General features: G+C 74.4%; 104 protein-coding genes, 2 tRNA genes and 1 pseudogene (2 of these 107 cut by a window edge). 32 read left to right on the forward strand and 75 right to left on the reverse strand.

Annotated features, from left to right (window positions below; all coding sequences use genetic code 11):
• Together FJR00_RS03375 and FJR00_RS03380 are read right to left on the reverse strand one after the other, a co-directional pair.
• Nucleotides 1-1,262: the 5' portion of a ribonuclease E/G gene (locus tag FJR00_RS03375; RefSeq protein WP_238330280.1), read on the reverse strand. Its footprint begins 1,546 nt before the window's first position; 1,262 of the gene's 2,808 nt are visible here — the first part of the coding sequence; its start codon is at nucleotides 1,260-1,262; its stop codon lies beyond the left edge, outside the window.
• A gap of 348 nt (nucleotides 1,263-1,610) precedes the next feature.
• The gene (locus FJR00_RS03380; RefSeq protein WP_141337458.1) at nucleotides 1,611-2,399 is read right to left on the reverse strand and encodes a TIGR03936 family radical SAM-associated protein; all 789 of its coding nucleotides are present in this window, start codon (nucleotides 2,397-2,399) and stop codon (nucleotides 1,611-1,613) included.
• 169 nt (nucleotides 2,400-2,568) lie between these two features.
• Here FJR00_RS03380 and serC point away from each other — a divergent pair, with 169 nt between their 5' ends.
• Together serC and FJR00_RS03390 are read left to right on the forward strand one after the other, a co-directional pair.
• On the forward strand, nucleotides 2,569-3,648 hold the full coding sequence (serC, locus tag FJR00_RS03385; protein WP_141337459.1) for a 3-phosphoserine/phosphohydroxythreonine transaminase: 1,080 nt from the start codon (nucleotides 2,569-2,571) through the stop codon (nucleotides 3,646-3,648).
• Between the two features lie 3 nt (nucleotides 3,649-3,651).
• On the forward strand, nucleotides 3,652-4,836 hold the full coding sequence (locus tag FJR00_RS03390; RefSeq protein ID WP_141337460.1) for a phosphoglycerate dehydrogenase: 1,185 nt from the start codon (nucleotides 3,652-3,654) through the stop codon (nucleotides 4,834-4,836).
• A gap of 61 nt (nucleotides 4,837-4,897) precedes the next feature.
• Here the strand turns inward: FJR00_RS03390 and FJR00_RS03395 are convergent, their stop codons facing one another.
• From FJR00_RS03395 to rbfA, 6 genes are all read right to left on the reverse strand, one after another.
• Nucleotides 4,898-6,862: a TIGR03960 family B12-binding radical SAM protein gene (locus FJR00_RS03395; RefSeq protein WP_141337461.1), complete on the reverse strand. Its 1,965-nt coding sequence runs from the start codon at nucleotides 6,860-6,862 to the stop codon at nucleotides 4,898-4,900.
• A gap of 87 nt (nucleotides 6,863-6,949) precedes the next feature.
• Entirely contained in the window at nucleotides 6,950-8,797 is a 1,848-nt protein-coding gene (locus FJR00_RS03400) for an AMP-dependent synthetase/ligase (RefSeq protein WP_141337462.1), read from the reverse strand.
• A gap of 62 nt (nucleotides 8,798-8,859) precedes the next feature.
• On the reverse strand, nucleotides 8,860-9,978 hold the full coding sequence (gene rodA, locus FJR00_RS03405) for a rod shape-determining protein RodA (RefSeq protein ID WP_181409474.1): 1,119 nt from the start codon (nucleotides 9,976-9,978) through the stop codon (nucleotides 8,860-8,862).
• Nucleotides 9,979-9,986: 8 nt separating this feature from the next.
• The gene (locus FJR00_RS03410) at nucleotides 9,987-10,943 is read right to left on the reverse strand and encodes a bifunctional riboflavin kinase/FAD synthetase (protein WP_075958378.1); all 957 of its coding nucleotides are present in this window, start codon (nucleotides 10,941-10,943) and stop codon (nucleotides 9,987-9,989) included.
• An 11-nt stretch (nucleotides 10,944-10,954) separates the two neighbouring features.
• The gene (gene truB, locus FJR00_RS03415; RefSeq protein ID WP_141337463.1) at nucleotides 10,955-11,887 is read right to left on the reverse strand and encodes a tRNA pseudouridine(55) synthase TruB; all 933 of its coding nucleotides are present in this window, start codon (nucleotides 11,885-11,887) and stop codon (nucleotides 10,955-10,957) included.
• Nucleotides 11,877-12,353: a 30S ribosome-binding factor RbfA gene (rbfA, locus tag FJR00_RS03420; protein WP_141337464.1), complete on the reverse strand. Its 477-nt coding sequence runs from the start codon at nucleotides 12,351-12,353 to the stop codon at nucleotides 11,877-11,879. Before rbfA ends, truB begins: the two co-directional genes overlap by 11 nt.
• A gap of 124 nt (nucleotides 12,354-12,477) precedes the next feature.
• Between rbfA and FJR00_RS03425 the strand changes: the two genes are divergently transcribed.
• Genes FJR00_RS03425 through FJR00_RS03435 form a run of 3 tightly spaced genes read left to right on the forward strand, consistent with a single transcriptional unit; the run spans nucleotide 12,478 to nucleotide 14,923 of the window.
• Complete coding sequence (locus tag FJR00_RS03425; RefSeq protein ID WP_141337465.1) at nucleotides 12,478-13,242, forward strand: hypothetical protein; 765 nt, start codon at nucleotides 12,478-12,480, stop codon at nucleotides 13,240-13,242.
• Nucleotides 13,176-13,712, forward strand: a complete 537-nt coding sequence (locus FJR00_RS03430; RefSeq protein ID WP_141337466.1) for a copper chaperone PCu(A)C — start codon at nucleotides 13,176-13,178, stop codon at nucleotides 13,710-13,712. Before FJR00_RS03425 ends, FJR00_RS03430 begins: the two co-directional genes overlap by 67 nt.
• Complete coding sequence (locus FJR00_RS03435) at nucleotides 13,709-14,923, forward strand: Dyp-type peroxidase (RefSeq protein ID WP_141337467.1); 1,215 nt, start codon at nucleotides 13,709-13,711, stop codon at nucleotides 14,921-14,923. The genes FJR00_RS03430 and FJR00_RS03435 overlap by 4 nt, the downstream gene beginning before the upstream one ends.
• Nucleotides 14,924-14,999: 76 nt before the next feature.
• Here the strand turns inward: FJR00_RS03435 and infB are convergent, their stop codons facing one another.
• The 4 genes from infB to FJR00_RS03455 form a co-directional block, all read right to left on the reverse strand.
• On the reverse strand, nucleotides 15,000-17,870 hold the full coding sequence (infB, locus tag FJR00_RS03440; RefSeq protein WP_141337468.1) for a translation initiation factor IF-2: 2,871 nt from the start codon (nucleotides 17,868-17,870) through the stop codon (nucleotides 15,000-15,002).
• Between the two features lie 191 nt (nucleotides 17,871-18,061).
• Nucleotides 18,062-18,388: a DUF448 domain-containing protein gene (locus FJR00_RS03445; RefSeq protein ID WP_181409475.1), complete on the reverse strand. Its 327-nt coding sequence runs from the start codon at nucleotides 18,386-18,388 to the stop codon at nucleotides 18,062-18,064.
• 1 nt (nucleotide 18,389) lies between these two features.
• The gene (gene nusA / locus FJR00_RS03450) at nucleotides 18,390-19,421 is read right to left on the reverse strand and encodes a transcription termination factor NusA (protein ID WP_141337469.1); all 1,032 of its coding nucleotides are present in this window, start codon (nucleotides 19,419-19,421) and stop codon (nucleotides 18,390-18,392) included.
• The gene (locus tag FJR00_RS03455) at nucleotides 19,421-19,969 is read right to left on the reverse strand and encodes a ribosome maturation factor RimP (RefSeq protein ID WP_075958385.1); all 549 of its coding nucleotides are present in this window, start codon (nucleotides 19,967-19,969) and stop codon (nucleotides 19,421-19,423) included. Before FJR00_RS03455 ends, nusA begins: the two co-directional genes overlap by 1 nt.
• Nucleotides 19,970-20,063: 94 nt before the next feature.
• Between FJR00_RS03455 and FJR00_RS03460 the strand changes: the two genes are divergently transcribed.
• From FJR00_RS03460 to FJR00_RS03470, 3 genes are all read left to right on the forward strand, one after another.
• Nucleotides 20,064-21,071, forward strand: a complete 1,008-nt coding sequence (locus FJR00_RS03460; protein WP_141337470.1) for a ferritin family protein — start codon at nucleotides 20,064-20,066, stop codon at nucleotides 21,069-21,071.
• Nucleotides 21,072-21,155: 84 nt separating this feature from the next.
• Entirely contained in the window at nucleotides 21,156-23,150 is a 1,995-nt protein-coding gene (locus FJR00_RS03465; protein ID WP_141337471.1) for a thioredoxin domain-containing protein, read from the forward strand.
• Between the two features lie 35 nt (nucleotides 23,151-23,185).
• On the forward strand, nucleotides 23,186-24,499 hold the full coding sequence (locus tag FJR00_RS03470) for a CapA family protein (RefSeq protein WP_141337472.1): 1,314 nt from the start codon (nucleotides 23,186-23,188) through the stop codon (nucleotides 24,497-24,499).
• Nucleotides 24,500-24,548: 49 nt separating this feature from the next.
• Here FJR00_RS03470 and FJR00_RS03475 read toward each other — a convergent pair whose 3' ends face one another.
• The 4 genes from FJR00_RS03475 to FJR00_RS03490 form a co-directional block, all read right to left on the reverse strand.
• A complete protein-coding gene (locus tag FJR00_RS03475) occupies nucleotides 24,549-25,346 on the reverse strand; it encodes a TSUP family transporter (protein WP_141337473.1) in 798 nt (265 codons plus the stop codon).
• Between the two features lie 15 nt (nucleotides 25,347-25,361).
• Nucleotides 25,362-27,146 carry a proline--tRNA ligase gene (locus FJR00_RS03480; protein WP_181409481.1) on the reverse strand — a complete coding sequence of 595 codons (1,785 nt, stop codon included), beginning with the start codon at nucleotides 27,144-27,146 and terminating at the stop codon, nucleotides 25,362-25,364.
• Nucleotides 27,147-27,243: 97 nt separating this feature from the next.
• A complete protein-coding gene (locus FJR00_RS03485; RefSeq protein ID WP_141337474.1) occupies nucleotides 27,244-28,518 on the reverse strand; it encodes an alpha-amylase family glycosyl hydrolase in 1,275 nt (424 codons plus the stop codon).
• On the reverse strand, nucleotides 28,515-29,759 hold the full coding sequence (locus FJR00_RS03490) for a cysteine desulfurase-like protein (RefSeq protein WP_141337475.1): 1,245 nt from the start codon (nucleotides 29,757-29,759) through the stop codon (nucleotides 28,515-28,517). Before FJR00_RS03490 ends, FJR00_RS03485 begins: the two co-directional genes overlap by 4 nt.
• A 97-nt stretch (nucleotides 29,760-29,856) precedes the next feature.
• On the opposite strand from FJR00_RS03490, the gene FJR00_RS03495 reads away from it, so the two are divergent.
• From FJR00_RS03495 to FJR00_RS03505, 3 genes are read left to right on the forward strand one after another with little or no spacing between them, the layout of a single operon-like run.
• Nucleotides 29,857-30,717 (forward strand): alpha/beta hydrolase, encoded by an 861-nt coding sequence (locus FJR00_RS03495; RefSeq protein WP_141337476.1) that lies wholly within the window; start codon nucleotides 29,857-29,859, stop codon nucleotides 30,715-30,717.
• The gene (locus FJR00_RS03500) at nucleotides 30,714-31,682 is read left to right on the forward strand and encodes a DMT family transporter (protein ID WP_238330281.1); all 969 of its coding nucleotides are present in this window, start codon (nucleotides 30,714-30,716) and stop codon (nucleotides 31,680-31,682) included. The genes FJR00_RS03495 and FJR00_RS03500 overlap by 4 nt, the downstream gene beginning before the upstream one ends.
• A gap of 13 nt (nucleotides 31,683-31,695) precedes the next feature.
• Entirely contained in the window at nucleotides 31,696-33,765 is a 2,070-nt protein-coding gene (locus FJR00_RS03505) for a prolyl oligopeptidase family serine peptidase (RefSeq protein WP_141337477.1), read from the forward strand.
• Between the two features lie 19 nt (nucleotides 33,766-33,784).
• On the opposite strand, the gene FJR00_RS03510 is transcribed toward FJR00_RS03505, so the two are convergent.
• Complete coding sequence (locus tag FJR00_RS03510; protein ID WP_141337556.1) at nucleotides 33,785-35,200, reverse strand: MDR family MFS transporter; 1,416 nt, start codon at nucleotides 35,198-35,200, stop codon at nucleotides 33,785-33,787.
• A 175-nt stretch (nucleotides 35,201-35,375) separates the two neighbouring features.
• Nucleotides 35,376-36,218: a GNAT family N-acetyltransferase gene (locus tag FJR00_RS03515; RefSeq protein WP_141337478.1), complete on the reverse strand. Its 843-nt coding sequence runs from the start codon at nucleotides 36,216-36,218 to the stop codon at nucleotides 35,376-35,378.
• 128 nt (nucleotides 36,219-36,346) lie between these two features.
• Here FJR00_RS03515 and FJR00_RS03520 point away from each other — a divergent pair, with 128 nt between their 5' ends.
• Both FJR00_RS03520 and glpK read left to right on the forward strand, forming a co-directional pair.
• A complete protein-coding gene (locus FJR00_RS03520; RefSeq protein WP_141337479.1) occupies nucleotides 36,347-38,107 on the forward strand; it encodes a glycerol-3-phosphate dehydrogenase/oxidase in 1,761 nt (586 codons plus the stop codon).
• Complete coding sequence (glpK, locus tag FJR00_RS03525; protein WP_141337480.1) at nucleotides 38,104-39,654, forward strand: glycerol kinase GlpK; 1,551 nt, start codon at nucleotides 38,104-38,106, stop codon at nucleotides 39,652-39,654. The genes FJR00_RS03520 and glpK overlap by 4 nt, the downstream gene beginning before the upstream one ends.
• A 9-nt stretch (nucleotides 39,655-39,663) precedes the next feature.
• On the opposite strand, the gene FJR00_RS03530 is transcribed toward glpK, so the two are convergent.
• From FJR00_RS03530 to FJR00_RS03570, 9 genes are all read right to left on the reverse strand, one after another.
• Nucleotides 39,664-40,371, reverse strand: a complete 708-nt coding sequence (locus tag FJR00_RS03530) for a nucleoside/nucleotide kinase family protein (RefSeq protein ID WP_141337481.1) — start codon at nucleotides 40,369-40,371, stop codon at nucleotides 39,664-39,666.
• A 47-nt stretch (nucleotides 40,372-40,418) separates the two neighbouring features.
• On the reverse strand, nucleotides 40,419-41,270 hold the full coding sequence (locus FJR00_RS03535; protein WP_141337482.1) for a GNAT family N-acetyltransferase: 852 nt from the start codon (nucleotides 41,268-41,270) through the stop codon (nucleotides 40,419-40,421).
• 32 nt (nucleotides 41,271-41,302) lie between these two features.
• Entirely contained in the window at nucleotides 41,303-42,478 is a 1,176-nt protein-coding gene (gene ispG, locus FJR00_RS03540; protein ID WP_075958402.1) for a flavodoxin-dependent (E)-4-hydroxy-3-methylbut-2-enyl-diphosphate synthase, read from the reverse strand.
• A 53-nt stretch (nucleotides 42,479-42,531) separates the two neighbouring features.
• Nucleotides 42,532-43,851: a M50 family metallopeptidase gene (locus FJR00_RS03545; protein WP_181409482.1), complete on the reverse strand. Its 1,320-nt coding sequence runs from the start codon at nucleotides 43,849-43,851 to the stop codon at nucleotides 42,532-42,534.
• Between the two features lie 37 nt (nucleotides 43,852-43,888).
• Entirely contained in the window at nucleotides 43,889-45,118 is a 1,230-nt protein-coding gene (dxr, locus tag FJR00_RS03550; RefSeq protein WP_075958404.1) for a 1-deoxy-D-xylulose-5-phosphate reductoisomerase, read from the reverse strand.
• A complete protein-coding gene (locus FJR00_RS03555; protein WP_141337484.1) occupies nucleotides 45,115-45,879 on the reverse strand; it encodes a hypothetical protein in 765 nt (254 codons plus the stop codon). The genes dxr and FJR00_RS03555 overlap by 4 nt, the downstream gene beginning before the upstream one ends.
• Nucleotides 45,876-47,171 (reverse strand): hypothetical protein, encoded by a 1,296-nt coding sequence (locus FJR00_RS03560; RefSeq protein WP_141337485.1) that lies wholly within the window; start codon nucleotides 47,169-47,171, stop codon nucleotides 45,876-45,878. The genes FJR00_RS03555 and FJR00_RS03560 overlap by 4 nt, the downstream gene beginning before the upstream one ends.
• Nucleotides 47,168-47,485: a hypothetical protein gene (locus tag FJR00_RS03565; RefSeq protein ID WP_141337486.1), complete on the reverse strand. Its 318-nt coding sequence runs from the start codon at nucleotides 47,483-47,485 to the stop codon at nucleotides 47,168-47,170. The genes FJR00_RS03560 and FJR00_RS03565 overlap by 4 nt, the downstream gene beginning before the upstream one ends.
• A gap of 130 nt (nucleotides 47,486-47,615) precedes the next feature.
• Nucleotides 47,616-49,523 carry a propionyl-CoA synthetase gene (locus tag FJR00_RS03570; protein WP_141337487.1) on the reverse strand — a complete coding sequence of 636 codons (1,908 nt, stop codon included), beginning with the start codon at nucleotides 49,521-49,523 and terminating at the stop codon, nucleotides 47,616-47,618.
• A 71-nt stretch (nucleotides 49,524-49,594) separates the two neighbouring features.
• Between FJR00_RS03570 and FJR00_RS03575 the strand changes: the two genes are divergently transcribed.
• Nucleotides 49,595-50,830, forward strand: coding sequence for an LOG family protein (locus FJR00_RS03575; RefSeq protein WP_141337488.1), 1,236 nt, complete (start codon nucleotides 49,595-49,597; stop codon nucleotides 50,828-50,830).
• Here FJR00_RS03575 and rlmN read toward each other — a convergent pair.
• The 6 genes from rlmN to rpsB all read right to left on the reverse strand — a co-directional run bounded on the left by rlmN (nucleotide 50,820) and on the right by rpsB (nucleotide 56,422).
• A complete protein-coding gene (gene rlmN / locus FJR00_RS03580) occupies nucleotides 50,820-52,013 on the reverse strand; it encodes a 23S rRNA (adenine(2503)-C(2))-methyltransferase RlmN (protein WP_141337489.1) in 1,194 nt (397 codons plus the stop codon). The genes FJR00_RS03575 and rlmN overlap by 11 nt on opposite strands.
• A 26-nt stretch (nucleotides 52,014-52,039) precedes the next feature.
• The gene (locus FJR00_RS03585) at nucleotides 52,040-52,939 is read right to left on the reverse strand and encodes a phosphatidate cytidylyltransferase (RefSeq protein WP_141337490.1); all 900 of its coding nucleotides are present in this window, start codon (nucleotides 52,937-52,939) and stop codon (nucleotides 52,040-52,042) included.
• A 24-nt stretch (nucleotides 52,940-52,963) separates the two neighbouring features.
• Complete coding sequence (gene frr / locus FJR00_RS03590) at nucleotides 52,964-53,530, reverse strand: ribosome recycling factor (protein ID WP_141337491.1); 567 nt, start codon at nucleotides 53,528-53,530, stop codon at nucleotides 52,964-52,966.
• Between the two features lie 85 nt (nucleotides 53,531-53,615).
• Nucleotides 53,616-54,392 carry a UMP kinase gene (gene pyrH, locus FJR00_RS03595; RefSeq protein ID WP_141337492.1) on the reverse strand — a complete coding sequence of 259 codons (777 nt, stop codon included), beginning with the start codon at nucleotides 54,390-54,392 and terminating at the stop codon, nucleotides 53,616-53,618.
• Between the two features lie 167 nt (nucleotides 54,393-54,559).
• The gene (tsf, locus tag FJR00_RS03600) at nucleotides 54,560-55,396 is read right to left on the reverse strand and encodes a translation elongation factor Ts (protein ID WP_141337493.1); all 837 of its coding nucleotides are present in this window, start codon (nucleotides 55,394-55,396) and stop codon (nucleotides 54,560-54,562) included.
• 39 nt (nucleotides 55,397-55,435) lie between these two features.
• Nucleotides 55,436-56,422 (reverse strand): 30S ribosomal protein S2, encoded by a 987-nt coding sequence (rpsB, locus tag FJR00_RS03605; RefSeq protein WP_141337494.1) that lies wholly within the window; start codon nucleotides 56,420-56,422, stop codon nucleotides 55,436-55,438.
• A gap of 256 nt (nucleotides 56,423-56,678) precedes the next feature.
• Between rpsB and FJR00_RS03610 the strand changes: the two genes are divergently transcribed.
• From FJR00_RS03610 to FJR00_RS03620, 3 genes are read left to right on the forward strand one after another with little or no spacing between them, the layout of a single operon-like run.
• A complete protein-coding gene (locus FJR00_RS03610; RefSeq protein WP_141337495.1) occupies nucleotides 56,679-57,842 on the forward strand; it encodes a pyridoxal phosphate-dependent aminotransferase in 1,164 nt (387 codons plus the stop codon).
• Nucleotides 57,843-57,854: 12 nt separating this feature from the next.
• Nucleotides 57,855-58,475, forward strand: coding sequence for an RDD family protein (locus FJR00_RS03615; RefSeq protein ID WP_141337496.1), 621 nt, complete (start codon nucleotides 57,855-57,857; stop codon nucleotides 58,473-58,475).
• 2 nt (nucleotides 58,476-58,477) lie between these two features.
• Nucleotides 58,478-59,392 carry a tyrosine recombinase XerC gene (locus FJR00_RS03620; protein ID WP_141337497.1) on the forward strand — a complete coding sequence of 305 codons (915 nt, stop codon included), beginning with the start codon at nucleotides 58,478-58,480 and terminating at the stop codon, nucleotides 59,390-59,392.
• Nucleotides 59,393-59,462: 70 nt separating this feature from the next.
• On the opposite strand, the gene FJR00_RS03625 is transcribed toward FJR00_RS03620, so the two are convergent.
• From FJR00_RS03625 to rplS, 8 genes are all read right to left on the reverse strand, one after another.
• Nucleotides 59,463-60,080 carry a M23 family metallopeptidase gene (locus FJR00_RS03625; protein ID WP_141337498.1) on the reverse strand — a complete coding sequence of 206 codons (618 nt, stop codon included), beginning with the start codon at nucleotides 60,078-60,080 and terminating at the stop codon, nucleotides 59,463-59,465.
• The gene (gene dprA / locus FJR00_RS03630) at nucleotides 60,077-61,234 is read right to left on the reverse strand and encodes a DNA-processing protein DprA (RefSeq protein ID WP_141337499.1); all 1,158 of its coding nucleotides are present in this window, start codon (nucleotides 61,232-61,234) and stop codon (nucleotides 60,077-60,079) included. Before dprA ends, FJR00_RS03625 begins: the two co-directional genes overlap by 4 nt.
• Nucleotides 61,231-62,760: a YifB family Mg chelatase-like AAA ATPase gene (locus FJR00_RS03635; protein WP_141337500.1), complete on the reverse strand. Its 1,530-nt coding sequence runs from the start codon at nucleotides 62,758-62,760 to the stop codon at nucleotides 61,231-61,233. Before FJR00_RS03635 ends, dprA begins: the two co-directional genes overlap by 4 nt.
• Nucleotides 62,760-63,140, reverse strand: coding sequence for a YraN family protein (locus tag FJR00_RS03640; RefSeq protein WP_237770199.1), 381 nt, complete (start codon nucleotides 63,138-63,140; stop codon nucleotides 62,760-62,762). Before FJR00_RS03640 ends, FJR00_RS03635 begins: the two co-directional genes overlap by 1 nt.
• Nucleotides 63,141-63,284: 144 nt before the next feature.
• Nucleotides 63,285-63,608 (reverse strand): DUF2469 domain-containing protein, encoded by a 324-nt coding sequence (locus FJR00_RS03645; protein ID WP_075958419.1) that lies wholly within the window; start codon nucleotides 63,606-63,608, stop codon nucleotides 63,285-63,287.
• On the reverse strand, nucleotides 63,605-64,327 hold the full coding sequence (locus FJR00_RS03650; RefSeq protein ID WP_141337501.1) for a ribonuclease HII: 723 nt from the start codon (nucleotides 64,325-64,327) through the stop codon (nucleotides 63,605-63,607). Before FJR00_RS03650 ends, FJR00_RS03645 begins: the two co-directional genes overlap by 4 nt.
• Complete coding sequence (lepB, locus tag FJR00_RS03655) at nucleotides 64,324-65,061, reverse strand: signal peptidase I (RefSeq protein ID WP_238330282.1); 738 nt, start codon at nucleotides 65,059-65,061, stop codon at nucleotides 64,324-64,326. Before lepB ends, FJR00_RS03650 begins: the two co-directional genes overlap by 4 nt.
• Before the next feature lie 150 nt (nucleotides 65,062-65,211).
• On the reverse strand, nucleotides 65,212-65,622 hold the full coding sequence (gene rplS, locus FJR00_RS03660) for a 50S ribosomal protein L19 (protein WP_075958421.1): 411 nt from the start codon (nucleotides 65,620-65,622) through the stop codon (nucleotides 65,212-65,214).
• Between the two features lie 235 nt (nucleotides 65,623-65,857).
• Here rplS and serB point away from each other — a divergent pair, with 235 nt between their 5' ends.
• Nucleotides 65,858-66,739: a phosphoserine phosphatase SerB gene (serB, locus tag FJR00_RS03665; protein ID WP_141337503.1), complete on the forward strand. Its 882-nt coding sequence runs from the start codon at nucleotides 65,858-65,860 to the stop codon at nucleotides 66,737-66,739.
• Between the two features lie 8 nt (nucleotides 66,740-66,747).
• On the opposite strand, the pseudogene trmD reads toward serB, so the two are convergent.
• The 5 genes and pseudogenes from trmD to FJR00_RS03690 form a co-directional block, all read right to left on the reverse strand.
• Nucleotides 66,748-67,458 (reverse strand): annotated as a pseudogene (gene trmD / locus FJR00_RS03670) (tRNA (guanosine(37)-N1)-methyltransferase TrmD); the annotation flags it as partial.
• Nucleotides 67,455-67,979 carry a ribosome maturation factor RimM gene (rimM, locus tag FJR00_RS03675; RefSeq protein WP_075958423.1) on the reverse strand — a complete coding sequence of 175 codons (525 nt, stop codon included), beginning with the start codon at nucleotides 67,977-67,979 and terminating at the stop codon, nucleotides 67,455-67,457. The gene rimM and the pseudogene trmD, both read right to left, overlap by 4 nt.
• Before the next feature lie 108 nt (nucleotides 67,980-68,087).
• Nucleotides 68,088-68,330 (reverse strand): RNA-binding protein, encoded by a 243-nt coding sequence (locus FJR00_RS03680; RefSeq protein WP_075958424.1) that lies wholly within the window; start codon nucleotides 68,328-68,330, stop codon nucleotides 68,088-68,090.
• Nucleotides 68,331-68,332: 2 nt separating this feature from the next.
• Nucleotides 68,333-68,860, reverse strand: coding sequence for a 30S ribosomal protein S16 (gene rpsP / locus FJR00_RS03685; protein WP_075958425.1), 528 nt, complete (start codon nucleotides 68,858-68,860; stop codon nucleotides 68,333-68,335).
• 169 nt (nucleotides 68,861-69,029) lie between these two features.
• A complete protein-coding gene (locus tag FJR00_RS03690) occupies nucleotides 69,030-70,529 on the reverse strand; it encodes a helix-turn-helix domain-containing protein (protein WP_141337505.1) in 1,500 nt (499 codons plus the stop codon).
• 166 nt (nucleotides 70,530-70,695) lie between these two features.
• Between FJR00_RS03690 and aceA the strand changes: the two genes are divergently transcribed.
• Both aceA and FJR00_RS03700 read left to right on the forward strand, forming a co-directional pair.
• Complete coding sequence (gene aceA, locus FJR00_RS03695) at nucleotides 70,696-71,958, forward strand: isocitrate lyase (protein WP_377465521.1); 1,263 nt, start codon at nucleotides 70,696-70,698, stop codon at nucleotides 71,956-71,958.
• 157 nt (nucleotides 71,959-72,115) lie between these two features.
• A complete protein-coding gene (locus FJR00_RS03700; protein ID WP_141337506.1) occupies nucleotides 72,116-73,705 on the forward strand; it encodes an aldolase/citrate lyase family protein in 1,590 nt (529 codons plus the stop codon).
• A gap of 33 nt (nucleotides 73,706-73,738) precedes the next feature.
• On the opposite strand, the gene FJR00_RS03705 is transcribed toward FJR00_RS03700, so the two are convergent.
• Entirely contained in the window at nucleotides 73,739-74,842 is a 1,104-nt protein-coding gene (locus FJR00_RS03705; RefSeq protein WP_141337507.1) for an amidohydrolase family protein, read from the reverse strand.
• Nucleotides 74,843-74,917: 75 nt separating this feature from the next.
• Here FJR00_RS03705 and FJR00_RS03710 point away from each other — a divergent pair, with 75 nt between their 5' ends.
• Nucleotides 74,918-75,616 (forward strand): GNAT family N-acetyltransferase, encoded by a 699-nt coding sequence (locus tag FJR00_RS03710; protein ID WP_202876581.1) that lies wholly within the window; start codon nucleotides 74,918-74,920, stop codon nucleotides 75,614-75,616.
• Here FJR00_RS03710 and FJR00_RS03715 read toward each other — a convergent pair.
• The 4 genes from FJR00_RS03715 to ffh all read right to left on the reverse strand — a co-directional run bounded on the left by FJR00_RS03715 (nucleotide 75,613) and on the right by ffh (nucleotide 80,128).
• Nucleotides 75,613-76,194 carry a mismatch-specific DNA-glycosylase gene (locus tag FJR00_RS03715; protein ID WP_141337508.1) on the reverse strand — a complete coding sequence of 194 codons (582 nt, stop codon included), beginning with the start codon at nucleotides 76,192-76,194 and terminating at the stop codon, nucleotides 75,613-75,615. The two genes, FJR00_RS03710 and FJR00_RS03715, sit on opposite strands and share 4 nt — an antisense overlap.
• Complete coding sequence (locus FJR00_RS03720; protein WP_141337509.1) at nucleotides 76,191-77,342, reverse strand: M4 family metallopeptidase; 1,152 nt, start codon at nucleotides 77,340-77,342, stop codon at nucleotides 76,191-76,193. The genes FJR00_RS03715 and FJR00_RS03720 overlap by 4 nt, the downstream gene beginning before the upstream one ends.
• Before the next feature lie 50 nt (nucleotides 77,343-77,392).
• Nucleotides 77,393-78,424, reverse strand: coding sequence for an LLM class flavin-dependent oxidoreductase (locus FJR00_RS03725; protein WP_141337510.1), 1,032 nt, complete (start codon nucleotides 78,422-78,424; stop codon nucleotides 77,393-77,395).
• A 63-nt stretch (nucleotides 78,425-78,487) separates the two neighbouring features.
• Nucleotides 78,488-80,128 (reverse strand): signal recognition particle protein, encoded by a 1,641-nt coding sequence (gene ffh, locus FJR00_RS03730; protein ID WP_141337511.1) that lies wholly within the window; start codon nucleotides 80,126-80,128, stop codon nucleotides 78,488-78,490.
• A gap of 92 nt (nucleotides 80,129-80,220) precedes the next feature.
• Between ffh and FJR00_RS03735 the strand changes: the two genes are divergently transcribed.
• Complete coding sequence (locus tag FJR00_RS03735; protein ID WP_238330283.1) at nucleotides 80,221-81,156, forward strand: oxygenase MpaB family protein; 936 nt, start codon at nucleotides 80,221-80,223, stop codon at nucleotides 81,154-81,156.
• 81 nt (nucleotides 81,157-81,237) lie between these two features.
• On the opposite strand, the gene ftsY is transcribed toward FJR00_RS03735, so the two are convergent.
• From ftsY to FJR00_RS03755, 4 genes are all read right to left on the reverse strand, one after another.
• On the reverse strand, nucleotides 81,238-82,428 hold the full coding sequence (gene ftsY / locus FJR00_RS03740; protein WP_075958479.1) for a signal recognition particle-docking protein FtsY: 1,191 nt from the start codon (nucleotides 82,426-82,428) through the stop codon (nucleotides 81,238-81,240).
• 69 nt (nucleotides 82,429-82,497) lie between these two features.
• Nucleotides 82,498-82,821: a hypothetical protein gene (locus tag FJR00_RS03745; protein ID WP_075958431.1), complete on the reverse strand. Its 324-nt coding sequence runs from the start codon at nucleotides 82,819-82,821 to the stop codon at nucleotides 82,498-82,500.
• A 142-nt stretch (nucleotides 82,822-82,963) separates the two neighbouring features.
• Nucleotides 82,964-86,614 (reverse strand): chromosome segregation protein SMC, encoded by a 3,651-nt coding sequence (gene smc / locus FJR00_RS03750; protein WP_141337512.1) that lies wholly within the window; start codon nucleotides 86,612-86,614, stop codon nucleotides 82,964-82,966.
• A gap of 75 nt (nucleotides 86,615-86,689) precedes the next feature.
• Nucleotides 86,690-86,971, reverse strand: coding sequence for an acylphosphatase (locus FJR00_RS03755; protein ID WP_075958433.1), 282 nt, complete (start codon nucleotides 86,969-86,971; stop codon nucleotides 86,690-86,692).
• A 24-nt stretch (nucleotides 86,972-86,995) separates the two neighbouring features.
• Here FJR00_RS03755 and FJR00_RS03760 point away from each other — a divergent pair, with 24 nt between their 5' ends.
• Together FJR00_RS03760 and FJR00_RS03765 are read left to right on the forward strand one after the other, a co-directional pair.
• Entirely contained in the window at nucleotides 86,996-88,030 is a 1,035-nt protein-coding gene (locus FJR00_RS03760; protein ID WP_158068669.1) for a Gfo/Idh/MocA family protein, read from the forward strand.
• Nucleotides 88,031-88,050: 20 nt separating this feature from the next.
• Nucleotides 88,051-88,335, forward strand: a complete 285-nt coding sequence (locus FJR00_RS03765) for a hypothetical protein (protein ID WP_141337514.1) — start codon at nucleotides 88,051-88,053, stop codon at nucleotides 88,333-88,335.
• A gap of 36 nt (nucleotides 88,336-88,371) precedes the next feature.
• Here the strand turns inward: FJR00_RS03765 and mutM are convergent, their stop codons facing one another.
• The 9 genes from mutM to FJR00_RS03810 all read right to left on the reverse strand — a co-directional run bounded on the left by mutM (nucleotide 88,372) and on the right by FJR00_RS03810 (nucleotide 96,730).
• A complete protein-coding gene (gene mutM, locus FJR00_RS03770) occupies nucleotides 88,372-89,268 on the reverse strand; it encodes a bifunctional DNA-formamidopyrimidine glycosylase/DNA-(apurinic or apyrimidinic site) lyase (RefSeq protein ID WP_141337515.1) in 897 nt (298 codons plus the stop codon).
• Nucleotides 89,261-90,034 (reverse strand): ribonuclease III, encoded by a 774-nt coding sequence (gene rnc / locus FJR00_RS03775; RefSeq protein ID WP_075958436.1) that lies wholly within the window; start codon nucleotides 90,032-90,034, stop codon nucleotides 89,261-89,263. The genes mutM and rnc overlap by 8 nt, the downstream gene beginning before the upstream one ends.
• Nucleotides 90,035-90,051: 17 nt before the next feature.
• A complete protein-coding gene (gene rpmF / locus FJR00_RS03780; RefSeq protein WP_075958437.1) occupies nucleotides 90,052-90,246 on the reverse strand; it encodes a 50S ribosomal protein L32 in 195 nt (64 codons plus the stop codon).
• Nucleotide 90,247: 1 nt separating this feature from the next.
• The gene (locus tag FJR00_RS03785) at nucleotides 90,248-90,844 is read right to left on the reverse strand and encodes a YceD family protein (RefSeq protein WP_141337516.1); all 597 of its coding nucleotides are present in this window, start codon (nucleotides 90,842-90,844) and stop codon (nucleotides 90,248-90,250) included.
• A gap of 155 nt (nucleotides 90,845-90,999) precedes the next feature.
• Entirely contained in the window at nucleotides 91,000-91,506 is a 507-nt protein-coding gene (gene coaD, locus FJR00_RS03790; protein WP_141337517.1) for a pantetheine-phosphate adenylyltransferase, read from the reverse strand.
• Between the two features lie 28 nt (nucleotides 91,507-91,534).
• On the reverse strand, nucleotides 91,535-92,098 hold the full coding sequence (locus tag FJR00_RS03795; RefSeq protein ID WP_141337518.1) for a hemerythrin domain-containing protein: 564 nt from the start codon (nucleotides 92,096-92,098) through the stop codon (nucleotides 91,535-91,537).
• A gap of 55 nt (nucleotides 92,099-92,153) precedes the next feature.
• A complete protein-coding gene (rsmD, locus tag FJR00_RS03800; protein ID WP_141337519.1) occupies nucleotides 92,154-92,726 on the reverse strand; it encodes a 16S rRNA (guanine(966)-N(2))-methyltransferase RsmD in 573 nt (190 codons plus the stop codon).
• Between the two features lie 7 nt (nucleotides 92,727-92,733).
• Nucleotides 92,734-94,989 (reverse strand): ATP-dependent DNA helicase RecG, encoded by a 2,256-nt coding sequence (locus tag FJR00_RS03805; protein ID WP_141337520.1) that lies wholly within the window; start codon nucleotides 94,987-94,989, stop codon nucleotides 92,734-92,736.
• Between the two features lie 25 nt (nucleotides 94,990-95,014).
• Nucleotides 95,015-96,730 (reverse strand): DAK2 domain-containing protein, encoded by a 1,716-nt coding sequence (locus FJR00_RS03810; protein ID WP_141337521.1) that lies wholly within the window; start codon nucleotides 96,728-96,730, stop codon nucleotides 95,015-95,017.
• A gap of 205 nt (nucleotides 96,731-96,935) precedes the next feature.
• Between FJR00_RS03810 and rpmB the strand changes: the two genes are divergently transcribed.
• A complete protein-coding gene (gene rpmB, locus FJR00_RS03815) occupies nucleotides 96,936-97,121 on the forward strand; it encodes a 50S ribosomal protein L28 (protein WP_075958444.1) in 186 nt (61 codons plus the stop codon).
• 90 nt (nucleotides 97,122-97,211) lie between these two features.
• On the opposite strand, the gene thiL is transcribed toward rpmB, so the two are convergent.
• Nucleotides 97,212-98,243, reverse strand: coding sequence for a thiamine-phosphate kinase (gene thiL / locus FJR00_RS03820; protein ID WP_075958445.1), 1,032 nt, complete (start codon nucleotides 98,241-98,243; stop codon nucleotides 97,212-97,214).
• A gap of 69 nt (nucleotides 98,244-98,312) precedes the next feature.
• Here thiL and FJR00_RS03825 point away from each other — a divergent pair, with 69 nt between their 5' ends.
• Together FJR00_RS03825 and FJR00_RS03830 are read left to right on the forward strand one after the other, a co-directional pair.
• Entirely contained in the window at nucleotides 98,313-98,546 is a 234-nt protein-coding gene (locus FJR00_RS03825) for an Lrp/AsnC ligand binding domain-containing protein (RefSeq protein ID WP_075958446.1), read from the forward strand.
• Complete coding sequence (locus FJR00_RS03830; protein WP_141337522.1) at nucleotides 98,525-99,001, forward strand: DUF3515 family protein; 477 nt, start codon at nucleotides 98,525-98,527, stop codon at nucleotides 98,999-99,001. Before FJR00_RS03825 ends, FJR00_RS03830 begins: the two co-directional genes overlap by 22 nt.
• Before the next feature lie 64 nt (nucleotides 99,002-99,065).
• Here FJR00_RS03830 and FJR00_RS03835 read toward each other — a convergent pair whose 3' ends face one another.
• From FJR00_RS03835 to FJR00_RS03845, 3 genes are all read right to left on the reverse strand, one after another.
• A complete protein-coding gene (locus FJR00_RS03835; protein WP_141337523.1) occupies nucleotides 99,066-100,226 on the reverse strand; it encodes a D-alanine--D-alanine ligase family protein in 1,161 nt (386 codons plus the stop codon).
• 127 nt (nucleotides 100,227-100,353) lie between these two features.
• Nucleotides 100,354-101,355 (reverse strand): NAD(P)H-dependent glycerol-3-phosphate dehydrogenase, encoded by a 1,002-nt coding sequence (locus FJR00_RS03840; RefSeq protein WP_141337524.1) that lies wholly within the window; start codon nucleotides 101,353-101,355, stop codon nucleotides 100,354-100,356.
• The gene (locus FJR00_RS03845; RefSeq protein ID WP_075958448.1) at nucleotides 101,352-102,116 is read right to left on the reverse strand and encodes a lysophospholipid acyltransferase family protein; all 765 of its coding nucleotides are present in this window, start codon (nucleotides 102,114-102,116) and stop codon (nucleotides 101,352-101,354) included. The genes FJR00_RS03840 and FJR00_RS03845 overlap by 4 nt, the downstream gene beginning before the upstream one ends.
• A gap of 46 nt (nucleotides 102,117-102,162) precedes the next feature.
• Here FJR00_RS03845 and cofC point away from each other — a divergent pair, with 46 nt between their 5' ends.
• Nucleotides 102,163-103,053, forward strand: coding sequence for a 2-phospho-L-lactate guanylyltransferase (gene cofC / locus FJR00_RS03850; protein WP_141337525.1), 891 nt, complete (start codon nucleotides 102,163-102,165; stop codon nucleotides 103,051-103,053).
• A 3-nt stretch (nucleotides 103,054-103,056) separates the two neighbouring features.
• On the opposite strand, the gene FJR00_RS15940 is transcribed toward cofC, so the two are convergent.
• From FJR00_RS15940 to clpS, 6 genes are all read right to left on the reverse strand, one after another.
• Nucleotides 103,057-103,917, reverse strand: a complete 861-nt coding sequence (locus FJR00_RS15940; protein WP_202876582.1) for an HU family DNA-binding protein — start codon at nucleotides 103,915-103,917, stop codon at nucleotides 103,057-103,059.
• Between the two features lie 166 nt (nucleotides 103,918-104,083).
• A tRNA-Glu gene (locus tag FJR00_RS03860) sits at nucleotides 104,084-104,156 on the reverse strand.
• Nucleotides 104,157-104,238: 82 nt separating this feature from the next.
• Nucleotides 104,239-104,310, reverse strand: a tRNA-Gln gene (locus FJR00_RS03865).
• Between the two features lie 96 nt (nucleotides 104,311-104,406).
• Nucleotides 104,407-105,972: a glutamate--tRNA ligase gene (gene gltX, locus FJR00_RS03870; protein ID WP_075958451.1), complete on the reverse strand. Its 1,566-nt coding sequence runs from the start codon at nucleotides 105,970-105,972 to the stop codon at nucleotides 104,407-104,409.
• Between the two features lie 25 nt (nucleotides 105,973-105,997).
• Nucleotides 105,998-106,582 (reverse strand): DUF2017 family protein, encoded by a 585-nt coding sequence (locus FJR00_RS03875; RefSeq protein ID WP_141337526.1) that lies wholly within the window; start codon nucleotides 106,580-106,582, stop codon nucleotides 105,998-106,000.
• An 8-nt stretch (nucleotides 106,583-106,590) separates the two neighbouring features.
• Nucleotides 106,591-106,929, reverse strand: coding sequence for an ATP-dependent Clp protease adapter ClpS (gene clpS / locus FJR00_RS03880; protein WP_141337527.1), 339 nt, complete (start codon nucleotides 106,927-106,929; stop codon nucleotides 106,591-106,593).
• A 45-nt stretch (nucleotides 106,930-106,974) separates the two neighbouring features.
• Between clpS and FJR00_RS03885 the strand changes: the two genes are divergently transcribed.
• Nucleotides 106,975-108,276: a nicotinate phosphoribosyltransferase gene (locus FJR00_RS03885; RefSeq protein ID WP_141337528.1), complete on the forward strand. Its 1,302-nt coding sequence runs from the start codon at nucleotides 106,975-106,977 to the stop codon at nucleotides 108,274-108,276.
• 5 nt (nucleotides 108,277-108,281) lie between these two features.
• Nucleotides 108,282-108,869, forward strand: a complete 588-nt coding sequence (locus FJR00_RS03890) for an isochorismatase family protein (protein WP_141337529.1) — start codon at nucleotides 108,282-108,284, stop codon at nucleotides 108,867-108,869.
• Nucleotides 108,870-108,903: 34 nt separating this feature from the next.
• Here the strand turns inward: FJR00_RS03890 and FJR00_RS03895 are convergent, their stop codons facing one another.
• Nucleotides 108,904-110,220 (reverse strand): homogentisate 1,2-dioxygenase, encoded by a 1,317-nt coding sequence (locus FJR00_RS03895; protein WP_141337530.1) that lies wholly within the window; start codon nucleotides 110,218-110,220, stop codon nucleotides 108,904-108,906.
• Between the two features lie 114 nt (nucleotides 110,221-110,334).
• On the opposite strand from FJR00_RS03895, the gene FJR00_RS03900 reads away from it, so the two are divergent.
• Together FJR00_RS03900 and fahA are read left to right on the forward strand one after the other, a co-directional pair.
• The gene (locus tag FJR00_RS03900) at nucleotides 110,335-111,207 is read left to right on the forward strand and encodes a hypothetical protein (protein WP_141337531.1); all 873 of its coding nucleotides are present in this window, start codon (nucleotides 110,335-110,337) and stop codon (nucleotides 111,205-111,207) included.
• A gap of 23 nt (nucleotides 111,208-111,230) precedes the next feature.
• Nucleotides 111,231-111,805, forward strand: the beginning of a protein-coding gene (fahA, locus tag FJR00_RS03905; protein WP_141337532.1) for a fumarylacetoacetase. Its footprint extends 637 nt past the window's final position; only the first 575 of its 1,212 coding nucleotides appear in the window; the start codon lies at nucleotides 111,231-111,233; the stop codon falls past the right edge of the window.

Consider the following 111,805-nt stretch of genomic DNA (forward strand, 5'->3'; position numbering starts at 1 on the left):
ACGAAGGCCGCCTCCATGCTGGGCAGCACGTTCTGGACGCGGCCCAGGTAGACGTTGCCGGCCATGGTGCTCTGGGCCGACCGGGAGACGTAGTGCTCGACCGGCACCCCGTCCTCCAGCACGGCGATCTGGGTGCGGTCCGCCAGACCCCGGACCACCATGACGCGGTCCACGCTCTCCCGACGGGCGAGGAACTCCGCCTCGGTGATGATCGTCCGGCGCCGCCCGGCCTCCCGGCCCTCGCGCCGGCGCTGACGCTTGGCCTCCAGCCTCGTCGACCCCTTGACCGAGGAGACCTCGTCCCGGGCGGACCGCTCGCCGGACCCGGATGAGGATCCGGATGAGGATCCGGACTCCCCGCTGCGCCGACGACGCCGACGGCGGCGGGTCCCGCCGTTCCCGTCGTCCCCGTCCTGCTCGTCGTCCTGCTCCTCGGCCGACGCCGCGGATCCCTGGTCGCTCTCGTCGGACGCCCGGTCCTCGCCCCCGCCGGACCCGCCGCCGGAACGGCGTCCTCTGCGGCTGCGGGAGCGGCGTCGGCCGCCAGCTCCCTGGTCGTCGTCCGCGTCCGGACCGGAGGCATCCGTCCCGCGCTCGTCCTCGCCGTCGTCGGCGTCAGGCTCCTCGCTGCCGTCCCCGTCGCCCTGGTCCGAACCGGGTCGGCCGCGGCGGCCCTTGCCACCGCGGCGGCGACGACGACCCCCACGGCCGTTGTCGTCCTCGGTCCCGCCGTCCTGCTCCGGACCGTCCCCCTCGTCCGCCCCGGTCCGCGACCGGGACCCGGCTCCGCCCGAGGCTCCTTCGCCCTGCCCGGCGTCCTCGGCGCTCTCCTCGTCCTCCGGCCGGTCGGTCGGCGTGGTCACGCCGGAGGTGGCCCGTCGTGAACGTCGCCGGGGGATGTCCGACAGGTCGGGCGCCTGGAAGACGACGCCGAAGGAGGGCCGCTCGACCCGCTGCGGCTGGGTCTGGTCCTGCCCGGGATCGCCCTCGTCCTCGGTGGCCTCGTCCACGGCTGGCTCGTCGTCCTCCACCTCGTCCGCGGCGGGCTCGTCGTCCCCGGCGGGCTCGTCGTCCTCGGCCTCGGTCTCCGCCTCGGTCTCCGCCTGGGGCGGCTGCTCCGCCTCCGGCGACGGGCCGGCCTGCTCCTGGGAGCTGGCGGTGAGCTCGGCGGTGATCTCCGCGAGCCGGGCGGCCCGGTCGTCGGGGGTCTGGGCCCCGTCGGGGGCGCGTTCCTCACCGGGGGTGCTGGTCTCCTCGGACACGCTGTGCCTTTCTGGGCCGCCCGGGGAGTCCACACCGGGTCCGGGTAGGACCCACTTCCCGCGCGGCGCGGGTGCAGTTCGTCCAGCCCTGCTGGGCTCGGACGGAAGTCGTCCAGTTCACCCACGCGGTTCGCGCGGCTGGCGCGGCACCGGTGGGGGCGGTGGGAGTCGGCTCGATCATCACGACGGCGTCGCGTGCCGGCACAGGATGCCGCACAGCGAGGGGACTCGCACCGGGACGGGCAGCGGTGTGGTGACCTGCCCGACCACGGTCAGTATCGCACAGACACCCCGGGCAGCCCCACCGTCGACCGGGCGTGGCGGGTGGTGCGGCGGGTCCTCCCGCGGCTACCCCGGCGGGTCGACCACCCGGTCGCCCACGACCGGGCCCTGGCGCAGGCGGGTCGCCAGCGGCCGGGGCAGGTCGGTGCCGGCAGCCCGGGACAGGGCCGTCCAGAGCTCCTCGGGACGGACCGTGGGCACGGTGTGGCGGACGGCTGCCAGGACGACCACGTCCCCCGGGCCTGCCGGGACCGCCGCGACCGGGCCCCCGGCGACCTCCATCCCCAGGACCGCGGCCCGGACGTCCAGCTCGCGCGGACCCTTCTTCATCATGCGCGTCACGGTCAGCTCCTCGGTCGCCAGCACGGCCTCGACCGCCTGCCGGACCGACCGGGGGTCCACCGCCCCGTCGGCCGACGACGGCCCGCCGCCGCCGGAACCGGTGTAGCCGCGCAGCCGCAGCGCCCACAGGCTGCCCTGCAGGTGGTCCGCCAGGGCACCGGGCAGGGAGGCGGCGTCGGCGACCTCCACGACGTCGAGACCGTCGGGCAGCGCCTCGTCCAGCACCTGCACCACCTCGTCGGGATCGACCCGACGGGTGAGCGAGACCTCGACGTACTCGGCCTCGCTGGCCGTACCCGTCGGCGCGGCGTTGGCGTAGGAGATCTTCGGGTGCGGGTGGAACCCGGCGGAGAACGCCACGGGCAGCCCCGCCCGGCGGACGGCCCGCTCGAGCGCCCGCTGGAAGTCCCGCGTGGAGGTGAACCGCATCCGACCGCGCTTGGCGTAGCGCACCCGCAGCCGCATCACGGCAGGATCGGGTGCCGGTCCCTCGGGCAGACGTCGCGCGGCCATGGGCCGCCAGGGTAGCCGCCCGCGGCTGGCCCGGGACGACCGCGGTGTCGGCGGCGGACGGGCGTGCCGGTACGGTAGAGCCGGCTCTCGACGTCGAGGCCGGACCGGAGCGCAGCCCCGGGCTGAGCTGCGGTCGCCCCCCCCTACCACCCCGACCCGAGGAAGCCCCGTGCGCGTCTTCAACTTCTCCGCCGGCCCCGCCACCATGCCGCTCGAGGTCCTCGAGCGCGCCCAGTCCGAGCTCCTGGACCGTGGAGGGTCCGGGATGTCGGTCATGGAGATGTCGCACCGGTCCCCCGAGTTCGTGGCGATCGCCGCGGACGCCGAACGGCGCCTGCGCGAGCTGCTCTCCGTGCCGGACGACTACGCCGTGCTCTTCCTCCAGGGCGGTGCCACGGGGCAGTTCGCGGCCGTCCCCCTCAACCTCACCGCGCCGGGCGCGCGCACGGCATACCTCAACACCGGATCGTGGTCGAAGAAGGCGATCGGCGAGGCCCGCAGGTTCACCGACGTGCAGGTGCTGGCCGACGAGAAGGACTCCAACTACGCCTCGGTGCCGGCCCAGGGGTCGTTCGAGGTGCCGCAGGACGCCGGCTACCTGCACTACACCCTCAACGAGACCATCGGCGGTGTCGAGTTCCCCTACGTCCCCGACGCCGGCGAGGTGCCCCTCGTCACCGACGCCAGCTCGACGATCCTGTCCCGCCCTCTGGACGTGGGTCGCTTCGGCGTGGTCTACGCCGGGGCGCAGAAGAACCTGGGCCCCTCCGGGATCGTCGTCGTCCTCGTGCGCCGGGACCTGCTGGGCCGCGCGCGTCCGGACGTGCCCTCCGTGCTCGACTGGACCGCCATGGCCGAGGCCGACTCGATGCTCAACACGCCGCCGACGCTCGCGTGGTACCTGGTCGGCCTGGTCCTGGAGTGGGTGCAGGAGCAGGGAGGCGTGGAGGCCATGGCCCGGCGCAACCAGGCCAAGGCCGACCTCCTCTACGGGGCGATCGACGCCTCGGACTTCTACCGCAACCCGGTCGAGCCGGCCGCCCGCTCGTGGATGAACGTGCCCTTCCTCGTGCCCGACCCCGCCCTGGAGAAGCCGTTCGTGGCGCAGGCGGCCGAGGCCGGGCTCTCCGGGCTCGCGGGGCACCGCAGCGTCGGGGGGATGCGGGCGAGCATCTACAACGCCATGCCCCTGGAGGGCGTGCAGGCCCTCGTCGACTTCATGACCGAGTTCGAGCGGAAGAACGGCTGACCCATGAGCACCTTCGCGATCCAGACCCTCAACGCCATCTCCCCCGTCGGGCTGCAGCGGCTCGACCGGGACGTCTTCGACATCGGGACCGACATCGCCGAGCCCCGGGCCCTGCTGCTCCGGTCGGCCGACCTGCACTCGGTCGAGATCCCCGACTCCGTGTATGCCGTCGCGCGGGCCGGAGCGGGCACGAACAACATCCCCGTGGACCGGCTGGCCGCCCGGGGGATCCCGGTGTTCAACACCCCCGGGGCGAACGCCAACGCGGTCAAGGAGCTGGTCATCGCCGGGATGCTGCTGGCGGCGCGCAACCTCTACCACGCCGCGGACTACACCCGTGACCTCGTGGCGGGCCGGGCGCTGTCCGGCAAGGACCTCGACAAGCAGGTGGAGGCGGGCAAGAAGCAGTTCGCCGGCTTCGAGCTGCCGGGGCGCACCCTGGGCGTGGTCGGGCTGGGCGCCATCGGCGTGCTCGTGGCCAACGCCGCCCAGTCGCTCGGGCTCAAGGTCCTGGGCTACGACCCGGCGATCACGGTGGAGCGCGCCTGGCAGCTCTCCCCCCAGGTGGAGCAGGTCACCAGCGTGGAGGAGCTGTTCTCCCGCTCCGACATGGTCACCCCCCACGTCCCGCTGGTGGAGGGCACCAGGGGCCTGGTGGACGCCCACCGGATCTCCCTCATGCCCGAGGGCGGGGTGATCCTCAACTTCGCCCGCGGCGGTGTCGTCGACGAGGCCGCCGTCCTCGAGGCGCTCGACTCGGGGCACCTGCACGCCTACGTCAACGACTTCCCCACCGAGGCCGGGGCGATCCACCCCAAGGTCATCGCCCTGCCGCACCTGGGAGCCTCGACCGGCGAGGCCGAGGACAACTGCGCCGTCATGGCGGTCGACCAGCTCTCCGACTTCCTGCTCCACGGCAACATCCGCAACTCGGTCAACTTCCCCGAGGTCGTCATGGCCCGTACGCCCGGGACCACCCGGCTGGGGATCTTCAACCAGAACCGCCCCACGATGATCGGCCAGATCACCGGGGTCCTGGGCGAGGCGGGGCTCAACGTGGCCGAGTTCACCAACCGGTCAAGGGGCGAGTACGCCTACACCCTCGTCGACGTCGAGGGCGAGGTGATGGACGACCTCAAGCAGTCCATCCTGGCCATCGACGGCGTGGTCCGGGCGCGCAAGCTGTAGGCGACCGGGCCGTGGGATCCGACGCGGCAGCACCGGATCCCACGGGCGGCAGGGCGCCGGGTCAGCGCACCACCGACAGGGGCAGGAGCCTCCGGCCGGTCGGGCCGATCTGGATCTCGGTGTCCATCTGCGGGCAGACGCCGCAGTCGAAGCACGGCGTCCACCGGCAGTCCTCGACCTCGCGCTCGTCGAGGGCGTCCAGCCAGTCCTCCCACAACCACTCCTTGTCCAGGCCGGAGTCGATGTGGTCCCAGGGCAGCACCTCGTGCTGCCCACGCTCCCGGGTGGTGTACCAGGCGACGTCCACCCCGGTGCCCGACAGGCCCCGCTCCGCCGCGGCCATCCAGCGGTCGTAGGAGAAGTGCTCGTTCCAGCCGTCGAACCGCTGGCCGTCGCGCCAGACCTGCTCGATCACCGCACCCAGTCGGCGGTCCCCCCGTGAGAGCAGGCCCTCGACGATGCCGGGCTGGCCGTCGTGGTAGCGGAACCCGATCGCCGACCCGTACCGGCGGTCCGAGCGCAGCGCCTCCCGCAGCTTGGCCAGCCGGGCGTCGGTCTCGTCCGCACCCAGCTGGGCGGCCCACTGGAAGGGGGTGTGCGGCTTGGGCACGAAGCCGCCGATGGAGACGGTGCAGCGGATGTCCCGGTGCCCCGACACCTCCCGACCGGTCTCGATGACCCGCTTGGCCAGGTCGGCGATCTGGAGGACGTCCTCGTCGGTCTCGGTCGGCAGCCCGCACATGAAGTAGAGCTTGACCTGGCGCCACCCGGCGGCGTAGGCCGCGGCGACCGTGCGGATGAGGTCCTCCTCGGTCACCATCTTGTTGATCACCTTGCGCATGCGCTCGCTGCCGCCCTCGGGGGCGAAGGTCAGACCGGAGCGGCGCCCGTTGCGGGTCAGCTCGTTGGCCAGCTCGATGTTGAACGCGTCCACCCGGGTCGAGGGCAGCGACAGCCCCGTCTGGGTGCCCTCGTAGCGGTCGGCCAGGTCCTTGGTGACCTCGGCGATCTCGGAGTGGTCGGCCGAGGACAGCGAGAGCAGCCCGACCTCCTCGAAACCGGTGGCCGCCAGCCCACGCTCGACCATCTCGCCGATGCCGGTGATGGAACGCTCCCGGACCGGCCGGGTGATCATCCCCGCCTGGCAGAAGCGGCACCCGCGGGTGCAGCCGCGGAAGATCTCCACGCTCATCCGCTCGTGGACCGACTCGGTGACCGGCACCAGCGGCTGCTTGGGGTATGGCCAGGAGTCGAGGTCCATCACCGTGTGCTTGGCGACCCGCCAGGGGACCCCGGGCCGGGCGGGGACGACCCGCTGGATGCGCCCGTCGGGCAGGTAGTCGACGTCGTAGAACGCCGGGACGTAGACGCCGCCCGTGGCGGCCAGCTGGAGCAGCAGCCCCTCGCGGCCACCGGGCCGTCCGGCCTCCTTCCAGCCGCGGAGGATGGTCGAGACGGCCAGCACAGCCTCCTCCCCGTCGCCGACCACCGCGGCGTCGACGAAGTCGGCGACCGGCTCGGGGTTGAAGCTGGCGTGGCCGCCCGCGATCACCAGGGGGTGCTCCTCGGTGCGGTCGCGGGCGTGGAGGGGGATGCCCGCCAGGTCGAGGGCGGTGAGCATGTTGGTGTAGCCAAGCTCGGTGGAGAAGCTGACACCCAGCACGTCGAAGTCGCCGACCGCCCGGTGCGCGTCGACGGTGAACTGGGGCACCTCGTGCTCCCGCATGAGGGCCTCCAGGTCCGGCCACACCGCGTAGGTGCGCTCGGCCAGCACCTCGGGCTGCTCGTTGAGGACCTCGTAGAGGATCATCACCCCCTGGTTGGGCAGACCGACCTCGTAGGCGTCGGGGTACATCAGGGCCCAGCGCACGGTGTGCTCGCCCCCGCAGTCCCAGTCCTTGACCTGGGAGTTGAGCTCGCCGCCGACGTACTGGACCGGTTTGCTCACCTGCTCCAGCAGCGGCTCCAGGTCGGCCAGGACGGAGGCTCCGCGGGCACGGGTCGGGGGGCGCGAGGGCGAGGACATGCGGTCCAGGGTATGCAGCGACGCCCGGCCTGGAAAGCCGCCGCCGCCGGGGGTTCCCCCGGCGGCGGCGGCTGGACGCGGCGTGTCCTAGCTCTCGGCGTAGAACTCGTCGAGCTTGTCGCGGTACTTGGTCGTGACGACCTTGCGCTTGAGCTTCATGCTCGGGGTCAGGTCGCCCTCCTCGACCGACAGGTCGTGATCGAGGATGTGGAACTCGCGGATCTGCTCCCACCGGTTGAGCTGGGAGTTGAGCTCGTCGACGTAGCCCTGCACCATCTCCCGGGCCTTGTCCGAGGTGACGATCTGGTGGTAGGAGTCGCCGGCCATGCCGTTCTGGGCCGCCCACGCCGAGATCGCCTCGGGCTCCAGGGTGATGAGCGCGGAGACGAACTTGCGCCCGTCGCCCTCGACGATCAGCTGGCTGGCGTAAGGGCAGATCCCCTTGAACCGGGACTCGATCAACGACGGTGCGACGTACTTGCCGCCGGAGGTCTTGAACAGGTCCTTCTTGCGGTCGGTGATCGTCAGGAAGCCGAGCTCGTCGACCTCGCCGATGTCGCCGGTGGCGAACCACCCGTCCGCGTCGAGGCTGGCTGCGGTCTCCTCGGGCAGCTGGTGGTAGCCCTCCATGACGCCCGGGCCCCGGAGCAGGATCTCGCCGTCCTCGGCGATCCGCACCTCCGTCCCCGGCAGCGGCCAGCCGACGGACCCGAACTTGTAGCCTCCCGGCGCAGGCCGGTTGACGAAGGAGGCTGCGCTGGTCTCGGTGAGGCCGTAGCCCTCGAGGATGAGCAGCCCCATGGCGTCGAACCATCGGGCGACGTCGGTGTTGAGCGCGGCCGAGCCGGAGATGAAGAACCGGACCTTGCCGCCGAAGCGGCCCCGGATCTTGCTGAGGACCAGCTTGTCGGCCAACCGGTACTTGGTGGCCAGCAGGCCGCCCGGCTGACCGCCGGCGGCCCGGATCTCCCCGACCTCCTTGCCCACCCCGGAGGCCCAGGTGAACAGCTTCGCCTTGACGCCCCCCTCGTCCATCATCATCGTCGTGATCTTGCCGTAGACCTTCTCGAAGATCCGCGGCGCGGCCCCCATGAAGGTCGGCTGCACGACGGCGACGTTCTCGACGATCTTGTCCGGCCGCCCGTCGACCGCGGTCGGGAAGCCGATCTGCAGCGGCAGGGCGAGCAGCACCTTGCCGAAGACGTGCGCCAGCGGGAGCCACAGGTACTGCACGTCGTCCTGGCTGAGGATGCCGATCGAGGCCACGGCGGCGGCCTCGTAGGTCCACGCGGAGTGCGGCAGCCGCACCCCCTTGGGGCGTCCGGTCGTGCCGGAGGTGTAGATGATGGTGGCCAGGTGCTCGGGGGTGAGGGCGTCGATCCGGGCGTCCACGACGTCGGGCTCGCGCTCGAGCCGGCCGCGCCCGAGCTCCTCGAGCTCGGCGAAGCTCATGACGTGCTCGCCGTCGCCCTGGCCGTCGACCACGACGACCTTGAGCACCTCGCCCAGCTCGCCGGCCCGCTCACGCAGCTTGGCGACCTGCTCGTCGTCCTCGGCGATGACGACCCGGCTCCCGGAGTCGGCCACGATGTAGGCCACGTCCTCGGTGATCGTGGTCGGGTAGATCGTGGTGGTGGCGGCTCCGGCGCACATGACGGCCAGGTCGGAGAGCACCCACTCGATGCGGGTGGAGGACATCAGCGCGACGCGCTCCTCCGGCTGCACGCCCAGCTCGACCAGTCCGGCGGCCAGGGCGTAGGCCCGGTCCCGGGTCTGGCTCCACGTCAGCGACTCCCACCCGTCCCCGACCGGGTGACGGAACGCCTCGCCCTGCGGCAGGGCCTGGACTCGCTCGCGGAACATGTGTCCCACGCTGGGGGCGCGGTTCTCGATGATGCTCCGGTCGACCTTCTCGTCGGTCGCAGATCGGGCCATCGTCAACTCCTTCGTCGGCTGGCACGGGCTGGGGCCGATTCTGTCACGCCGCCGCCCCGGCGTCAGCGACCCCCACACCCGTCCTGCTGCGCGGCGGAGACGAGGGCGACCGCGACCCAGCAGGCCAGCATCGAGGAGCCGCCGTAGGACAGGAACGGCAGCGGCAGACCGGTGACCGGCAGCAGCCCCAGGTTCATCCCCACGTTCTGCACGATCTGGAAGGCGAACCAGCTCGCCACCCCCACGGCCACGAGCCGGGCGAAGGGGTCCTCGCAGCGCAGGGCCACGACGAGGGCGCGCAGCACCAGGAAGCCCAGCAGCAGCAGGAGGCCGCCGGCGCCCAGCAGGCCCAGCTCCTCGGCGGCCACGGAGAAGATGAAGTCGGTGTGCTGGAAGGGCACGAAACCGCCCTGGGTGTGGGGCCCCTGCCCCAGACCGGCCCCGTCCCAGCCCCCCGAGGCGATCGCCAGCCGCACCTGCCGGGTCTGGTAGCCGATGCCCAGCGGGTCCAGGGACGGGTCCCGGAAGGCCAGCAGCCGGTCGACCTGGTAGGGGTCGAGCAGGGGCACGCGCACGGCGGCGACGACGGCGGCGGCGGTGCCGGCCAGGGCTGCGGTCGTCCACCGCCAGGACGCGCCCGAGGCGGCGACCACCCCGACGGTCAGCATCCCCAGCACCAGGGCGCTGCCCAGGTCCGGCTGGAGCAGGATGAGCACCACCGGCAGCCCCGCCAGCGCCCAGGCCAGCAGCACCTCCCGGGCCCGGGGCGGGCGCCACCGGTCCCGCCCCTCGGCCAGGATGACGGCCAGGCCGAGGACGAGGCCGATCTTGGCCAGCTCGGCCGGCTGGAGGGAGAAGCCGCCGGGCAGGAAGAGCCAGGAGCGTGACCCGTTGACGGTCTGCCCCAGGGGGGTCAGCACGAGCAACAGACCGGCCACCCCGCCGACGTAGGCCACCGGGGCCAGTGCGCGCAGCCGGCGGACGTCCAGCAGCAGCACCGCGAGGGCGGCCGCGACGCCGACCGCCGTGGTGACCAGATGCCGCACGGCCAGGGCGGGGCCGACCTGCTCGTGGGTGGCGGACCACACGAGGAGCGTGCCCACGAGCGAGAGCCCGCCGGCGGCGACGATCAGGCCCCAGTCCGCCCGGGCGAGCCGGGCCGCCAGGGCGCGCGACGCCATACCCGGGGTCAGCCCAGGAGGGTGCGGGTGCGCTCGACGTCGAGGGCGATCTGCGACAGCAGGTCGTCCACGGTCTCGAAGCGGTCGTTGCCGCGCAGCCGCAGGGCGAAGTCGACGGCGACGGTCTCCCCGTAGAGGTCGAGGTCGTCGCGGTCCAGGACGTAGGCCTCCACGGTGCGTTCGACGTCGTCGAAGGTGGGGTTGGAGCCGACCGAGATGGCGGCGGGGAGGCGGTGGTCCGGGTCGTCCGCCGGCAGCGACGGCCGTTCGAGCCAGCCGGCGTAGACGCCGTCGGCGGGCACCATCCCCTCGCTGTCGGTGCTGAGGTTGGCCGTCGGGTAGCCCAGGTCCCGGCCGCGGTGGTGCCCGTGCACCACCTCGCCGGAGACGCGGTGCGGCCGGTCCAGGATCTCGGTGGCGGTCTCCATGTCCCCGGTCTGGATCGCCTCCCGCAGGGCGGTGGAGGACCACGTGCGCCGCCCCTGCTCCTGCTCCCCCACGGTGCCCTGCACGAGCACCTCGAAGCCGTACCGGCGGCCCAGCTCGCGCATGGTGCCGACGTCGCCGCTGTTGTGCAGGCCGAAGCGCGAGTCCTGCCCGAGGACGACGACCCGGGAGCGGAGCCCGTCGACGAAGGTCTGCACGACGAAGTCCTCGGGCGTCAGCAGGGCGTACTCCCGGGTGAACTCCACGACGACGACGCCGTCGAGCCCGAGCCCGGCCAGCAGGTCGAGCCGGTGGTCCAGGCCGGTGATCTCCTGGGGCGCCCGCTCGGGGTGCAGCACGGCCACGGGGTGGGGGTCGAAGGTGACCGCCACCGAGGCCAGCCCGCGCTCCCGGGCCGTGGCGACGACGGTCTCCAGGACGGCCCGGTGCCCCCGGTGCACGCCGTCGAAGTTGCCCAGGGTGGCGACGGTGGGGCCCAGGTCGGGGGGGACCTGGTCCAGGCTCGTCCAGCGGTGCACGGGCGCCTACTCTACTTCTGCCCGGCGGGGGCCAGGACCACGTGCGCCCGGGCGGTCGGGCCGCTCTCGTCGAGGACGGCGACCAGGGTGCCGTCGGGCCCGACCGCCGCCACCGGGGAGGTGCGCCCGGGGACGGCCGAGGGGACCCGCTGGCCGTAGCCGAGGGCCCGGGCCTCGGCCTCGTCCAGCTGCCGGACGTCGAGGGCGGCGCGGGCCGCGGCGGCCAGGTCGAGCAGGTGGGCGGACGGGCCGTCGCCGGTGTCCGGGTCGAGCTGGTCCAGGGTCACCGCCCGGTCGAGGGTGTAGCCGCCGACCCGGGTGCGCCGCAGGGCGGTCAGGTGCCCGCCGACCCCGAGGGCGGCCCCCAGGTCGCGGGCCAGCGCCCGCACGTACGTGCCCGAGGACACCTCCACCTCCACGTCCAGGTCCACCACCCGGTGGCCGTCCTCCAGGACCACGTCCCGGCGCCCCAGCACCTCGAAGCGGTGCACGGTCACGGGCCGGGCCGCCAGCTCGACCTCCTCGCCGGAGCGGACCCGGGCGTAGGACCGGCGACCGTCGACCTTGACCGCGCTCACCGCGCTGGGCACCTGCTGCACCGCCCCGGTCAGGCCGGCGACGGCCTCCAGCACCCGGGCGTCGTCCAGGTCGCCCGCGTCGGCCCCGCCCGTGGTCTCCCCCTCGGCGTCGTCGGTCACGGTGGAGCGTCCCAGGCGCACGGTGGCGGCATACCCCTTGTCGTGGCCGACCAGGAAGGTGAGCAGCTTGGTGCCCCGGTTCACCCCGAGCACGAGGACGCCGGTGGCCATCGGGTCCAGGGTGCCGGCGTGCCCCACCCGGCGGGTGCCGCACAGGCGACGAGCGCGGGCGACGACGTCGTGGCTGGTCCAGCCGGCGGGCTTGTCGACGACGAGCAGGCCGTCGCCGACACCCTCAGCGGTCATCCGCCGGCAGGTCGCCCGGTCGCTCGTCCGCGTCGTCCCCGTCCTCGTCGGCCGGCCGGCGGTAGGGGTCGGGCTCCCCGGCGTAGCCCGCGGCGGCCCGCTGGCGGGCCAGCTCGGCGTCCCGCTCGGCCACCTGACGGAGCAGCTCGTCCATGTGGGCGGCGTCCTCGGGCAGGGCGTCGAGGATGAACTCCAGGCTGGGGGTCAGCCGGATCCCCAGGCCGCGCCCCACGAACGAGCGCAGCCGGCCCCGGTAGGCCTCGAGGATCTCCGCGGCGGTCGCCCGGTCCTCCTCCTCGCCCAGGACGGTGTAGAACACGCTGGCGTGCTGCAGGTCGCCGGTCACGCGCACGTCGGTGACGGTCACGAAACCGAGCCGCTGGTCCTTGACCACCTGGGACAGTCCCTGCGTCACCAGCTGCTTGATGCGCTCGGCGATGCGGCGGGCGCGGGCCTGGTCTGCCATGGGTCCTCCTGGGTCGGCGGTGGGTCGGGGCGTGCCGGACGGGTCCTCGGCGGCACGGGCCCGACCATCCTACGGACCTCGCGGGGCACCGTTCACCCGCGACGCGTGGGATACCCTGGTGGGTATGACGTGGGTGGCCAGGGGTGCCCGCGCGGGCACGCTGTCCGCCCTCGCGGTGGGCTGGGGCCTGCTCGCGCACCTCGGGGCGGGCGGGCACGGGGCCGCGGACGGCCCGCACGCGGCCCTCTCCCCCGGCGCCCTCCTGTGGGCGGGCTCGGCGACCCTGCTCCTCGCGTGGTTCCTGGTCCCTCCCGGGCGGGGCTCGGCCCGCGGGCCGGGGGCCGCCCGGCTGCTGGTGACGGTCGGTGCCGGGCAGGGGTTCACCCATGCCGCTCTTGCCCTGGCGCCACTGCTCGGACGACAGACCCGGCTGCCGGTGACGCCGGCCCCGGGCACCGGTGTCGTCACCGGGCACGCGGGCCACCTGCCGGCGGTGGTGGGGGGCACGCCCGCGCCCGCCGAGCTGCTGACGGTCCTCGGTCACGGTGGGACCTGGATGCTCCTGCTGCACCTCCTGGCCTCGGTGACCGTGGTCGTCCTGTGGGCCGCCGCCGCGGCGCTCTGGCGCGAGGCGACGTCCTGGTGGGGCCGGCTGATGGACACGGGCACCGTGCGCGTCCCCGTCCGACCCCGCCGGCCCGCCGTCGTCGGGGTCTGCCCGGCCCCCGCGGCCGTTCCGCACCTCTCCTGGGACGGGAGGGCGCCGCCGACGTCGTCGTGCCCTGACCCCCTCCCGCCCAGACCCGATCCCAGGAGAACCTCATGCCCACCGTCCGCCGCTCCGCGCTGCCCGCGCTCACCCTGGCCCTCGCCCTCGCCATGCCCCTGACGGGGTGCGGCTCCACCTCCGCCGACCCGACCGACGGCTCGGCCACCGCCGCCGACGACGCCGCCCTCACGCTCGAGGACGGCTGGGCCAAGGCGACCGACGGCCCGATGACCGGGGTCTTCGGCACCCTGACCAACGAGGGCGACGCCGACCTGCACCTCGTCGAGGTCCGCAGCGAGCTGGCCGGCATGGCCGAGATGCACGTGACCGTCGACGACGGGGCCGGCGGTCGCGTCATGCGCGAGGCCGAGGACGGCTTCGTGGTCCCCGCCGGCGGCGAGCACGCCCTGGAGCCCGGAGGCGACCACCTGATGCTCATGCAGCTGGCGGAGCCGGTCGAGACGGGCCAGGAGGTCGCCCTCGTGGTCGTGGACGCCGACGGGGGCGAGCATGAGTTCACCGTGTCCGCCCGGGCCTTCTCCGGGGCGGAGGAGGAGTACGCGCCCGAGCAGGAGACCGAGGACCGGTGAGTGCTCCCGACCTGGGTCGCCGGGCCCTGCTCAAGGGTGGCCTGCTCGGCGGTGCCGGTGCGTTCACGCTCGCCGGGGCGGTCGCGTCCTCGGGCGCGGCGTCGGAGGGCTCCGCCCCCGGGACCTCCTCCACGGGAACGGCGGACCTCGTCGTGCCCTTCCACGGCGAGCACCAGGCCGGCATCACCACCCCGCCCCCGCCCCATGCGGTCTTCGTCGGGATGGACCTCGACGACGGCGTGGGGACGACCGAGCTGGGCCGTCTCATGCGGGTGTGGACCGACGACATCTCACGTCTCACCGCAGGCGTGGCACCGGTGACCGACCAGGAGCCGGAGGTGGCCGCCCGACCGGCGGGGCTGACCGTCACGGTGGGCTGGGGGCCGGGGCTGTTCGACCGGCTGGGCCTGGACGACCGGCGGCCCTCGTGGCTGGCCCCGTTGCCGCCGATGCCGGTCGACGACCTGGACGAGGCCTACGGGGGGACCGACCTGCTCCTGCAGCTGTGCTCCCACTCCCCCGTCCCGCTGGCCCACGCCCGCCGTCTGCTCGTGGGGGCGGCCCGCGGCATCGCCACGCCGCGGTGGGTGCAGCCGGGCTTCCGAGATCCCGGTGAGCAGGCCGGGCTGGCCTTCCGCAACGAGTTCGGGCAGGTCGACGGCACCGTCCAGCCGGACGTCGCCGACCGGGACGCGGACCTGCTGTGGATCGGCCCGGCGTCGGCCTCTCACCCGGGATGGGTGGGCGGGTCCAGCCTGGTGCTGCGCCGGATCCGGATGGACATGGAGGACTGGGAGCGGGCCGACCGCGTCGCCCGCGAGCACGCGGTGGGCCGGGACCTGGCCACGGGGGCGCCGCTGACGGGCGGGGAGGAGTCCACCCCGGTGGACCTGCACGCGGTGCTGCCCAGCGGGCTGCCCGTCGTCGACCGGCACGCCCACGTGCGGCGCGCCAGCCCGCACGCCCCCCACGAACGCTTCCTGCGCCGGCCGTACAGCTACGAGCAGGTGGGGACCGACGGCACCGTGGAGACGGGCCTGCTCTTCGCGGCCTTCCAGGCCGACCCGGTGCGGCAGTTCCTGCCCGTCCAGCGGCGGCTGGCCGAGGGCGACCTGCTCAACATCTGGACCGTCCCCGTGGGATCGGCCGTCTACGCCGTGCTCCCGGGGTGCGCCGAGGGCGACTGGCTCGGCCGGGCGCTGCTGGTCTAGCCTCCCCGGGCACCAGGAAAGGCCCGGTCCGTCCCTGGGGACGGACCGGGCCTTCCTGGTGCGGAAGGGCGCAGCCTCAGCTGCGCGGGATCTCGCGCATCTCGTAGGTGGTGATGAGGTCGTCGACCTGGAGGTCGTTGAAGGACCCCAGGTTGACACCGCACTCGAAGCCCTCCCGGACCTCGGTCACGTCGTCCTTGAACCGCCGCAGACCGGCGATCTCCAGACCCTCGGTGACGACCACGCCGTCACGGGTGATGCGGGCCTTGGCACCGCGGCGGATCTCCCCGCTGCGGACCAGGCAGCCCGCGACGTTGCCGAACTTGGAGCTGCGGAAGATCTCACGGATCTCCGCCGTCCCGGTCTCGGCCTCCTGGTACTCGGGCTTGAGCATGCCCTTGAGGGCGTTCTCGATGTCCTCGATGGCCTGGTAGATCACCCCGTAGTAGCGGATCTCCACGCCCTCGCGCTCGGCGTAGTCCGCGTTCTGACCCTCGGCCCGCACGTTGAACCCCAGGATGATCGCGTCGGAGGCGACCGCCAGGTTGATGTTGTTCATCGTGATCGCACCGACGCCGCGGTCGATGATCCGCAGGTCGACCTCGTCGCCGACGTCGATCTGCAGCAGGGCGTCCTCGAGGGCCTCGACCGAACCGGAGACGTCGCCCTTGAGGATGAGGTTGAGCGTCTCGACCTTGCCCTGGGCGAGGGCCTGGTTGAGGTCCTCCAGGCTGATCCGCTTGCGGGACTTGGCCAGGGCCGCCTGCCGGTCGGCCGCCTCGCGCTTCTCGGCGATCTGCCGGGCGGTGCGGTCGTCCGGCGCCACCAGGAAGGTGTCGCCGGCGCGGGCGACCGAGTCCATGCCGAGGACCTGGACGGGCCGCGAGGGCGGCGCCTCCTGCACGTTGTTGCCGTGCTCGTCGAGCATGGCCCGCACGCGTCCGTGGCTGCCACCGGCGACGATCGCGTCGCCGACCCGCAGGGTGCCCTGCTGGACCAGGACGGTGGCCACGGCTCCGCGGCCGCGGTCGAGGTTGGCCTCGATGGCCACGCCGCGGGCGTCCTTGTCGGGGTTGGCCCGCAGGTCCAGGGCGGCGTCCGCGGTGAGCAGGACCGCGTCGAGCAGCTGCTCGATGTTCCTGCCCTCCTTGGCGGAGACGTCCACGAACATCGTCTCCCCGCCGTACTCCTCGGCCACCAGGTTGTACTCGGTGAGCTGCTGACGGATCTTGGCCGGGTTGGCACCCTCGACGTCGATCTTGTTGACCGCCACGACGATGGGCACGTTCGCTGCCTGCGCGTGGTTGAGCGCCTCCACGGTCTGCGGCATCACGCCGTCGTCGGCGGCCACGACCAGGATCGCGATGTCGGTCACCTTGGCTCCACGGGCACGCATGGCGGTGAACGCCTCGTGGCCCGGGGTGTCGATGAAGGTGATCGCGCGGTCCTCGCCGTCGTGGTCGGCGTGCACCTGGTAGGCACCGATGTGCTGGGTGATGCCACCGGTCTCGCCGGCACCGACCTCGGACTCCCGGATCGCGTCGAGCAACCGCGTCTTTCCGTGGTCCACGTGACCCATCACCGTCACGACCGGGGGCCGCGGCAGCAGGTCCTCCTCGGACTCGGCCTCCGCCTCGGCCTCGAGGTCGATGTTGAACGCGCTGAACAGCTCGCGCTCCTCCTCCTCGGGGGAGACGACGCGGATGTCGTAGCCCAGCTCGGAGCCGAGCACGCCGAAGGTGTCCTCGTCCAACGACTGGGTCGCCGTGGCCATCTCACCGAGGTGGAAGAGCACCGTCACCAGCGCTGCCGGGTCGACGTTGATCTTGTCGGCGAAGTCGGTCAGCGAGGCTCCGCGGCGCACCGTGACGGTCTGCCCGTTGCCGCGCGGGACGTTGACGCCGCCGATCGACGGCGCCTGCATCTGCTCGAACTCGGCGCGCTTGGCCCTCTTGGACTTGCGCCCGCGGACCTTTCCGCCGCCACGACCGAAGGCACCGGCCGTGCCACCACGGCCCCGCGGTCCGCCGCCGCGGCCACCGGGGCCGCCACGGAAGCCGCCGGGAGCACCGCCCGGTCCACCGGGACCGCCGCCGGGACGGCCGCGTCCGCCGCCCGGACGGGCGGGCCGTTCCCCAGGACGGGGCACCGCGGCGCGCTCGGGCATCATGCCGGGGTTCGGACGGGCACCACCGGGACGGGGCGCCGCGGGACGCGGACCACCCGGGCGGGGGCCGGCGGGACCGGCGGGTCCACCGCGAGAACCACCGGGCCGGGGCATCCCCTGGCTGGTGGCGAAGGGGTTGTTGCCGGGGCGGGGGGCGCCGCCGCCACGCTCACCACGGTCGGCGCCGCGGTCGCCGCCTCCGCGGCGCTCACGGCCCATGCCCTGGCTGGAGGAGAACGGGTTGTTGCCGGGCCGCGGACCGGGCTTGGCGCCGGGGCGGGCCGGACGTGGCCCGGGGGTCGCTCCACCCTCGGGCCGGCGCTCGCCCGCGGCCGGTGCGTCCCCACCGGGGGACTGCTCGGGGGCCGACGGTCCGGGCCGGGGGCCGGGGGTCGGGGACGCGGAGGGAGCCTTCGCCGCCGGAGCCGCCGTCTCGTCCGGGGCCGTCGGCCCGGGCTGCGGCGCGGCGGGCCGTTCCTCGGGGGCGGTGGTCGGGGGCTGCTGGGCCGCCGGCGCCGGGGTCGGCTGCGGGGCGGCCTTCGGTCCGGGCTTGGGGGCCCCGGACGCGGGCTTGGGCTTGCGGGCCGGGGACCCGCCGCCGGCGGGCTCGGCCTTGGCGGCCGCCGCGGGCGGGTTCTCCCGGATCTTGCGGACGACAGGGGGCTCGATGGTCGACGATGCCGACCGTACGAACTCTCCCTGCTGCTTCAGGTGGGCGAGCAGCTCCTTGCTCTCGACCCCGAGCTCCTTGGCGAGCTCGTAGACCCTGAGTTTGGCCACGGTGTGGTGTCTCCTTGGTGTAGCGCCACGACCGGGCCCCTTCAGGGCACGCCCGTGACTAGTGCTGGTGGGTGCTCATCGCTGAGTACTCATCGGGTGCTCATCAGCGTCAAACCCGCTTCCGGTTCCTCGATGACAGGCCCGGGTGGGCCCGCCCTTTGCTGGCGGCCGGATCCGTTGACCCGGCCGTGTCACGTCTGCTGCTCGAACCGTTCCCGCACGGCCGTGGTGTCCACCGGGCCGGCCTGCGTCAGGCGCAGGGCGCGGCCGAAGGCACGACGCGCGATCGCGATCCGCACGCACTCGGGGTCGGGGTGCACCCAGGCACCTCGTCCGTGTGCGCGGCGCCGCTCGTCCGGGACGACGGTCCACCGGTCGGTGTCCGCCGGTCCGCGGACCGCGACGACCCGCAGCAGTGCGGACTGCTCGTCCCGGCGGCGGCACCCCACGCACGTGCGCACCGGGGTGCGGCGCGACGTGCCGGATGAGGACGTCGTGGGACGGGCAGTGCTCTCCACTCTACACGCCCGGGGGAACGGCGTCCTCCCGCCCCGCCCGTTCCTCCTGCTCCTCGGTGTCGGCCCGGATGTCGATCTTCCACCCGGTCAGACGGTGCGCGAGCCGGGCGTTCTGACCCTCGCGGCCGATGGCCAGGGACAGCTGGTAGTCGGGCACCACGACCTGGACCTGCCGCGTCCGCGTGTCGACGATCCGGGCGGACTGGACCCGCGCCGGGGACAGCGCCGCCGCCACGTACTCCTCCGGGTCGTCGCTGTAGTCGACGATGTCGATCTTCTCGCCCTGCAGCTCGGCCATGACCGCCCGCACCCGTTGGCCCATCGGCCCGATGCAGGCCCCCTTGGCGTTGACGCCCGGCACCGTGGCCCGCACCGCGATCTTGGTGCGGTGCCCGGCCTCGCGGGCCACGCCGGCGATCTCCACGGTGCCGTCGGCGACCTCGGGCACCTCCAGGGCGAAGAGCCTGCGGACCAGGTTGGGGTGCGTCCGGGACAACATGATCTGCGGTCCCCGGTAGCCCCGCTTGGCGCTGACGACGTAGCAGCGGAGACGCTGCCCGTGCCCGTAGCTCTCCCCCGGCACCTGCTCGGCGGTCGGCAGCTCGCCCTCGACCGTGCCGAAGTCGACCAGGACGAAGCGCGGGTCGTTGGACTGCTGCACGACGCCGGAGACGATGTCGCCCTCCCGGGCCCGGAAGTCGCCGAGCACGGCGTCGTCCTCGAGCTCGCGCATGCGCTGGGTGATGACCTGGCGGGCGGTGGCCGCGGCCACCCGGCCGAAGCCCTCCGGGGTGTCGTCGAACTCGGGGCCCGATTCCCCCCGGGTCCCGTCGTCCAGCACGGGGGCGGGCTCGCGGGCCCAGACGGTCACGTGCCCGCTCCGGCGGTCGAGCTCGACGCGCGCGTCGCGGTAGTGCCCCTCGATCTTCTGGTAGGCCGACAGGAGGGCCTGCTCGATCGCCTGGACGATGACGTCCATCGGGATCTCGCGCTCGCGCTCCAGCAGCCGCAGCGCGGCCATGTCGATGTCCATCAGTGGTCCTTTCCGTCGGGGCGCGAGAACTCCACCTGCACGGAGGCCCGCTCGATGCTCGGCCAGGCGAGCTCCAGGGCGTCGTCGGGCTCCTCCCCCGGTCGGGCCTCACCGCCGCGCACCTGCTCCAGCCGCACGCCGTCGCCGTCCACCGACACGAGGCGCCCGGTGACCGGGCCGCCGTCGGTGCGGCCGACGGTGAGCAGCCGACCGACGTTGCGCCGGAACTGGGCCGGGCTGCCCAGGGGCCGGTCCACGCCCGGCGAGCTCACCTCCAGGGTGTAGGGGCCCTGGCCCGTGGCGTCGGAGGCGTCGAGGGTGTCGGAGACCGTCCGGGTGGCCTCGGCGATCTCGTCGAGGGTGAGCGGCTCGACCACGGAGGTGGTGTCGCCAGGGTCCAGGCCCTCGACGTCACGGGCCACGAAGACCCGGACCAGCCGGCGGCGGCCGGCCTGCTGGACCACCACCTCGTCGACGACGACCCCGCTGCCCTGCAGGGCCTGGGCGACCTCCTGGGTGAGCAGCTCCGTGCGTGCCCGGGTGTCCATCAGGTGCCTCCTGCGATCTTCTGCTGTCTGCCGACCCCCGGGCACCCTGCGGTGCCGGGCCACCGGTCCGGAACCGTCTACCCTACCCCTTGAGATGATCCCCGTCATGCCCCCGACCGTGTCCCGCCGTGCCCTTCTGCGCTCCGGCGGACTGGTCGGGCTGGCGGGCCTGCTCGCGGCCTGCGACGGGTCCGAGGGGCCGGACAGCACGTCCCCCACCGGCGCGGTGGAGCCCGACGACCCGACCACCTGGCCGCCCGACACCACCCTGCTGCTCTCCGCGCGTCGGCGCGTCCACGGCTACCTGGCCGCGCTCGAGGTGGTGGAGGTGCCGTCCGGCCGCGCCTCCCGGCTGCGCGACGCCTGGGAGGCCCAGCTGGAGACGGTGGAGCAGCTGGTGACGCTGGGCGGGGTGCCGTTGCCGGCACCACCCACGGACCCCGTGGTCACCGCCGCCCCGGACGACACCGCCCGCACGACCGCCCCCACGGACGACGCCGACCGGACGGCCGGGCCCGAGCGGCCTCCGGCGGACCGGCTCGGCCAGGTGCTGCGCGCCGACGTCACCGAGGCCCTGCGCGACGCCTCCACCGCGACCCCGACCCACCTCGCGATGCTCGTCTCGGTGGCGGCGCAGCACGCCGCGTCCGCCCAGGAGCTCGGGGCCGCCGTGGACTGGCCTCCGCTGGCCGGGCCGCGGGACGCGGCCGCGGTGGCGCTGCTGGCCGCGCTGCGGCCGGCGGTGTTCGGCCTGGAGGTGCTGGCGGCACGGTCCCGCGGCGAGGAGCGTGCCGACTACGAGTCGGTGCTCGAGGAGGTCGCGGGTCTGACCCGGCAGCTGACCAGCCTGGCCGGTCGGGCCGCGCCCGTGCCGCCGCTGGGCTACGACCTGCCCGAACCGCTGGCCGACCGCGAGGACCGCCGCGACCTGGCCGTCCGGCTGGTGGCCGACGTCGCCCCCGCCGCCCTGACGACGGCCACCCGGGTGTCCGGGGACGTGGCCCAGCTGACGGGGGTGGCCAGGGTGGTCGCGGAGGCGGTCTCCTGGGACCGCCGCCTCGGCGGGCGGGGCAGCCCCTTCCCGGGCATGACCGCGCCCTGACCCGAAGGCGCCCCGACCTGAAGGCGCCCCGACGGGCACCGGCCGTCCCGACCGGTCCCACGCCGACGGCATACCGTGGGACGCATGCCCAACCGTCTGGCCGCCAGCACCTCCCCCTACCTCCTGCAGCACGCGGACAACCCTGTGGACTGGTGGGAGTGGGGACCGGAGGCCTTCGCCGAGGCCCGTCGCCAGGACGTGCCGGTGCTGCTGTCGGTGGGGTACGCGGCCTGCCACTGGTGCCACGTCATGGCGCACGAGACCTTCGAGGACGATGAGGTCGGCCGGCTCGTCGGCGAGCACCTGGTGGCGGTCAAGGTCGACCGGGAGGAGCGTCCCGACGTCGACGCCGTGTACATGGCGGCCACGACCGCGTTGACCGGTCGCGGCGGGTGGCCGATGACCTGCCTGCTCACGCCCGAGGGTGAGCCGTTCTGGGCGGGCACCTACCTGCCTCGTGAGCAGTTCGCCCAGCTCGTCCGGGGTGCGGCGAAGGCCTGGCGGGAGGACCGGGAGCGCGTGCTCGCCGGCGGTGCGCAGATCGTCGCCGCGCTGCGCCGGGCCGAGGACCGCGCGGCCCCGGGCCGCACGCTCGTCGAGGACGATCTCGCCGCGGCCGTCCGGACGCTGGCGGGCGAGTTCGACCCCCGGTGGGGCGGCTTCGGCGGGGCGCCCAAGTTCCCTCCGTCGATGGTGCTGGCCTTCCTGCTGCGCCACCACGGGCGCACCGGCGACGACCAGGCGCTGGGCATGCTGAGGCGGACCTGCGAGGCGATGGCCCGCTCCGGGACCTACGACCAGGTGGGCGGCGGCTTCGCCCGGTATGCCGTGGACCGCGCCTGGGTGGTCCCCCACTTCGAGAAGATGCTCTACGACAACGCCCTGCTGCTGGGCGTCTACACCGACCTGCTGCGGGCCGACCCGGCGACCCGCCCGTGGGCCGGGCGGGTGGTGCGGGAGACCGTCGAGTGGCTGCTGCGCGAGATGTGGACGGAGCAGGCCGCCTTCGCCAGCTCGTTGGACGCCGACACCGACGGGGTCGAGGGAGCCACCTACGTCTGGACGCCGGACCAGCTCCGCCAGGTCCTGGGGGACGAGGACGGGCGCCGGGCCGCCGCGCTGCTCGGCGTCACCGCGACCGGCACGTTCGAGCACGGCACCTCGACCCTGCAGCTGCGCCAGGACCCGGACGACCCGGCCTGGTGGGCGGACGTGCGGGAGCGGCTGGACCTGCACCGCAGCCTGCGGCCGCAACCGGCCCGGGACGACAAGGTCGTCACCGCCTGGAACGGCCTGCTCGTGGCCGCCCTCGCGCACGCCGGCTGGGTGCTGGACGAGCCGGACTGGGTCGACGTGGCCGCCCGCTGCGCGCGGTTCGTGCTGGACGTGCACGTCGTCGACGGGCGGCTGCGGCGCAGCTCCCGGGACGGCACCGTCGGCGACGCCCTCGCGGTGGCCGAGGACTACGGCGACCTCGCCGACGGCCTGCTGGCCCTACACCGGGCGACCGGGGACCCCGGCTGGCTGGCCGAGGCCGGCCGGCTGCTGGACGACGCGGTGGGGCTCTTCGGCCGGCACGACGGGAGCTTCACGGCCACCGGCCGGGACGCCGAACGGCTCGTGGTGGACCCTCGCCCGGAGGGGGACAACGCCGAGCCGGGGGGCGTCAGCGCCCTAGCGCTGGCGCTGGTCCGGCACGGCGCCCAGGCGGGGCGCGCGGACCACCTGGAGCGGGCGGGCGCGGCCCTGGGCGGGATGTCCGCCCTGGTGGCGCAGGCCCCCCGCTTCGCGGGATGGGCGCTCGTCGCGGCCGAGGAGCTCCTCGCCGGCCCGGTCCTCGTGCGGCTCTCCCCCGCCGGACCCGACGACGGGGCGGACGACGCTGCGGACGGGTCGGGCACGGCGGTCGGCGCAGGACCGCTCGGGCGGGCGGCGCGGCATACCCCGGTCGGCACCCTGGTGGTGGACGGCGACCCGGGCACCCTGCTGGTCGGGGGCCGACGCGCGGCGACCGTGTGCCGGGGCACCGTGTGCGACCTGCCGACGACGGTCCCCGACGACCTGCCGGGGCGGGGCTAGTCTGGCGCCCATCGCCTACCTGGAGGGGGTGTGCCGTGCGACGCACGTCCGCCGTTCCCGCCGTCGCCCTCGGCGCGGCCCTGCTGCTGGCCGCCTGCGCGGGGGGCACCGAGGATGCTCCCGGGGACACCCCGACGGCCGTCCCCGCGCCCGCGCCCGCACCCGAGGGCGAGGACGAGGAGGCGACCGAGGACGCGGGTGACGGGACCGCAGGGGAGGGGACCGCGGAGGGGGTGGCCCCGCCGGAGTCGTCGCTGGCGGAGGAGGACGACGCGGACGCCGACGGGCCGGTGGAGGTGACGATCGCCGCGGCCGGCGACATCCTGGCCCACTCCCGGCTCAACCTCACCGCCAACGCCTACGCGGGCGGCGCCGAGGGCGCCTACGACTACACGCCCATGTTCGCCGACGTGACCTCCCCCATCTCGGAGGCCGACCTGGCGCTGTGCCACCTGGAGACCCCGCTGTCCCCGGACAACACCAACCTGTCGGTCCCCGACCGGCTCGTCTTCAACACCCCCCGCGAGATGGCCGACGCGCTGGTCGGTGCCGGGTTCGACGGGTGCGAGTTCGCCTCCAACCACACCATGGACATGGGCATCGACGGGCTGGCGGCCACCGAGGAGGTCGTCCGCGAGGCCGGGATGGGCTACGCGGGCCCCACGGCGGACGAGGAGCGTTCCGGGCGGGCGGAGGTCTACGAGGTCCCGACCGAGGAAGGCACGGCCCGGGTCGCCCACCTGGCCTACACCTACACCTACCCCAACTCCGGCACACCCACGACCACCATCCCCGGGGAGGCACCCTGGCTGGTCGACGCCTCGTGGCCCAACCTGGACAGCGACGGCATCCTCGAGCAGGCCGGTGCCGCCCGGGACGAGGGTGCCGACTTCGTCGTGGTGAGCATGCACTGGGGCAACGAGTACCAGGCGCAGCCGACCGAGGACCAGACCCGGATCGCCGGCGACCTGCTCTCCTCGGGCGAGGTCGACCTCATCCTCGGCACGCACGTGCACGTCATCCAGCCCTGCGAGCAGGTCGACGGTCGGCACGTGATCTACGGGCTGGGCAACTTCCTGTCCAACCAGTCGCCCGACACCCACGCCAGCCTGGCCCCGGCGACCCAGGAGGGCATGGTGGCCACCTTCACCCTGACGCGGGACGAGGACGGCGAGGTCAGCTCGCGGATGGAGTACCGGCCCACCCGGGTCGAGATCGTCCCCGGCCCGCAGCCGGGGCCGCACGTCATCCGGCTGGTCTCCCCGGAGACCTACCCCCAGACCTGGGAGCGGACCACGGCCACGGTGGACCTGCTCGGCGGGTGCGAGGCCGAGCCCGTGCAGCCCTGAGGGCCCCTCCCCCCGCTCCTGCCCGCCCGGGACCAGCCCGCCCGGCGGCTCAGCCGAGGAGCTGCTCGGCGGTGTCCAGCCCGATCTTGACGATGAAGGCCGTGAGCACGAGGACGAAGAAGACGCGGACGAACCGGCTGCCCCGGGCCACCGCCACCCGGGCGCCGAGGTAGCCGCCGACGATGTTGCAGGCGCCCATGACCAGCCCGAGCTCCCACATCACCGCGCCCTGCGGCACGAACACCACCAGGGCCGCCAGGTTGGTCGCCAGGTTGGCGATCTTGGCCTTGGCGCTGGCCTCGAGGAAGCCGTAGCCCAGCGCGCTGACGAGCGCGAAGACGAAGAAGGACCCCGTCCCCGGTCCCAGCGCCCCGTCGTAGGCCCCGATCACCACCCCGATGAGCAGCGCCACGGCCAGGTGCCGCCGCGGCCGGACGTGCCCGAAGCGCAGCCGCTGCATCTGCCCCATCGACGGCCTGTCCAGGGTGTAGACGCCCACCGCCACGAGCACGGTGAGGATGATCGGGTTGAACGCCTCCTTGCTGATGAGGAAGGCGGTCGCCGCTCCCCCGGCGCTGCCGAGGAAGGCGGACCCGGCCAGCGGCAGCGCGGTGCGCAGGTCGGGCCGGACCCGGCGGAAGTAGGTGATCGAGCTGGTCGCGGTGCCGGCGATCGAGCCGAGCTTGTTGGTCGCCAGCAGCTGGACGGGGCTGGCGCCCGGGACCCCGACGAGCAGGGCGGGCAGCTGGATCAGCCCGCCGCCGCCCACGACGGCGTCGACGAAGCCCGCCGCCAGGCCCGCCAGGGCGAGGAAGACCAGGACGCCCGGGTCGAGGCTCTCCAGCACCGGAGGGGTATGCCGTCAGGCCGGGTGCGCGTCGCCGCGCACCTCGGCGAGCACCTCGCCGACCGTGCGCTCCACGGGCACGTCGCGGCGCCCGCCGGTCCGGCGGTCCTTGACCTCGATCGTGCCCTCGGCCAGGCCCTTGCCGATGACGACGATCGTCGGCACGCCCAGCAGCTCGGCGTCCTTGAACTTCACTCCGGGGCTCACCTTGGGGCGGTCGTCGTAGATCACCGTCAGGCCGGCCGCCTCCAGGTCGGCGACGAGCAGCTCTCCCTGGTCGTAGACGTCCTGGCTCTTGCCGGTCGCCACGACGTGCACGTCGGCGGGGGCCAGGGCGCGCGGCCAGCACAGGCCGACCTCGTCGTGGGTGGCCTCGGCGACGGCGGCCACCGCGCGGGAGACCCCCACGCCGTAGGAGCCCATCGTGACCGTGACGAGCTTGCCGTTCTCGTCGAGCACCTTCAGCCCGAGGGCCTCGGCGTACTTGCGGCCGAGCTGGAAGATGTGGCCCATCTCGATGCCGCGCGCCAGGGTCAGGGTGCCGGCCCCGTCCGGGCTCGGGTCCCCCTCCTTGATCTCGGCGGCCTGGATCGTACCGTCGGCCGTGAAGTCCCGGCCGAGCACCAGGTCGAAGACGTGCTTGCCGTGCTCGTCGGCGCCGGTGACCCAGGCCGACCCCTCGGCGACGGAGGGGTCGAGCAGGTAGCGAATCCCGGAGGCCTTCTCCAGCCCGAGGACGGCCGGGCCGATGTAGCCCTTGGCCAGCATCGGGTAGGCGGCGAAGTCCTTCTCCTCGAACGGTGCCCACTGGGCCGGCGCGACCTGGGCCTCGAGGCGCTTGGCGTCCACGTCGCGGTCCCCGGGCAGGCCGACGGCCAGCGGCTCGGTGCGCCCGTCGGGGTGGGTGAGCAGGACGACGACGTTCTTGAGGGTGTCGGCCGCCGTCCACGGCCGGCCGTCGACACGGGGGTGCAGGGCGTTCGCCTGCGCGACGAGGGTGTCGATCGTCGGGCTGTCCGGGGTGTCCTCGACGTGCGCCGCGGGCGTCGACGCCACCACGGCGGGGTCGACCGGCGGCGCCTGGGGCACGACGACCGCCTCGACGTTGGCCGCATACCCGCTCGCCTCGCAGCGCACGAAGGTGTCCTCGCCGACGGGGCTGACCGCGAGGAACTCCTCGCTGGCGGACCCGCCCATGGCGCCGGAGTCGGCGTGCACGACGACGTACTCGAAGCCGAGCCGGTCGAAGATGCGCACGTAGGCCTCGCGGTGCCGCTGGTAGGCGGCCTCCAGCCCGGCGTCGTCGACGTCGAAGGAGTAGGAGTCCTTCATGACGAACTCACGGCCGCGCAGCAGCCCGGCCCGGGGGCGGGCCTCATCACGGTACTTGGTCTGGATCTGGTAGAGCGTCAGCGGCAGCTCCTTGTAGGAGCTGAACATGTCCTTGACCGCGAGGGTGAACATCTCCTCGTGGGTGGGGCCCAGGAGCATGTCGTTGCCCTTGCGGTCCTGCAGCCGGAAGAGGTTGGGGCCGTACTCGGTCCACCGGTTCGTCGCCTCGTAGGGCTCGCGCGGCAGCAGCGCCGGGAAGCTCAGCTCCTGGCCGCCGATGGCGTCCATCTCCTCGCGGACGACCTGCTCGACCTTGCGCAGCACCTTCAGACCCAGCGGCAGCCAGCTGTAGACGCCCGGGGCGGCGCGCCGGACGTAGCCGGCGCGCACGAGCAGCTTGTGCCCGGGCAGTTCGGCGTCGGCCGGGTCCTCGCGCAGGGTCCGCAGGAACAGGGTCGACAGGCGCATGGCCACGTGGGTGCACTCCTTGGCTCGGGTGGGCGGTTCCGGGACGACGACGGGGTATGCCGGGCGGGTCCCGTCCACGTCGGGGGACCGTCGCAGACTACCCGAGCGCCCAGCCGTGGGCGGGCACCGGAAGGTCGCCGTGGACGCCGGCGAGGGTGACCTGGTCGTCGGTGAGGTTGAGGCCGAGGGTGAGCCGGTGGTCCTCCTCGGGGCTGGTCAGGTCGACCGCGGCCGTGGCGCCCGCGACGTCCCGGGCGGTGGCCGTCGCCCTCGTGATCCACGGGTGCGTGCGGCGCAGGTGGATGATCCGCTGGTGCTCCGCCAGCAGGGCCTGGCCGTGGGGCAGCAGCTCGTCGGGGCTCTCCGGGAAGGGCGGGCGCACGGAGTCGTCGCCCCCGGGCTGGTCCAGCTTCTCGCCGGTGAAGCCCTGCTCGTCACCGGCGTAGACGGAGGGCACGCCGGGCAGCAGCAGGGCGAGGGCGGCCGCGGTGCCGACGTGGCGGACGTCGGTCAGCTTGCTGGCGATCCGGGTGACGTCGTGGTTGCCGACGAAGGTCTGCGGGCGGAAGGCGGCGCAGAAGTCGGCGTGCCGGGTCAGCGCCCACGCCAGCTCGTGCAGGTTGACGTCGTTGAGCGAGCTCCATACGGCCTTCCACAGCTCGTACTGGGTGACCGAGTGCACGCCCGACCGGTGGACGAAGTCGACGTAGTCGCCCTGGATGACCTCGGCCAGGATCCAGGCGTCGGGATGCCGCTGCCGGACCCGGTCGAGGATGGGGCGCCAGGCGTCCGCGCCGGGGGCGAAGGCGGCGTCGAGGCGCCAGGCGTCGACGCCGGCGTCGAGCCAGCGGCTCATCACGTCGACGACGTAGTCCTGGACCGGGGGGTGGGTCAGGTCCAGCTCGACCAGGTCGAGGTTGCCCTCGAACCCGCGGGGGTACTCCCCCACCCAGCGCAGCCAGGCCCGGTCCTCGGGCGTGGCGTCCGCGGCGAGCGCCCGGCGCACGATCTCGTGGTCCTCGGAGACGTGGTTGAAGACGCCGTCGAAGGCGACCCGGATGCCCTTGTCGCGGGCCTGGGCGAGGAGCTCGCGCAGGTCGTCCTCGTCGCCGAGCCGGGGGTCGACCCGGTAGTGGTCGAGCGTGTCGTAGCCGTGGCTGGTGGAGGCGAGGACGGGCCCCAGGAGGAGGCCGTTGGCGCCGAGCTGCAGCAGGTAGTCGAGCCAGCCGGTGACGCGGGGCAGCCGGTGGACCACCGCGCCGCCCTGCCCGGCGTGCTCGGCGGCGGTGCGCTCGGCCCCGACGAAGCCGAGGGGGTAGAGGTGCCACCAGACGACGGTGTCGACCCAGGCCGGGCCGGTCACGGCGGTCATCGCCGGGCCGCCAGCTCGGCGACGCCCTCGAGGAGGCGGTCCACCTCGTCGGCGGTCGTGTAGGGCGCCATCCCCACGCGGACCCCGCCGCCGGCGCCGAGGCCGAGGCGGTGGCTGGCCTCCCACGCGTAGAAGTGGCTGGCCGGGGCGTTCACCCCCCGGTCCGCCAGGCGGCGGTGGACGGCGGCGGGCTCGACCCCGTCGAGGGTGAACAGCAGGGTCGGGGTCCGGTGGGCGGCCCGGGAGTGGACGGTCACGCCGTCCATCGCCCGCAGCCCGTCCTCGGCGCGCACCCGCAGGCCCTCCTCGTGCTCGTGGAGCGCCGCGAAGGAGGCCGCCAGGCGTTCGCGGCGGGACAGGCCTGCCGGATCCGGGTGCTCGGCGGCTCCCTCCCCCTCCCACGCCAGACCCGCGAGCACCTCGACCGCGGCGGTCGTGCCGGCGAGCAGCTCGTAGGGCAGCGTGCCCAGCTCGAAGCGCTCGGGCACCGCGTCGCTGGAGGGGAGCAGCTTGTCGGGGTGCAGCTCCTCCAGCAGGTCCGCCCGGCCGCAGGTGACGCCGAGATGGGGGCCGAGGAACTTGTAGGGCGAGCAGGCCACGAGGTCGGCCCCGAGCGCCTCGCGGTCGAGCAGGTCGTGGGCGGCCAGGTGCACCGCGTCCACGTGGACCAGGGCGCCGACGTCGTGGGCGGCGGCGACGACGGCGGGCAGGTCGGGCCGGGTGCCGACGAGGTTGCTCGCGGCCGTGACGGCGACGAGCCGGGTGCGCCCGGACAGGACCTCCCGGACGGCCTCGACCGGCAGCTCTCCCGTGGCGGGGTCGAGCTCGGCCCACCGCACGGTCGCCCCGACCGCCTCGGCGGCGATCACCCAGGGGCGGACGTTGCCGTCGTGGTCCAGCGAGGTGACCACGACCTCGTCGCCCGGCCCCCAGCCGTGGGCACGGGCCAGGGTGCGCGCGAGGTCCATGGTGTTGGCGGTCATGCTGCGGCCGAAGACCACCGTGCCGGGGTCGCTGCCGAGCAGGTCGCCCATCGCGCTCCGGGTCTCCCGGACGACGTCGTCGGCGAGCCGCTCGGCGGCGGTGACGGTGCCGCGGTTGGCGATCGAGGAGGTCATGATGCGGGCGACCGCCTCTGCGACCGGTGCGGGCGTCTGCGACCCTCCCGGCCCGTCGAAGTGGGCCGTCCCGCCGGCCAGGGCGGGGAACAGCGCGCGGACCGCGGCGACGTCATACCTCATGCCGCCCAACCTAGTGCCTGCCCCGCGGCGTCGACGGGTGCGGATCCGCAACGGCCGACGGTGCAGATCCGGTCTCCTGCGCTCCTAGGATGCGGGGGTGAAGCTCACCGCCGCCGACCTCCTGCCCGTCTCCGACCCGTCCCTCACGGGTGACCTGCGCTCGTGGCGCGATGTGGAGCTGCCCGGGCTGGACCGCCGGGCCGAAATCTACGCCTGGCTGCCGCCGGGCTACGACGGGAGCCAGGAGCGCTACCCGGTCCTCTACCTGCACGACGGGCACAACGCCTTCCTGGCCCAGCGGTCCTTCGGGGGCGCGTCCTGGGAGGTCGACCGTGCCATGACCGACCTGGCGCGCGACGGCATACCCGCGATCGTCGTCGCCGTCCCCTGCTCCCCGACCGCCCGGGCCGAGGAGTACACCCAGTACCCCAGGCCCGGTGAGGGCGGCGGTCGGGCCGCCGACTACGCCGCGTTCCTCGTCGACCACCTCAAGCCGGCCGTGGACGGCGCACTGCGCACCCTCCCGGGTCCCGAGCACACCGTCACCGCCGGGAGCTCGCTCGGCGGGGTGGTCTCGGCCTACCTGTGGGAGCGGCACCCCGACGTCTTCGGCGGGGCGGGTGTGTTCAGCCCGGCGTTCTGGTGGCCGGGCGAGCAGGCCCTGCTCGACCTGGAGGCCGCCCTGCCCGACCGAGCCCCTGGCCGGGTCTACGTCGACGTGGGCGGGCACGAGTGCCACGAGGACGCCGGCATCGAGCGCCGCTACGTCGAGGACGCCGAGCGCCTGGTCCGCTCCCTGCGGGGGGCCGGGGTGCCGGTCCGCTACGTCCACGACTCGCAGGCCTACCACCACGAGACCGCCTGGGCCGAGCGGTTCCCCGCCGCGGCCCGCTGGCTGCTCCAGGGGTATGCCGTCGCGCCCCCCGCCTACGTGCTCGCCCACCGGGCCGGCGCGTGAGCGGCCCCGGCGTCGAGGAGGCCCGCGTGGAGCCCGACCCCGCGCTGCGCACCCGGGCCAACCTGCTGCTGGGGCTGACCGCGGCGATCTGGGGACTGGGCTTCGTCGCCCAGCGGCTCGGTGCCGACCACATGGGGGCGATGAGCTTCAACGCCGCCCGGTTCGCCATCGGGGCGCTGTCGCTGCTGCCCCTCATCTGGTGGTTCTCGCGGCAGCGGCGGACCGCCCCGGTCGTGACGCCCGAGCCCCCGGCCGGCGAGATCTTCGACGAGACCCCGCCCAGGGTCGGAGGCTCCCCGCTCCTGCCGGGCCTGGCCGCCGGGGCCGTCCTCTTCTCCGCGGCGGGGCTGCAGCAGGTGGGCATCGCCACGACCACGGCGGGCAAGGCGGGCTTCATCACCGGGCTCTACATCGTGCTGGTGCCGGTGCTCGGCCTGGCGCTGGGCCACCGCGCAGGGGTGCCGGTGTGGCTGGGCCTGGGGCTGGCCGTCCCCGGCCTGTGGCTGCTGAGCATGACCGAGGACCTGACGATCGCCACCGGCGACCTGCTCGTCCTGGCCGGCGCGCTGTTCTGGGCGCTGCACATCCTCGTCATCGACCACTTCGTGCGGACGGTGGACGCGCTCAAGCTGTCCGCCGCCCAGTTCGCCGCCTGCGCCCTGCTGTCCGCCGGCACGGCCCTGGTGGTGGAGGAGCGCCCGTTCGCCGGGTTCGCCCCCGCGCTGTGGGCGGTCCTCTACGGCGGGCTGTTCGCCGTCGGCGTGGCCTACACCCTCCAGGTCGTCGCCCAGCAGCAGGCCAAGCCCTCGCACGCCGCGCTCATCCTCTCCCTGGAGGCGGTGTTCGGCGCCCTCGGCGGCTGGCTGCTGCTCGGCGAGGTGATGAGCGGGCGGATGCTGCTCGGTGCCGCGCTGCTGATGACCGGCATCCTCGTCTCCCTGCGCGGGAGCACCCCCGATCCGTGATGGGGTGGGTCCCATGACCGACGCATCCGCACCGCCGGAGACCACCGACTCCGACCCCCGCCGCTGGCTGGAGGAGGTCGAGTCGCCGACGTCCATGGACTGGGTCGCGGCGCGCAGCACCGCCGCCGAGGACCGCCTGCGGTCCTACCCGAAGTACGCCTCCCTGCACGCCGGGCTGCAGGAGGCGCTCGAGGCGCCCGACCGCATCCCCCTCGTCGGGCAGGCGGGTGATCACCTCTACGGATTCTGGACCGACGCCGACCACCCCCGCGGGGTATGGCGTCGCACCACCTGGGAGTCCTACCGCACGACCGAGCCGGAGTGGGAGGTCCTCGTCGACGTCGACGCCCTGGCGCGGGAGGAGGACGTCCCGTGGACGTGGCAGGGGGCGAGCGTGCTGCGGCCCTCCCACGACCGGGCCCTGGTACACCTCTCCCGCGGCGGCTCGGACGCCGGGACCACCCGGGAGCTGGACCTCACCACGCTGGAGTGGGTCCCTGCCCCGGAGGGCTTCACGAAGGGCGAGGCCAAGGGCCGGCTCGCCTGGCGCGACCGGGACCACGCCTACCTGACCACCGCGGCCGACCCCACCGGGGCGACCCGGTCCGGCTACCCGCGCACCGTGCGGCTGTGGCGACGCGGGACCCCCGTGGAGCAGGCCGAGGTCGTGCACACCGTCGGCGAGGACGACCTCGGGCTGTTCGTCGAGCACGACCAGGAGCTCGGGCGCACCCTGCTGCGCAGGGCGGTCGCCTTCTACGCCTCCGAGACGATGGTGCTGACCGACGACGGGCCGCTGACCCTCCCGGTGCCCACCAGCGCCGACGTCTCGGTCCACCAGGACCACGTGGCGCTGCGGCTGCGGGAGGACTGGACCCCCGGGAGCGGGTCGAGCACCTGGACCCAGGGCAGCCTGCTCGTCGCCCCGCTGGCGGACGTCCAGGCCGGCAAGGCCGACTGGTCGGCCGTCTTCGTCCCCGACGAGCGCTCCGCGCTGGTGGACCTGACCTGGACCGCCTCTCACCTGGTGACGACCGCGCTCGTCGACGTGCGGCATACCGTGCAGGTGCACTCCCCCGCACCGGACGGGACCTGGACCGCCGAGGACCTCACCGGGGCCCTCGACGTGGGCCTGCGCACGGTCAGCGTGTCCGCGGTCGAGGCCCACCGCAGCGAGGACCTGTGGGTGGTCACGACGGGCTTCCTCGAGCCGATGGAGCTCTCGGTGGCGCACCTGGGCGAGAAGGTGGTCCTCGAACCCCCCCGCGCGGCGCCGGCCCGGTTCGACGCCACCGGCCTGGAGGTGTCCCAGCACTGGGCGACCTCCGCGGACGGCACGCGGGTCCCCTACTGGCAGGTCGGTCCGGCAGACCTGCCCGCGGACGGCACCACGCCCACCGTCCTCCACGGCTACGGCGGGTTCGAGCACGCCCTCACCCCCGCCTACGACCCGGTCGTGGGTCGCGCCTGGCTCGCCTCCGGCCACGTCCACGTCGTCGCGGGGATCCGGGGTGGCGGCGAGTTCGGGCCGCGCTGGCACCGGGCGGCCCTGGGACCAGAGCGGCACCGGGCCTACGAGGACTTCGTCGCGGTGGCCCGCGACCTCGTCTCCCGGGGGGTGACCTCCGTGGAGCGGCTCGGCTGCACCGGCCGGTCCAACGGCGGGCTGCTCGTGGGCAACATGCTCACCGGCTACCCGGAGGACTTCGGCGCCGTCGTCTGCCAGGTGCCGCTGCTCGACATGCGTCGCTACCACCTGCTTCTGGCCGGGGCGTCGTGGACGGCGGAGTACGGCGACCCCGACGACCCCGCGCAGTGGGAGTGGCTGTGGACCTACTCCCCCTACCAGCGCTTCGACCCCTCGCGCCCGACGCCCGCGGTCTACCTGGCCACGTCCACCCGGGACGACCGGGTGCACCCCGGCCACGCCCGGAAGATGGCGGCGCTCCTCGAGGAGCACGGACGTGACGTGACCTACTGGGAGAACACCGAGGGCGGGCACGGCGGGGCGAGCACCGCGGCGCAGTGGGCGACCTGGCACGCCCTGGCCTGGGCCTTCCTCCACGAGCGGCTGGCCGGCTGAGCCCGGCCGCCCGATCCGGTCAGGCGGCGTCGACCGGTTCGGCCGGAGGCTCGGCCCGGCGGACGAAGAGGCTGCCCGCCACGGCCGCCAGCGACACCAGCGCCCCGGCCAGGAGCGCGGCGTGCACGCCGGCCATCAGCGCGGCCGTCGGGTCGGCGTCGGCCTCCGCCCCGGCGACCTGCGCTGTGGTCATCACCGTGATGAACAGCGCCGTGCCGGCGGCCCCGGCCACCTGCTGCATCGTGGAGACGATCGCGCTGCCGTGCGGGTAGAGCCGGCGGGGCAGGGACCCGAGGGCGTTGGTCATCAGGGGGGAGAACATCAGGGCCAGGCCGGTGTTGAGCACCACGTGCCAGGCCACCACGGTCGTCAGGGAGGTCTGCGGCCCGAACGTCGTGGTCATCCCCCACAGCGCGGCGGAGGCGACGGCCGCCCCGGGCAGCACCAGCGGCCGCGGCCCGGTCCGGTCGAAGGTGCGGCCCACGACATACCCCAGGATCCCCATGACCAGACCCCCCGGCAGCAGGGCGAGGCCGGTCTCCAGCGTGGAGCGGCCCAGGACGTTCTGCAGGTAGATCGGCAGCAGGATGAGCGTGCCGAACAGGGCCATCATGGTCACCGCCGCGAGCGCCACGGCGAGGCTGAAGGCCGGGGTCGTGAACGCCCGGACGTCCATCAGCGCAGCGTCCCGCAGCGCCGTCTGACGCAGCACGAAGACCGTGAGCGCGGACAGCCCGACCACGAGCGGGATCCACGGCTGGACCGCGGCGGTCCCCTCCGCGGCCGAGCCGATGCTGCTGAGCCCGTAGACCGTGGCCGCGAAGCCGACCGCCGACAGGACCACCGAGAGCACGTCCAGCGGGACCCTGCGGGGGGTCGTCACGTTCCGCACGAGCACGGCGCCGACGGTCAGCGCGGTCAGCGCCACGGGCAGGACCAGCCAGAACATCCAGCGCCAGGTCAGCACGTCCAGCACGATCCCGCCGACGGTGGGGCCGACCGCGGGGGCCACCGCGATGACGATGGAGATCACGCCCATCGTGCGCCCCCGCCGGGAGGCGGGCACCACGTTGAGGACGGTGGTGAACAGCAACGGCATCATCAGCGCGGTCCCGACCGCCTGGACGACCCGCCCACCGACGAGGAAGGGGAAGCTGACGGCCAGGGCGGCGGCCAGCGTCCCCAGGCTGAAGAAAGACATCGCGGCCACGAACACGGTGCGCAGGCTCAGCCTCGTCAGCAGGTAGCCGGTGACCGGGATCACCACGGCCATGGTCAGCATGAAGGCCGTGGTCAGCCACTGCGCGGTGGCCGCGCCGACGGAGAACTCCGCCATCAGCTCCGGCAGCGCGACCGACATGATCGTCTCGTTGAGGATGACCACGAAGGCCGCGGCCACGAGCAGCCCGATCAGCCGGGGCACCCCCTCGGGCATCTCCGCGCTCCGGGCCGACGTCGGGGCCGCCGGGCGGGCGGTGGTGCTGGTCACGCAGGTCCTCTCTCGCCGGTGGAGGGCCGCACGGCCCGCAGGCAGCCAACGCCCCCGGGGCGCTGGGCATTCCGGGAGGTCTCGGCGGGACGGGCCGGCGGCCGGCCGCAGAGCTCGCGGCTCAGAGCAGGACGGTGGCGAACGTGCCCGTCCGCTCGAACCCGACCCGGGCGTAGGTGCGCACGGCCGGCTCGTTGAAGTCGTTGACGTAGAGGGTCACCGTGGGGGCCACGTGCCGCAGGGTGTGCTCGACCACCGCGGCCATCGCGGGCACCGCGACCCCGCGCCGCCGCAGGTCGGGGTGGACCCACACGCCCTGGACCTGGGCGACCCCGATCGCCACCGACCCCAGGTCCGCCTTGAACACGACCCGGCCGTCCTCGACCCGCACGAGCGAGTGGCCCCGCTCGATCAGCCCGGCGATCCCCTGCCGATAGGACAGCCCGCTGCCCTGGTACGGCGGGTAGCCGATCTCCTCGGTGAACATCGCCGTGGCCGCGGGCACGACCAGGTCCAGCTCGTCGGCGCGGGCCGGGCGGACGTCCGGGTCCACGGGCACGCCGGCCAGCGACGGTGGGGTGCTGGTCGTCATGACGTACTGCGTGCGCCGCACCTCGCGGGGCGGGCCCCACTGCCGTTCCAGCCGGCCCCACAGGTCGAGCACCTGGTCGGCCGGCCCGAACACCGAGCTGGCCCAGGTGCGGCGCTTGACCACCTTGCCGGCCAGGGCCGCGATCGCCCGCCCGTCGGCCTCCACGGGCACGACGTTGGCCGAGCACCAGCACAGCGCGCGCTCCCCGCCCGCCTCGTAGCCGAACAGGGGTCCCCGCGTCCCGGCCAGACCGGTCTCCTGGATGCGTGCGGCGACGAAGACGTTGGTCACCGGGTCCTGCTGGCACACCTCGAGGGCAGCCTGGACGTCGGACCTGCCGTAGGCCCGCACGGGGGACAGGCCGCGCAACATGCCCCCCAGCGTGCCGTATGCCGTGCCGCCGGGCGAGGGGGGCCTGCCCGGGGACGGCGGGCCCGGGTGGACGGTGCGTCGGCGCGGGGTGAGAAAGTGGTGCCCCAGACCCAGGAGAAGGTGGTCCCATGCAGCCGAAGGCCCTCACCGGACGGTCGCGCGACGAGGCGTGGCAGGTCCTGCGGGACAGCGGGCGTCCCGGTCGGGCCGTCGACGTCCTTGTCGTCGGCGGCGGGGTCACCGGTGCCGGCACCGCCCTGGACGCCGCCACCCGCGGCCTGTCCACGGTCCTCGTGGAGGCCGAGGACTGGGCCTCGGGGACGTCACAGTGGTCGACCAAGCTGGTGCACGGGGGCCTGCGCTACCTCCAGATGCTCGACCTGCACCTGGTCCATGAGGCGCTCACCGAACGCGGTCTGCTCCTGCGCACGCTGGCGCCGCACCTGGTCAAGCCGATGCCCTTCCTCATCCCCCTCGAGCACCGCTGGTGGCAGCGTCTCTACTACGGCGCCGGGGTGACCCTCTACGACCTGCTCGCCAACGTGCTCCCCGGCGAGCGCGCCCTGCCCGTGCACCAGCACACGACCCGGCGCGGCCTGCACCGTGCCTTCCCCGACCTGCGCGGCGGCCGGGCGGTGGGTGCGGTCCGCTACTGGGACGCCACCGTCGACGACGCCCGCCTGGTCACCACCATCGTGCACACGGCGCACACCTACGGCGCGCAGGTGGCCAGCCGCAGCCGCGTCCTGGACCTGGTGCGCGAGGACGACCGGGTCGTGGGGGCGCGCGTGCGCGACGAGGAGACCGGGGAGGAGGTCGACGTGCGCGCCCACCAGGTGATCTCCACGACGGGGGTCTGGACCGAGGAGGTGGGCGGCCTGGCCGGTGCCGACGGCGGGCTGCGGGTGATGGCGTCCAAGGGGATCCACCTGGTCGTGCCCCGCGACCGCATCCGCGGGTCGCAGGGGCTGTTCCTGCAGACCGAGCGTTCGGTGCTGTTCTTCATCCCGTGGTCGCGATACTGGATCATCGGCACGACCGACACCCCCTGGCACGGCGACCTGCGCCATCCGGTCGCCACGGCCACCGACATCGACTACGTGCTCGACCACGCCAACACCGTGCTGACGACGCGGCTGACCCGCGACGACGTGCTGGGCTGGTACGCCGGGCTGCGGCCGCTGCTCCAGCCCGGGACCCGGGGCGAGCCCGACTCGGCCAAGATCAGCCGGGAGCACACCGTCGTCTCGCCCGTGCCCGGGCTGACGGTGGTCGGCGGCGGCAAGCTGACGACCTACCGGGTGATGGCCGCGGACGCGGTCGACCTCTCGCTGGGCGACCGGGCCGCCGACCTGCCCTCGATCACCACCCAGATCCCGCTCGTGGGCGCCGTGGGCGAGGGCGCGATGCGTCGGCGCATGCCGGCCCTGCGCGACCGCTTCGGCTGGGACGAGCAGATGACCGACCATCTCCTGCACCGCTACGGCTCCCTCGTCGAGCAGCTGCTCGACCTCATCGCCGAGGACTCCTCCCTGGCCCAGCCCCTCGAGCACGCCCCGGCCTACCTGCGGGCGGAGATCGCCTACGCCTGCATCAGCGAGGGTGTGCTGCACCTGGAGGACATCATGATGCGCCGGACCCGGCTCTACTACGAGGCCGCGGGCAAGGGGCTGGCCGCGGCCGCGGAGATCGCCGACATCGCCGTCCAGTGGCTGGGCTGGGGCGAGGACAAGGCGGCCCGCGAGCTCGCGGACTACGAACGGCGGGTCCGGGCGGACGAGGCCGCGGCGAGTCAGCCCGACGACCTGTCCGCGCTGGCCGCCCGGGACCGGGTGCTGCGCGGCGAGCCGGCGGCGGCCACGCCGGGCACCGCGGGCGGGTCGTCGTGAGCGGGGCCGCCGCCGGGCACGTGCTGGCGGTCGACCAGGGCACGACGAGCACCCGGGCCGTGGTCGTCGACCACGGGGGACGCATCGTTTCCGTCGGCCAGAAGGAGCACCGGCAGATCCTGCCGCGGGCCGGCTGGGTCGAGCACGACCCGGTCGAGATCTGGAGCAGCACCCGCGAGGTGATCGGCCTGGCGCTGGGCAGGGCCAACCTCACCGGGAAGGACCTCGCGGCCATCGGCATCACCAACCAGCGCGAGACCACGGTGGTGTGGGACCGGCACACCGGCGAGCCGGTGCACCCCGCGATCGTCTGGCAGGACACCCGCACCGCCGGCCTGGTCGCCGAGCTGGCCGGGTCCGACGAGCCCGGCGCGGCCGACCGGTTCAAGGAGATCTGCGGGCTGCCGCTGGCCACCTACTTCGCCGGCCCGAAGGTGGCCTGGATCCTGCGTCACGTGCCCGGTGCCCGCGAGCGGGCGGAGGCGGGCGACCTGCTCTTCGGCACCATGGACTCCTGGCTCGTGTGGAACCTCACCGGCGGGCCCGACGGCGGGGTGCACGTCACCGACGTCACCAACGCCTCGCGCACGATGCTCATGGACCTGCGCACCCTGACCTGGTCGGAGGAGGTCGCGGACGCGATGAGGGTGCCGCTGCCGATGCTGCCGCAGATCCGCACCTCCTCGGAGGTCTACGGCACCAGCGACAAGCTGGGCGTGCCGATCGCCGGGCTGCTGGGCGACCAGCACGCGGCCATGGTCGGCCAGGCCTGCTTCGAGCCGGGGATGAGCAAGAACACCTACGGCACCGGCAACTTCCTGCTCGTCAACACCGGCCCGCAGATCGTGCCCAGCGAGCACGGGCTGCTGAGCACGGTCTGCTACCAGTTCGAGGGCCAGGACCCCGTGTACGCCCTCGAGGGGTCGATCGCGGTGACGGGGTCGCTCGTGCAGTGGCTGCGGGACAACGTGGGGCTGATCGCCGAATCCGCACAGATCGAGGAGCTGGCCGCCGAGGTGGAGGACAACGGCGGCTGCTACGTCGTCCCGGCCTTCTCCGGCCTCTTCGCCCCCTACTGGCGCGACGACGCGCGCGGCGCGATCGTGGGCCTGACCCGCTACGTGACCCGGCACCACCTGGCGCGGGCCGCGCTGGAGGCGACGGCATACCAGACCCGGGAGGTGGTCGAGGCGATGGACGCGGACGCGGCCACCCCGGTCACCGAGCTGCGGGTCGACGGCGGCATGGTGGGCAACGAGCTGCTCATGCAGTTCCAGGCCGACATCCTCGGCCTGGACGTGGTGCGCCCGGCCGTGACCGAGACCACCGCGCTCGGGGCGGCCTACGCCGCGGGCATCGCCGTCGGGTTCTGGGAGGGGACGCAGGACGTGGCGTCCCGCTGGCGGGAGGACCACCGGTGGAGCCCGCAGATGCCCGCGGAGCACCGGGAGCGGCTGTTCCGGACCTGGAAGAAGGCCGTCACCCGCACCTTCGACTGGGTCGACAAGGACACCGAGCAGCTGGGGCCGCGCGGCGGGCAGGGCTGACCCGGCGGCTCACCCCTGCTCGAACCACTGCGGCTCGTCGGGGTCGGGGACGATGATCTCGGGCCGCGCCAGGTCGGTGTTGTCGACGATCCACGTCGGCGGGGCCGTCCGCGACTGCTGCCGGTAGAGCGCCTGGCCCCCGGTGTAGCGCGCGTTCGCGGGGTGGGCGGGGTCGTCGTCCCCGGGGACCCGTCGGTCCGGGAACCGGGCGTTGCCGCGGGGGACGGTGACCCGGGCGGGGGCGGTCACCAGGCAGGTGGCGTCCCACTCCCCCACCAGCTGGGGGCGGCGCAGGTAGACCCCCTCGACGAGCAGCAGCGCGTCCTCGCCTGGGTGCACGGGGTCGGGGTCGAGCGGCCGGTCCTGGGCCAGGTCCCAGGAGGCCGGGACGACGGGTCCACCGTCCCGGAACGGCCGGAGCACCCGCTCCCGCAGGGCGGCGTAGTCGAAGGCGTCCTCGTAGTGGGTCCGGGCGTCCCGGCCCATCGCCCAGCGCAGCGCCCGCGGGTGGTGGAAGTCGTCGACCGAGACGGCCAGCACCTGACGTCCCGCCACGTGCTCGGCGAGGGCGACCAGCTCGTGGACGAGGTGGGTCTTGCCCGCCCCGTCCGGGCCGTCGACGGCCACGACGACCCGTCGCCCCGGACCGGTCGCCAGCATGAGGGAGAGCAGGTCCACGAGCACGAGCTGGCGGACGGGCGGGGCGGGCGGGGCCATGTCCTCAGGGTATGCGGTGGCGCCGGGCACCCGGGGCCGCGCCGGTCTCACCGGCCGTCCGGGCACCACTCCATGTAGAGGCCGTTCTCGAGCAGGATCGCCCCGGGCGGTGCCTCGCGCTCCACGAACCCGAAGGCCCGGTAGAGGCTGCGGGCTCGGGCGTTGTCGGCACCGACGTCGAGCCAGACCCGGCGCACGTGCGGGCGCCCCGCGGCGTGCTCCAGCAGCTGGCGCAGCAGCAGCCGCCCCAGACCCTGGCCCCGCCCCTCGGGGGCCACGACCATCCGGCGCAGCTCGACCTCGTCGGGCCGGTCGAGGGCGGCCAGGATGCCGAAGGCCACGACCCGGTCCAGCCGGTCCACCAGCACCCAGTGCTCCTTGTCCGGGGCCTGCAGCACCTGCTCGTGCCACTCGCGGCCGCCCTCGCCCAGCCACTGCCCGGTGTCCTGGGCGCTCTCGATCTCCACGACCGTGTCCAGGTCACCGGGCCTGGTGGGGCGCAGGTAGGACCCGACGACGACACCGCCGTAGTCGCGCCGCAACGGCCGCGCCCGGTGGGCGTGGCGCCCGGAGGTCACCTTGGGCGCGGAGACGACCAGCAGGAGCAGCTCCTCGTCGGTCTCGTTGCGGATCTGGTGGCGCACCCGGGGCGGGATCTCGATGCCGGACCCGGCCGTCACCTCGGTCGTCCGGGGCCCGACCGCGACGACGGCCCGGCCTGACAGCACGTGGAAGTACTCCCGGGAGCGGTCGTGGGCGTGGGTGCGGGTCGCGCTGCCGGCGGCGAGGGACTCCTGCACCACCGACAGGTCGGACCGGTCCACGAGGTGCCAGACGGTGCACCCGTCGTCCCAGGTCGACCTCCGGGCGGTGTCGGGGCTGATCGGGTCCGGGGCCATGACGGCACGCTACCGGGTGCCGGGGCCCCGGGTCAGCCGACCTGGACCGAGGGGGACCCGCCGCTGTCCTCCAGCTCGCCGCGGGACTCCATCTCCTCGGCGATCCGCATGGCCTCCTCGATGAGCGTCTCCACGATCTGCGACTCCGGCACGGTCTTGATGACCTCGCCCTTGACGAAGATCTGGCCCTTGCCGTTGCCGGAGGCCACCCCCAGGTCCGCCTCGCGGGCCTCCCCGGGCCCGTTGACCACGCATCCCATGACGGCCACCCGCAGCGGCACCTCCATGCCCTCCAGGCCCGCGGTCACCTCGTCGGCCAGCGTGTAGACGTCGACCTGGGCACGGCCGCAGGACGGGCAGGAGACGATCTCCAGCTTGCGCGGCCGCAGGTTGAGGCTCTGCAGGATCTGGTTGCCGACCTTGACCTCCTCCACGGGCGGCGCGGACAGCGAGACGCGGATGGTGTCGCCGATGCCCTTGGACAGCAGCGCGCCGAAGGCCACGGACGACTTGATGGTGCCCTGGAAGGCGGGCCCGGCCTCGGTGACGCCCAGGTGCAGCGGCCAGTCCCCCCGCTCGGAGAGCATCTCGTAGGCCCGCACCATGACGACGGGGTCGTTGTGCTTGACCGAGATCTTGAAGTCGTGGAAGTCGTGCTCCTCGAACAGGCTGGCCTCCCAGACCGCCGACTCCACGAGCGCCTCGGCGGTGGGCTTGCCGTACTTGTCCAGGATCCGCTTGTCCAGGGAGCCGGCGTTGACGCCGATGCGGATCGAGACCCCGGCGTCCTTGGCGGCCTGGGCGATCTGCTTGACCTGGTCGTCGAACTTGCGGATGTTGCCCGGGTTGACCCGGACGGCGGCGCACCCGGCGTCGATCGCCGCGTAGACGTACTTGGGCTGGAAGTGGATGTCGGCGATGACCGGGATCTGGGACTTGCGGGCGATGGCCGGCAGCGCGTCGGCGTCGTCCTGGCTGGGGCAGGCCACCCGGACGATGTCGCAGCCGGAGGCGGTCAGCTCGGCGATCTGCTGCAGCGTGGCGTTGATGTCGGTCGTCGGGGTGGTCGTCATTGACTGGACCGAGATGGGGGCGTCGCCGCCGACCTCGACCTTGCCCACCCTGATCTTGCGGGTCGGTCGCCGCGGCGCGAGGACCGGCGGGGGTGCGGACGGCATGCCGAGCGAGATGGGGGTGCCTGCAGTCATGGGATCGAGTATCTCACCGCCGTGGGGCGGTGACCTCCTTCACGGGGTCGGGGTCAGGTGAGCCGGATCGGGGTGACGATGTCGGCGTAGATGAGCAGCGCGGTCATGCCGAGCAGGCCGACGGCGACGGCGTAGGCCACCGGCAGCGCCTTGGCGGTGTCCACCGGGGCGGGGGCGGGCAGTCCGCGCACCCGGTGCCACGCCTTCTTCAGGCCCTCCCACAGCGCCCCGGCGATGTGGCCACCGTCGAGCGGCAGGAGCGGGATGAGGTTGAAGACGAACAGGGCCATGTTCAGCGAGGCCACGAGGGACAGCAGGATCCAGAACCGGTCCGTCAACGAGTCGCCCGCGTCGCCGAGCGCCCCGTCGGCGACCTCGCCCGCCACGCGGCCGACGCCCACCACCGACATCGGTCCCTCCGCGTCGCGCTCCTCCACGCCCGCGACCGTCTGGGCCACGTCCACCATCCGCTGGGGAAGCGTGAGCACGATCCGGGCGGTGCCGGTGAACATGTCGCCGACGAAGCCGGGCACCGCGGTGATCGGCTGCGGCTCGTAGACGAAGGTCGGGCTGGCTCCCAGGAAGCCGACCTGCCCCAGGACCAGCTCGCCGTCCTCGTCCACCTGGTACTGCCCGTCGGGGGTCATCAGCGGCCGCTCGCGGAGCACGAGGTCGGCCTCCAGGGTGCGCCGTCCGCCGTCCCGCTCCACGGTGAACGCGGCGGTGTCACCGGCGTTCTGGATGGCGTAGGTGGTCTGCGACCACGTGCTCACCGGGGTCCCGTCGACGGCCACGATGGTGTCCCCGGCCTGGAGCCCTGCGGCGAGCGCCGGCGAGGGGTCCTGGCCCTCGCAGCTGTCGTCGGCCACGTCGGTGTTGGCGCACTCGGCGACGGCGGAGACGGTAGGGGTCAGGGTGCCCACCCCGTGCACGGTGAGCAGCAGGGTGACGAGCACGGCCGCGATCCCCAGGTTCATCAAGGGACCACCGGCCATGACCACCAGGCGCTGCCAGACCGGGAGCCGGTAGAAGGTGCGGTGCTCCTCCCCGGGCTCGACCTCGTCCAGCGAGTCGGTGCGTGCCTGCTCGATCATCTGGTGGAAGGGGTTGGACGAGGAGCGGCGCAGCCGTCCGCCGTCGGCGGCCCGCGGGGGGAACATGCCGATCATGCGCACGTAGCCCCCGAGGGGGACGGCCTTGACGCCGTACTCCGTCTCGCCGCGGCGGCGCGACCACAGGGTCGGGCCGAAGCCGACCATGTACTGGGTGACCTTGACGCCGAACCGCTTCGCGGGCAGCAGGTGCCCCACCTCGTGCAGGGCGATGGACAGCGCGATGCCGACCACCATGACGAGCACGCCGAGCAGGTACATCACGGCTGGTCCTCCTGGTCGTCCGGCGTGGGCGTGGTCACGGGTGGGGCCGGTCCGGGGCCGCCCCGGCGATGCGGTCCGACGCCGCCCGACGGGCCCAGGCGTCGGCCGCCAGGACCTGGTCCACGGAGAGATCAACTCCCGGGGCGTCGGATCCGTTCCCGCCGGCGTGGTCGTCCACCACCCGGGCCACGACGTCGACGATGTCGGGGAAGCGCAGCCGCCCCTCGTGGAAGGCGTCGACGCACTCCTCGTTGGCGGCGTTGTAGACGGCCGGGAAGGTGCCGCCGGCCCGGCCGACCCGTTCCGCCAGCCGCACCGCGGGGAAGGCCTCGTGGTCGAGGGGGAGGAACTCCCAGGTGGAGGCGCTGCTCCAGTCGCACGGGGCGGCCACGTCGGCCAGCCGGTCGGGCCAGGACAGCCCCAGGGCGATCGGGATGTGCATCGTCGGCGGGGACGCCTGCACCAGGGTGGAGCCGTCGACGAACTCGACCATGGAGTGCACCACGGACTGCGGGTGGACGACGACCTCGATGTCGTCGAAGGGCACGTCGAAGAGCAGGTGGGCCTCGATCACCTCCAGACCCTTGTTGACCAGGGTGGCCGAGTTGGTCGTCACGACCCGGCCCATGTCCCAGGTCGGGTGGGCCAGCGCCTGCTCCGGGGTGACGTCGCGGAGCTGCTCCCGCGTCAGGCCGCGGAAGGGACCGCCGCTGGCGGTCACCACCAGCCGGCGCAGCTCCTCGCGCCGCCCGCCGCGGAGGCACTGGGCGATGGCGCTGTGCTCGGAGTCGACGGGGACGATCTGCCCGGGGGCGGCGGCGGCCCGGACGATCGGCCCGCCGACGATGAGGGACTCCTTGTTGGCCAGCGCCAGCGTGCTGCCGGCCGCGAGCGCGGCCAGCGTCGGTCGCAGCCCGATGCTGCCGGTGACCCCGTTGAGGACGACGTCGGCGCCGTTGCCGGCCACGGTGGTGGCCGCGTCCGGCCCGGTGATCACCTCGGGACGGTATGCGGTGAGCCCGGCCTCCCTGGCGGCGTGGTCGAGGGCCTCCTCCACCCGGTCCCGGACGTCCGCCCCCTGGAGGGACACGGCGACCTGCTCCACCTGCAGGTGGACGGCCTGCCGGGCCAGCTGAGCCAGGTCCCTGCCGCCGGCCGCCAGCGCCCTCACCTCGAACCGGCCGGGGTGGGCGTCGATCACCTCGACCGCCTGGGTGCCGATGGAGCCGGTGGAGCCGAGCAGGGTCACGGAACGGGACGTCACCGCTCCATTGTGCCGTCCCCCGGGCCTGGTCCGGGGGCGCCCATGGCGGCCTCGACGGTCAGCGCCGCGCGGTCGGCCAGCCAGGACGCCGGGACCGGGTGGAGGAGGACCTCCCCGTCGCCGGGCGCCCCGGCCCGGCCGGCCCAGCAGCCGCCCGGCCCGAGGGCGAGCAGCACCCGGGTGGGGGCGACGGGCGCCGGCTCTCCGGGCACGAGGACCGTCAGCTCGGCGAGGACCGTGGGACCGCGCAGCGCCGCGGGGAGGGTCCCCAGCGCGTCCGGCCGGACCGGCACCGGCTCCCCGGTCCCGTCGACGGCGTCCGGAGGCAGGAGAGCCTCCACGAGCGACCCGGCCACCTGCCCGGGGTCGGTCGCCAGCGACAGCGAGACCAGCCCGTCCTCGTCGAGGTCCTCGACGCAGGCGCCGTCGCCCGTCAGGTGCAGCACCCGGGCCGAGCCGACCGCCTGCGGACCGAGCAGGCGGTGGGCGACGACGACGAGGTCGGCCGCCAGCCGCACGTCGAGCGCGAGACCGACGACGCCGGCCAGGTCGGGCGGCCCGTCGCCCTGGTCGGTGCCGGCGACGAGCCCGCCGTCGGCGGTCAGCAGCCCGCGGGCCCGCAGGCTGCGCCGCACCTCCCCGTCGGACCTCGGCTCCTGCCGGGCCCGGTCCTCCGCCTCCCCCAGGGACCGCAGGTGCGCCTCCTCGAGCACGGCCAGCTCGACGTCGGTGAGCGTGACGAAGGGGACGACGGCGCTCACCACCACCCTCCTGGGGAGGGCGCCGGCACCGCCCCGCCGCGTCCGGCCGGCGGGTCGGGCAGGCCGGCGCCCACCGTCCGGCGCAGCTCGAGGGCCCACCGGCCCGTGACGGTCCCCACCCGGGTGGCGCCGGCACCGACGAGCCGCCGGGTCTGCGCCAGCCGCTGCAGCCCGCGGCGGGCGCGGTCCCTGGCCCGGCGCACGGCGTCCCCGCCGGCCCGCTGGACCCACCGTCCTGCCCGGGCACCGCCGCTCCGGGCCCGCGACCAGGTGGCCCCGGCCGCCCGGCCGATGGCCTCTCGGTGGTCGTAGAGCCAGGACCCGGTGGTCCACGCGGTGTAGGCGCCCACCGCGACCATCCCGGCCAGGCCCACGGGCGGCAGGACCGTGGCCAGGGCCAGCGCCGGCACCCCGAGCACCGCGCCGGCGGCCACGGCCCGGGTCGCCCCCGCGCGCCAGCCGGTGCGGCCTCCCCCGTCCACCAGGTCGGAGAGGGCGCCGAACCAGGTCCAGGCCGGGGAGAGACGGCCCAGGAGGGCGACGGGGCCGCGCAGCGGTGGCGGGACCAGCCTGCCGGGCGAGGGCTGCTGCCGCAGCTGCGCCCACCGACGGGGCGCGTCCCGCAGCCGGGCGCGGGCGGCCGCCCGCGCCGCCGCGTCCCGGGCCCAGCTGGCGCGGGCCACCGTGGTGAGGCCGGCCGCGGCCACCACGGCCCGCCGCACGGGCCGGTGGGCCTTGACCAGCTTGTGGCCGGCCAGGCCCAGCGTGACCACCTGCTCCAGCAGGGCACGCAGGGGTGAGACGGCCTCCCGCAGCGCCCGCGAGGCCACCAGCCGGACCGTCTCCAGCTCCTCCTCCGTCCGGCGCACCCGCTCCGCGGCCCGCACGACCTCCAGCTCCAGCTGCTCGATGCGGGAGGCCACGAGCCCCTGGACCGCCGGCTCGGCCGTGGGGACCGCCGCCCGCAGACGCGCCAGCTCCTCGACCGCCTGGTCGGCCCGGTGCTGCCAGCGGGCCGTCTCCTGCCGGGCGTCGTCGGTCGCGTCGGCCACACCGCGCAGGACCCCCGCCATGTGCTCCAGCGGGTCCGCGAGCGCGGCCAGCAGGCGGGCGGTCGCCTCGGCACGGGCGGCCTGCTCCAGGGCCGCCAGACCCACCCAGGACGGACCGGCCCCCGGGCCCCGGACCTCGTCCGGCAGCCTCCGCAGCTCCGACGAGGCGGCCCGCAGGCCGTCGGCGACCTCCCGCAGCTCCTCCGCCCCGGACGCCGGCACGGGCGCCCCGGGGCTCACGCAGCCCACCCCTGGGGCGGAGCCTCCCAGATGGCCGCCACGCGGTCCTCGACCTCGGCGTAGGCCCGGGCACTCTCCCGGGTCGCCCGGCCGAGGGCGTCCAGCGCGCTCCCGAGCGCCACCGCATACCGCGTCCAGTCCTCGCCCGCCTCGGTGACGGCCGCACGCAGGGCCGCGGCGCCGGCGACGTCGCCGGCCCGTGCCCACGCGGGCCCGAGCGCACCGAGGACGTCCTCCAGCGTCCGCACGCCGCGGTCGTACCCGTCGGCGAGGGCCTCGACCGCCGCCACGTCGACCCCGATCCGGTCTCCCATCGGTCCACCCCTCCTTCCCTCCCGGACCGACGTCCGGGACGACCTGGTGCGAGGGTAGGACCGACCGCGCCGTGCGGGCGCCCGTCGTCCACAGGGCGCCCTGCCGGGTGCCGGGCCGGGCGGCCGCGGGTCAGCTGCCCCGCAGCACCGGCCCGAGGTCGTCGAGGACCGAGACGTCCTCGATCGTCGAGGGCACGAGGGCCTCCTGCCCGTCGGCGATCTGGCGCATCGTCTTGCGCAGGATCTTGCCCGACCGGGTCTTGGGGAGCGCCTCGACGATGTCGACCTGACGCAGGGCCGCCACGGCACCCACCTCGGATCTCACCCGCTGCACCAGCTCGGCGGCGAGCTGCTCCCGGCCCTGCTCGTCCGGGTCGATACCGGCCTTGAGCACGACCAACGCCCGCGGCACCTGGCCCTTGAGCGGGTCGCTGACGCCGATGACCGCGCACTCGGCGACCGCGGGGTGGCCGGCCAGCGCCTCCTCCAGGGAGCCGGTGGACAACCGGTGGCCGGCGACGTTGAGGACGTCGTCGGTGCGGCCCATGACGAACACGTAGCCGTCCTCGTCGACGTACCCGCCGTCCCCGGAGAGGTAGTAGCCCTCGAAGGCGGACAGGTAGGAGGAGACGTAGCGGTCGTCGTCGCGCCACAACGTCGGCAGCGTCCCGGGTGGCATCGGCAGCTTCAGGCAGATGGCCCCCTCCGTGCCAGGCCCCACCTCCCGGCCGGTCTCGTCCAGGACCCGCACGTCGTAGCCGGCCGTCGGCAGGGTCGGGCTGCCCGGCTTGATCTCGAACGGCGCGATGCCCACGGGGTTGGTCGCGATCGGCCACCCGGTCTCGGTCTGCCACCAGTTGTCCACCACCGGGACGCCCAGGTGGTCGGTCGCCCACCGCCAGGTGTCGGGGTCGAGCCGCTCCCCGGCCAGGAACAGGGTGCGCAGCGAGGACAGGTCGTGACCGGCCAGGAGCGTGGCGTCCGGGTCCTGCTTCTTGATCGCCCGGATCGCCGTGGGGGCGGTGAAGACGGCGACGACGTCGTGCTCGTCGACGAGACGCCAGTAGGTGCCGGCGTCGGGGGTGCCGACCGGCTTGCCCTCGAAGAGCACGGTCGTGGCGCCGGTGAGCAACGGCGCGTAGACGATGTAGGAGTGGCCGACCACCCAACCGACGTCGGACCCGCACAGCCACGTCTCCCCGGGCTGCACGCCGTAGAGGTTGGTCATCGACCACCGCAGGGCGACGGCATACCCCCCGCTGTCGCGCACGATGCCCTTGGGCTTCCCGGTGGTGCCCGAGGTGTAGAGGACGTACAGCGGATCGGTGGCCTCCACCGGCACGCACGCGGCGGGCGCGACCGCGTCGGGGTGCATGAGCTGGTCCCAGTCGAGGTCGCGCTCCCCCATCTCGCAGGTGAGCTGCTCGCGCTGGAGGATCACGCAGTGGTCCGGCTTGTGCGCCGAGCGCTCGATCGCCTCGTCGAGCATCGGCTTGTAGGGCACGGTGCGGCTCGGCTCGATCCCGCAACTGGCCGAGACAACCACCGTGGGCTCGGCGTCCTCGATCCGGGCCGCCAGCTCGGCCGGGGCGAAGCCGCCGAAGACGACCGAGTGCACCGCCCCGATCCGGGCGCAGGCCAGCATGGCCACCACGGCCTCGGGCACCATCGGCATGTAGACGACGACCCGGTCGCCCTTGCCCACGCCCAGGTCACGCAGCACGCCGGCGAACCGGGCGACCACGTCGAGCAGCTGGGCGTAGGTGTAGCGGCGCTGCGTCCCGGTGACCGGGCTGTCGTAGATCAGCGCCGTCTGGTCGGCCCGCCCGTGGACCACGTGCCGGTCCAGGGCGTTGAAGCACACGTTGAGGCGCCCCCCGGCGAACCACCGGTAGAAGGGCGGGTTGCTGTCGTCGAGCACCTGACGCGGCGGCGTGATCCAGTCGATGAGGCCGGCCGCCTCCCCCCAGAACGTCTCCGGGTCCGCGATGCTCGCGGCGACCAGGTCTCGGTAGCTCTGCCGGGCGTCGTTGTCCATGGCTTCTCCATCCGATCGTTCCGCACCGCTGCCACCCGGGTCGGGATGAGGTCGGTGACTACCCTCAGGGTATGCAGAGCAGCGGCACCTCCGTCGGGCAGGGTTCCCCCCGGGGCGGTCGGACGGCACCGGGCGGGCCCACCGGTGGCGAGGTCCGCTACGGGCGCGCGGAGGGCCTTCGGCCCGGCGGGAGCCGGGAGATCGAGGACCAGCACGCCTGGGAGCGGGCCCTGCGCGCCCCCGGTCCCCTGCACAACCTGCGCCTCCAGGGCCTGGACCTGCGCGAGCACCGGGACCTGCTGCTGGCCCGGGACGACCTCAGCGACATCGTCGTGCTGGGCGGACGGCTCGACGACGAGGTCGAGGACCACCTGCGCTCGCACGGCTCGATCGTCTTCCCGGCCGACCCCCGGGCGCCGGTGGACCCGTACCGGGCGCGGCTGTACACCCCGCAGGAGCTCTACGCCGGCCTGGACGACGTCGGCTACGGGCACACCGTGGACGCGCGGGCCTATGCCTGGTCCCGGGACGCGTCCGTGCAGCACGACGCCTACGTCACCGCCCTCCGGGCGATCCACGACGACGCGATGTCGGACGCGCTGGCCGCGGTGGTCGCCGGCCGCCGGGTGGTCGGGGTCATGGGCGGGCACGCGCTGCGCCGCGGGACCGGGGAGTTCGCGGCCGCGGCCGTGCTCGGGCACCGGCTCGCCTCGGCCGGGATGCTCGTGGTCACCGGGGGCGGGCCGGGAGCGATGGAGGCCGCCAACCTGGGGGCCTGGGCCGCGGACGAGGAGACGCTGACCCACGCGCTGGAGCAGGTCGCGGCCGTGCCGGACTTCGCGCCGGACGTCGCCGCCTGGGTGGCCCCGGCCCTGCGGCTGCGCCGGGAGACACCGACCGGGGGGCCGCACCGCCTCCGCAGCCTGGGCATCCCGACGTGGTTCTACGGCCACGAGCCGCCCAACGCCTTCGCCCAGCTGGTCGCCAAGTTCTTCTCCAACGCCCTGCGGGAGGACCTGCTCCTGGCGCACTCCCGGGCCGGTCTCGTGGTGCTGCCCGGCGCGGCGGGGACGGTGCAGGAGGTCTTCCAGGCCGCGACCAGGCTCTACTACGAGGTCGACGGGGACGGCCGCCCGCTGCCCCCGCTCGTCCTGGTCGACCGGGAGCACTGGACCACGCACCTGCCCGTGCACCAGCTCCTGCGGGCGCTGGGGCGGGACCGGGCGATGGGGCGGGCGGTCCACGTGGTGGACACGGTCGAGGAGGCGGTCGAGGTGGTCGTGGACGGGACCGCGGTCAGTCGGTGACGGCCGCCAGCTGCCCGCAGGCCCCGTCGATCTCCGAGCCGCGGGTGTCGCGCACGGTCGTGGGGACCCCGTGGGCCAGGAGACGCTCGACGAACTGCTGCTCCACCCCGGGGCGGGACGCGGTCCACTTCGAGCCGGGGGTGGGGTTCAGCGGGATCGGGTTGACGTGCACCCAGCCCCGGCCGCGGGCGTTGAGCTTCTCCCCCAGCAGGTCGGCCCGCCAGGCGTGGTCGTTGATGTCCTTGATGAGGGCGTACTCGATGCTGACCCGGCGCCCGGTCGTGTCGAAGTAGCGGCGGGCGGCGTCCAGCGCCTCGTCCACCTTCCACCGGGTGTTGATCGGCACCAGCTCGTCGCGCAGCTCGTCGTCCGGGGCGTGCAGGCTCAGGGCCAGGGTCACCGGGATGCCCTCGCCCGCGAGCTTGTCGATCGCCGGGACCAGGCCGACCGTCGACATCGTGATCCCCCGGGCGGACATGCCCAGCCCGTGGGGCGGGGGGTCCACCAGGCGCCGGATCGCGTCGACGGCCCGGCGGTAGTTGGCCAGGGCCTCCCCCATCCCCATGAAGACCACGTTGGAGACGCGCAGGGTCTGCTCCACGCTCTGCCCGGCGGTCTCCTCGGCCCCGGCCTCCACCGCGGCCCCGGCGCGCAGCTCCCCGTGCCGCAGCGCCCGTGCGGCGGCCACGACCTGCTCGACGATCTCCGCGGTCGACAGGTTGCGGGTCAGTCCCTGCTGGCCGGTGGCGCAGAAGGGGCAGTTCATCCCGCACCCGGCCTGGCTGGAGATGCACATGGTCACCCGGCCCGGGTAGCGCATGAGGACCGACTCCACCAGCGCCCCGTCGTGCAGCCGGTGGACCTGCTTGAGCGTGGCGCCCTCGTCGGCGGACAGCGTGCGCACGGGGGTCAGCAGCTCGGGCAGCAGCGTGCCCACCAGCTCCTCCCGGCCCGCGCCGGGCAGGTCGGTCATCCGGTCCGGGTCGGTGACCAGCCGTTCGAAGTAGTGGCGCGAGACCTGGTCGGCCCGGAAGCCCGGGACCCCCAGCTCGCCGGCCCAGGCCTTGCGGCCGGGCAGGTCGAGGTCGGCGAGGTGCTGGGGCGCCTTGCCCCGGCGCGGCGCGCTGAAGGTCAGCGTCCCCGGGGCGGGACGGGTGGACGGGGTCGGCAGCTCGGTGGTCATCCCTGCCATTGTCGCAGGATCCTGGCTCAGACCAGGACGCGCAGCAGGGCCCAGCAGACGGGGGCCGTGACCAGGAGGGAGTCGAGCCGGTCCATGATCCCGCCGTGCCCCGGGAGCAGGTGGCCCATGTCCTTGATGCCCAGGTCCCGCTTGATCGAGGACTCGGCCAGGTCGCCGACGGTGGCGAAGCAGGCCGCGACGGCCCCGACGAGGAGCCCGGCCCACCACGGTCCGTCCAGGAGGAGCACCACGGCGAGCATCCCGACGACCGCGCTGGTCGCGACCGACCCGGCGAAGCCCTCCCAGGACTTCTTCGGCGACAGCGACGGGGCCATCGGGGTGCGCCCCTTCAGCACGCCGACGGCATACCCCCCGGTGTCGCTGGCCACCGTGACGAGGACGTAGGTCATGATCCGCCCGGCCCCGTCCGGCTCGGCGAGCATGAGCGAGGTCACCGCCGCCAGGACGGGGACGTACGCGACGACGAAGACCCCTCCGGCGATGTCCCGGACCGCGTCCTGGGGCGGGCCGACGGAGCGCCACAGCAGCACGAGGCAGGCCACCGCGGCGAAGCCCAGGGCCAGCCCCTCCGGACCGGTCAGGTAGGCCAGCGGGACCAGGCCGGCGGCGAGCAGCATCGGTGCCAGCGGCGGGGTGATCCGGCCCTGCCGCAGGGCGTGGTCCAGCTCCCACACCCCGATCGCGGCCACCAGCGTGACCAGTCCGACGAACGCCGGCGGTGAGAACAGGAGCAGGACGACGATGAGCGCGATCAGGCCCAGCCCCACGGCGGTCGCGGCCGGCAGGTTGCGCCCGGCCTTCCCGGGGGGCCTCTTGTCCCCCGAGGGCGGGCGCGCCGTGGCCCGGGCCCGGTAGGCCCTGCGGGAGGACGGACCGGGCTCCTGGGTCGTCGGTTCCTGGCTCACGGTGGGTCGGGGTGGACCGGCCGCTCAGACGTCGAGCAGCTCGGTCTCCTTGTGCTTGAGGATCTCGTCGACGGCCTCGACGTGCCGCCGCGTCAGGCTCTCCAGCTCCTTCTCCGCGCGGGTGCCCTCGTCCTCGCCGACGTCCCCGTCCTTGACGGCCTTGTCGATGGCGTCCTTGGCGTGGCGGCGCACGTGCCGCACCGACACCTTGGCGTCCTCGCCCTTGGTGTGGGCCAGCTTGATGTACTCCCGTCGTCGCTCCTCCGTCAGCTGCGGCATGACGATGCGGATGGCGTTGCCGTCGTTGCTGGGGTTGGCGCCCAGGTCGGAGTCGCGCAGCGTCTTCTCGATGGCCGACATCGCCCCCTTGTCGTACGGGGTGATGAGCAGGGTGCGGGCGTCCTGGACGGTGAACGAGGCCAGCTGCTGCATCGGCGTCGGCGCCCCGTAGTAGTCCACCTCCAGCTTGGCGAACATCCCCGGGTGGGCCCGGCCGGTGCGGATCGAGGCCATGTCCTCGCGCGCCACCTCCAGCGCCTTGTCCATCTTCTCCTCGGCCTCCATGAGGGCCAGCTCGATGACCTCGGACATCCTCGGTACCGCTCCTTCGTGTGTGGGTGGTCGGTCGTGCTGCGTGCTGGTCGGTCTGCCGGCCGCGGCCGGCGCTCCCCCGGTCTCAGCCGGCGGTGACCATCGTGCCGATCCTCTCACCCGTGATCGCCCGGGTGATCGCGTCCTCGTCGTCCATGCCGAACACGAGCATGGGCAGCTCGTTGTCCATGCACAGGCTGAAGGCGGCGGCGTCGACGACCCGCAGGTTGCCCGAGAGGGCCTCCGAGAAGGTCAGCTCGTCGAGCTTGACGGCCCCGTCGTCGGTGCGCGGGTCGGCGGTGTAGACGCCGTCGACCCCGTGCTTGCTCATGAGGACCTGGTCGCACTTGATCTCCAGGGCCCGCTGCGCCGAGACGGTGTCGGTGGAGAAGTAGGGCATGCCGGCACCGGCGCCGAAGATGACGACCCGGCCCTTCTCGAGGTGACGGATGGCCTTGCGCGGGATGTACGGCTCGGCGACCTGGCCCATCGTGATCGCGGTCTGCACCCGCGTGTCCACGCCCTCCTTCTCCAGGAAGTCCTGCAGCGCCAGGCAGTTCATCACCGTGCCCAGCATGCCCATGTAGTCGGCGCGGGCACGCTCCATGCCACGCTGCTGCAGCTGGGCCCCGCGGAAGAAGTTGCCGCCGCCCATGACCACGGCGATCTGGACCCCGGTGCGGTGCGCGGCCGCGATCTGGCGGGCGATGCCCTTGACCACGTCCGGGTCCAGGCCGACGGCGCCACCGCCGAAGGCCTCCCCCGACAGCTTGAGCAGCACCCGGCGCCCGGAGTGCTCCTCGTCGCCGGCGGCCGGGGAGGTCGGGGTCTGGACGGTGGCGGGCGCGGCGCTGGTCGGCATGCGGAGATCCTCCGGGGTTACGCGGTGGGCGGTCGCTCGATCCTGCCACACACAGGCGGGGGCGACCCACCTCACCGGCCGTTCCGGGCACCCCCCACCTGGGCCGGGACGGGCCACGGGCCCGCAGCCGTGCGGCTGCGGGCCCGTGGCTCGGGAGAGGGCGTGGGTCAGACGCCGACCTTGAACCGGGCGAACCCGGTGACGGTGGTGCCGGCCTCCTGGGCGACCTGGGCGACCGACTTCTTGTTGTCCTTGGCGAACGCCTGGTCCAGCAGGACGTTCTCCTTGAAGAAGCCGTTGACGCGCCCCTCGACGATCTTGGGCAGGGCCTGCTCGGGCTTGCCCTCCTCGCGGGCGGTCTCCTCGGCGATGCGCCGCTCCTTCTCGACCGTCTCGGCGTCGATCTCGTCGCGCGAGAGGACCGAGGGCGCGAACGCCGCCACGTGCATGGCGATGTCGCGGGCGACCTGGGCGTCGCCGCCGGTGGCCGCCACGAGGACGCCGATCTGGGCCGGCAGGTCGGGGTTGGTCTTGTGCAGGTAGGACACGACGTGCCCGCCCTCCTGCGCCTCGACCCGGGCGACCCGGCGGACCTCGATCTTCTCGCCCAGCCCGGCGTTGGCCTCGTCGACGACCTCCTTGACGGTCTTGCCGTCGAGCTCGGAGGCCAGCAGCGCGTCGGCGTCGGTGGCCCCGACGGCGACGGCCTGGTCGAGCAACTGGTCGGCCAGCTCGCCGAACTTGGGGTTCTTGGCCACGAAGTCGGTCTCGCAGTTGACCTCGACGAGGGTGCCCACCCCTCCGTCGACGTGGGCGCGGACCAGGCCGTTGGAGGCCGAGCGGCCCTCACGCTTGGTCACGCCCTTCAGACCCTTGACGCGCAGGATCTCGGTGGCCCTGGACAGGTCGCCGTCGGCCTCGTCGAGGGCCTTCTTGACGTCCATCATGCCGGCGCCGGTGGACTCGCGCAGCGCCTTGATGTCAGCGGCGGTGTAGTTCGCCATAGCTTGGGTTTCGCTCCTTCGGGAGTGGATCGCTGGGGGTCAGGACTGCACGGACTCGTCGTCGGCGGCGGGCGACTGCTCGGCCACGGCCTCCTGGGCCTCGACCTGCACCGTCTCCGCGTCGTCCGACGACGTGCCGACGGCCTCGACCGGGCTCTCGGCGGGCGCCTGGGCGCCCTCCGGGGCGGCCGCGTCCTCGGACGTGGGCGCCGCACCCTCGGTGGCGGCCGGCTGGGCGGCGGCCGGGTCCTGGGCGCCCTCGGCGCCGGCGAGCAGCTCGCGCTCCCACTCGGCCATCGGCTCGGCCGCTGCGGGCTCGTCGGCGGACCCGCCGCCGGAGCGTGCGATCAGGCCGTCGGCGACCGCGTCGGCGACGACCCGCGTCAGCAGGGTGACCGACCGGATGGCGTCGTCGTTCCCGGGGATCTTGTAGTCGACCTCGTCGGGGTCGCAGTTGGTGTCGAGGATCGCGATGACCGGAAGGCCGAGCTTGCGGGCCTCGGTGACGGCCAGGTGCTCCTTCTTGGTGTCGACCACCCAGATGGCCGAGGGGACCTTCTGCATGTCCCGGATGCCGCCCAGGGTGCGCGCCAGCTTCTCGTACTCGCGGCGCATCATGAGGAGCTCCTTCTTCGTGCGGCCGCTGCCGGCCACGTCGTCGAAGTCGACCTCCTCGAGCTCCTTGAGGCGGGTCAGCCGCTTGGAGACCGTCTGGAAGTTGGTGAGCATCCCACCGAGCCAGCGGTGGTTCACGTAGGGCATCCCGACGCGGGTGGCCTGCTCGGCGACCGACTCCTGGGCCTGCTTCTTGGTGCCGACGAACAGGATCGTGCCGCCGTGGGCGACCGTCTGCTTGACGAAGTCGTAGGCCTCGTTGAGGTAGGTCAGCGACTGCTGCAGGTCGATGATGTAGATGCCGTTGCGCTCGGTCATGATGAAGCGCTTCATCTTGGGGTTCCAGCGACGGGTCTGGTGCCCGAAGTGGACGCCGCTCTCGAGGAGCTGGCGCATGGTGACGACGGCCATGCCGTGGTCTCGCTCTCTGTCGAAGGTGCAGTTGGGGTCCTGGCCCGGGGACGTGCCCCACCCGTGCCGATCGTCGGCACGGGACTGCGGGGTGCGCCGCCGACCTCGACCGTCACCGGTCCGTCGGCCGCGCCCGGGCGCGAATTCGTGTGGCGGCACCGACCGCGATGCGGGCAGGGCACACCACACGTGGCAGCCATGATACGCCAGTGCGGGTGCCCGGCCCAATCTCCCGGGCGCGGCTACGGTGGGGGCCATGAGCTTGCCACTGGTGTCCAGGATGCGCCCGTTCGGCACGACGATCTTCGCCGAGATGACCCAGCGGGCGCTGGAGCACGACGCGGTGAACCTCGGGCAGGGTTTCCCGGACACCGACGGCCCGGCGCAGATGCTGGAGGCGGCGGCCGAGGGCCTGCGGACCGGCCTGAACCAGTACGCCCCGGCCAGGGGGCTGCCCGTGCTCCGGCAGGCCGTGGCCGACCACCAACGGCGCTTCTACGGCATACCGCTGGACCCGGACACCCAGGTGCTGGTGACGGTGGGGGCCACCGAGGGCATCGCCGCGGCGCTGCTGGCGCTGGTGGAGCCCGGGGACGAGGTCGTGGTGATCGAGCCTGCCTACGACTCCTACGACGCCGCCGTCGCCCTGGCCGGCGGCGTGCGCCGGTCCGTGGCGCTGCGCTTCCCGGACCTGCACCTCGACCTGGACGCCGTCCGCGACGCCGTCACCCCCCGCACCCGGGTGCTGCTGCTCAACACGCCGCACAACCCCACCGGCAAGGTGTTCACGACGGAGGAGCTCGAGGGGCTGGCCTCGATCGCCCGGGAGCACGACCTGTGGGTCGTCTCCGACGAGGTCTACGAGCACCTCGTCTTCGACGGCCGCACGCACGTGCCGATCGCGACGCTGCCGGAGATGGCCGGGCGCACCCTGACGATCTCGTCGGTGGGCAAGACCTTCTCCCTCACCGGCTGGAAGACGGGGTGGGTGACCGGTCCCGAGGAGGCGGTGTCGGCCGTGGCCGCGGTGAAGCAGTTCCTCACCTTCGTGGGGGTCACGCACGTGCAGCCGGCGGTCGCCCTCGGCCTGCGTCTGCCGACGGAGTTCTTCACCGGCTTCGCGGCCCAGCTCCAGGCCAAGCGGGACCTGCTCGTGGAGGCGCTGGCCCGGGTGGGCGTCCCCGTCGCGCCCAGCGAGGGCACCTACTTCGTGGTCGCCGACCTGGCCGGTCACGGCGTCGAGAACGCGGTCGACTTCTGCCGGCGGATGCCGGTGGAGCTGGGCGTGGTGGGGGTCCCGGTGTCGGTGTTCTGCAGCGACCCTGCCCCGGTGTCCTCCCTGGTCCGGTTCGCCTTCTGCAAGCGGGACGAGGTGCTGCAGGAGGCGGCGAGCCGCCTCCAGGTCCTCGGCCGGGGCTGAGACGCTGGCGGCATGACGCCCGGCGAGACCTCCGGCACGACCCCACCGGTCGGTGCCCCTGCGCCGGGGCGCCGCCGGTGGCACCCGTCACCAGGGCCGCGGGTCGCCTCGTGGCTGGTCGACTGGCTCGTCGTCGGCGTCTGGCTCGGGGTGCTCACCCTCGTCGCGTTCCTCACCCGTGGCTCGTGGACGGCCGACGGCACCTCCACCCCCACCGCGGGGACCCTGCTCGCCACCGACCTGCTCGTGACGCTGGGCACGGTGGTGCCCTACGTGCTCTACCTGGTCCTGACCGAGACCTCGGGAGCACGGGCCACGCTCGGCAAGCGGGTCAACCACCTCGTGGTCGCCGGCGAGGACGGCGGCCGGGCGACGGTCACGGCGGTGTGGCTGCGCAACCTCGTCAAGGCAGCCCCGTGGCAGCTGGCCCACCTCGGGGTCAGCCGGGCCGTCCTGGACGTCCAGCACGGCTGGGCCGTGGCCATGGTGGTGGCCTCGCTGGCCCTCGCCGCGGCGTGCGCCGTCCCCTCCCTCGTGGGCGGCCGGGGGCTGCACGACCGGGTGGCCGGGACCAGGGTCGAGCGCAGGGCGTCGGAGCCGGCCGGACCGGTCGCGGCGGGGCAGGGGTGGTGACGATGGCCGGGCCCGTGGACCCCGAGCTGCTGGCGGCGTTCGAGCACCATCTGCGGGTCGAGAAGGGGCGCTCCGCCCACACCGTCCGGGCCTACCTCGGCGACCTGCGCGCCCTCGACGGGTTCCTGGCCGGGCGGGGGGTCGGGCACCTCGACGAGGTCGTGCTGGCCCACCTGCGCGCCTGGCTGGGCTCGCTGGGCTCGGCGGGTGCGGCACGGTCGTCCGTGTCCCGTCGGGCCGCGACCGCCCGGACCTTCTTCGCGTGGGCCCGGCGCACCGGCCGGACGTCCACGGACCCTGCCCTGCGGCTCCGGGCGCCGGGCCGGGACTCCTCGCTGCCGGGGGTGCTGCGGGCCCGCCAGGCCGAGCAGCTCATGGACCTGGCGGCGGTCGCGGCGGACGACGACGACCCCCTCCACCTGCGGGACCGGGCCGCCCTGGAGCTCCTCTACGCCTCGGGCATGCGGGTCGGCGAGCTGACGGGCCTGGACGTGGACGACCTCGACCTGCCGGCCGGCACGGCCAAGGTCCTGGGCAAGGGCGACAAGGAACGGATCGTCCCGTTCGGTGCGCCCGCGGCGGAGGCGCTCGAGCACTGGTTGGGCAGCGGGAGGCCCCGCCTGGTGACACCGGCGTCCGGGCCGGCGCTGTTCCTGGGCCGCCGGGGGCGGCGGGTGGACCAGCGGCAGGTGCGGGCCGCCCTGCACCGTCTCCTGGAGCACCTCCCCGACACGGCGAGCATGGGCCCCCACGGCCTACGGCACAGCGCCGCCACCCACCTGCTGGACGGGGGTGCGGACCTGCGGGCGGTGCAGGAGATCCTCGGTCACTCCAGCCTGGCGACGACCCAGCTCTACACCCACGTGTCCGTGGATCGGCTGCGCGCCGCCTACGAGCAGGCGCACCCCCGCGCCTGACACCCCCGTCGGGGGCGCGCGCCGGGAACCGTCCCATCCCCTCCCCCCCGGTCCGCGCTGCCCGGGCCGGTCACCCGGCCGTCCCGGAGGACGGCAGCAGGGTGAGCCGCACCTGCCCGAGCAGCAGGGCCGGGTCGAGGTAGCTGTCGCGCCCACGCACGGCCCCCAGGTGCAGGCAGTGCAGCAGCAGGCAGTGGCCGCCCGCGTCCAGGTCGCCGATCTGCTGGCCCCGCGCGACCGTCACCCCGGCGGCCACCGAGGGCGAGACCGGCTGGTAGGTGCTGCGCAGGCCGTCCGCGTGGGTCAGGCTCACCACGCCCACCCCCGCGATCGTGCCGCTGAAGCTGACGACCCCGTCGTCGACCGCACGGACCGGCTCGCCCAGGACCCCGACCAGGTCGACCCCGCGGTGCCCAGGGAGCCACCGTCGGGCGGGCGGGTCGAAGGGCCGGGCGACGGCCCGGACGGTGACGGTCGGCCACTCCCACGGGGGTCGGCGGTCCCGGGGACCGGCCAGGACGGCGTCCCCTGGCGGCGAGGTGGTCCACGCCCCGTCCGCGGGTGCTGCGACCCCCGGAGCCGGGGGCGGCGGCACCGGCTCATCCGTCGGGACGCCCCCGGCCGGCGGGGGCAGGACCGCGACGAGGAGCGCGCACAGGGCGGACGCCGCCGGGCCGTGACGTCTCATCCTCGGCCCCGCCGTCCGCCGGCGCCGTGCCCGCCACCGGGCGCCCGTCGCCAGCCGTCGAGGAGCTGCTCGGCCAGCCCGAGGTCCTCCAGCTCCCCCAGCGCCACGAGCACCTCCCCCAGCTCGAGCCCCGACCGCACGACGAGCTCGTCGACGTCGACGCTGCTGCGCGGCCGCAGCCACTGCCAGACACGGCGCTGCTCGTCGGGCAGCGCGTCCTCCGGCAGGACCTGGCCGCGTTTGACCGGGGCGAGGTCGGCACCGACCCGGCCGACCAGCTCGGCCACCTCCGCCGCGTCGGTGACGAGGGTGGCGCCCGCCCGGATCTCCTCGTGGCAGCCGGCCGACATGACGCTGGTGACCGGGCCGGGGACCGCCATCACGTGCCGGCCCAGCTCACGGGCCTCCCGGGCGGTCGAGCGCGCGCCGGAGCGCAGCCCCGCCTCGACGACGACGGTGCCGGCGGCCAGGGCCGCGATGAGCCGGTTGCGGGCCAGGAAGCGCATCCGCGCCGGTGCCCCTCCGGGCGGCGTCTCGCTCAGCAGCAGACCGCGCGCCCCGATCTGCGCGATGAGGTCGGCGTTGGCCCGGGGGTAGGGCACGTCGACCCCGCCGGCGAGCGCCGCCACGGTCGGGCCGTCGGCCGAGAGCGCAGCCCGGTGGGCGGCGCCGTCGATGCCGTAGGCGGCGCCCGAGACCACGGTGAACCCCCGCTCGGCCAGCGCGAACGACAGCCGGACGGCCACCTCCTCCCCGTAGGCCGTGCTGGCCCTCGCCCCGACGACGGCGACGCTGCGCTCCCCGACCTCGTCGAGCGCCAGCGGGCCACGCACCCACAGGCACCACGGTGGCGCGCCGAGGGCGTCGAGGGCGACCGGCCACTCGGCGTCGCCCGGGACGAGCAGCCGTGCGCCCAGCGTGCGGCAGACCCGGTCCTCGTCCAGCTCGGCCGCCCGGGGCAGCCGGGCGGCGAGCCGTTCCAGGCCGACCCCGCCCGGGGTGCGGCCGTCCCTGAGCGCATGACCCACCAGGTCGACCGGACCGAGGTCGGCCACCAGCGCCTGGACCTTCTCGTCGTAGGGCTCGGCGGACCGGGCGAGCAGGACACGGGCCCGTCGCTCGTCGAGCGACCACGGGGCGGGCCGGGCGCTCACGCCGCCCTCACCCCGACCGCGTCACGCAGGTGGAGCGCCTGCCGCACCTGCGGGTAGCCGGGTCGCTCCAGACCGGCGAGGTCGGCCAGGGTCCAGGCGATCCGCAGGCAGCGGTCGAAGCCGCGCAGCGTGAGCTGGCCGCGGTCGAGAGCCTGGTCGAGGGGACGGCGGTCGGGGCCCGGCAGCCGCCACCGGCCGTCGCGCAGGAACGCTCCCGGCGCCTGGGCGTTGACGGTGAAGGGCAGTCCGGCCCACCGCTCCCGCTGCCGTGCCCGGGCGGCCTGCACCCGGGCGGCCACCGCCTCGCTGGGCTCACCAGGCCCCCGGGACAGGTCGGCCCTGGTCACCGCGCCCAGCCGCACCTTGACGTCGACCCGGTCCAGGAGCGGCCCCGAGAGCCGGGAGAAGTAGGCCGCCCGCCGGGCGGGCGGGCAGCTGCACCGGCCACCGGTCTCACCGCACGGGCAGGGGTTGCAGGCAAGCACGAGCTGGAACCTGGCGGGCATGCGCACGTGCCGGTCGGCCCGGGCGACGACCACCTCCCCGGACTCCAGCGGCTGGCGCAGGGCGTCGAGGACGTCGCGCCGGAACTCCGGCGCCTCGTCCAGGAAGAGGACTCCGCGGTGGGCGCGGGACACCGCCCCGGGTCGGACCGTCCCGGACCCACCTCCCACCACCGCGGCCATCGAGGCGTTGTGGTGGGGCGCCACGAACGGCGGCCTGGTCAGCAGGCCGCCTCCCGCCGGCAGGGCGCCCAGCACGGAGTGCACGGCCGAGACGTCGAGGGCGTCCTGAGGGGTCAGCGCGGGCAGGATCCCCGGCAGCCGCTCCGCCAGCAACGTCTTGCCCGCTCCCGGCGGGCCGACCATGAGCAGGTGGTGACCACCGGCCGCGGCCACCTCCAGGGCGGCCCGCGCCTGGGCCTGTCCTGCCACGTCGACCAGGTCGGGGAGCCGCTGGTCCTGGTGCCGTGCCGGGCCGGGGCCGGGCAGGTCCGCGGTCCCTCCGGCCGCACGGGCCCGGTGGTGGTGGACGACGTCGAGCAGCGTGCGGACCGGGTGGACGTCGACGCCCTCCACCAACGCGGCCTCGCGGGCGTTGTCGACGGGCACGAGCACCTCCCGGACCCCCGAGGCCGCGGCGGAGACCACCATGGGCAGCACCCCCGGCACCGGGCGGACCGTCCCGTCGAGCCCGATCTCCCCGACGTGGGCGACCCGGTCGACGACGGCGGCCGGGACGTGCTCCTGGGCCGCGAGCAGCGCCGCGGCGACGGCCAGGTCGAGTCCGCTGCCGACCTTCGGCACCGCCGCCGGGGAGAGGTTGATCGTCCACCGCCGCAGAGGCAGCTCCAGGTCGAGGCTGCGGAAGGCGGCCCTGATCCGGTCGGGCCCCTGGCGGCAGGCGCTGTCCGGGCGCCCGCTCATGACGAAGGTCGGCAGCCCGTCGGCGCCGTGCGCCTCGACGGTGACCAGCTGCCCCTCGACGCCCGCCAGCGTGGTGCCGCAGGTGCGCGCCAGGCTCATCAGGCCACCGCCCGCAGGTGCTCGAGGCGGGGCGGCGCTCCGGCCGGGGCCAGGATCCCGATCAGGTCGATGCGGAAGGCGGCCGACCTGCTCCCGTGCTCGGCCAGCCAGGCCCACGCCAACCGCCGCAGCCGCCGGGCCTTGGCGTCGTCGACCGCCTCGACCGGGCTGCCGAACCGGGCCGAGCGTCGGGTCTTGACCTCGCAGAAGACGAGCTCGCCCTGCTCGTCCCTGGCCACGAGGTCCAGCTCCCCGTGCCGGCACCGCCAGTTGCGGTCCACGACCTGCCAGCCCAGCCCCTCCAGGTGGAGGCGGGCCAGCTCCTCCCCGTCGTCCCCGACCCGCCGGGCCTCCCGCCACGGCATACCCCCACCGGACATGCACCCCTCCTCGCGTCCACCGGCCCCGCCGACCGCGGCGCCGTGGCGTCAGTCAACGCGGCGGACCCGCGGCGGACCACCGGGCGAGCGCCCCCTGGGGACCGGGACGGGACGGGCCCCGACGATGTGGAGGGCCGGTCGGGGCTACCGCCCGAAGGGGGGCTCCTTGGGCACCTCGAGGTCGGACTTGGCCAGCTCCTCGACGTTGACGTCCTTGAAGGTGATGACCCGGGCCTGCTTGACGAAACGGGCCGGGCGGTACACGTCCCACACCCAGGCGTCGGCCATCGTCACCTCGAACCAGGTCTCCCCGCCGCCGGTACGCACCTGCACGTCCACCTCGTTGGCCAGGTAGAACCGCCGCTCGGTCTCGACGACGTGCGAGAACAGCCCGACGACGTCGCGGTACTCGCGGTAGAGCGCCAGCTCCATGTCGGTCTCGTACTTCTCCAGGTCCTCCGCGCTCATCGCGCACTCCCTTCGTCCAGGTCCGAGCCGGCCAGCCGCCAGGTGCGGCGGTGCTGCGCGCACGGCCCCAGGAGCCGCAGCGCCTCCTGGTGGTCGCGGGCGGCGTAGCCCTTGTTGTGGTCCCACCCGTAGGCGGGGTGCTCCTCGGCCATCTGCACCATCATCGCGTCCCGCTCCACCTTGGCCAGGACCGACGCCGCGGCCACCGAGGAGCAGCGCAGGTCGGCCTTGACCATCGTGCGCACCGGCGGCGGCGCGGGCCGGTCGTCCAGCAGGCCGAGCAGCCCGTCCCGGCCGGGGTCGGTGAGCCAGTCGTGGCTGCCGTCCAGCAGGACGAGGTCGACACCGGTGAGCAGCTGGGCCAGCGCCCGCTCGCCGGCCAGCCGCAGCGCCGACATGATGCCCACGGCGTCGATCTCCTGGGCGGTGGCGTGGCCCACCCCCCAGGCCACGCACCACCGCCGGATGGCCGGGACCAGCCGTTCCCGGGCCGCCGGGGTCAGCAGCTTGGAGTCGCGCACCCCGGGAGGCGCGCTGCGGCAGTGCGGGTCGACGGCCACGACCCCGACCGTGACCGGCCCGGCCAGCGCCCCGCGTCCGACCTCGTCCATGCCCGCGAGCACGGCATACCCCTCCCGGTGCAGGGACCGCTCCACGCGCAGGCTCGGTCGTCCCGAGGTGCCGGCACCCCGGCGGGGTCGGGCCGTCGTGGACGTCATCGCCCCTCCGGCTCCGGGACGTCGGCGTAGGTGTCGGGGACGGTGAACCAGGTGGCGTGGTCGAAGGGGTAGAGCAGCACGAACGCCTGCCCGACCACGTGGTCCAGGGGGACCGCGCCCTCACCGGTACCGCCGTCGTGCGCCCGGGAGTCCCGGGAGTTGGAGCGGTGGTCGCCCATGAGCCAGACATGGTCCTCGGGAACGGTCACCTGGAACGGGGTGGTGCTGGGCACGTCCCCCGGGAAGAGGTAGTCCTCCTCGAGGGCCTGCCCGTTGACGGTGATCCGGTCCTGGTCGTCGCAGCAGACGACCTCGTCCCCCGGGGTCCCGACCACCCGCTTGATGAGGTGGTTGCCCTCGTCGGCGGGGGCGACCCCCACGAACCGCAGCACGTCGAGGACGGTCTCGACGACCGGTCCGCGCTCGGTCCGGGGCATCGGGCCCAGCCAGCCTCCCGGGTCCTCGAAGACGACGATGTCGCCCCGGTCCACGGCCAGGGGGCCCGCCTGGATCTTGCTCACCATGACCCGGTCCCCGACGGCGAGCGTGTCCTCCATGCTCCCGGAGGGGATGTAGAAGGCCTGGGCGATGAAGGTCTTGACCACGAAGGAGATGACCAGGGCCGTCACCGCGATGAGGACGACCTCGCGCACGCCGTGCCAGAACCCGCCGGTGCGGGAGGGCCCGGCCCCGGCGGCGTGCGGCTGCGCGTCGTGGCTGGTGCGGTCGCTCACCTGCGTGGTCCTCATCTCGTCGGCGGGGATCCTCCCCCGTGGCACCGGGGCGGCGGGGCCGGGACGACCCTAACCCGCCGGGCTGGGAGAGCGCCGATCCCCCGCCGGTCGGTGCCGGGCGGGGGATCGGGTATGCGGTGCGCGGGCGGGTCAGGCCTGCTCGTCGGCCTTCTGGGCCGTGGCGGCGGCCTTCGCGGCGCTCTTCGGCGCGGGGCCGGACTCGCGACGCTCGCGGATCTTGGCGGCCTTGCCGCGCAGGTCGCGCAGGTAGTAGAGCTTGGCGCGCCGGACGACGCCACGGCTGACGACCTCGATCTTCTCCACGTTCGGCGAGTGCAGCGGGAAGGTGCGCTCCACGCCGACGCCGAAGGAGACCTTGCGGACGGTGTAGGTCTCGCCCACCCCGGAACCGTGGCGGCGGATCACGACGCCCTTGAAGACCTGGATCCGGGAGCGGGTGCCCTCGATGACCCGGACGTGGACGTCGATGGTGTCGCCCGCCCGGAAGTCGGGCAGGTCGGTCCGCAGGCTGGCGGCGTTGACGTCGTCGAGCTGGTGCATGGTTCGTCTCCTGCTGCTCATGGCCGCCACAGGTCGGCCACGGCACTCTGGTCCGCCGGGCCCGGGGGCCGGCACGGACGGTGTCGGTGGGTGTCGCGCGGGCCGGGTCCCCCGCGCGGCTCCCCCTGTGGCAGGGGCGCGAGGCTTTCGGCGAACCGGACCGGGACGCAAGGGTCAAGTCTGCCAGACCCCGGCCGGGCGTCCAAGTCCGTCACCGTCGGCCTACGATCGGCGCGTGCCCGTGCTGACGCTCCTCACCGACCCCGCCCGCACCCGCCTCCCCCGCACCGCGGCGGAGGGGCTGCCGGTGGCGTGGGACCCCGGGGAGCCCCGGTGGCTGGCCACCGGGGTGGCGGTGCAGGTCCCGCTCGCGGGCCGCGTCGGGGACGACGAGCTCCGCGACCTGCGCGCGGCCTGGTCGGACCGGGGCGTGGACGCGGTGGTCCAGCCGCAGGTCGTGCGGCGTCGGGTGCTGCTCGCCGACATGGACTCCACGATCGTCCAGCAGGAGTGCGTCGACGAGCTGGCCGCGCACGCGGGGGTGGGGCAGGAGGTGGCCGCGATCACCGCGGCCGCGATGAACGGCGAGCTGGACTTCGCCCAGGCCCTGCGGGCCCGGGTCGCGCTGCTGGCGGGCCTGCCCACCTCGGTCGTGGAGACCGTCCTGACCGAACGGATCACGCTGACCCCCGGGGCCCGCGAGCTGGTCGCCACCATGCGCGCCCACGGGGCCCGTACGGCCCTGGTCTCGGGGGGCTTCGTCCCGTTCACCGCCGAGGTGGCGGCACGGGTGGGGTTCGACGAGCACCGCGCCAACGTGCTGCAGGAGCAGGACGGGGTCTTCACCGGCGAGGTGGAGGAGCCGATCCTCGGCGCGGAGGCCAAGGTCGCGGCGCTCCGGGAGATCACGGCCGGGCTCGGGCTGCGACCCCGGGACGCGATCGCCGTGGGCGACGGGGCCAACGACCTGGGGATGCTGGGGCTGGCCGGCACCGGGGTGGCGCTGCACGCCAAGCCGGTCGTGGCCGAGCAGTGCGACGTCCGGGTCGACCACGGGGACCTCACGGCGCTGCTGTACCTGCAGGGCTACTCCGAGGCGGAGATCGTCGGCCGCTGAGGCCCGTCGCCGGCGGCGCGGCGGTCCAGCATGTCCGGCCGGCGCTGCGCGGTGCGCTCGACCCGCCGCTCGTGGCGCCACCGGGCGATCTGCCCGTGGTGCCCGGAGAGCAGCACGGCCGGGACCTCACGCCCCCGCCACACGGGCGGCTTGGTGTAGACCGGGTACTCCAGGAGACCGTCCTCGTGGGACTCCTCGACGAGGGAGGCCTCGTTGCCCACGACCCCCGGGACCAGTCGGACGACCGCCTCGGTCATCGCCAGCGCGGCCACCTCGCCCCCGTTGAGCACGTAGTCGCCCAGGCTGAGGACCGACAGGGGGTAGCGCCCGGCGAACTCCTCGTAGACCCGTTCGTCGATGCCCTCGTAGCGGCCGCAGGCGAAGACGAGCCAGTCCTCCTCCGACGCCATCCGCCGGGCCTCGGCCTGGGTGAACGGCTCCCCGCCGGGACCGGGGACCACGATCCGGGGGGTCCGGCCGGGCACGGCGGAGCAGATCTCGTCCAGCGCCTCCCCCCAGGGCTCCGGCCGCATCACCATGCCCGCGCCACCGCCGTAAGGGGTGTCGTCGACCGTCCGGTGCCGGTCGTGCGTCCACGTCCGCAGGTCGTGGACGTGCACCTCGACCAGGCCGTCGCGCCGGGCGCGGCCGATGAGCGAGAGGTCCAGCGGCGCGAGGTAGTCGGGGAAGATCGTCACCACGTCGATCCGGAGGGTCACCTCCCCTCCCCCAGCTCGAGCAGGCCCGGCGGCGGGTCGACCACGACCCTCCCGGCCTCCTCGTCGATCTCCGGGACCAGCTCCTCGACGAAGGGCACGAGCACGCTGCCGCTCCCGGTGTCGACCTCGAGCAGGTCCTGGGCGGGCCGCAGGTGGAGGGCGGTCACGGTGCCGAGGGGGGTCCCGTCCGGCAGCACGACGGCCAGGCCGAGCAGCTCCTCCTCGCGCCAGGCCTCGTCGTCCCCGGCGTCCTCGTCGGGAACGAGCAGGCGGGTGCCCCGCAGCGCCTCGGCGGCGGTGCGGTCGGGGTGCCCCTCGAACCCGAGGAGGTAGATGCCCTGGTGGACCCGCACCGACCGCACCCGCAGCGGACCGGCCTCGACGGGGTCGGTGGCGAACTCGGCCCCCGGCACGAAGCGCCGTCCGGGCTCGTCGGTGTGCACCTGGACGGTGACCTCCCCGCGGAGGCCGTGCGGCCTCCCGACGCGTGCGGCGACGATCTCCGGCCGGTCCTGGACCATGGGCTACCTCCCTTGTGGGGGAACTGCAGGGTATGGGGTGGGGCCGGACGCAGCACGGCCCGCCGGGCGCGGGTGCGCCGGGCGGGCCGTGCTGGAGCGGGCGTGGGCTCAGCGCTGACGGTCGGTGTCGACGATGTCGACCCGGACCTTCTGACCGCCGGCCAGGGCGCCCACCACCGTGCGCAGCGCGCTGGCGGTGCGACCTCGGCGGCCGATGACGCGGCCGAGGTCGTCCGGGTGCACGCGGACCTCGAGGATGTCCCCCTGCCGGGCGCCGCGGGTCCGGACGGTCACGTCGCCGTCGTGGTCCACGATGCCCTTGACCAGGTGCTCCAGCGCCTCCTCGAGCACGGTCAGGCCTGCTCGGTCTGCTCGGCCGCCTCGTCGCCGGAGGTGGACGCCGCCGAGGAGTCGGTGTCCGCGGCGGGCGCGGTCTCCTCGGCCTTGGGCTCCTCGGCCTTCGCCTCGTCGGCCTTGGGCTCCTCGGCCTTGTCCTTCTTGCTGCGGCGCTTGGTGGCCGGGGCGTCGGCGTCGTCCTGGTCGGCGGCCGCGAGGGCCGCCTCGTACAGGGCCTTCTTGTCGGGCCGGGGCTCCTTGACCTTCAGGGTGCCCTCCGCGCCGGGCTCACCCTTGTACCGCTGCCAGTCACCGGTCACCCGGAGCAGGGCGGCGACCTGCTCGGTCGGCTGGGCGCCGACGCCGAGCCAGTACTGCACCCGCTCGGAGTCGATGTCGATGAGCGAGGGCTCCTCGGTGGGGTGGTACTTGCCGATCTCCTCGATCGCACGGCCGTCGCGCTTGGTGCGCGAGTCCATGACGACGACGCGGTAGTACGGTGCACGGATCTTGCCCATGCGCTTCAGGCGGATCTTGACAGCCACGTGTGGGGTGTCTCCTGTTCTGGGTTGTGGGCACGGCGAGACCGCAGGGGAATGACTGCGGGGAGTCGTGGCCCGGTGTGTAGGCGTCCGGTCCAGCCGGGGCGACCGGACGGGTACAGCGGTCCATTGTGCCAGACACCGACGTCTTCCCCAACCGCCCGGCGGGACCTCACTGCCGGGCGTGCTCGGCGACGAACCCGAGGACCTCGGTGTCGTCGACCCCCGGGAAGACGCCGGGAGGCATGACCGCCAGCAGGTGCGAGTGGGCCCGGGCGCTGGGCCACACCTTGCCCTGCCAGCGCCGGGCGAGCTCCGGCGGTGGCTGGGTGCAGCAGCGCGGGTCGGGACACCCCGACACCCGCCGCTGGGTGGTGTCCCGGCCACGCATCCAGCGCACCTGGTCGAAGGGCACGCCGACGGCAACGGAGAACCGGCCGGCAGGGGTCTGCTCCGCCACGGCCGTGCACCAGAACGTGCCGCGACCGGTGTCGGTGTACTGGTGGTACACCTCCCCCGTCGGCTGCTCGAAGACCACGCGGGCGGTCCAGGACCGGCACACCCGGGCACCCTCGATGGCGCCCGAGGCGTCCATCGGGAAGCGGATCCCGTCGTTCTCGTACGCCTTGTAGACCACCCCGTCGGCGCTGGTCCGCATGAAGTGCACCCGCAGGTCCAGGTGGCGGGTGGCCAGGTTGCAGAACCGGTGGGCCGCCGTCTCGAACGAGACCCCGTAGGCGTCCCGAAGGTCCTCGAGGGCGATGTCGCGGTCCTGCTTGGCCCGCTGCAGGAACGGCACCGCGCTGGAGCGCGGGAGCAGGACCGCGGCGGCGAAGTAGTTGATCTCCACCCGTTGGGCGAGGAACTCCGCGTAGTCGCGCGGGGGCTCGTGCCCCAGCACGGTGTGGCCCAGCGCCTGCAGCGCGGTCGCCCGGAGGTCGTGGCCGCCACGGACGGGGACGTAGATGCGCCGGTGCTCCAGGTCGGTCACGGTGCGGGTGGAGGACGGCAGGTCGGTGACCGGCTCGATGGTGAAGCCGACGTGCCGGGCGATGCGGTTGACCGCCTCCCGGGTGACGGGGCCGTGGGTGTGGTCGACCACCGCCGCCAGCTCGGCGGCCCGCTCCTCGATGAGGGGGAAGTAGTTGTCCGCCTCCCGCATGAGCCGACGCAGCTCGGCGTTCGCGGCCCGCGCGTACTCGGGCGTGGCCGTCCGGTGGTGCTGCAGGCCGACCACCGTCTCGTACATCCCCACCAGCGCCTCCAGGGCGTCGTCCGGCAGTCCCGGGCCGACCCGCACCTCGGGGATGCCCAGGCTCTCGAAGCCCGGCGAGCGCTGGGCCCGCTCCCACCGCACCTCGAGGGCCGCCCGCCTGCTGGGGGGCGCTCCGGCCAGCAGCTGGTCGGCCTCGACCCCGAGGGCCTGCGCCAGCGCCGTGAGGGTCGACACCCGGGCCTCGCGCCGACCGTTCTCGATCAGGGACAGGGCCGAGGCCGACAGCCCGGTGCGCCCGGCCAGCGCGGCGAGGGTCAGGCCGGCCTCCCGCCGGTGGTGGCGCAGGCGTCGGCCGAGGGCCACGGGATCCCCCGAGCCGGCCGTGGACCCGTCCGCGGTCCCCTCCAGCCGGGCGGACGGGGTGAACGGCAGCACCCGCTCGTGCACGGTAGTCATCTGTGCACGATAGCGAAAGAAGTGCGAAAGTTCACACCACCTCGGGGGTGCAGCGGGGCCAGTGGTGCGGCACAGTTGTCAACACGGACCGATCACCACGACAGACAGGGGTTCAACGATGACCACCACCACCCGGACGAACGACACCCGCCTCTCCCCGGCCGAGATGGCCGTCGAGCTCGAGCAGCAGTGGGCCTCCGACCCCCGGTGGGCCGACGTCCAGCGGCGCTACTCGGCCGAGGACGTGGTCCGGCTGCGCGGGTCGGTCGTGGAGGAGCACACCCTGGCCCGCCGTGGCGCCGAGCGTCTGTGGGAGGCCCTGGAGACCAAGCCGTTCACCCGGGCGCTCGGCGCGCTGACAGGCAACCAGGCGGTCCAGATGGTCAAGGGCGGCCTCGAGGCGATCTACCTCTCCGGCTGGCAGGTGGCCGCCGACGCCAACCTGGCCGGCGAGACCTACCCCGACCAGAGCCTGTACCCGGCCAACTCGGTGCCGGCCGTCGTGCGCCGGATCAACAACGCGCTCAAGCGGGCCGACCAGATCGCCTGGATGGACGGCGAGACCGACACCGACTACTTCGTGCCGATCGTGGCCGACGCCGAGGCCGGTTTCGGCGGCCCCCTCAACGTCTTCGAGCTGATGAAGTCGATGATCGCCGCCGGCGCCGCCGGCGTGCACTGGGAGGACCAGCTCGCCTCCGAGAAGAAGTGCGGTCACCTGGGCGGCAAGGTCCTCGTGCCGACCTCCCAGCACGTGCGCACCCTCAACTCGGCCCGCCTGGCCGCCGACGTCCTGGACGTGCCCAGCGTCGTCATCGCCCGCACCGACGCCCTCGCCGCCGACCTGCTGACCAGCGACGTGGACGAGGTCGACCAGCCGTTCATCACCGGGGAGCGCACCTCCGAGGGGTTCTACCGCGTGCGCAACGGCATCGAGCCGGTGCTGGCCCGGGCCAAGGCCTACGCCCCCTACGCCGACCTGATCTGGGTCGAGACCGGCACGCCCGACCTGGGCCTGGCGCGGGAGTTCGCCGAGGAGCTGCACAAGGAGTTCCCGAACCAGAAGCTGGCCTACAACTGCTCGCCCTCCTTCAACTGGAAGGCCGCCCTGTCCGACACCGAGATCGCCGAGTTCCAGGACAAGCTGGGCGAGCTGGGCTACGCCTTCCAGTTCATCACCCTGGCGGGCTTCCACTCGCTCAACCACGGGATGTTCCACCTGGCCCACGGCTATGCCCGGACCGGGATGAGCGCCTACGTGGAGCTGCAGGAGGCCGAGTTCGCCGACGCCGAGCGGGGCTACACCGCCGTGCGTCACCAGTCCGAGGTCGGCACCGGGTACTTTGACGCTGTGAGCACCGCGGTCAACCCGGAGTCCTCGACCACGGCGCTGTCGGGCTCCACCGAGACCGAGCAGTTCCAACACTGAGCGACCCCACCACGGTGCACCCGGTGGCCGACGGCGACCTCGTCGCCGGCCACCGGGTGCCGCCGTCCCGCGGGGCCACGCCGGACCGTCGTGACCTCGACGGGCCGGTGCCCACCGTCCCCGACCGCAGAACCGCCCCGGAGGCAAGGACAGCACGATGGACAGCTACCTCACCGACCTGCTGGACGACGACGGACTGACGGCGCTGGCCGCCGTGGAGCGCTCGACCCGGCCCGAGCGGCTGCGTCTGATGAGGACCCGCAAGGACCTCAGCCGGCGGGTGCAGGCCGGGGAGGACCTGGCGCTGGACGAGGCGACACGGGCCGTGCGGGAGGACTCCACCTGGCGGGTCTCCCCCCCTCCGCCCGACCTGACCTACCGCCTCGTCGAGCTGGCCACGCCCGCCACCGCCGAGGCCGCCAAGGGGGCCCTGGGTGCCGGTACCGACGTCTGGGTGGCCGACCTGGAGGACATGCTGGTCCCCACCCCGGCCCGGCTGACCGCCGCCCACCAGGTCATCGCCGAGGTGGCCGGCTCCCGCGCCGGCGACCCCGAGCCGAGGGTGCCGACCCTCATGGTCCGCCCGCGCGGCCTGCACCTGCCCGAGGCGCACCTGCTGGTGGACGACGAGCCGGTGAGCGCACCCGTCGCCGACGTGGTCACCTTCCTCGCCCGGTGCGGGCAGGGCCTGCTGGACAACGGCACCGGCCCCTACCTCTACCTGCCCAAGCTGGAGACGGGCGAGGAGGCCGCCTGGTGGGACGACCTGCTGACCCGCAGCGAGGAGGCCCTCGGGCTGCCCCCAGGGTGCACGCGGGTCAGCGTGCTGGTGGAGACCGTGCAGGCGGTCTACCAGCTCGAGGAGATCCTGCACGCGCTGCGCCACCGGGTCACCGGGCTGGCCGCCGGCCGGTGGGACTACGTCTTCTCCCACCTGCGCACCTACGGCCACCGCCCGGACCACACCCTGCCCGACCGGGACGCGTTCACGATGAACACCCGCTTCCTGCGGACCTACACCGAGGTCATCGTCCGCACCTGCCACCGGCGGGGCGTGCAGGCCATCGGCGGCCCCATCGCGCTGGCCGCCAGCGGTCCGTTCGACGAGTCGGTCGCGATGACCCACGCCCGGGTCCACCGGGACAAGGCCCGCGAGGCCAAGCAGGGCTTCGACGGCGCCTGGACCCTCCACCCGGCCCTCGTGCCGGTGGCCCGGGCGCCGTTCGAGGACAGGGACCGTCTGGCGGGCGCGGACGCGACCGGCCGGTGGCGGGCGCAGGGGGAGGACGAGCCCCAGGTGGTCGTGGACCCCGAGGCCCTGCGCGACGTCAGCGCCCTGCCCGGCACGGCCACGCTCACCGGCATGCGGACGGCGCTGCGCTCGTCGTTGACGTACCTGACCGGGTGGCTCGCGGGTGAGGGCACCGCCGTGATCGCCGGCCACATCGAGGACTTCGGCACCGTCGAGCTGGCCCGTATGCAGCTGTGGCAGTGGCTCGCCCACGAGACCCGGTTCGCCGAGGGACCGACGATGTCGACCCGTCTGCTGGACCGCGTGCTGGAGGACGAGGTCGCGCTGATCCGGCGGCGGGGGGCCCGGGAGGACCTGCTCCAGCACGCCGTGCGGCTCCTGCGGGACGCCGTCGTCGCCGAGGAGCCGCCGGCGTTCCTGTCCGTGCAGGCCTACGAGGTCCTGCTCACGGTCTCCCGGTCCGCCGGGTCGCTCGAGGGCGGGTCGGCCGCCTGAGGACGACCGGGGCGACCGGCGGCGTCGGGCCGGTCAGCCGCGTGCGCCGGAGTGCCGGTGGCTCACGCCCCGCAGGATGACCTTGTCCGGCGCGGCCATCGTGCGCACGTCCGCACGCGGGTCCTCGCGGTAGACGACCAGGTCGGCCGACTCGCCCTCCTCGATGCCCGGGCGCCCCAGCCAGGCGCGGGCGGACCAGGTGGCCGCCCCGATGGCCTCGAGGGCGGTCATCCCGGTCCGGGTCAGCGCCTCCACCTCCTGGGCCACCAGCCCGTGGGGCAGCTGCCCGCCGGCGTCGGTGCCCACGTAGACGGGAATGTCCGCCTCCCGGGCCTTGGCGACCGTCTCGAAGCGTCGCTCGTAGAGGTCCATCATGTGGTCGGCGTAGGTCGGGAACTTGCCCCGTCCCGCCTCGGCGAACGCCGGGAAGTTGTCGATGTTGACCAGGGTCGGGACGATCGCGATCTGCTGCCGGGCGAAGGTCTCGATCGTCTCGTCGGTCAGACCCGTCGCGTGCTCGATGCAGTCGGTCCCGGCCGCGGCGAAGTCGACGAGGGACTGCTCCCCGAAGCAGTGCGCCGTGACGCGTGCCCCCTCCTCGTGGGCGGCGGCGATCGCCTCCGTCAGGACGTCGACCGGCCAGCACACGCCGAGGTCGCCCGTCTCGCGGTCGATCCAGTCGCCGACCAACTTGACCCACCCGTCGCCGTTGCGGGCCTCCTGCCGCACGTACTCGACCAGGTCCTCGGGCTCGATCTCCCAGGCGAAGTTCCTCAGGTAGCGCCTGGTGCGCGCGATGTGCCGGCCCGCACGGATCAGGCGCGGCAGGTCCTCGCGCTCCTGGACCCACCGCGTGTCGGCCGGGCTGCCGGCGTCCCGCAGCAGCAGGGCCCCGGCGTCCCTCTCCGCGAGCGCGTGCTCCTCGGCGCGGGCATCGTCCACGGCGCCGTGCGCCTCGAGCCCGACGTGGCAGTGCGCGTCGACGAGCCCGGGGACGGCATACCCGTGCACCGTCTCCACGTCGCCGCCGGTGGGCGCGCTCAGGCTGAACCGCCCGTCGACCACCCAGACCTCGTCCAGCACCTCCTCGGGTCCGACCAGGACCTGGCCCTTGACGTGCAGCACCGGTGAACTCATCTGCGCCTCGCCTCCTCGCGGGTATGCCGTGCGGTCAGGCTATCGGTGCACCCGGCCCGGGTAGACTGGACCCTCGTGCCCGGACCCCACCAGCCCGCCCAGCCGCCGCCCTCCCGTGCCTCCCTGGAGGTCCCGCGGGTCGACCTGGGGGAGCTGATCCGCGACGCGGCGGAGGGTCGCTTCCCGGCGGCGGACGGCGGCTTCTCCCGGTCGGCGCCCTGGGTGCCGGGGGTCGAGGCCGCGGTCGCCCTCACCGGCCACGCGGTGATGGTGGTGGACGAGCACGTCACCGACGGTCAGCTGGCCGCCCTGGGCGTCCACGGGTTCGGCGGTGCGCACGACCCTCGCGTCGCCGTCGCCCTGGCCGGCGACGGGCCGATCAACGTGCTCGACGTGCTCCTGGTGGGCCGGGGCACGGGTCGGGGCGGTCCCCTGGTGCACCGGCCCGACCTCGCCGAGACCGACCGGGCCGTCCATGCGGGCGAGTGGCGCGACCAGGTGGACGTCTACGGACTTCCGGACCCCGCGAGCACGGCGCTGGCGACCCTGTCCCTGGGGATCGGCGGGCTGCCCGAGGTCGGCATCCAGGCGCAGGGCGGTGATGCCGACGTCCTCCTGGAGGGCATCCTCGGCCGGCTGCCCGCCGGGGAGGTCCTCGTGGCCTCCGTCACGCCGGGCAACGCCCGCTCGCTGCGGTTCTTCCTGCGGCACGGGTTCGTACCGCTGGGCAGCGAGCAGCTGTGGAAGCCGTCGCGCCTGCGGCCCGCGGTCTAGGCGGGGAGGACCCCCGCGGCCCGGGCGGCCCGTGCGTAGGCGGTGGCGAGGGTGTCCACCGTCTCGTGGGCGTTGAGCCCGCTGGGGTTGGGCACCACCCACAGCTGCGCCCCCTCGAGGTCCTCCGGCTGCCGGCCCACAACCGCCCGACGTTCGCCGAAGGCGGTCCGGTAGGCGGTGATGCCCGCGACCGCCACGACGACGGGCGGCGCGCGCCGGACGAGGGCACGGAGCCGGGCGCCGCCCTCCCTCAGCTCAGACGCCGTCAGCTCGTCGGCCCGGGCGGTGGCGCGGCGGACGAGGTTGGTGATCCCCAGCCCTCGACGGAGCAGGGTCTTGCGCTGGGCGTCGTCCAGGCCGGCGGCGGGGTCGACCGGCCCGGGCAGGATCCCCGCCCGGTGCAGCGCCGGGTAGAACCGGTTGCCGGGGTGGGCGAAGTGCGTCTGCGTGGCCGCGGTCCACAGCCCCGGGTTGATGCCCACGAAGAGCAGCCGGACACGGCCGTCGGGCGGCAGCAGGTCGGGGACCTCGGCGTCCCGGAAGCCCTCCAGCTCGGCGCGGGTGAACCGTCGGGTCATCCGACCGGCACCCCCACGCCTGCCCACGCGGCCCGCAGGGCCCGCGTCACCTCCTCGCCCTCGCCCGTGCCGCCGTAGCGCCGCCGGGCCGCGGCGAGGGTCGCGTCCGCGAACCGGACGAAGTCGACGTCGCGCGGCACGAGGCCACGCGTCGTCATGGTGTCGTACCAGACCTGCCCCGCCCGTTCCCAGACGTGTCCACCCAGGGCGGTGGCGAACAGGTGGAACGCCTTGTTGGGGATCCCCGAGTTGATGTGCACGCCCCCGTTGTCGTTGTCGGCGTCGTGCGGCAGCACGACGTAGTCGTCCATGTGCGCCGGCTGCGGGTCGCGGCCCAGGACCGGGTCGTCGTAGGCGCTGCCCGGTGCGGCCATCGACCGCAGCGCCACCCCCTGGACCCGGTCGGTGAACAGCTCGGCGCCGATGAGCCAGTCCGCCTCGTCCACCGTCTGACCCCGCACCCACTGCCGGACCAGCGAGCCCCACACGTCGGAGGCGGACTCGTTGAGCGCGCCCGGCTGGCCCACGTAGGTCAGACCGGCGGTGTACTGCGTGAGCCCGTGGGCCAGCTCGTGGGCGACGACGTCGACGCTGCGGGTGAACCGGTCGAAGTAGACCCCGTCGCCGTCGCCGAAGACCATCTGCCGACCGTCCCAGAAGGCGTTGTCGTAGTCGCGCGCGTAGTGCACGGTGGCCACGAGCGGCAGGCCGCGGCCGTCCAGGGAGTCCCGGTCGTAGACGTCGGCGAGGAGCTGCCAGGTCGCGCCCAGGCCGTCGTAGGCCTCGTCCACCGAGACGTCCCCGGAGGGGTCCTCACCCTCGGACCGCACGAGCGTCCCGGGCAGGGACGTGCCGTGCCCCGCGTCGTGCACGGACCGTCGGGGCGTCGCCGCCGCGGGCACCCCGGCGGGAACGGCGTCGGTGGCCGGCGCGGTGGGCGCAGCCCGTTGCTGCAGCGGGCTGGTGATGATGCCCTGACTGGCCGGGGGGTGCCCCCCGGGCCACCGGGTGGCCAGGACCTCGCGCCGGTGGCGGACCTGCGTGCTGTCCCGCAGGGTGAACTCCACGGCCGGTCGCATCCCGGGCTCGGCCGCCAGGAGCCGTTGCAGCACGTGGGGCGGGATGATCGAGCAGCGCGGGAACGACATACCAGCACCCTGGCACGGCGCACCGACACCCCGCCGGTGGGACGGAGCGCTCAGCCGTTCGCGAGGAGCTCGCGGACCCTGGGCGCGACCTGGGTGCCGTAGAGCTCGATGGAGCGCATCAGCTGCCCGTGCGGCATCGGTCCGTTGGCGTACTTGAGGTCGAACCTCGACAGGCCCAGGGACCGGACGGTCGCGGCGATCTTGCGGGCGACCGTCTCCGGGGAACCGACGTAGAGCGCGCCCTGCGCGATCTCCGCGCGGTAGTCCTGCGGGGTCAGCGGGCCCCACCCGCGCTCGGCCCCGATGCGGTCACGGTTGGCCTTGAAGTGCGGGTAGAGCTGCGTCGCGGCCAGCTCGTCGGTCTCGGCGACGTGGCCGGGCGAGTGCACCGCGACCGGCAGGACGGGGCCTCCGCCGTCGGCGAGGAGGCGTCGGTAGAGGTCGGCGAAGGGAGCGAACCGCTCGGCGGGTCCGCCGATGACCGCCAGCATGAGCGGGAGCCGGTAGGAGGCGGCCCGGACGACGCTCTGCGGCGAGCCGCCCACCGCGATCCAGGTGGCCAGCCGGCCGGACCCGGTGCGGGGCCAGACCTCCTGCTGCACCAGGGGCGGGCGGGTCGTGCCCTCCCAGCTCACCGGCCGCTCCTCGAGGAGGCGGCTGAACAGGTCGAGCTTCTCGCTGAACAGCGTCTCGTAGTCCCGCAGGTCGTACCCGAACAGCGGGAACGACTCGGTGAACGAGCCCCGCCCCAGGACGACCTCGGCGCGCCCGCCGGACAGGGCGTCGATCGTGGAGAACCGTTCGAAGACCCGGATCGGGTCGTCGGAGCTGAGCACGGTCACCGCCGAGCCGAGGCGGATCCGCGTGGTCCTGGTCGCCAGGCCGGCCAGCACCACGTCCGGGGCGCTCACCGCGAAGTCCGGCCGGTGGTGCTCGCCCACCCCGAGGGCGTCGACCCCGACCTCGTCGGCCAGCACCCCCTGCTCGACGACGTGGCGCAGCACCTGCGCCGCCGTCTCGGGCGTGCCGTCCTCGCGCACGCTGACGTCGCCGAAGGTGTCCAGCCCCAGCTCCACGGTCATCCCGGGTCCTCCTCCATCGTTGGTTGAACCGTCAACGATATGAGGAGTCGGACTGTTCCCCGGCTACTTCTTGCCCCCGTCCAGGAACTTCTCGAAGCCGGGAGGAAGCTTGAGCCCCGCGAGGTCGCCGGCGGAGGGGTCGGCCTGCCCCTCGCCCTGGCCCGGTGCGCCGGCGCCGAAGGCGTTCTCGAACGACGCCGTCCGGGCCTCCTGCGCCTTCCGGGCCGCCTCCTGCTCCTGCTGGGCCCGCTTGGCCGGGTTGCCGGACTTGCCCTTCTTCTTCGGGGCCGGCTTGCCTCGCTTGCCCCCACCGGGTCCGCCCGCTCCCGGCATGCCGGGCATCCCGGGGATGCCGCCGCCCTTCTTGAGCTGACGCATCATCTTCTGCGCCTCGCCGAAGCGCTCCAGCAGCTGGTTGACCTCCGAGACCGAGGTGCCCGAACCGCGGGCGATCCGGGCCCGGCGGGAGCCGTTGATCTGCTTGGGGTGGTTGCGCTCGAACGGGGTCATCGACCGCACCATCGCCTCGACCCGGTCGAACTCGCGCTCGTCGAGGGAGTCGAGCTGGGCCCGCATGCCCTGCATGCCCGGCATCATGCCGAGCATCTGCTTGAGCGAGCCCATGCGCTTGATGGCGGCCATCTGGTCCAGGAAGTCGTCGAACGTGAAGTCCTCGTCGGAGAGGAACTTGCGCGTCATCTCCTTGGCCTGGACCTGGTCGAAGGCGCGCTCGGCCTGCTCGATGAGGGTGAGCACGTCCCCCATGTCGAGGATGCGCGAGGCCATCCGGTCGGGGTGGAACAGCTCGATGTCCTTGACGCCCTCACCGGTGGAGGCGAACAGGATCGGCTGCCCGGTCACGGTCGCGACCGACAGGGCCGCGCCACCCCGGGCGTCGCCGTCGAGCTTGGTCAGCACGGACCCGGTGATGCCGACGCCGTCGGAGAAGGCCTTGGCCGTCTCGACCGCGGCCTGGCCGATCATCGCGTCGATGACGAACAGCACCTCGTGGGCGTTGGTCTCGATCCGGATGTCGCTGGCCTGACGCATGAGGTCGACGTCGATGGACAGACGCCCCGCGGTGTCGATGATGACGACGTCGTTGCCCTTGCGCCGGGCCTCCTCGACGCCGTCCACCGCCACGTCGACGGGGTCCCCGAAGGAGCGGGTCCCCTCCCCGCTCGCCAGCGCGGCGTCGTGGCCGTGGACGTTGCCCCGCTCCGGGGCGAACACCGGGACCCCGGCCCGCTGCCCGACGACCTCGAGCTGGGTGACGGCGTTGGGGCGCTGCAGGTCGGCGGCCACGAGCATGGGCGTGTGCCCCTGGTCGGCCAGCCACCGGCCGAGCTTCCCGGCGAAGGTCGTCTTGCCCGAGCCCTGCAGCCCGGCCAGCATGATCACCGTCGGGGGGTTCTTGGCCAGCCGCAGCCGGCGGGTCTGCCCGCCGAGGATCCCGGCCAGCTCCTCGTTGACGATCTTGACGACCTGCTGGGCCGGGTTGAGCGCCTGGTGCACCTCCGTCCCGAGGGCCCGCTCACGGATCCGCCCCGTGAACTGCTTGACCACCGGCAGCGCGACGTCGGCGTCCAGCAGCGCGATCCGGATGTCCCGGATCGTCGCGTTGAGGTCGGACTCGGTGACGGTGCCCTTGCGCTTGAGGTTCTTGAAGGTCAGCGTCAGTCGGTCGGAGAGGGAGTTGAACACCCCGCAAGGATACGTGCGGCCGGACCGGCCCCGGGGACCACCGCCCGACGGGACGGCTGAGGCGGGCCCCCGGCCCGCGCCATACTGGGGGCGTGGTCCACCTGCCCTCCGCGCTCGAACCAGCCCGCCGCCGGCTGGCGAGGGCCCTGCGCGACCGGGTCGCCGGGCCGGACGCCGAGCGACGTGCGCAGGCGATCTGGCTGGCGCCGGGACCCCGTCGCTTCGCGCCCGACGACCCGATCTGCCGGGTCCAGGGCCACGCCGCGATGTATGTCGGCGGGATCCGGGCGCTGCTGCTGCAGTCGCTGCATCCGCTGGCCATGGCCGGCGTCGGGGAGCACTCCGGCTACCGCGGCGACCCGTGGGGGCGGCTGCAGCGCACGAGCGAGTTCCTCGCGGCGACGACCTTCGGCCCCGTGGAGCTGGCCGACCGCGTGGTCGAGCGGATCAACCGCGTGCACACCACCGTCGCCGGGACGGCCCCGGACGGGCGGCCGTACGCGGCCACGGACCCGCACCTGCTGCGGTGGGTGCACGTCGCCGAGATCGACAGCTTCCTCGTCGCCCACCAGCGTTACGCGCGTCGCCCGCTGACCCCCGCGGAGGCCGACCGCTACGTCGCCCAGGCCGGGAGCGTCGCCGCCCGCCTGGGCGTGGTCGACCCGCCGACGACGACGGCGCAGCTGCGGGCCGAGCTCGACCGTTTCCGCCCCGAGCTGCAGACCACGGCGGGGGCGCGCGACGTGGCGCGCTTCCTGCTGGCCGAGCCACCGCTGCCGTGGCCGGCGCGTCCAGGCTTCTGGATGCTGGCCGCCGGGGCGGTGGAGCTGCTGCCGCCGTACGCCCGCGGGATGCTCGACCTGCACCTGCCCGGGCCGCTGCGCCGGGCGGACGACCTGGTGCTGGGACTCGTCGCCGCGCCCCTGGGCCGGCTGGGCACGGCCGCGGTCCGGTGGGCGCTCGGGGACCCGACCGACCCCCGCAACCAGGCGGGCAGCTCGCAGGTCCCGGCCGGCTCGCGGTCCTGAGGGGTCTCAGCCGACGATCACCTCGGTCGGCCTCCGCCACCGGCTCCGGTCCTCGCTGCGCTGCGGGTCCTCGCCGGTGCGTCAGCCGACGATGGCGCTGACGAAGGCCTCCGGGTCGAAGGGTGCCAGGTCGTCCGGTCCCTCGCCGAGGCCGATGAGCTTGACGGGGACGCCGAGCTTGCGCTGGACGTTGACGACGATGCCGCCCTTGGCGGTGCCGTCCATCTTGGTCAGCACGATGCCGGTGATGGCCACCTCCCGGGCGAACTCCTCGGCCTGGCGCATGCCGTTCTGCCCGGTCGTGGCGTCCAGGACGAGCAGGACCTCGCCCACGGGGGCCAGCTTCTCGACCACCCGCTTGATCTTGCCGAGCTCGTCCATCAGCCCACGCTTGGTGTGCAGGCGGCCGGCCGTGTCGACGATGACGACGTCGGACTCCATCTCGATGCCGGCCTTCGTCGCCTCGTAGGCCACCGAGGCGGGGTCGGCACCCTCCTGGTCGGAGCGGACCGCCGGGACGCCGACCCGCTCGCCCCAGGTCTGCAGCTGGTCGGCGGCGGCGGCCCGGAACGTGTCGGCCGCCCCCAGGAGCACGTCCTTGTCCTCGGCCACCAGGACGCGCGCGAGCTTGCCGACGGTGGTGGTCTTGCCCGTGCCGTTGACCCCGACGACGAGGATCACGGCCGGAAGGCCGTCCGTGCGGCTGGCGGCGATCCGCCGGTCCATGCTCGGGTCGACGAGGGCCAGGAGGTCGTCGTGCAGCCACTGCTTGACCTGGACGGGGTCCGAGGTCCCGTCCACCGCCACCTGACGGCGCAGCGAGGCCACCAGCTCCTCGGTGGCCTCCACGCCCAGGTCGGAGGCCAGCAGGGTGTCCTCGACCTCCTCCCAGTCCTCCTCGCCGAGCCCTCCGCGGGACAGCAGGGCGAGCAGGGCGTTGCCGATGGCCGTGTTGGACCTCGCCAGCCGGGCCCGCAGCCGCTGCAGGCGGCCCCGGGCCGACTCGGGCCGTTCGAGGGTCGGCGCGGCGGGGCCCGCCCCGGGCTCCACCGCGACACCGCCACCGCGGTCCTCCACCTCGGTGCCGGCGGGCGGCTCCTCGGTGAGGACGTCCCCCTCGGTGCGCCGCTCGCCCGCACGCCCCGGCGTGCGGGGCAGGGTCGTGGACCTTCCCCCGCGGCCACGGACCAGCGCCACCAGCGCGACGAGCGCGCCGATGACGACGACGCTGACGAGGGTCAGGATCTCCCAGAGCTCATTGATCGGTCCCACCCGGCCAGTCTCCCAGACGCCGGGCCGCCGACCGAACGGCACCGACGGGCGGCGCCGAGGTCCCGACCGTCAGCTGGCGGGACGCAGGCGGTCGTCGTCCTCGCGGTCCGACCCGTCCGACGACCCGCGGGCCGGGGCCTGACGGGCGGTGCGGACCTCGCGCTCGCCGACCCGGGACCGGAGGGCCTGGGTCCGCTGCGAGGCGGACCCGGCGAGCTGCTCGCTGCGGGTGACCACCTTCTGGCCGGTGCGCCGCGCACCGGCGAGCAGCTCCTCGCCCTCGGGCGTCCAGAACTCGCCCCGGCCCTCCCGACGGGCCTCGAGCATGACGTAGCCGACGACCCCGGCGCCGAGGGCGACGCACATGAGCATGGCGAGGACGAGAGCGAACATGTCTCCCAGTGTGCCGTGCACGGGGCGGGACGACCCAACCGGCGGCGCGCGTGTCCGCACGCAGGGTGCCGATCGTGACCGGTCTCACAACCGGCGGCCCGCGGTCCCCGGAGACGGCCGTGCTGCGTCGGGGGCGACCCGTTCAGGCCGGGGCGTCGACGTGCTCCGGACCGGTGGCACCGGCGGGGGCGACGTCCCGCACGCGCTGGCTGACGACCGTCGTGACGCCGTCCCCGCGCATGGACACCCCGTAGAGCGCGTCGGCCACCTCCATGGTGCGCTTCTGGTGGGTGATGACGATGAGCTGGCTGGAGTCGCGCAGCTCCTCGAAGAGGGTGATCAGCCGTCCGAGGTTGGTGTCGTCCAGGGCGGCCTCGACCTCGTCCATGATGTAGAACGGGCTGGGCCGGGCCTTGAAGATCGCGACGAGCAGGGCCACTGCGGTCAGGGATCGCTCCCCGCCGGAGAGCAGGGAGAGCCGCTTGATCTTCTTGCCGGGCGGACGCGCCTCCACCTCGATGCCGGTGGTCAGCATGTCGTCGGGGTCGGTGAGCGTGATCCTGCCCTCGCCGCCGGGGAAGAGCCGGGCGAAGACCCGCTCGAACTGGGCGGCGGTGTCCCGGAAGGCCTCGGAGAAGACCCGTTCCACCCGCTCGTCCACCTCCTTGACGATCTCGAGCAGGTCGGCCTTGGAGCGGCGCAGGTCCTCGACCTGCTCGGTGAGGAACTGGTGGCGCTCCTCCAGCGCGGCGAACTCCTCCAGTGCCAGGGGGTTGACCCGCCCCAGGGCGGAGAGCTGACGCTCGGCCCGCCGCAGGCGCTTCTCCTGCTCGGCCCGCACGAACGGGACCGTGCGGGGGCCGGCGTCCTCGTCCGTGTCCTGCCCGCTCCCCCCGTCCGCGACGGCGTCGTCCAGCACCGGCACGGGCAGGTGGGGGCCGAACTCGTCGACGAGGACGGCCGGGTCCACGCCCAGCTCGTCCATGGCCCGTGCCTGCAGCGTCTCGATCCGCAGCCGCTGCTCGGCCCGGGCGATCTCGTCGGCGTGCACCGAGTCGGTCAGCTCACGCAGGTCCCCGACCAGCTGGTGCGCCCTGGCCCTGGCCTGCGCCAGGGACCGCTCCCGGTCGGCCTGCTCCGTCCGCATCCGGTCGCGCTCCTCGGCGGCCCCGGCGAGCAGGTGCTCCACCCGACCCGAGAGGTATGCCGCTCCCGCGGCGACGGCGTCGGCGGTCGCCCGGTCCTGGGCCCGGCGGCGGCGACGGGCGGCGGCCCGCTCGCGTGCGGCCAGCTCGTTGCGGGCGGCCGCCTCCAGGGCGTCCGCGCGGCCGCTGAGGGCCCGGGCCCGCTCCTCCTGCGTGCGCAGCGCCAGTCGCGCCTCGGTCTCGGCGCTGCGGGCCCGGGCGGCCGCCTCGGCCAGCCGCTCACGCTCCCCCGTGTCGGGCTCCTCGGGCTGCCCCTCGGTGGTGGCCTCCGCGTCGGCCAGTCGCTGCTCCAGCTCGGCCAACTCGGCCCGGGTGGTCGCCAGGGCCTCCTCCGCCGTCCGCACGGCGGCGGTGTGCCGGTCGTGCTCGACCCGGGCCGCCCGGACGACCTGCCCCAGGTGGGCCAGCTGCTCGGCGACGGCGGTCATCCGCGCGTCCGAGTCGTGGAGGGCGTCGAGGGCGGCCTCGGCCTCCGCCTCGGCGGCCGAGAGCCGGTCCCGGGCGCCCGCGAGCTCGAAGGTCAGCCGTTCCGCCCGGCCGGTCGCCGCGCCGGCCCCCGCCCGGGCCTCGTCCAGGGCGGACTGCAGCTCCAGCAGGCTCGGGGCCGCGCTGGAGCCGCCTCGCACCCACCCGGGGCCGTAGACGTCCCCCTCCGGGGTGACCGCGGTCGTCGGGGGCAGCTCCTCGACGAGCCGCAGCGCGGCGTCCGCGTCGTCGACCAGGGCGACCCGGTCGAGGAGGGCGGCCAGGGCCGGCAGGAGCCCCACGGAGTCCCCTGCCGGGCCGATGACGTCGACCGCCCACACGGCGTCGGCGGGCAGCGTGGGCCGCCCGGCCGGGGGGACCTGCCCCTGGCCGGGCACGAGCAGGCCTGCCCGCCCCTGGTCCTGGGCGCGCAGCCACGCCAGGGCCTCCGCGGCGGTGGTGTGCCCGTCGGCGACGAGGGCCTCCCCCGCCCAGCCGAGGGCGGCCGCGATCGCGGCCTCGCGTCCCGGCTGCACCTGGACGTGATCGGTCAGCGGCCCCAGCAGCCCGGTGACCTCGTCGGTGGCCAGCAGGGCGGAGGCTCCGTCGGTCCGGCGCAGGCTGAGCGCGAGGGCCTCGACCCGGGCCTCCAGCGCGGCCTGCTCGGACTGGGCCTGCCGCAGCTCCTCGGCCAGGCGGTCCACCTGGGCACGCGCCTCGTCACGTCCCCGCTCCGCCGTCTCGAACGCCTGGTCGAGGTCCTCCTCCCCCCGTTCCACGTCGAGCACGGTGCCCTCGAGGGCGGCATACTCCTGCTCGGCCGCCGACGCGCGCTCGACCGCGGCGGCGGCCGCGGCGGTGAGCCGGGCGATCTCCTCCTCACCTCCTTCGAGCCGGGAGCGGCGCGCGGCCACCTGGCCGGAGAGCCGGGCCAGCCCCTCCCGCCGGTCCGCGGCGGCCCGGGCCAGCCGCGCCAGGCGGTCCTGCTCCCGGGCGTGGGCCTGCTCGGCCTCCGCCCGGGCCTGCTCGGCGGCGGCGAGCGCCTCGGTCAGCTCCGCGACCCGGGCCAGCAGCGCGTCCTCCTCGACCCGCACCTGCCGGGCCTGGTCCCGCAGCTGCTCGGGGTCGCGGCCCCGCCCGGAGCCGGTCTCCTCGCCCCGCAGGTCCTCCTCCTCGGCGCCGAGCAGGCGGACCCGTTCCCGGGCGAGCTCGGCCAGCGCCCGCACCCGTTCGAGCAGGGAGGAGAGGGTGTACCACCGGTCCTGCACCTGCTGCAGCACCGGCGCCGCCGTCGCGACGGTCTCCTCCAGGCCGGCGACCTCGCGCTCGGCGTCACCCACCTGCTGCTGCACGGCCTCCCGGCGGCGCAGCAGGGCCTCCTCGTCGGCCAGCTCCTGCTCCAGGGCGCTCGTCAGCTGGACGAGGTCGTCGGCCAGCAGCCGCAGCCGGGAGTCCCGGACCTCCGCCTGGATCGTGGCGGCCCGCCGCGCCGTCTCGGCCTGCCGTCCCAGCGGTCCCAGCTGGCGCCTGATCTCGGCGACGAGGTCGGCCAGCCGGGTCAGGTTGCCCTCCATCGTCTCCAGCTTGCGCAGGGCGCGCTCCTTGCGCTTGCGGTGCTTGAGGACCCCGGCCGCCTCCTCGATGAAGCCACGCCGCTCCTCGGGCGTGGCCCGCAGCACGGCGTCGAGCTGGCCCTGGCCCACGATGACGTGCATCTCGCGGCCGATCCCGGAGTCGGAGAGCAGCTCCTGGACGTCGAGGAGCCGGCAGCCGGTGCCGTTGATGGCGTACTCCGAGCCCCCGCTGCGGAACATCGTCCGGGTGATCGTCACCTCGGAGTAGTCGATCGGCAGCGCACCGTCGGTGTTGTCGATCGTCATCGACACCTCGGCCCGTCCCAGCGGCGGACGGCCCGAGGTGCCCGCGAAGATGACGTCCTCCATCTTGCCGCCGCGCAGGCTCTTGGCCCCCTGCTCCCCCATCACCCAGGCGAGCGCGTCGACGACGTTGGACTTGCCCGAGCCGTTCGGGCCCACGATGCAGGTGATCCCCGGCTCGAGGCGCAACGTGGTCGTCGAGGCGAACGACTTGAACCCCTTGAGGGTCAGGCTCTTGACGTACACGCGGGCAGGCTTCTCACGGTCGACGGGCGGTGGTGCCGTCACGATACCCGCGTGCCGGTCGCGGGCCCGGCAGGCTCAGCGTTCGGAGAAGCCGGTGAGCCCGTCCCGAGGGGTGTGCCACTGCACGGTGACCGTGTCGACCCGGCCGGGGCGGCTGCGCACCGAGACCTTCTCGGAGAGCAGCTCCAGGAGGCGGTCGACGTCGTCCCGCTCCCCCTGCGCCTGCACCTCCACCCGACCGTCGGGCAGGTTGCGGGCGTGCCCGACGAGCCCCAGCTCGAGGGCCCGGGCCCGGGTCCACCAGCGGAACCCCACCCCCTGGACGCGGCCGCGGACGTAGACCAGTGCACGCTCCATGGCTCCGAGACTACGGTGGGACCCGTGAGCGAGCCGAGCAGCACCGCATACCCCCCGATCACCGACCGTCCCGTCCGCTGGGGCCTGCTGGCCGCAGGACGCATCGCCCGGGCGTTCGCCCAGGCCGTGGCGGCCGCAGAGGGGGGCGAGGTCGTCGCCGTGGCCGCCCGCGACGCGGGCCGTGCCCAGGCGTTCGCCGACGACCTGGGCGTGCCGCGCGCCTACGGCGACTACGCCGAGCTGCTCGCGGACCCGGAGGTGGACGTGGTCTACATCTCCTCCACCCACCCCTTCCACGCCGACCAGGCCGTGGCCGCCCTGCGGGCCGGTCGGCACGTGGTCGTGGAGAAGCCGACCGCGCTCACGGTGAGGGACACCGAGCGGGTCTTCGAGGCGGCCCGCCAGAGCGGACGGTTCGCGATGGAGGCCATGTGGACCCGGTGCATGCCCCTGGTCCAGGACCTCGTGGGCCGGGTGCGCGACGGGCAGATCGGCACGGCCCGCAGCCTCGCCGCCGCCTTCACCGTGCCGTTCGAGTACGACGAGGGCCACCGGGTCTTCGACCTGGACAACGGCGGTGGCGCCCTGCTCGACATCGGGATCTACCCGGTCACCCTGGCCCACCTGCTCCTGGGTCACCCCACGGACGTGCAGGTGCTGGGCTCGCGCGTGCCCACCGGTGCCGACGACCTCGTGGGGCTGCAGTGGATGACGCGGGAGGGGGCGGTGGCCCAGGTGCTGTGCGACTCCCGCAGCAGCGGCGCCAGCCGGACCGTCGTGCGCGGGACCGAGGGGTGGATCGAGGTGCACGGGCCGGTGAACGACCCGGAGGGTTTCACCGTCTACCGCGGCCGGGAGCCCGAGGGCGAGCTGGTGACCGGCGACCGGCGAGGGCTGGTCCACGAGGTGGAGGAGGTGCACCGCTGCCTCGCGGCGGGGCTGCTGGAGTCCCCCGTCGTGCCGCACGCGGACACGGTGGCGGTCATGACCATCCTGGAGTCGGCCCGGCGCGAGCTCGGGGTGCGCTACCCGCAGGAGGACGAACCGCTGCACACCTGAGCGTGGGGCAGACTGGGCCGATGACCGAGCTCCTCCTCTTCTCGGTCGGCGCCGTCCTGGCGCTGGCCCTGCTGGGCCATCTGGCCACCCCGCCGGTGGACCGGCTCCCCCCGCGCCGCTGGACGCCCGTCTACCTCCTCGACCGCGTCGGTGCCGGGCTGGGGCTGTTCCTGGGGGCCGGCCGGGAGCGGGCGGACCGGCTGGGACGGGCCGTGGACGAGCAGTCGCGCCGTCGGCGGCCGCCCCGGGACGGAGGCACGGACGGGGGCACGGACGCGTCGCAGGACGGTGGACCCACACCCTGAGGCGGGCACGCGGGTCGGAGCAGGATCCCCCGCGCGTCAGGGACGGGGGCTGCGCGGCCGGACCTGGCACCGGGGGCAGGAGTGGGAGGAGCGGTTCATGAACTCCTCGCGCACGATCGGCGTGCCGCACCGGCGGCACGGGCGACCGGTGCGTCCGTAGGCGTCCAGCGACCGGTCGAAGTAACCGCTGGCGCCGTTGACGTTGACGTAGAGCGCGTCGAAGCTGGTCCCGCCCTGGCCCAGGGCCTCTCGCATCACGTCGGTGGCGTGGTCCAGCAGCCGGCCCAGCGCCGGACGGGTGAGGGCGGAGGCCGGACGACGTCCGTGGACCCCGGCGCGCCACAGCGCCTCGTCGGCGTAGATGTTGCCGATCCCGCTGACGACCCGCTGGTCGAGCAGCACCCGCTTGACCTCGCTGCTGCTGGCCTTCATCCGCCGCACCGCCGCCGCCCGGTCGAAGACGGGGTCGAGGGGGTCGGGCGCGATGTGCAGCACGGGCGCGGGTATGCCGTGGGGATGGGTCGGACCCCCGTGCGGGTCCGGGTGCAGCTCGGCGAGCGCCAGGCCCCCGAAGGTGCGCTGGTCGACGAACCGCAGCTGCGGCCCTGCGTCGGTGAAGTCGAAGGTGGCGTGCAGGTGCTTCTCCCGCGGTGCGTCCGGGGCCTCCACGAGCAGCTGCCCGCTCATCCCCAGGTGCACGACGAGCGCCTGGGGGTCGTCGTGCGGAGGACGGAGCACCAGCCACAGGTACTTGCCCCGGCGGTCGACCTGCTCGACCCGCGCGCCGGCCACCCGGGCCGCGAGGTCGGCCGGGCCGGCCGGATGGCGGCGTGCCACCCGGGACCCGGAGAGGACGGCCTCGGCGACCGTGCGCCCCCGGACGTGCTGCTCCAGCCCCCGCCGGACGACCTCGACCTCGGGCAGCTCAGGCACCGCTGCCGTCGGGGTCGTTCCCGTCGGCCGCAGGGGCGCCGCCGGCGGCGGGGGCCACCTCCACCACGCGGGCCGCCCGCTCGGTGAGGGTGCGCCACCCGGCCTCGGCGGCCTGCTGCTCGGCGGCCTTCTTCGAGCGGCCCTCCCCGGTGCCGACGACCTCCTCGTCGACGAGGACCCGGGCGGTGAACCTCTTGTCGTGGTCGGGCCCCTCGGACTGCACCCGGTACTCGGGCATGCCGAGCTCGGCCGTCGCCGCGACCTCCTGCAGGCTCGTCTTCCAGTCCAGGGCCGCCCCCAGAGCGGCGCTGCGCCGCAGCAGCGGGTCGAGCAGGTGGTGGACGAAGGCGTCGGCCGCGACCATGCCGGAGGAGAGGTAGACGCACCCGATGACCGCCTCGGTGGTGTCCGCCAGGATCGAGTCCTTGTCCCGGCCACCGGTGCTCTGCTCCCCCTTGCCGAGGCGCACGAAGTCGCCCAGGTCGACGACCCGGGCGACCTCGGCGAGCGCCCGGGAGTTGACGACCGCGGCCCTGAGCTTGGCCAGCCGCCCCTCGGGGAGCTCGGGGTGGGTCCGGTAGAGGGTGTCGGTGACGATGACGCCCAGCACCGCGTCCCCCAGGAACTCCAGGCGTTCGTTGTGCGGCTCCCCGTCGTTCTCGTAGGAGTAGGACCGGTGCGTCAGGGCACGCAGAAGCAGCGCCTCGTCGCAGGGCTGCCCGACGACCTGCGCGAGGTAGTCGTTGAGCTCGGCGACGGGGCGCATGCGTCGGCGCAGGATCGTCAGTCCTGGTGCTCGGTGCGCTCGGCAGCCGCGTAGTGGCGGCCGCCGTAGGTGCCGCAGCTGGGGCAGGCCTGGTGGGGGGTGCGCACCGAACCGCACTGCGGGCAGGTGCTCAGCGCGATCGGCGCGGCCTTCCACTGGGAGCGGCGGCTCCGGGTGTTCGAGCGCGACATCTTCCGCTTGGGGACGGCCACGTCAGTTCCTCTTCTCGTCGTCGTCGGTCGGTGCGGCCAGGGAGGCCAGCGCCGACCACCGGGGGTCGATCACGTCGTGATGGTGGTCCGGGTCGTCCGCCAGGCGCGCCCCGCACTGGGAGCACAGTCCTGGACAGTCGTCCCGGCACACCGGTTGGAAGGGCAGCGCGGTCACGACGGCGTCCCGGACGACCTCCTCGAGGTCGATCAGGTCGCCGTCGAGCACGTACTGCTCCTCGTCCTCGGTCTCGTCGTCCCGTCCGGACGTCCCGGCCACCTGCTGGTGGTGGGCCGCCCGTTCGGGATAGGCGAACAGCTCCTGGAGCTCCACCTCGAGGTTCTCCTCGACGGGGTCCAGGCACCGCACGCACGTCCCGCTCGTCGAGCTCCTGACCGTCCCCGACACCAGCACGCCCTCGACGACCGACTCCAGCCGCAGGTCCAGCTCGACCTCACGGCCGGGCGGGATCGCGACGACGTCGGTGCCGATGCGCTCGGGTGCCTCCACGGTCCACGAGGCCCGACGCATGGTGCCCGGGCGGCGGACCAGCTCGCGGGTGTCCAGCACCCAGGGGCCGTCCTGCTCGTGCGCAGCCATGATCCTTCGTCCTCGTTCGCGGTGGTGGGAACGGCCCGGTTTCCACGACGTGGACACGGACCGACGCACCAGACTAGCGGAGCGGCGCCCGTGCGACCAAGTCTGCCAGGCACGTGACGCCGGCCGGGTCACCAGGCCCGCAGCGGGGGCCGTGCTCACCCGTCGGCGGCGCGCGCGAGCTCCTCGAGGGCAGCCAGGACCACGTCGGGGACGAGCCCGGCGACGTCGCCCCCGTAGCGGTGCACCTCCTTGACCAGGGAGCTGGACACGTGCTCCAGGGTCGGGTCGGCGGGGAGGAAGACGGTCTCCACGCCGCTGAGGTGCCGGTTCATCCGGGCCATCGGCAGCTCGTAGGCGAAGTCGGTGCCGCCGCGCAGCCCCTTGACGACGGCTCCGGCCCCGACCTGACGGCACACGTCGACCAGGAGGGTGTCGGCGAAGGCCTCGACCCGGACGCGGTCGGCCAGGTCCGGCTCGAGGGAGCGGCGCACCAGGTCCAGGCGCCGCTCCACCGGGAACGAGCCCTGCTTGGCCGGGTTGTGCAGCACGGCCACGACGACCTCGTCGAACAGCGCGGCGGCCCGGCGGACGACGTCCAGGTGGCCGTGGGTGACCGGGTCGAAGGAGCCGGGGCACACGCAGCGGCGCTCGAGGTGCGTCATGCCCTCGACCCTACCGAGCCGGGAGCCGTCAGCCCTCCGAGGTCTCCTCGTCCTCGCCGAGCAGCCCCTCCTTGCGGGCCTCGTCGACGAGCCGCTGCACGTTCTCCACGGAGCCGCACCCCTGGTCCAGCTGCTCGCTGCGGGCGGCGAGGAACTTCTGCCCGAGCTGGGCGCGGTCGTCGTCGGAGACGTCCTCCCTGGCCGGGTTGAGGATCGTCAGCTCCTCCTCCGTCAGGTGGTGCTGGAGGACCTCGTTCATCCTCTCCACGGCGTCGTCGAACTTCTGGGTGTCGGTGCCGACGCACTCCAGCAGGGCGAGCAGGGCCTCGTTGATCTCGGCGTGCTCCTCCTCGCCGTGCTCCACCTCGTGCTCGCCGACATCCTCGGTCCGACGCCGCAACCGGGGGTAGACCTCCTGCTCCTCGGCCTCGCCGTGGGCGACGAGCACGTCGGCGAAGGCGGCCCGGGCGCCGGCGCGGTCGGCCGTGCTGTCGCGCATCTCGCGCAGGAGGGTCTCGAAGAGCCGGTGGTCGTCGAGGATGAGGTCGACGACGTCGCCGGACACGGGGCGGGGGATGGAGTAGTCGGTCATGGGCCGATCATCGCAGCCGGGCGCGGACGGCCCCACCCGGGGTCGGCGAGGCCGGTCAGCCCGTCGGCGGCGCCGGCTCGGCGAGGTGCACGGCGGTCTCGCCGTAGGTGCGGCGGTCGAGCGGGCGCAGACCGGCCGGCCAGGTCGGCGCGGGCGACCGGGCGCTGCGCTCCACGAGGACCAGCGCGTCGGGGTCGAGCCAGCCGGCGGCGACGAGCAGGTCGAGCACGACGGCCAGGTCGTCCTCGGCCAGGTCGTAGGGCGGGTCCAGCAGGACCAGCTGGTAGGGCTCCTCGGGCCTCTCGTCGAGCACCGCCCGGACGGGCGCGGTGCGCACCTGCACCTGCTGCGTCATCCCCAGGGTGCGGGCGTTCCGCGAGACCAGCGCCGCGGTGGCCCGGTGCCGCTCCACGGCCAGCAGGTGCCCCGCCCCCCGGGACAGCGCCTCCAGCCCGAGCGCCCCGGACCCGGCGTACAGGTCCAGCACGCGCACCCCGTCGAGGTCCATCAGCGACTCGAGCCGGGAGAAGACCGCCTCCCGCACCCGGTCGGTGGTCGGACGCGTCGCCGCCCCCCGGGGGGTCAGGATCGTGCGACCACCGGCATGTCCGGCGACGATCCTCGTCACCGTCGGCTCACCCCCGCTCCAGGAAGGCCGCCCGCTCGGCGTCGAGCTGGTCGAGCTCGCGCCGCAGCACGGGGTGGCGGTCCAGGTCGGGGTCGGCGCGCACCGTCTCCCAGGCGGCCTCGTGGGCGGCGACGATGAGCTCCTCGTCGCGGGCGAGGCGCAGGAACCGCAGGCCGCTGCGGCCGCCGCTCTGGCTGGCCCCGAGCACGTCGCCCTCGCGGCGGGTCTCGAGGTCGAGCCGGGCCAGCTCGAAGCCGTCCGTCGTGGCGGCCACCTGGTGGAGCCGTTCGACCGCCGGCCCGTCCTCGGGACCGCCGGCCTGCTGCGTCACGAGCAGGCAGAGCCCCGGACGCCCCCCTCGACCGACCCGGCCGCGCAGCTGGTGCAGCTGCGAGATGCCGAACCGGTCGGCGTCCAGGACCACCATCGCCGTCGCGTCGGGCACGTCCACCCCCACCTCGATGACCGTCGTGGCCACCAGGACGTCCACCTCCCCGGCGGCGAACCGGCGCATGACCGCGTCCTTCTCGTCGACGGGGAGGCGGCCGTGCAGGCTGGCCAGACGTAGCCCGGCGGTGGCCGGCAGCTGCCCCAGGGCGCGCGCCACCTGGTGCACGCCGTGGAGCGTGGGCTCGGACGACTCCTCACCCGTGACCGTGGGCCCGGCGCCGTCACCGTCCTCGTCGTCCCCGGCGGGGACCGTCGGCCCCCCGGGTCCCACGACCGCCCCCTGCGGAAGGTCGGGGTCGTCCGCCTCGCCGATCCGGGGGCACACGACATACACCTGACCGCCGGTGCGCACCTCCTCGGCGACCCGCTCCCACGTGCGGCGGACCCAGTCCGGCCGCCCGCCCGGCACCACGTGCGTGGTGATCGGGCGCCGGCCGCGCGGCAGCTCCCGCAGGGTCGAGGTCTCCATGTCCCCGTAGACGGTCATCGCCACGGTCCGTGGGATCGGCGTCGCGGTCATGACGAGCACGTGGGGCGGGTGGTCCGCCTTGGCCCGCAGGGCGTCCCGCTGCTCGACCCCGAACCGGTGCTGCTCGTCCACGACGACCAGGCCCAGCTCGGCGAGCTGGACGTGCTCCTGGATCAGCGCGTGGGTGCCCACGACGATCCCGGCCGAGCCCGACGCCGCGGCGAGCAGGTTCTCCCGCCGCTCGACGGCGGACTGGCTGCCCAGCAGGAGCGCGACCCTGGTGGCCCGGTCGTCCCCGCCGAGCATGCCCGCCTCGGCCAGCGGACCCAGGAGCGCGCTGATGGCCCGGTGGTGCTGCACGGCGAGCACCTCGGTGGGGGCGAGCAGGGCGGCCTGACCGCCCGCGTCGACGACCGCGAGCATCGCGAGCAGGGCCAGGACCGTCTTGCCCGAGCCGACCTCCCCCTGGAGCAGCCGGTGCATCGGCACGGTGCCCGCGAGGTCGGAGCGCAGCTCCCCGAGGACGCGCTGCTGCCCCTGGGTGAGGTCGAAGGGCAGCCGCCCCAGGAGGGCGTCGACCAGACCGTCCTCGACGGGCGGGCGGGGCACGGCGGTGGTGGCGTCCTGGGCCAGCCGGGCCCGTGCCAGGGCGGCCTGCACCACGAACGCCTCCTGGAACTTCAGCCGCCACCGGCCCCGGCGGTGGTCGGCCTCGCGCTGCGGGCGGTGGACCAGCTGGTATGCCTCGCGCAGGTCGGGCAGCCCGTGCGTCCGCCGGACCTCCGGCGGCACCGGGTCCGGCAGCTCGTCGAGCGCGTGCAGCACCAGGTCGAGGGTGTCCCCGTGGACGATCGGCGAGACCTTGGGGGTGGCCGGGTAGACCGGCACCAGACCCCCGAGCAGCCACCCGCCCGAGGTCGCGCCGGAGGCCTCGCCCAGGACGGCGTAGTCGGGGTGGGTCAGCTGCAGGGAACGGCCGTAGCTGCCGACCTGGCCGGAGCAGACGACGCGCACGCCCGGGACCAACCGGTCCTGGTGGCCGTAGGGCTTGAAGAAGGTCAGCTGGATGGTGCCGCCGACCTCGTCCTCGACGTCCACCACGAGGATGCGCCCCCGCCGCTGCCGCATCTGCCGGGTCGTGGACGCGCGCACGGTCCCCACCACCACGACGTCCTCGCCGTGCGGCAGCTGGGCGAACGCCGTCGGGCGGGCGGGGTCCAGGTAGGTGCGTGGCAGGAAGTCCAGCAGGTCACGGACCGTCCGCATCCCCCGGGCCCGCTCCAGCCGGGCGGCGGTCGCGCCCACGACGGTCCGCAGCCGGGTGTCCAGGTCGACGCCGCTCACGACCGCGCCCTCCCGACGGCCACGTTCACTCCACCCCCAGCAGCCAGGGGAAGGTCGGCTGTCCCCCGTCGAGCCGGACGACCTCCACCTCCGGGTGCTCCGCCAGCGCCGGGCCGAGCACCGCGTCGAGCTCGTCCTCCCCGGCCCGCTCGCCCCGGACCACCGTGACCACCTCGGCCCCGGGGTGCCACAGCCGGTCCAGCACCGTCCGGGCGGCCTCCGCCGGGTGCTCGGCCACCGCCACCACGGTGCCGTCGACCAGGCCCAGCCACTGGCCCCGGAGCACCCGGCCCACGGGCGTGTCGGCGTCCCGGTCGGCGGGGGTGAGCGCACCGGAGCGCACCCCTCCGCACGCGTCGGCCATGTCGGCCACGGTGGTCCGCGGGTCGGCGTCCTCGTCGAGCACCGCCAGGGCCGCGAGCCCCTCGACGACGCTCCGGGTCGGGACGACGTCCACGACCAGTCCCCCGGCCCGCGCCTCCTGGGCCGCCGCCCGGGCGACCATCACCGTGTCGGGGTCGTTCGGCAGGAGGACCAGGTGGGGCGCGTCGGCCGCCCACAGGGCGGACAGCAGCTGCCCCGCCGAGGCCCGACGGCGCGGGCCCGACGGCACCACCTGGGCACCACCCGCGGAGAAGATGTCCTGCAGCCCGGGGCCGAGGACGCAGGCGACGACGCCCAGCCGGACGACGGCGGACGGCCCACGGCCGTCGTCGTCCTGGGTGCGGGTGGTGCCCGCCCCCTCCCCGGCTCCTTCGAGCCGGCCGCCGTCGGCCAGGGAGGTCAGCCGGACCTCCTCCACCTGACCGGCCGAGCTCCCGGCCTCCACGGCCGACCGGGGGTCGCGCAGGTGCACGTGGACCCGGTAGTCGTGCGGCCCGCCGGCGACGACGACCGACTCGCCGAGCCGGCGGAGGTGACCACGCAACCGGTCGGCCCGGACGGGGTCGCTGCCGGTGAGCAGGTACATCACCTCGACCTGGTCCTCCCCCGTCACCGGGGCGCAGGCGTGCACCCCGCCGTCCGCGGCCGACCCGTCCCCGGCCGCCCCGGTCGAGGGCACCTCCCACCAGCGCGGCAGCTCGGCGACGACCGCGTGGGTCCGCTCCTGCAGGACGGCGTCGAGGGCCTCGACGACCACGACCAGACCCGCACCGCCGGCGTCCACCACTCCCGCGTGCCGCAGCTCCGGCAGCTGCTCCGGCGTCCGGGCCAGGGCCACCCGGGCCTCCTGGAGCGCCGCCGCCACGACGTCGGCGACCTGGGTCCCGCCCGCGTCCACCACGGACCGGGCACCCTCGGCAGCGGCCCGGGCGACCGACAGGATCGTCCCCTCGACCGGTGCGGCCACCGCGTCCCAGGCCGCCCGGGCGGCCGTCTCGAAGGCGACCGCGAGGTCCTCGGGCCCGGCCGCCCGCACACCGGGGCCGACCGCCTCCGCGAGACCGCGGGCGAGCTGGGAGAGGATCACGCCGGAGTTGCCCCGCGCGGAGAGGAGCATCCCCCGGGCGATGAGGGCCAGGCCCTCGTCGAGCCGTTCCGTCCCCGCCCCCAGCTCGAACTGCCCCCGGACGAAGTCCAGGGCGCCGTCCATCGTCAGGAACATGTTGGTGCCCGTGTCCCCGTCGGCCACCGGGTAGACGTTGAGCGCGTCGATCCGCTCCCTCGCCGTGCCCAGCGCCGACCGTGCCGTCACCGCCCACCGGCGGGCGGTGACCAGGTCGAGGGACGGGCGGGACACGAGGCCAAACTACCTGTCGCCCCAGGTGCGTCGGAGGTGTCCACACCCCGGGCGCGAACCCCTCGCGGGGGGGCGGCCGGCGATTTGGGCCCCGCAACGACCCTCCGGTACGCTGACGAGGTTGCCCGGCGGCGACGGCGCGACCCGACCTCGCCCAGGACGCCGGCACGACGACCATCGCACCGACCGACACCAGGAGAACACCGTGGCTGCCACTTGCGACGTCTGCGGCAAGGGACCGAGCTTCGGTCACAGCATCTCGCACTCCCACCGCCGCACCAAGCGTCGCTGGAACCCGAACATCCAGCGCGTCCGGGCGATGGTGGGTTCGACCCCCAAGCGCCTCAACGTGTGCACCTCCTGCCTGAAGGCAGGCAAGGTCACCCGCTGAGCGTCCGGGGCCTGCCCCGACCCGCCTGAGCCGGCCGCACCCGAGGGTGCGAGCCGGCTCTCGTGCGTCGTGGTGGTGGGTCCGGGCGGTTCACCCGCCGAAGTGGTCCCAGCCGCCCGTCCGGGGGTCGAGCCGGCGGCCCTCCAGCCAGACCCCGGCCGGCGGCTCGTCGTCCGCCTGCGAGGGCACCACCTGCCCCAGGACCGTCCAGCCGTCCGGGGGCCCCGTCCGGGGCGGGAACGTCGCGAGCAGCTCGTGCTCCTCGCCGCCGGCGAGCACCTGTGCGCGGGCGTCGGCGGGGGCCAGCGCAGGCTGCAGCAGGCCGGCCAGCCGGTCCAGCGGGCCCGGGTCGAGCCGGACGCGCACGCCGCTGGCCCGCGCCACCCGGTCGGCGTCCCGCACGAGCCCGTCCGAGACGTCGATCATCGACCGCGCGCCCGCCCGGGCCGCGACCGGGCCCTGCTCCAGGTCCGTCGTCGGACGACGGTGGTGGTCGAGCAGCCCGGCCTCCTGCCCGTCCCGGCCCGGGGCCACCCCTCGGCGGAGCAGCAGCAGCCCCGCGCCGGAACGGCCGAGCGGCCCGGACACCGCCAGCACGTCCCCCGCCCGCGCGCCGCTGCGCAGCACCGGTCGGGCGACCCCCTCCCCGAGCTCGCCGAGGGCCGTGACCGACACGACCACCTCCTGCGCCCCGGCGGACGAGAGGTCCCCGCCGACCACCGGCACGCCCGCCCTGGTCGCGGCCCACGCCGTGCCGGCGAGCAGGTCGCGCACCCAGTCCACCGGAAGGTCCTGCGGGGCGACGAGGGTGACCAGCAGACCGGTCCCCCGGCCGCCCATGGCGGCCAGGTCGGCCAGGTTCTGGGTGACGACCTTCACCCCCACGTCCTCGCCGGTCGACCACTCGTCGCGCCAGTCGCGGCCGCGGACCACCGTGTCCGTGGTCGCCAGGACGGCGCCCGACGGGACCCTCAGGTAGGCGGTGTCGTCCCCCGGCCCGACGAGCACCCCGCCGCCGGGCAGCCCGCCGTACGCGGCGAAGACCTCCTCGAGCAGCCGGCTCTCGCCGAGCCCCGCCAGGGTCGCCCGGTCCGTCTGCGGCACCTGCTCGGGGTGCTCCATACCTGTCCCTCCGTCGTCCGGCTGCCGGTGGCACGGTAGCCTGCCCACGTCCCGTCCCGGAGGTGCACCGTGATCAAGGCCTACATCCTCGTCCAGACCGAGGTGGGCGCCGCAGGGCAGGTGACCGAGACCGTCCGCTCCCTGCCCGGTGTGCGCAGCGCGGAGATCGTCGCCGGCCCCTACGACGCGATCGTCGTCGCCGAGGCCCCCACCGTGCAGTCGCTGGGCCGCGAGGTGATCGCCGCGGTCCAGGAGGTGCCGCGCATCACCCGGACGACCACGTGCACCGTCGTCGAGTTCTGACGGTCCTCCCCGCGCTGGCCGTCCTGCCCCTGCTCGCCGGGTGCGGGGAGCAGCCGGTCCGGGCCGCGCCCTTCGACCGGTCCGACTCCCCGGAGTGCCGGCGGGTGGCCGCCCACTGGCCGGGGACGGTCGCTGGCCTGGAGCCGAGGGTCACCGCCGTCCAGTCGGTGGGGGTGGCCGCCTGGGGCGATCCGCCGGTCGTGGCACGCTGCGGCAAGAACCCGCCGGGTCCCACGACCGATCCCTGCATCGACGTCAGCGGGGTGGACTGGGTGGCCACCGAGCTGGAGGACGGCACGATGTTCACCACCTTCGGCCGGGACCCGGCGCTGGAGGTGCTCGTCCCCTCGGAGCACGGCACCGCACCGCTGCTGCTGCCCGCCTTCGAGGAGGCCGCCCGCCAGGTGCCCCAGGACCAGGGACGGTGCGTCGCGGTCGACGACGCCGACGGCTAGGAGACGCCTGGCGGCCCCGACCTGGGTACGCTCGACCGCCCTCCCCGGCCGCCGCACGGTCGCGTCAGCGCAGCCCGAGGGGACGGGCCAGGGCCAGCTGCAGCAGCTCCTCCACGAGCTCGGGGTAGGAGACGCCCGAGGCCGCCCAGGCCTGGGGGAACATGGAGAACGGGGTGAACCCGGGCATGGTGTTGATCTCGTTGAGCACCACGTCGCCGGCGGGGGTGACGAAGCAGTCGACCCTGGCCAGCCCCTCGCACCCGGCCGTCTCGAAGGCGGTGCGGGCGATGCGGTGGATCTCGTCGCGGACGTGGGGCGGCACGTCGGCAGGGGCGGTGATCCGGACGCTGGCCTCGTCGAGGTACTTGGCCTCGAAGTCGTAGAACTCGTGGCCGCCGCCGGTCACGGTGATCTCGCCGCACTCGCTCACCCTGGGGGGCTCGGTCCCCCGGCCCTGCAGGACGCCGCACTCGATCTCACGGCCGTCGATGCCCTGCTCGACCAGCACCTTCGGGTCGTGCGCCCGGGCCCTCTCGACCGCGGTCTCCAGCCCGGCAGGGTCGTCGACCTTGTGGACGCCGACCGAGGACCCGGCCCGGGCGGGCTTGACGAAGACCGGGAAGTCCAGGGCCCGGGCCGCCTCGAGGCAGGCTGCCCGGTCGCGCCGCCACGCCAGGTCGGTGATGACCGTGTAGGCCCCCACGGGCAGACCGGCGGCGGCGAAGACGACCTTCATGACGTGCTTGTCCATCATCGCCGCCGAGGCCAGCACCCCGCAGCCGACGTACCGGATGTCGGCCAGCTCCAGCAGCCCCTGGATGGTCCCGTCCTCCCCGAAGGGGCCGTGCAGCAGGGGCAGCACGACGTCCACCACGCCCACCTCCACCGTCGACCCGTCGTCCTGGACGAGCCGCCACACGTGGTCCACCCCGCCGAGGGGCACCATCACCTGGGGGCCCGTCGGCGGAACCTCGGGCAGCCGGCCGTCGCGGATCTCCAGGGCCGACGGGTCGTCGGGAACGAGCACCCAGTGCCCGTCACGGGTGATGCCGATCGGCACGACGTCGTACCGCTCGCGGTCCACGGTCCGCAGCACGCTCGCCGCGGTCGCGCAGGAGATGGAGTGCTCCTCGGAGCGGCCGCCGAACACGACGGCGACCCGGGGGCGCACGGGCTGGGCGGCGACCGCCGGCGGGACGCTGGGGGTAGGGGGCTGGCTGTCCATCGCGACCGAGCCTAGTTGTTTCGCCCACGCAGGTCGGGTATGCGGTCGGCGTGTGCAGGAGGCAGGCCCGGGGCAGGACGCGCCCTACGGTCCTGACGGGCCGTCCGCCCCCGCCCCGCCGGCCGCGTCAGCCCCGTTCGTGTTTGCGGGCCCGGGACATCAGCGCCCCGGTGAGCTGTTCGGGGGTCACGTGGCCCTCGACGACGGCGGTCACGCCCTGGCAGATCGGCATGTCGACCCCGTGCCCGGCGGCCAGGTCGACCACGGAGCGGCACGAGCGCACGCCCTCGGCCGTCTGGTGGGGCACGGCCACCATCTCCTCCACGGACCGTCCCTGGCCCAGGGCCACCCCCACCCGGTGGTTGCGCGACAGCGGCGACATGCAGGTGGCGATGAGGTCGCCGACGCCGGCCAGCCCCATGAGGGTGGCGGGGTCGCCCCCCAGGGCCTCGCCCAGCCTGCTGATCTCGGCCAGGCCGCGGGTGATGAGCGAGGACTTGGTGTTGTCGCCGTACCCGAGACCCTCGGCCATCCCCACCCCCAGGGCGATGACGTTCTTGACCGCCCCGCCGATCTCGGCCCCGACGACGTCGGTCTGGGTGTAGGGCCGGAAGTAGGGGGGCGCGATCGTCGAGGCCACCCGCTCCGCGGCGGCGAGGTCGGTGCAGGCGACGACGCTGGCGGCGGGCTGCCGGGCGGCGATCTCCTTGCTGAGGTTGGGGCCGGAGACCACGACGATCCGGTCCCGCTCGATCCCCGCCGCCTCGACCACCTGGCTCATCCGCAGGCCGGTGCCGCGCTCGATGCCCTTCATGAGGGACACGACGAGGGCGTCCTCCGGGACCACCTGGGCCCAGCGGCCCAGGTTGTCGCGCAGGCTCTGCGAGGGGACGGCGAGGACGACGAGGTCAGCCCCCTCGGCGGCCTCCGCCGGATCGGTGGTGCCCGTCACCGCCGGCGGCAGCTCGACCCCGGGGAGGTAGTCGTCGTTGGTGTGCCGTTCGCGGACCTCCTGGGCGACTTCCTGTCGACGTGCCCACAGGGTCACGGACGACGCACCGCCGTCGGCGAGCACCTGGGCGAAGGCGGTGCCCCAGCTGCCGGCGCCGAAGACGGCCGCCCGCGTCACCGGGACTCCCCCCGGTCGAGGGGGGAACCGGTGGCGCCACCGGTGCGGGTCACCGGGTCGTAGGGCACGGAAGGGGCAGGCTCACCCCTCAGCCCGGCCACGATCCCGGTGACGGCCGCCATGACGCGTTCGGTCGCCTCGACGTGGGCCTTGGGGTCGTCGGCCCGGTCGTAGAGGTCCGACAGGTCCACCGGTGGGCCGGCCTCGACGTGCTGGACGGGTCGGCGCAGCAGGTTCCCCGGGCGCCGCGCGTAGCGGCCGAGGACCTCCTGGGCCCCCCACTGGCCGACCGGGACGACGGGGGCCCGGCTGGTGAGGGCGAGCCGACCGACACCCGCCTTGGCCCGCATGGGCCACAGGTCCGGGTCCCGGGTGAGGGTGCCCTCGGGCATGATCGCGATGCACTTGCCCTCCAGCAGGGCCCGCCGTGCCTCGTCAAGGGCGTCCCGGGCCTGGGTGCTGCGTCGACGGACCGGCACCTGCTCCAGGTGCCGGAGCGCCGCGCCGAGGAGGGGCACCTCGAACAGGGACGACTTGGCCAGGAAGAACGGCGGTCGCCCCTGGTCGACGAGGAAGTGGGCCAGCATGAAGGGGTCCACCTCGGAGTAGTGGTTGCTGGCGACGATGAACCCGCCGGTGGCCGGCACGTGCTCGGCGCCCGACCACGACCGACGGGTGATGCCCATCAGCACAGGGCGGACGGTGCCGATGACGGCCCGGTAGGACCAGGGGATCGGTTGGCGGACGGGCTGACGGGTCACGGCGCCATCTTGTCACCCGTCCGGGCCCGTCCACCAGAATGGCCGGGTGCGGAAGATCTGGAGGGGCGACCCGGTGCGCTGGGGGCTGGTCGTGCCGGTCAAGGACGCCCGCCTGGGCAAGTCCCGGCTCTCGGCGCCGACCCCCGACGCCCGCAGGCAGCTGGCCCGCGCCATGGCGTTGGACACCCTCGAGGCCGCGGCCGCCACCGTCGGTCCGGCATCGCTGGTGGTGGTCACCTCCGACGGGCCGGTGGGGCAGACGGTGCGCACGTGGGGGGCCACCGTGGTGCCTGACCCGGGAGAGGGCCTGGACGGGGCGGTGCGCACCGGTCTGCGGGCCGTGCGGCCGCAGGGGGGTCGACCCGGGTGGGCCGTCCTGCTGGGAGACGTGCCGGCCCTCAGACCGCGTGACCTGGGCGAGGCCCTGGCCCGGTGCGCGCGGCACCCGGCCGCCGTCGTCCCGGACGCCTCGGGCGACGGGACCACGTTGCTGACCTCGACGATCCGCCCGCCGACCCCCCGCTTCGGCCCCGGCTCGGCGCACCGCCACGCCGAGGAGGCGACCCTGCTCCCCCTCCCCCTGCCCCGGTTGCGGCAGGACGTCGACGTGGCCCAGGACCTGGTGCGTGCGGCGGCGTTCGGGGTCGGTCGTCGCACCCGGACGCTCCTGCTCGGTCGGGACCGGGCCGCCTACAGTGGGCCCATGCAGGCCAGCGTGCACACCTTCGACCTCGCGAGCCGCTCCGGCTCGGTCCTGCTGGACACCGGACGGATGCTGCCCTTCGACGCCGACGTCTTCGAGGCCAGCGGGCTGCGGCACGTCCGGGTAGGCCAACGCGTCAGCGTCGAGGTCGAACCCGCCGACCCCGAGGATGCCGGTGCCCACCTGACCCGTCTGTGGCTCGTCGGGGTCGGGCCCGGGGAACCGGTCCGCTGACGGTCAGGACCCCTTCGAGGCCTTCTTCCTGCTGCCGGCCTTGCCCTTCTTGCCGTCCTTGACCTTGCCGTCCTTCCCCTTGCCCTTGCCGCTCCCCTTGCCCGGCTTGTCCTTCGTGCGGCGGTCCTTGTCCTTGCCCTTGCCCTGCGCCTTCTTCCCGGACGCCTCGTCGACGGCGACGACGTCGTCGTTCTTGACCCGGGCCAGCTCGGCCTTCTTGGCGGTGATCATCCCCATGGTGATGTCCTGGCCGCCGGCGGGCGTCCGGTCGCGGGCAGGGGCTGAGGCCTTCGCGGCGTCCGCCGCCCCTGCTGAGGCGTCACCGGTGGGGCGCCGGTCCTCGTCCTGCCGGGCGCGGACGGTCGCCGGCGTACCGCTGGCCGCCCGCCGCCTCCGCGGGACCTTGGGGCCGCGGTCTGCGTCGTCCGTCCCGGGGTTCACCGTGCGACGGGAACCCTGCCGCCCCTCGTCGGGCCGGCCCTGGGCGGCGGTCCGACGCACGCTGCTCGGGCGGCTCGCCGGCTCGGGATCGGCCATCTCGCCGTGGCTGCCCACCCTCACGCCGGCGAGGCCGTCGGTCGGCAGCCGGTCGGGGTCGGCGACGACCTCCTTGAAGTAGGCGCCCGGCCGGAAGCGGGGCGAACTGGTCGCCGCGATCGGGACCGGGGCCCCCGTGTGCGGGTTGCGGCCGGTCCGGGGCGCCCGGTCCACCTTCTCGAAGGTGCCGAAGCCGGTGATCCCCACCGTGCCGCCGGCGGCCACCTCGCGAAGCACCGCGTCCACCAGCGCCTCGACCGCCATGGCGGCGAGCTGGCGCCCGCCGAGCCTGGGGGCCAGGGCCTCGATCAGCTCCACCTTGTTCATCGCACCCACTCCTTGCCGGGACGGGGCGGGTGGGGTCGGCCACCTGCCCGGGACCGCCACGCTACGCCCGGACGACGCCGGTGTCGATGCAGCACACGAGATCCGACCACCCGCCCGCACGACGAGAAGGACCCCCACCAGGTGCGGTGGGGGTCCTTCTGCGACGTAGCCCCGACGGGATTCGAACCCGCGCTACCGCCTTGAGAGGGCGGCGTGCTAGGCCACTACACAACGGGGCCGTGCGTCCGGCGCGGTGGCGCCGACCCGCAACCTTACCTGACGGTCAGGTGCGGAGCGAAATCGACCGGGGGTCGATCTGCGCTGGGGTACCAGGACTCGAACCTAGACTAACTGAACCAGAATCAGTCGTGCTGCCAATTACACCATACCCCAAGGGGTATCTCCGCCCCGCTTCCGCGGGCGGTGAACCGAGGAGAAACCTTACCGTGCTCCTCAGCCGGACCCAAATCGCGGTCGTCCCGCTGGCTGTCACAGCTCAGCGCGCAACCGGCGCAGCCGGGCGAGGGTCTCGTCCTTGCCGAGGATCTCCATGGACTCGAACAGCGGTGGGCTGATCCGCTGCCCGGACACCGCGGTGCGCAGCGGGCCGAAGGCGAACCGGGGCTTCAGGCCCAGGCCGTCGACGAGCGCCTCCCGAAGGGCCTGCTCGATCCGGGCTGCGGTCCACTCCACCCCTCCGCCGAGTGGCTTGGGGTAGGCGCCGGAGATCTGCTCCAGGGCCGCGTCGGCGGCGTCCAGCACCGCCCCCGCGTCCTCCTTCAGCTGGGCGCGGGCGTCGTCGGCGATCGGCAGCTCCTCGCCCCGCACGTAGAACGGCGCAACGAGCGGCACGGCCTCGGAGAGCACCTGGACCCGGGTCTGGATGAGCTCGGCCACGGCCTCCAGGCGGGCCAGCTCACCCATCCCCGACTGCGGGCCCAGCACGCCGGCCTCCCGGAGCACCGGCAGCAGCCGGCTGGTGAACTCCGCCAACGGCAGCATCCGGAGGTGGTCGGCGTTGATCGCCTCGGCCTTCTTCTGGTCCCACCGGGCAGGGTTGGGGTTGACGTCGTGCACGTCGAACGCGGCGACCAGCTCGTCCGGGGTGAAGACGTCCCGGTCGGGTCCGATCGCCCAGCCCAGCAGCGCCAGGTAGTTGATCATTCCCTCGCGGACGAACCCACGCTCCCGGTGGCGGAAGAGGTCGGACTGCGGGTCGCGCTTGGACAGCTTCTTGCTCCCCTCCCCCAGGACCAGGGGCAGGTGGGCGAACGTCGGCACCCGCTCGGCGACGCCCAGACGGACCAGGGCGCGGTAGAGGGCGATCTGCCGCGGGGTGGAGGAGAGCAGGTCCTCGCCGCGGATCACGTGGGTGATCCGCATCATCGCGTCGTCGACGGGGTTGACCAGGGTGTAGAGGGGCTGGCCGTTGCCGCGGACGATGACGAAGTCCGGCACCGACCCCGCCCGGAAGGTGACCTCGCCGCGGACCAGGTCGACGAAGGTGATGTCCTCGTCCGGCATCCGCAGCCGCAGGACCGGCTCCCGCCCCTCGGCCCTGAAGGCGGCACGCTGCGCCTCGTCCAGGTCGCGGTCGTGGTTGTCGTAGCCGAGCTTGGGGTCCCGGCCCGCCGCCCGGTGCCGCTCCTCGACCTCCTCGGGCGTGCTGAACGACTCGTAGGCCAGGCCGGCCTCGAGCAGCCGGGCCGCCACGTCGGCGTAGACGTCGCGCCGCTCGCTCTGCCGGTACGGCCCGTAGGGACCACCGACCCCCGGCCCCTCGTCGTAGTCCAGGCCCAGCCAGGACATGGCCTCCTGCAGCTGGTCGGCCGACTCGGCGCTGTCGCGGGCGGCGTCGGTGTCCTCCAGCCGGAAGACGAAGGTGCCTCCGTGGTGCCGGGCGAAGGCCCAGTTGAACAGGGCGGTCCGGGCCATCCCCACGTGCGGGGTGCCGGTGGGGCTGGGGCAGAAGCGGACCCGCACGTCCGGGCCGGTCACCTGGTGATCGACCTGCTCGGACTCGTGCGGCGCAGCGGGAACGGGGTTCGTCGTCATGGTGCGGTCAGACTACCGCCGGGGCTCACCCCTCGAGCATCGCCGTGGTGATGCTCTCCTGCACCCAGGAGAGGAAGTCGTAGTAGGCCATCTGCTGGGCGAGCACCGGGTCCAGGTTGGTCTTCCCCGCGAGCGCATCCTCCAGCTGCTCGTGGAGCCGTTCGGAGTCCTCGTCGGTGCGCAGGCCAAGCCGCTCCCCCAGGATGAGCCGGACGTCGGTGAGGGCGACCGCGAGCGCGTGCGCCTGCTCGGTGTCCAACGCCAGCTCCGGCGGTTCCGCCTCCTGCAGCGCCGCGACCGCCCTGGCGATCGTGGCGGCCTTCCGGCTGCGCAGCCCGTGCTCGGTGAGCCGTCGGAACTCCCTGGCCTGCTCCTCGTCCTCCCTGGAGGCCGGGGGAAGCAGGCGGGCCAGGGCGGGGTCGGACGGCTCCTGCGGGTCCGCGTCCTCGCCGAGGCCGGCGATCAGGTCGAGGAAGGGGTCCGTGCTGCCGGGCCGCTCCGGGGCGACGAAGTCGCGGGTCAGCCGCAGGACGTGAAGGACCACCTCGACCTCCTCGGCGTCGAAGCCGCCCACGAGGCGCTCCCCCCGCCGCCGGAACGCGGTCGCCATACCTGCTCCTAGCCCTGGTCCGCGTGCTGGAAGGTGGCCCACAGCCCGTAGCCGTGCATGGCCTCGGTGTCGGCCTCCACCTTCTCCCGGGTGCCGGTGGACACCACAGCGCGACCGAGGGAGTGCACGTCCATCATGAGCTTCTCCGCCCGCGCCCGGGGGTAGTGAAAGTGCGTCTGGAAGACCCAGGTCACGTAGCTCATCAGGTTGACCGGGTCGTTCCACACCAGGCAGACCCACGGGGTGTCGGCCTCCGGGCGGTCCAGGACGGCCACCCCGCCCTGCTCGCGGGGCGAGGTCCGGGGTCCGGCCGGCGGCGCGGGCGGGGACGGGACGTCGACGGGCACCCGACCACTCTAGGCGGCCTCGCGGCCGGGCTCTAGGCTGCAGGGGTGAACCCGAGCACGGCCCTGCTGACGGACCACTACGAGCTGACGATGGTCCAGGCGGCCCTGGCGAGCGGCCACGCCGACCGCCGGTGCGTCTTCGAGACCTTCGCCCGCCGACTGCCGGACGGGCGGCGGTACGGGGTGGTCGCCGGGACGGGGCGGGTGCTGGAGTCGTTGCGCGACTTCCGGTTCGGGGAGGCGGAGCTGGCCTACCTGGAGGAGCAGCAGGTCGTCGACGCGCGGACGCTGCGCTGGCTGGCCGACTACCGGTTCTCGGGGGAGGTCTGGGGGTATGCCGAGGGCGAGATCTACTTCCCCGGGTCACCTCTGATGGTGGTCGAGGCAGGTTTCGCCGAGGGCGTGCTCCTGGAGACCCTGGTCCTGTCGGTCCTCAACCACGACTCCGCGGTGGCCTCGGCCGCCTCGCGGATGACCGCCTCGGCGCACGGGCGCCCCTGCATCGAGATGGGGTCGAGACGCACCCACGAGCAGGCGGCCGTGGCCGCCGCCCGGGCGGCCTACGTGGCCGGCTTCGACTCCACCTCCAACCTGGAGGCGGGGCGACGGCACGGGGTGCCCACCGCCGGCACGGCGGCGCACTCCTACACCCTGCTCCACGGGGACGAACGTGAGGCGTTCGCCAACCAGCTGGCCAGCCTGGGAGGGTCCACGACCCTGCTCGTGGACACCTACGACGTCAGGGCCGCGGTCGAGCTGGCCGTCGAGCTGGCCGGCCCCGGGCTGGGCGGCGTCCGGCTGGACTCCGGCGACCTCGTCTCCCAGGCCCACGAGGTGCGTGAGCAGCTCGACTCCCTCGGTGCCACCGGCACCAGGATCGTGGTCACCTCCGACCTGGACGAGTACGCCATCGCGGCCCTGCAGGCCGCGCCCGTCGACGCCTACGGCGTCGGCACCCGGGTCGTCACCGGGTCGGGGCACCCGGCCGCGGGCATGGTCTACAAGCTGGTCAGCCGGGAGGGGGCGGACGGCCGGATGGAGGGGGTGGCCAAGGCCAGCACGGACAAGGCGTCCGTGGGCGGCCGCAAGTACGCCCTGCGCCGGCGCGGCCCGGACGGCAGCGCCCAGGCCGAGATCATCGGCATCGACGAGCAGCCCGGTGACGACGGCGACGACCGCACCCTGCTGGTCCCCCTCGTGCGTGGCGGCGAGGTGGTCGCCCCCACGGACGCCCGCACCGCCCGGGCCCACCACGAGGCTGCGCGCGCCGAGCTGCCCCAACGTGCGCTGCGCCTGTCCCACGGAGACCCTGCCATCCCGACCATCTACCTGGACGACTGGAGCTGAGCACCATGAGCCGAGCACTGATCATCGTCGACGTGCAGAACGACTTCTGCGAGGGCGGTTCCCTCGCCGTGGACGGAGGGTCGCAGGTCGCGGCCGACATCGGGGAGCACCTGGGCCGGCACGGGCAGGACTACTCGGTCGTCGTGGCCACCGCCGACTGGCACGTCGACCCAGGCGACCACTGGTCCTCCGACCCCGACTACCGCACCTCCTGGCCGGTCCACTGCCGTGCGGGCAGCGAGGGCGCCCAGTTCCACCCGTCCCTGGCCCCTGCGCTGCAGCACGTGCAGGCCGTCTTCCGCAAGGGCGAGCACGAGGCGGCGTACAGCGGTTTCGAGGGGACCACCGAGGCGCACGGCCGCACGACCGGCCTGACCGAGTGGCTCACCGAGCGGGAGGTCCGCGGGGTGGACGTCGTCGGCCTGGCGACCGACCACTGCGTGCGGGCGACGGCCCTCGACGCCGCCGGGGCCGGGTTCCGGACCCGCGTGCTGACGGGCCTGTGCGCGGGCGTCTCGCCGGAGACGACCGAGCAGGCCCTGGCCGAGCTGCGGGAGGCCGGGGTGGAGGTCGTCGAGGGGGCGCCCGCCTGAACCGGCTGCCGCTCCGCGTGGGCGCTCCCGCGGGTCAGCTCGTGGAGAACACCTCCCCGGAGCCTTCCGCCCCACCGCCCAGGGCGCGGTTCCACGAGCCGGCGTAGACGCCGTCGTCGACGGCCCGACCCGCCTCCCCGAGCTCGAGGGGCCGGAAGGTGTCCACCATGACCGCCGTCTCGTCGAAGTACTCCACCCCCAGCGAGGCCTCGGTGGCCCCCGGTTGCGGCCCGTGCGCGTGGCCACCGGGGTGCACCGAGATCGACCCCTTGCCGATCCCGCTGCCCTTGCGGGCCTCGTAGTCGCCGTCGACGTAGAACATGATCTCGTCGGAGTCGACGTTGGAGTGGTAGTAGGGCACCGGCACCGCCAGCGGGTGGTAGTCCACCTTGCGCGGCACGAAGTTGCACACGACGAAGTTGTGCCCCTCGAAGACCTGGTGCACCGGCGGCGGCTGGTGCACCCGGCCGGTGATCGGCTCGAAGTCGGCGATGTTGAAGGCGTAGGGGTAGAGGCAGCCGTCCCAGCCGACCACGTCGAAGGGGTGGTAGGGGTAGGTGTAGACGGTGCCGACCAGGCCTCCCGAGGAGTGCTCGCCGGAGCCGCGGTGCTTGACGAGCACCTCGGTCGGCGCAGCCGGGTCGGCCCCCACGTCCTCGGCCAGCAGCGGGCCCTGCGGACCGCGCAGGTCACGTTCGCAGTACGGCGCGTGCTCCAGCAGCTGGCCGAACCTGGACAGGTAGCGCTTCGGCGGCCCGATGTGGCTGTTGGCCTCGATGACGTAGGCCCGCAGGGGCTCGACGAAACCCTCGTCGCCCTCGACCAGGGGCAGCCACCGGTGGGTGGTGGCCCGGGGCAGGATCAGGTAGTCGCCCTCGGCGACCTGGAAGGAGCCGAAGACCGTCTCGACCCGGGCCCCGCCCCGCTCGACGTAGACGCACTCGTCCCCGATGGCGTTGCGGTACAGCGGGCTGGGGGTGTCCGCCACGACGTAGAGCAGGCGGACGTCGGCGTTGCCCAGGACCAGCCGGCGGCCGGTCACCACGTCCACGCCCTGCTCGAGGGCCGGCCCCGCGTCGGCCCCGGCGTCGCCGCCGTCCTGGACGAACAGGTCGTGCAGCTTCAGGTGCCGGGGCAGCAGCGGGTGGTTGGGCACCGTCGACATGTCGCCCAGCTCCCAGACGCGAGCGTCCGCCACGGCCGAGGGGATGTTGCGGTGGTAGAGCAGCGAGGAGTCCGAGGAGAAGCCCTCCTCACCCATGAGCTCCTCGGAGTAGAGGCGACCCTGGGGGTCGCGGTGCTGGGTGTGCCGCTTGGGCGGGACGTCGCCCGTGCTGCGGTAGTAGGCCATCGACGGCTCCGTTCGTGCGGTGGTCGTGGACGCCGTCCCCGGTGACCCCGCGAGGGAGTCGGCGGGCCGGGACGGCGGTGTCCTCGTGCGTCACTGTGCAGTAGCCTCCCGGGCATGTCAACGAGGACGGCACCCCGGAACCTGTTCCGCGCTCTCGTGGACGACGCCGCGGTGTTCCCGCCCGGGAACGCCCCCGTCCCCCGGGCCTGGGAGGAGCACCTGCGGCTGCGCCGCGGAGGGTATGCAGACCTGCTGGGTCTCCTGCTCGTCGGCACCGGGCACGCCGCGCAGCTGGGGCAGGCCGCCGCCGGTGCCGAGCTCGCGGAACCGGTGGCGGTGGCCGTGGTCTCCCGCCCGGGCACCGCGGTCGAGGACCTTCTCGACGCCGTCGACCTCCTGCGGGACGTCGCAGCCGTGCAGGTGGTGACCGTGGAGACCGCGCTGGACCCCGCGGGGTCGTGGCGTCGTGCCCTCTCCCTGGGGGTGCCGGTGGCCGTCGAGGTCGACCGTGACCGCACGCAGCTTCTCCGGTCCCTCGACGAGGTGGCGACCGCCAGGTCCGACGGGCAGGGAACGGTGGTCCTGGCCAAGCTGCGCACCCAGGCGACGCCGCAGCGGCCGGTGCCCTCGCCGTCCGAGCTGGCCGCCTTCCTCCTGGGCGCGGACGCACGGCACCTGCCGGTCAAGCTCACCGGCGGGCTCCACCACGCCGTGGCCCGGCGGGACGATGACGGTCGCACGCTCGACCGGCACGGGGTCCTCAACGTGCTGGCCGCCCTGGCCGCCGTCGACGCCGGCGCCGACGAACTGGGCCTCGTCGGGACTCTGGCGGAGGAGGACACGGACCGCCTGGTCGACGTGGTCGCCGGGCTCGACGAGCCGGCGGTGGCCAGGCTCCGGGGCCGCTTCCGGTCCTTCGGCTGCTGCGGCGTGACCGACCCGCTCGACGAGCTGCGCGAGCTCGGCCTGCTGACCGACCGGCCCTGACGTCATCACCCTGGAAGGAACCCATGAGCACCTCCCCCCTCGACCTGCCCGCCGACCACCCCTACGGTCCGCACCACCTGCCCTACGGCGCGGTGGCCCGTGACGGGGACGAGCCCTGGCTGGCGGTCCGGGTGGGCGACTCCGCCCTGGACCTGGCCTCGGCCACCCGCGGCACGCCGTGGGCGGAGGCGTTGGCCGGGCCGGTGCTCAACCCCTTCCTCGACCTGGGGCCCGCGGCGTGGTCCGCGCTCCGGTCCTGGCTGCAGGCCCGGCTCGCCGAGAAGGAGGGACGGGAGCGGCTCGCGCCGCACGTGCACCCGCTCGAGGAGCTGGTTTCTCACCTGCCCGTGGCCGTGGCGGACTACGTGGACTTCTACGCCGGCGAGCACCACGCGACCAACGTGGGACGGATCTTCCGGCCGGACGGGGAGCCGCTCACCCCGAACTGGAAGCACCTGCCCATCGGCTACCACGGCCGCTCCTCCACCGTCGTCGTCAGCGGCACCGACGTGGTGCGCCCGCGGGGGCAGCGCAAGGGCAAGGACGACCCGGCCCCGGTCTTCGGCCCCTCCGTGCGCCTGGACATCGAGGCGGAGCT

Source organism: Ornithinimicrobium kibberense, assembly GCF_006519705.1.
In the GTDB taxonomy this organism is placed as follows: Bacteria; Actinomycetota; Actinomycetes; order Actinomycetales; family Dermatophilaceae; genus Ornithinicoccus; species Ornithinicoccus kibberensis.

Bases quoted from the DNA above. Each gene is read 5' to 3' on its own strand.
- FJR00_RS03380 (WP_141337458.1), bottom strand. From the start codon at position 2,399: ATGGCCGCGCGACGTCTGCCCGAGGGACCGGCACCCGATCCTGCCGTG.
- FJR00_RS03390 (WP_141337460.1), top strand. From the start codon at position 3,652: ATGAGCACCTTCGCGATCCAGACCCTCAACGCCATCTCCCCCGTCGGG.
- FJR00_RS03395 (WP_141337461.1), bottom strand. From the start codon at position 6,862: ATGTCCTCGCCCTCGCGCCCCCCGACCCGTGCCCGCGGAGCCTCCGTC.
- FJR00_RS03400 (WP_141337462.1), bottom strand. From the start codon at position 8,797: ATGGCCCGATCTGCGACCGACGAGAAGGTCGACCGGAGCATCATCGAG.
- rodA (WP_181409474.1), bottom strand. From the start codon at position 9,978: ATGGCGTCGCGCGCCCTGGCGGCCCGGCTCGCCCGGGCGGACTGGGGC.
- truB (WP_141337463.1), bottom strand. From the start codon at position 11,887: ATGACCGCTGAGGGTGTCGGCGACGGCCTGCTCGTCGTCGACAAGCCC.
- rbfA (WP_141337464.1), bottom strand. From the start codon at position 12,353: ATGGCAGACCAGGCCCGCGCCCGCCGCATCGCCGAGCGCATCAAGCAG.
- FJR00_RS03425 (WP_141337465.1), top strand. From the start codon at position 12,478: ATGACGTGGGTGGCCAGGGGTGCCCGCGCGGGCACGCTGTCCGCCCTC.
- FJR00_RS03430 (WP_141337466.1), top strand. From the start codon at position 13,176: ATGCCCACCGTCCGCCGCTCCGCGCTGCCCGCGCTCACCCTGGCCCTC.
- nusA (WP_141337469.1), bottom strand. From the start codon at position 19,421: ATGGACATCGACATGGCCGCGCTGCGGCTGCTGGAGCGCGAGCGCGAG.
- FJR00_RS03455 (WP_075958385.1), bottom strand. From the start codon at position 19,969: ATGGACACCCGGGCACGCACGGAGCTGCTCACCCAGGAGGTCGCCCAG.
- FJR00_RS03460 (WP_141337470.1), top strand. From the start codon at position 20,064: ATGATCCCCGTCATGCCCCCGACCGTGTCCCGCCGTGCCCTTCTGCGC.
- FJR00_RS03465 (WP_141337471.1), top strand. From the start codon at position 21,156: ATGCCCAACCGTCTGGCCGCCAGCACCTCCCCCTACCTCCTGCAGCAC.
- FJR00_RS03480 (WP_181409481.1), bottom strand. From the start codon at position 27,146: ATGCGCCTGTCGACCCTGTTCCTGCGGACCCTGCGCGAGGACCCGGCC.
- FJR00_RS03485 (WP_141337474.1), bottom strand. From the start codon at position 28,518: ATGACCGCCGTGACCGGCCCGGCCTGGGTCGACACCGTCGTCTGGTGG.
- FJR00_RS03490 (WP_141337475.1), bottom strand. From the start codon at position 29,759: ATGAGGTATGACGTCGCCGCGGTCCGCGCGCTGTTCCCCGCCCTGGCC.
- FJR00_RS03505 (WP_141337477.1), top strand. From the start codon at position 31,696: ATGACCGACGCATCCGCACCGCCGGAGACCACCGACTCCGACCCCCGC.
- FJR00_RS03510 (WP_141337556.1), bottom strand. From the start codon at position 35,200: ATGCCCGAGGGGGTGCCCCGGCTGATCGGGCTGCTCGTGGCCGCGGCC.
- FJR00_RS03515 (WP_141337478.1), bottom strand. From the start codon at position 36,218: ATGTTGCGCGGCCTGTCCCCCGTGCGGGCCTACGGCAGGTCCGACGTC.
- FJR00_RS03520 (WP_141337479.1), top strand. From the start codon at position 36,347: ATGCAGCCGAAGGCCCTCACCGGACGGTCGCGCGACGAGGCGTGGCAG.
- FJR00_RS03530 (WP_141337481.1), bottom strand. From the start codon at position 40,371: ATGGCCCCGCCCGCCCCGCCCGTCCGCCAGCTCGTGCTCGTGGACCTG.
- FJR00_RS03535 (WP_141337482.1), bottom strand. From the start codon at position 41,270: ATGGCCCCGGACCCGATCAGCCCCGACACCGCCCGGAGGTCGACCTGG.
- ispG (WP_075958402.1), bottom strand. From the start codon at position 42,478: ATGACTGCAGGCACCCCCATCTCGCTCGGCATGCCGTCCGCACCCCCG.
- FJR00_RS03545 (WP_181409482.1), bottom strand. From the start codon at position 43,851: ATGTACCTGCTCGGCGTGCTCGTCATGGTGGTCGGCATCGCGCTGTCC.
- FJR00_RS03565 (WP_141337486.1), bottom strand. From the start codon at position 47,485: ATGGGAGACCGGATCGGGGTCGACGTGGCGGCGGTCGAGGCCCTCGCC.
- FJR00_RS03570 (WP_141337487.1), bottom strand. From the start codon at position 49,523: ATGGACAACGACGCCCGGCAGAGCTACCGAGACCTGGTCGCCGCGAGC.
- FJR00_RS03575 (WP_141337488.1), top strand. From the start codon at position 49,595: ATGCAGAGCAGCGGCACCTCCGTCGGGCAGGGTTCCCCCCGGGGCGGT.
- rlmN (WP_141337489.1), bottom strand. From the start codon at position 52,013: ATGACCACCGAGCTGCCGACCCCGTCCACCCGTCCCGCCCCGGGGACG.
- frr (WP_141337491.1), bottom strand. From the start codon at position 53,530: ATGTCCGAGGTCATCGAGCTGGCCCTCATGGAGGCCGAGGAGAAGATG.
- pyrH (WP_141337492.1), bottom strand. From the start codon at position 54,392: ATGCCGACCAGCGCCGCGCCCGCCACCGTCCAGACCCCGACCTCCCCG.
- tsf (WP_141337493.1), bottom strand. From the start codon at position 55,396: ATGGCGAACTACACCGCCGCTGACATCAAGGCGCTGCGCGAGTCCACC.
- rpsB (WP_141337494.1), bottom strand. From the start codon at position 56,422: ATGGCCGTCGTCACCATGCGCCAGCTCCTCGAGAGCGGCGTCCACTTC.
- FJR00_RS03610 (WP_141337495.1), top strand. From the start codon at position 56,679: ATGAGCTTGCCACTGGTGTCCAGGATGCGCCCGTTCGGCACGACGATC.
- FJR00_RS03615 (WP_141337496.1), top strand. From the start codon at position 57,855: ATGACGCCCGGCGAGACCTCCGGCACGACCCCACCGGTCGGTGCCCCT.
- FJR00_RS03620 (WP_141337497.1), top strand. From the start codon at position 58,478: ATGGCCGGGCCCGTGGACCCCGAGCTGCTGGCGGCGTTCGAGCACCAT.
- FJR00_RS03625 (WP_141337498.1), bottom strand. From the start codon at position 60,080: ATGAGACGTCACGGCCCGGCGGCGTCCGCCCTGTGCGCGCTCCTCGTC.
- FJR00_RS03635 (WP_141337500.1), bottom strand. From the start codon at position 62,760: ATGAGCCTGGCGCGCACCTGCGGCACCACGCTGGCGGGCGTCGAGGGG.
- FJR00_RS03640 (WP_237770199.1), bottom strand. From the start codon at position 63,140: ATGTCCGGTGGGGGTATGCCGTGGCGGGAGGCCCGGCGGGTCGGGGAC.
- FJR00_RS03645 (WP_075958419.1), bottom strand. From the start codon at position 63,608: ATGAGCGCGGAGGACCTGGAGAAGTACGAGACCGACATGGAGCTGGCG.
- FJR00_RS03650 (WP_141337501.1), bottom strand. From the start codon at position 64,327: ATGACGTCCACGACGGCCCGACCCCGCCGGGGTGCCGGCACCTCGGGA.
- rplS (WP_075958421.1), bottom strand. From the start codon at position 65,622: ATGCACCAGCTCGACGACGTCAACGCCGCCAGCCTGCGGACCGACCTG.
- rimM (WP_075958423.1), bottom strand. From the start codon at position 67,979: ATGGTCCAGGACCGGCCGGAGATCGTCGCCGCACGCGTCGGGAGGCCG.
- FJR00_RS03690 (WP_141337505.1), bottom strand. From the start codon at position 70,529: ATGACTACCGTGCACGAGCGGGTGCTGCCGTTCACCCCGTCCGCCCGG.
- aceA (WP_377465521.1), top strand. From the start codon at position 70,696: ATGGCCGTCGAGCTCGAGCAGCAGTGGGCCTCCGACCCCCGGTGGGCC.
- FJR00_RS03700 (WP_141337506.1), top strand. From the start codon at position 72,116: ATGGACAGCTACCTCACCGACCTGCTGGACGACGACGGACTGACGGCG.
- FJR00_RS03705 (WP_141337507.1), bottom strand. From the start codon at position 74,842: ATGAGTTCACCGGTGCTGCACGTCAAGGGCCAGGTCCTGGTCGGACCC.
- FJR00_RS03715 (WP_141337508.1), bottom strand. From the start codon at position 76,194: ATGACCCGACGGTTCACCCGCGCCGAGCTGGAGGGCTTCCGGGACGCC.
- FJR00_RS03720 (WP_141337509.1), bottom strand. From the start codon at position 77,342: ATGTCGTTCCCGCGCTGCTCGATCATCCCGCCCCACGTGCTGCAACGG.
- FJR00_RS03725 (WP_141337510.1), bottom strand. From the start codon at position 78,424: ATGACCGTGGAGCTGGGGCTGGACACCTTCGGCGACGTCAGCGTGCGC.
- FJR00_RS03745 (WP_075958431.1), bottom strand. From the start codon at position 82,821: ATGTTCGCTCTCGTCCTCGCCATGCTCATGTGCGTCGCCCTCGGCGCC.
- FJR00_RS03755 (WP_075958433.1), bottom strand. From the start codon at position 86,971: ATGGAGCGTGCACTGGTCTACGTCCGCGGCCGCGTCCAGGGGGTGGGG.
- FJR00_RS03765 (WP_141337514.1), top strand. From the start codon at position 88,051: ATGACCGAGCTCCTCCTCTTCTCGGTCGGCGCCGTCCTGGCGCTGGCC.
- rnc (WP_075958436.1), bottom strand. From the start codon at position 90,034: ATGCGCCCCGTCGCCGAGCTCAACGACTACCTCGCGCAGGTCGTCGGG.
- FJR00_RS03785 (WP_141337516.1), bottom strand. From the start codon at position 90,844: ATGGCTGCGCACGAGCAGGACGGCCCCTGGGTGCTGGACACCCGCGAG.
- coaD (WP_141337517.1), bottom strand. From the start codon at position 91,506: ATGACGCACCTCGAGCGCCGCTGCGTGTGCCCCGGCTCCTTCGACCCG.
- FJR00_RS03795 (WP_141337518.1), bottom strand. From the start codon at position 92,098: ATGACCGACTACTCCATCCCCCGCCCCGTGTCCGGCGACGTCGTCGAC.
- thiL (WP_075958445.1), bottom strand. From the start codon at position 98,243: ATGGAGCACCCCGAGCAGGTGCCGCAGACGGACCGGGCGACCCTGGCG.
- FJR00_RS03835 (WP_141337523.1), bottom strand. From the start codon at position 100,226: ATGGACAGCCAGCCCCCTACCCCCAGCGTCCCGCCGGCGGTCGCCGCC.
- FJR00_RS15940 (WP_202876582.1), bottom strand. From the start codon at position 103,917: ATGAACAAGGTGGAGCTGATCGAGGCCCTGGCCCCCAGGCTCGGCGGG.
- gltX (WP_075958451.1), bottom strand. From the start codon at position 105,972: ATGACGACGAACCCCGTTCCCGCTGCGCCGCACGAGTCCGAGCAGGTC.
- FJR00_RS03875 (WP_141337526.1), bottom strand. From the start codon at position 106,582: ATGGCGACCGCGTTCCGGCGGCGGGGGGAGCGCCTCGTGGGCGGCTTC.
- FJR00_RS03890 (WP_141337529.1), top strand. From the start codon at position 108,282: ATGAGCCGAGCACTGATCATCGTCGACGTGCAGAACGACTTCTGCGAG.
- FJR00_RS03895 (WP_141337530.1), bottom strand. From the start codon at position 110,220: ATGGCCTACTACCGCAGCACGGGCGACGTCCCGCCCAAGCGGCACACC.
- FJR00_RS03900 (WP_141337531.1), top strand. From the start codon at position 110,335: ATGTCAACGAGGACGGCACCCCGGAACCTGTTCCGCGCTCTCGTGGAC.